This window comes from Urbifossiella limnaea (assembly GCF_007747215.1).
GTDB lineage: Bacteria > Planctomycetota > Planctomycetia > Gemmatales > Gemmataceae > Urbifossiella > Urbifossiella limnaea.
Genome location: NZ_CP036273.1, coordinates 2127222 through 2241880, shown reverse-complemented (window position 1 = coordinate 2241880; position 114659 = coordinate 2127222). Strand labels below are relative to the sequence as shown.

Genomic DNA, 114659 nt, shown 5'->3' with positions numbered 1-114659 from the left:
AAGTTCTGCGCCGCCGACGGCATCCTCGGCGGCCACCCGGACGCGGGCAAGGTGCCCGGCGTCGAAGCCAGCACCGGCGCCCTCGGCCACGGCCTCCCCATCGGCGTCGGCATCGCCCTCAGCCAGCGCATCGCCAAGCGGGATAGCCGCGTGTTCGTGGTGCTCGGCGACGGCGAGTGCAACGAGGGCTCGGTGTGGGAGGCGGCCATGTGCGCCGGCAAGCACGGACTGTCGAGCCTCACGGCGATCGTGGATTACAACAAGCACCAGAGCTACGCCAGCACCAAGGAAGTGCAGGACCTGGAGCCGTTCGCCGACAAGTGGCGGAGCTTCGGGTTCGCCGTCCGCGAGGTGGATGGGCACGACGTGGCTGCCCTGCGGGCGACATTCACGGCGCTGCCGTTCGCGGCCGACAAGCCGAGTGCAATCATCGCCCACACGGTGAAGGGTAAGGGTGCGCACTTCGCCGAGAACAACATGAAGTGGCACCACAAGAACAAGGTCACCGACCAGGAAGTCGAAGCGCTCCTGGCCGCCATCGGGGAGGCGTGATGCGCGAGAACTGCCTGAAAACGGTCTACGAGCTGGCGAAGACCGACGAGCGGATCGTGTTCGTCGGCTCCGACCTGGGCGTCGGCGTGCTGGCCGAGTTCAAGCGCGACATGCCGGACCGCTTCTTCATGGAAGGGGTCGCCGAGCAGAACCTCGTCGGCGTCGCTGCCGGGCTGGCGATGGAGGGGCACGTCGTGTACCTGAACACGATCGCCACGTTCCTCAGCCGCCGCTGCTACGAGCAGGTGGCGGTGGACCTGTGCCTGCACAACGTCAACGTGCGGCTCATCGCCAACGGGGGCGGCGTGGTGTACGCGCCGCTCGGCCCGACGCACCTGGCGACCGAAGACATCGCCATCATGCGGGCGCTGCCGAACATGGCGGTCGTGGCCCCGGCCGACGCGAAGGAGATGATCCGGTTCATGCACGCGAGCGTGGACCACGCCGGCCCGATCTACATCCGCGTGGCGAAGGGGCACGACCCGATCGTCACCACGCAGACCGGCCCGTTCGTAATCGGCAAGGCCGTGCCGATGCGCACCGGCGGCGAGGTGCTGCTCGTGACCACCGGCGTCGGCCTGCAGGTGTGCCTGGCCGCGGCCGACCAGCTCGCCGCCGGCGGCGTGAAGGCCGCGGTGCTTCACTTCCCGACGATCAAGCCGTTCGACACCGAGGCGCTGCACGCCCACGCCGAGGGCGCGGCCGCGATCGTGGCCGTCGAGGAACACACGATCATCGGCGGGCTCGGCGGCGCGTGCGCCGAGTACCTCGCGGAGACGGACCTGCTGGCGTCGCGGAAGTTCAAGCGCGTCGGCATCCCGGACGTGTTCCCGAGCGTGTACGGCGACCAGAACGGCATGATGCGGAAGTACGGCATCTCGGCCGAGGCCGTGGCCGCGACCGCGACGACGCTTCTGTCCGCGCGGCCGAAGCCCGTCCGCATTGCGGCGTAATCATCACGAGGAGTGCATGGGTCGCCTGCTCAACATCGTGAACCAGCTCCACCGCCGCACCGCCCGCGACTACGTCGGGCGGATGGCGGACGACAAGGTCCACTGCTCGGTCGTCGCCCGCCGCTTCGACCGCGACTACTGGGACGGCGACCGCCGCTACGGCTACGGCGGCTACAAGTACGACGGCCGCTGGGCCGTGGTGGCGCGCCAACTCATCGACACCTACAAGCTCAAGCCCGGCGCGAAGGTGCTGGACATCGGCTGCGGCCGCGGCTTCCTGCTGCACGAGTTCACGCAACTCCTCCCCGGCTGCACCGTCGCCGGCTTCGACGTGTCCGACTACGCTCTCGACACCGCGAAGCCCGAGGTGAAGCCGTTCCTGTTCAAGCACCGCGCCCAGGACGCGCTGCCGTTCCAGGACGGCGAGTTCGACCTGGTGATCTCGCTGAACGCGCTGCATAACCTGCCGCCGCAGGAAGTCGTGACGGCGCTGAAGGAGATGGAGCGCGTCAGCACGTACAAGTACCTCGTCGTCGAGACGTTCAAGGACGCCGAGGAGCTGTTCAACCTGCAGTGCTGGGCGCTGACCTGCGAGACGTTCCTGCGGCCCGAGTCGTGGGCGTGGCTGTACGGCCTCGCGGGCTACACCGGCGACTACGAGTACATCGCGTTCGAGCCCCCCGCCGCGGCCGCAGCCGCCTGATGAGGAAACCCATGGGAACCGGCAACGGCACCGCCCTGAAGAGCCGCGAGACGCAGTACCAGTTCGAGGTGGACCTGGCGCTGCGCGACGGCTTCTCGCGGTTCGGCATCATGTCCAACCAGACGTGGAAGGACGACCCGCGCCGGCTCGTCTTCCTGCTGTCGCGGTACAAGTTCGTGGCCAAAATGCTGACCGGCCAGAAGCGCGTCGTGGAGGTCGGCTGCGCCGACGCCTTCGGCACCCGGCTGGTCGTGCAGGCCGGCTGCACCGTGACCGCGACCGACTTCGACCCGCTGTTCCTGGACGACGCCAAGAAGCGGATGGCCGCCGACGGATGGGCGTGCGACACGCTCGTTCACGACATCCTCTCCGGGCCGATCGCGCCGGGCGGGTTCGACGCCGCGTATTCGCTGGACGTGTTCGAGCACATCGTGCCCGAGCAGGAGGACGTGTACGTCGGCAACATCGCCAAGTCGCTGTCCGCAGACGGCGTGGCGATCATCGGCTCGCCGTCGCTGCAGTCGCAGGCGTACGCCTCGCCGCCGAGCAAGGAGGGGCACGTGAACTGCAAGGACGGGAACGAGTACCGCCAGGTGATGCTGCGGCACTTCAAGAACGTGTTCCTGTTCTCGATGAACGACGAGGTGGTCCACACCGGCTACCACCCGATGGCGCACTACCTGCTGGCGATGTGCGTCGGCCCGCGCTGAAGCTATCGGAACAAGTCTGTCGCCGTCGGCGCCGCGAGCCCCAACTCGCGGCTCAGCCGCGCCGTCGCCAGCGCCGTGTGCGCCGGCGCCGCCTCCGCGGGAATGCCGCGATCGCGGCACGACACCGCCCGCACCAGGGCCTGGTCAGCACCCATCACCACAGCCAGCCGGCGGGCCAGCTCGGCGTAGGTGCAGTCCTCGGTCCCCGAGACGTGAATCACGCCGCCCGGCCGCTTCTCCCCAACCCGCGCCAGGGCCTCGACCGCGATGCCGAGCGGCACCGGTGACAACACCATGTCACCGAACGCCTCCACCGGCTCGCCGCGCGAGAGTGCGTCACGCCACTTGTGGATGAGCGACCAGTCCGGCGGCACGACCTTCGTGAAGCGCACGACCGTTGCCGCGCCGGTGGCGAGCAGCGCGGTCTCGGCATCAGACTTCTGCCGACCGTACTCCGTCAGGGGGCAGACCGTATCCGCTTCGCAACGGAACGGTACGGTGCCATCGAACACCTGATTCGTGGACAGGAAGACGACGTGCGCCCCACGCTCGCGCAGTCGTGCGGCGAGTGCCAGCGTCTGATCGACATTCACGCCACGGGTGCCGGCCGGGTCGCGGCGGCAGGCGTCGATCGAGGTGACCGCGGCGCAGAGGTAGGCGACCGCGACGTGCACGGGAATCTGCCAGGAGTCTGGATCGGCGGAGAGATCGAGTTGAAGGCCGTCACCGATGCCCCGCCGGGTGGTGCCGACGGCGGCGCGGCCGTCGGCCCGGAGGCGGGCGAGGAGCGGGCGGCCGATGCCGCCGTCCGCCCCGACCACGAGCCACGCCGCGTCAGACATTTCGCCCGCTCCCGGTCAGGCCGCGTGGCGGTATTCGAGCGTCTGGCTCTGAATCTCGGGCCAGTAGTCGTTCACCCACTGCACCACCTCGCCGAGCCCCTCGTCCAGCGAAATCGTCTGCTTCCAGCCGAGCTCGGCGCGAATCTTCGCCGCGTCGATCACGTAGGCCGCGTCCTGGCCGGGGCGCTCGTCCACGGTGCGGGTCGCGTCCTCGAAACGCTTGCCCAGGCGGGCGCAGATCGTGCCCACCACGTCGCGCACCGCCACGCCCTCGTCCGGCGAGATGTGGTACAGCTCGCCGACGCGGCCGCGCTCCAGGATCGCCTTCTCGCCGTGCGACACGTCGCGGATGTGGATGTACGACTTCACCGCCCGGCCGCCGCCGTGCAGCTCGATCGTGCGACCCAGCTTCACGTAAATCGCCGACCGCGGGATGATCTTGAACAGCTGCTGGCGGGCGCCGTACACGTTCGTCGCCCGCACGGTCAGCAGCGGGAAGCCGTACTGCTTGGCGTAGGTTTTCAGCAGGTAGTCGGCCGCGGCCTTCGACGCCGCGTAGGGCGTGCTCGGGTTCAGCGGCGACTCTTCCGTCACGCGCCCCACGCACGTCCCGTAGGCCTCCGGCGACGAGATGTGGACGTACCGCTTGAGGTACTTCTGCTTCCGCAGGTGGTTCACGAGGTACGACAGCGCCACCGTGTTCGTCTGGAACCAGTGCTCGGGGTGGTCCCAGCTCGGGGCCACCTCGCTCTGGGCGGCGAAGTTCACGATCGCGTCGGGCTTCTCCTCGTCCAGCATGGAGAGGATCTTGCCCATGTCGCGGTTCATGTCGAGCGCGTGGTAGCGGTACTTCGACAGGTCCTTCCGCAGCTTGTACCGCAGGGCCAGGCTCGACCGCTCCGGCGACCGGCTGACGCCGACCACGGTGTAGGCCGGGTCGTCCAGCAGCAGGTCCACGAAGTCCTGCCCGGAGAACGAATTCGCGCCGAGGACGACGACCTTGCTCATGCGACCTTCCGCAACGGGACAGGGGAGGAAACGACGGCCGCGAGGGCGGCGCGGGCCTTGCCGAGCTGGGCGGCCTTGCGAGCGTCGTGCTCCGCGGCCGAACCGGCGAACGCCCGCCGGCTCCCGCCAACCGGCAGGAACTCGTTGAGCATGATGCACACCCACTTCACCCGGTACACCGGCAGCAAGAGCGCGGCGCGGGCCTGGAACGCCAGCGGCTCGGCGAAGCCGGCGCCCACGGCGGAGCTGAAGCGGTCGAACGCCGCGGTCGGGGCCGGCACCGCCGGCTGGCAGAAGAAGTCGCACACCAGCTTCGCCGGGTCGTCCCACCCGGCGTACTCGAAGTCGATGAAGCGGAGCCGGCCCGACGGCTCGCGGAGGCAGTTGTGGAACCCGAAGTCCGACGGCGACACGCACCGGTCGGCCGGGTCGAGCGGCCGGTCGAGGTACAGCCCGCTCGCCGCGGCCTGCGCGCGGGCGGACGTGTGAACGGATCGCCACGCGGGGACCAGTTCGGTGTTCACGAATGCCGCCGCGCTTGTATCGGTGTCGCCGTTGATCGGGATCGAGCGCAGCCGCTCGACGCGGCGGGCGACGGTGGCGAAGTGGTCGTCCAGGCTGAAGCACGACTCCGACGCCCGCGGCAGGTTCCCCGCCTCGACGCGATTCCGAGCAGCATGCAGCGCGCGGTAGAACGCGAGAGCCACGTCCACGTCGCGCTCGGCGGCGGTGGTGCCGTGCATCCCCTCCCCGGGCACGTACTCGTACAGCGCGAGCCCGTTCGGCGGGTCGACGGCGAGTGGTTGCGGCACCCAGCGCACGTCGGCCGCGGCGGCGAAGCGGAGGAACGCCCACTCGGCCCCGAGCCGGTCGCGCGGGTCGGCCGGGTGGCGGAAGTAGGACTTCAGCAGCACCGGGCCGGTCGCCGTGTCGAGGCGGTAGACGCGGTTGTTCGCCCCGCCCGCGAGCGGCAGTACGGCCGTCGCCGGGCCGACCCCGGCGGCGTCCGCGAGCGCGATCACGGCCTGCCGGTCTACGCCGCCCATCGGCTCACCTCCCCGCCGAGAACGAACGACGTCACGGCCGCCCAACTGGTCACCCGCGTGTAGTCGCTGCGGTCGGCGTTGGCGTCGGCCGGGTCGAACAGCAGCTTCCGCGGCTTCGCAGGGAACGACGGCTCGCCGAGGAACTCGGGGAGGTCGTCCACGAACACGTCGCAGCCGAGGGCGCCGATGCGGTCGAGCTTCGCCTGCTTGGTCAGTTCGAGGTTCACCCGCTCCGGTGACAGCCCGGTGTCGGCGGTGTCGTAGAACCCGTGCGTGGTCAAGAACGTGTGCGCCGCGGCGTGCAGGTCGTAAGCCGGGCCGAGGTACGGGTGCTTCGTCTTGTGGCTGACGATCGCCACGTCCACGCCCGCGGCGCGGCAGGCACGAAGAAACTCTTTCACGCCGGGGAACGGCTCGGCGTCCGAAATGCGGGGGCCGTAGCCGACGCCCTGCATCGCCGTCCACTCGGGCTCGCGGCCGATCGCGCGGATGTGGTCGCGGACGGCGCCCTTCGTGGCCGGCAGCGACACGGGGACGAGCCCCTGCTCGACGGCCAGCCGGTGGAACAGGCGGTCGTAGCAGACGATCGTGTTGTCGAAGTCGAGCCCGACGAGCATGGGTAGCGCCTCAATTCGTCGGGGTTACGCGGCCTTCGCCGCACTCGCGGCGGCGCCGATCTCCAGGATCGGCCGGTGCGCCGCGCCGTGCTCCAGGTCGTCGAGCGCGCGGTTCACGTCGGCCAGGCCGTAACCACCGGTCATCAGCGGCTCGAGGTCGAGCCGGCCGGCGGCCAGCAGCTTGCAGTAGCGCGGGTAGTCGCGGTCGGGCACGTTGTCGCCGCCCCAGGTGCCGAACAGCCGCTTCCCCTGGTTCAGCTCGCGCGGGTCGAGGTCGAGCGTGCTGCCGAAGCGGGCGTTGCCGACGACCACCGCCGTGCCGCCCTGCGACCGCACGCACGCCATCGCCTGCCGCATCACCGCGGGAACGCCAGTGGCCTCGATGGCGAAATCGACACCGCCCTTGCACAGCTTGAGGATTTCCGCCACCGCGTCGCTCGTCTTGCCGTTGATCGTGTGTGACGCCCCGAGCCGCTTCGCCAGGGTCAGCTTGTCGGGGTTCACGTCCACGGCGATGACCGGCGTACACCCGGACAGCGTCGCCGCGGCTACGGCGCAGCAGCCGATGCCACCAGCGCCGAAGACGACGACGCTCTGCCCCGGCCGCGGCTGGGCGGTGTTGAACACGACGCCGGCCCCGGTGGGCACGGCACAGCCGACTAGCGCCGCCAGCCGCAGCGACATCCCCTCGGGCACGACGGTCAGCCGGTTCTCGCTGATGACGGAGTACGTGGCGAAGGTGGTGATGCCGCCGGCGTTCACCTTGCGGCCAGCCCAGTCGTACACGCAACCAGGCACGTCGAGGCCCGAGCCCTTGATCCACGACAGGATGGCGCGGTCGCCGGGCTTCACCTTGGTGACGCCGGCGCCGCACTCGCGGACGATGCCGCTTCCCTCGTGGCCGAGGCAGTGCGGCAGGAATTTGTCCTCGCCGCGGTGGCCGCGGGCCTCGCCGACCTGGGTGTGGCACACGCCACTGTACGCCACCTCGACGAGCACCTGACCCGGCTTGAGCGCCGGCACGTCGAGGTCGGCGAGTTCCAGCGGGCGGGCGAGTTCGACGAGAACGGCGGCGGTCGTCTTCATGCGGCCTCGCGGTGTGCGCAAATCGGGGAGAGCGCGGGTAGTACCACGGACGCCGGACCGCGGGCAACCCCAACCCCGTCGCCGCGCGGGCCGGCGGCGGGTATGACACTCGCATTCCCTCCCATCGGACCGCCGCCATGACCCCCGTCGCCGACGCCACCCTCGTCGCCCTGCGGAAGTACGACACGCCGACCGTGTGCAACGTGATCGAGCTGCTGGAGGTCCGCCCGCGCACGGCCGGGTACACCGACGCCCGCATCCGCGCGTATTACCCCACGCTGCCGCCTATGGTCGGGTTCGCGTCCACGGCCACGTTCCGCGCCGCGGCCCCACCCCGCGGCGGCGACACCTACATGGGCCTGTCGCGCCAGGTCGAACTGTTGGAGAAGACGCCCGGCCCCAAAGTGGTCGTGTTTCAGGACCTGGACGACCCGCCCGTCGCGGCGACGTTCGGCGAGATCATGGCGACGACGTACCAGGCGTTCGGGTGCGTGGGGCTGGTGTCGAGCGGCGGCGGCCGCGACATCGACCAGATCGAGCCGCTGAAGTTCCCGTGCTTCACCGGCTGCACGATCCCGTCGCACGGCTACACCCAGATCGTGGACCTGGGCGTGCCGGTGCGCGTCGGCGGCGTGTGGATTCACCCCGGCGACCTGCTCCACGGCGACCGCAACGGCATCACGACGATCCCGGTCGAACTGGCGGACCTGGTGGCCGAGGGGTGCGCCGGCTTCATGGACGCCGAGAAGGTGATGCTCGACTACCTGCGGGCGGGGTCCGTGACGAGCGCGGGCTTCAACACGGCACGCGACGAGGCGAAGCGGCAGATGAACGACATGGGTGTGCGGCTGCGGGCACGGATGAAGGCGTGATCGACTTCGCCGCTCGCGGCGTAGCACCGCGGTGCTACGCCGCGAGCGGCGAAGTCTCATCAGTTCTGGAACAGCACCGCCATCGGGTCGCCGCCGTTGACCTTGTTCGGGCGGTTCTGCGGGTCGCGGATTTCGCTGTCGGGCGCCACGCCGAGAGCCTGGTAGATCGTCGCCCCTACGTCGAACGGGGTGTACGCCGTGCTCGTCGGGAACGCCCCCGTCTTGTCCGAGCGGCCGATCACGCGGCCGCCCACGACGCCGGCCCCGGCGAACAGGCCCGAGTACACCGACGCCCAGTGGTCGCGGCCGGGGATCGACTCACCCGGCAGCGTGCTCACCTTCGGCGTCCGCCCGAACTCGCCGAGGCACGCCACGAACGTGCGGTCGAGCAGGCCCGAGCCTTCGAGGTCATCCACGAGCGCCGTCAGTGCCCGGTCGAGCCACGGCAGCAGGCGCGACTTCAGGCGGCCCCAGTTGTCGACGTGGGTGTCCCAGTTCTGCACGATGCCCATGTTCGCCTGCACCACCGGCACCCCGGCCTGCACCAGCCGGCGGGCCAGCAGCAGCGACTGGCCGAACATTGTCCGCCCGTATCGGTCGCGGACGCGCTCCGGCTCGCGGTCCAGGCGGAAGGCGCCTGCCACGCGGTCGGAGGTCAGCATCTCAAACGCCCGCCGCTGGTGGTCGCGGAACGTCGGGTCGCCGGTGCCGCCGGACTCGATCTGCTCCAGCAGCGAGCGGCGCCCCTCGACGCGGTCCGGGTCCAGCCCCGCGGCGGGTGTGAAGGCGTCCATGCGGAACGTCGGCCGGCTCGGGTCTTGCGTCACGAGCATTGGGTCGTGCGTCGGGCCGAGGAAGCCGGCGTGCTGGCCGGGCCACGTCAGCGGCCCCTCGATGAGCGAGTGCGGCAGGGTGACGCCGTTCGGGACGCCGTCGTGTCGGGGGCGAATCTGGTTCAGCGCCGCGGCGTAGCACGGCCAGTCGCGGCGCGACAGGATGTTGTCCAGGTCGCTGCCGCGCTGGTTCGGCATGGTCGCGCCGGTGAGCAGCCGGTGGGTGCCGGGGAGGTGGCCGTTCTCGCGGTGCGACAGCGACCGGACGAGCGCGAACTGCCGCATCCGCGACGCCAGCAGCGGCAGGTGCTCGCAGAACCGCAGGCCCGGCACGGTGGTGGCGATGGTGCCGAACTCGCCGCGGACTTCGGCGGGCGCGTCCGGCTTCGGGTCGAGGCTGTCGAGGTGGCTGAGGCCGCCGGTCAGGTTGACGAGGATGACGGAGTTGCCACGCGCGGCGGAAGCAGCGGCCGTGTTCGGGATGCCGAGGGCGACGGCACCAGCCCCGAGGCGGAGGAAGTCTCGACGGGTGGCCGCGGTGGGCATGAATCGGACCCGGAACGGGTGTGTGGTAGGACCGTTATCATACCACACGCCCCAGCCCGGGGGCCATCCGAAACCACCTCAACCCGCACCCATACCGCGACCGATACAGCAGGTGCGGGACGTTGACGTACCGCCGCCGGGGGATAGAATTCACTCGCCGTCAGGGACCGGACGGCCTCGTAGCCAAGTGGTAAGGCAACGGTTTGCAAAACCGTCATTCCCCGGTTCGAATCCGGGCGAGGCCTCTTTCTCAGGAACACTCAATCGCCCCCGATTGCTCTCTAACCCCTGTTGCCGCAGGGGTTTTTTCGTGCCACCCCCCTCCCCTCCCCCGGTGTTGGTTTCTTCGATCACCCTCAGAAAGCCCCGCCCGCTTCCGATGGCTGCTGCTCCCGTTGCTGCTCCCGTGCTGCTCCCGGAGTCCGTCCCAGTGTGCCGGAGGACAGCCGGTTCGCGGTCGGTGGCGGTCCCACCGGGGAGCCGATCCACCACCGCGCCGAGATCGTGCAAGCGGGTCCGGCCGTAGCGGGCGGTAGTCAGCCGGGGGTCGGAGTGCCGCGCCAGCGTCATGGCTTGCTTCAGGTCGGCACCGGACCGGAGAACGTCCGAGATGTAGCAGTTCCGGAGCGCATGAAAGTCCCGCGTTTCGACACCTTCCGGCCCGTCCACGTCGCACGGCACCCCGGCGGCGGTCAGGTCCACCCGGAGCATGTCCGCCGCCTTCACAGGCCACGCCCCGGGCCAGACGGGTTCTTTCCCCGGGCGGCCAGGGAGGTAGTGGCGCAGGTCGGCGGCCAGGGACGCGGCGAGGGGTTGAACCGCCACCTTCCGGTTCTTGGAGAACTCCGGCGGGAGGATCAGCGCCGGCGGCGTCGCGTCGAGGTCGAACATGTCCGGGGTCACGGCAGCGAGTTCGGCGGCGCGGAACCCGGTCCCGAGCGCGGTCCGGTACAGCATCACCCGGTCGGCGCCGGCCAGCCCGCTGACGGTCGCGGCGCTCGACCCGGCGGCGGCGAGGATCGCGACCACCTCCGCCGGGGAGAACTCGCCCCGCCGGCGGCGCTGGTCGAGGCGGGCGTTCATCGCCTTCAGCCGGCGGAACGGGTTCCCGTCGGTCCGCCCGTTGTCCGCCAGCCACCGGGCGAACTGGTGGGCTGCTTGCAGGTAGTGGTTCGAAGTCTGGACGGAAGCGCCGTGGTCGCGCAGCCGGCGGAGTTCCTCGACGGTCGCCCGGGGGAACCGGCGGGCCTTCCCGTTCCCGGTCCCGGTGAGCCCGTGCCGGCGGACCAGGATGGAGACGGTTTGCCGGGTCACGCCCCCGAGCAGTCGCCCCACCTCCGCGCCGGTGAACGTCTCGACCCCGGCCGGGATCGGCGGAAGGTCGGGGCGGGCGGACCGGAGCCCGGCGAGGTACGTTTCGAGCCGGTCGGCGGACATGTCTCCGGGGAACACCCACCCACACCCCTCGACAACGGCGCGCATCCGACCCGCCTTCAACCCGAGATAGGTTTCGTCGCGGCCGTTCGCCCGCAGACTGTCGAGCCAGTCGGAGACGTGCGCGGTCAGCGGGCGCTTCCGGTGCGGTCCGGTCCGGTCGATCACCCCGGCCTTCTCGTTCTCGATCCGCTTCAACAGGTCCGCCAGCATCAGCGCGGCGGCGTCCCGGTTGGGGGAGAACCGGACGCGCTTGCGGGTGCCGTCCGCGAACCGCACGTCGGCGGCCCACTTCGCGGCCGGCTTCAGGTAGGCGGCGCCGTCCGCGCTCAGCGGGTACAGCGCCGCCCTCCCCCTCTCGGGTATCCGGGCGTGCGGCCGGCCGCCCTTGCGGACGATCTCGGCCCCGGGCGGGAGCGGGTAAGGACGGGTGGGCTTGAACAGGGTTGCCATCGGACGGGCCTTTCTGAGAACGGCCGGCCGGCGGGTGCGGTTCTCAGGTCGCATCCCGCCGGCACGGCTAAAGGCAAGAGGAGTATACCCGGCGGCCACGGCGGCGCGCCAGCTCGGTAGTTGCGCGGTCACCCCGCGGGCGCGTCGTTCAACGTCACGACCAGCCCGCACCCGGGGCGGAGTTCGACGGACACCAGCCCGGCCCGCTCGAGGGCGCGCACCCCGCGGCGGGCGGCGTCCGCCGACAGCCGCGGGCCGGCCAGTCGGGCGAGCGTCACCCGCACCGTCCGCCGGTTCACGCACCCGGCCTCCCGCCAGAGCACCAGCCCGACCGCCAGCGCCTTCCCCGGCAGCGCGGCGGCCGTCGTCACCCACGCCCATGGGATCGGGCCGCGGAGGAACGGCTCCCCCGGGCGGTGCCGGGGCGGGCGCGTCGGCGTCGGGTCGGGTTCCCCCGGCGGGTGGATGCGGGCCGGATCGAACGGGTCACCACCCATCGGCCGCGCCCTCCCAGGGGTGAATACCACCAGACACAGAAACAAGACTGGGCGGGTGTAGCGCCGGCGCGGGGGGTGGGGTGGCGTCGGCGCCAGGGGTGGCGAAGTCGTCCGCGGCCTCGAGCTCGGCCAGGATGCCGGAAACGGTCCGCCACATGCGCTCGCCCCGCGGATCGGTGAACCGATCCGGGTGGCGGACGATCTTCGCGTCGGTCCCGAGCGGGAATCCGGGCAGCACCAGCTCCGACGCCTCCCGCATCGCGGTCCGCATCCGGTCCGTCTCCGCCTCGATCCCGTCGGCGGCGGCCTCGACCAGAAATGCGTCGTGGACCGGGCAGCACACACCGACGCCGCGCTCGGTGGCGAGGCAGGCGGCCAGCCGCATCATTTCCGCCCCGCTCGCCTGCATCGGCCAGTTCCGCAGGCTCCGCGGGTTCGCGTCCGCACCGACCCGGATCGACCACCCGAACGCGGTCCGCAGCCGGCCGGTGAGGATCGCCCGCTCCTCGACTGTGTCCGACCAGTCCCAGAACCGGCGGAAGGCGCGGCGGTGCATGTCGAGGAGCTCCCGCCCCCGGAGCGGGGGCTCCCCGAGCTTCCTCGCCAGCCCGTCCGCCCCGAGCCCGTACAGCACCCCGAGCGCGACCACCTTGAACCGGTCGCGCTCCCGCCCGTGGGTGCGCTTGGTAGCCATCGCCGGGACCGCGCCGGCCATCTTCGCGAACGTCAGGTAGAAGTCCCCCGACGTATAGGCCTCCATCATCCCCGGGTCACGCGACAGCGCGGCGGCGATGGCCAGCTCCTGCTGCGACCAGTCCACGTACGCGACCGCCCGACCCGGCGCGGGCCGGATCAGCGCCCGGAGCCACACCGACGGGCCGAACACGAACGCGGAGTTCGACGGCTGGTTCCGCCCGGTCCGCGACCGGAACGCGGACAGGAGGCACCGGTTCCGCCCGTCCGGCCCGACCGCCAGTTCGTGGAGCCGCATCATCCCGAGCGTGTGCCGCAGCTCCCGCATCGGCCCCAGCCGGTCCGGGTAGGCCTTCGCCATCTCCCGGAACGTGTCGTCGTCCAGGGCGAGGGCGCCGCTCGGCAGCCGGGGCCACGGGATGCCGGCGCGGGTGAGGTACTCCCCCCAACGGGCGGCTGAGAACGTCAGCGGCCCGGCGTAGGTGGTCGGCACGCCCGCCGGCCCGACCAGCCCGGCGGCCCGGCGGAGTGTCGCGGGGTCGTGCCGCGGCGGCGTCACCGGGTCGGGTTCGGCCAGCACCTCCCAGAGCTTCGGCCCGTAGTCGTCGTCCACCCCGTCCGGGTCGTACCCGCCCCCGATTCCCAGGTCGGGGTACATCCCGGCCAGTTCCCGCGCCGACACGTCGAACCCGGGAACGTCCAGGTAGTCTTTGCCCCCGTCAATCAGCTTCCCCACCCGCGCCTCGGTGAGCCCGGTGGATTGCCGGGCGGCGCGGACCGCCTCGAGCCGGGGGGCGGCCGCGGCCTTCTCGACCCGGTGGACGTACTCGGCGGCCTCCGCCAGTTCGGTGGGGTCGAGCTCCCACTCCCTGGCAGCGGCGAGGACCGCGCCGCCGAACCGGGTCGCGGGGTCGAGCGGCCGGCGGCCGGCGGGGACGTAGACCCCGTAGTCGCGGTCCACCGCCCGCACCAGCCGGGCCTTGATCGCGTCCCACCGCCCCCGCAGCCCGGCGAGGGCGGCGGCGTCGATCGGCACCCCGGCCCACTCCATCCGGGCGGCGGCGGCCATGTAGCGGCCGCGGAGCAGCGCCCGGGGGAGGTCGAGCCCCCGGGCCATCCGCGGGAGCAGCCGGGCGAGTGCGTCGGCGTCGGACGCGCAGTAGTCGAGGAGCGCGGCCCGCTCGGTGGCGGTGTGCCCGCCCGGTCGCATGGCGAGTTCCCGCATCCCGTCCTTCTCCGCCCCGTCGAGCGCGTCGAGCCCGAAGAACGCCAGCGCCCCGAGCAGCCCGCTCCCGTGGGTCGGCGGGCGGCCGTTCGTCAGGTTCCGGAACTCCGCGAACAGGTCGAGCACCCGGGCCGGGAGCGGCCACCCCAGGGCGAGGTGACACCCGAGCTCGGCGCTGGCGTAGTACGCCACGAACAGCGCCCCCGGGTCGGTCGGGTACGGCGAGACGGCGGGCGGGTCGTCGGTGAGCCAGTGGCGGACCGCCCGCCCGGTCCGGAGCTCCCGGGCGCAGACGCACAGCGGCTCCGGGCGGTGGCCGGCGGGGGCGCGGAACTCGAAGTCCGCGCACCACACCTCCCGGTAACAGGCGAGCACCTCCACGGTCAGCGCTCCCCGCGGAGGCGCTGGAGGATCGGGTGGTCGAGGGTCGTCACCACCCGGTCGCGGAACGCCAGCCGGAGGAGTTCCGGGAGCGGCAGCTCCGGCCACGCCGGCTCGTCGGTGAGGTGCGCGCTCACCTTGATCCGGTGCCGCCGCTGCGCCTGATCCCAGAACAGCTTCACCCACTTCGATTCCGCGGCCTTCGCGGCCTCGAGCGGGATGCTCACCCAGTCGGGCGACTTGCCGTCCGGCCCGGGGAGCCGACAGCCCCACAGGAACACTAGCCCCTGCCGGCTGGCGCAGGTGAAGACGTGCCGCCGGCCGAACGTCGGCTCGTCGGCCAGGTGGGGCCAGAGGCTCCGGTCCACCCAGTAGGATTCGGCGTCGTCGTCCTTCAGCTCGATCAGCCCGCCGACGCACCGGTAGGCGGGGTCCGGGTGGACCCGGAAGAACGTCTCCTTCGACGGCTTGCGGTAGGGGACGGTGACGAGCAGCTCCCGCACGCCCAGGTCGGCGTCGTCGTCCGCCGGCAGGCGGAGCCGGCCCACGTCGAACGGGTCCGGGCCGGGGGTGGCGTCGAACGGGGCGGCGGTCGTGCCGTTCGCGGTCGAGGGGGTCAACGGGTCGCGGATCACGTGACACCTCGTAAGGTTGGGAACTCGGTTCGGTCTGGGTCTTGAGGGCCCGCCGCAGCCCGCGCCGGGGGCGGACGCAACGGCAGACTGCGGAGGCTACTTCCGGGTGAGCAACGACTCCCAGAGCGGGGTCCACTGGTCACGGGGCGGGCAGCCGCGCCGGCACCACGCGGCGAGCTCGGCGGCGCCCCAGAGGACCGCGCCGGCGATTTTTGTCGGACGGGGGTTCAGTCCGGCGGCGTTCCACCGGTCCCATGTCGCTACGCCGACGGCGCAGAGCCGGGCGGCCTGCTTTCGGCGGACTAACAGCCGGGCCGTCCGCCGGCGACGGGGCGAACCGGGGGCGGGCGTCCCCGCGATAGGGGAGGAAGGGGTCATCCGTCACGTGTCCTGACCGGGACCGCTCGGGTGGGTGGCCGGGGGCCGAGCGGCGGGCGCCCCGGGGCCGTCCGGGGGCGCCTCGGCCCCCGAACACCCTCACGGCGCTACACCGTGCGTTCCGCGCGCTACTTCGGGCGTAGCGCGGTGATCTGCCGACCGTTCAGAGTTCCCAGGTGATGGGCTGCCCGGGGCGGTAGCAGGGGGATGCCCCGCAGGTGAGGCGGGGCGGGGAAAGGTGCGTGGCGAAGGCCTTGTCGTCGTCGCCGATCTCGGTCACTACGCGGCGGATGGCGTTGCCGACGGCCTTGCGGAGGCGATCACGGTCGTCGCACGCCCGCCGGACTCGGCCGCCGAGCGCACCGGCCGTGACCAGCTCCCCGGCGAGCGCCTCCAACTCGTGCTGGGCCTTCTCCAGGCGGCCGGAATCGTTGTTGCGCCGGGCCTCGTCCCGCTCGCCGGCCAGCTCCTCGTACCGCTCGCGGTGACAGTCCCGGTAGGCCCGCCGGGCCTCGTCGTCGAGGACCTCGCCGGCGTCCCCCAAACCGATCCGGCCGGCCTCTCCGGACTCCAGGCAGACGAGCTCGGCGGCCGGGATCGGCACGTCCGGCCGCGACAGGAGGTGGTGCAGGTAGGTCGCCCCGACGGACCGGAGTACGACGAACCGGCGGCCGCCCGCAAACCGAGCCTCCCACGCGCGGCCCGACCGGCGGAACATGTTCTCCCCGGCCGGGGGTTCTGGGGCCGGTGCAACCCGATCGCTCCCCGCCTGGGTCGCATCGCAGACCAACCGGACCAAGCAACTCGGCGGCAGCTCGCCGCGCCGGAGCGCGGCCGCGTGGCGGGCGGTTTCGGCGTCCACGACCCGGGTCACCTCGCGGGCGTGGTCGCGGTACAGCTCGAGCACCCCGACCGCGGCCGCGTCCGGCTTGGCGCCCAAGTACCGCAGCGACCGGGCCGCCTCACCGTACCGGCCGAAGAACCCGACCGGGGTCTCGGTCTCCACCCGGGTGGCCGTCTGGACGTACACCGACAACATCGTCCGCGGCGCGGCCCCGGCCCGCTCACCGGTCACCAGCGGCACCCGGTAGCCGTCCTCGGGGTCGAACGCCTCCGCCCCGGCCGCGAGGACCGCGAACCGGCGGTCCACGCACTGCGAGCAGACCCCGCAGTGCGGCTTCCCCGCCCGCTGCCGGCGCGGGAACGAGCAGCTCACCGTGTGGCGGATCGTCTCCCCGCACCCGGCCGCCAGGATCTCCCGGACGACGCCCGTCTTCGTGAACGTCTGGAACGGATTCTCGACGGTGAACGACCGCCCGATCAGCCGGGTGAAGAACCGGGTGAGCCCGGCGATGACCCGCGGGTGCGTGCTCCGGCTGGCCCGCGCCCCGACCACCGACCCGGCGAGCGGAAAGTTGTGGCTGGTGATGCCGTTCTCGTAGAACCGCAGCCGGTCCCGGCCGAGCGCCGCGGCGAACGCCGCGCCGAGGGAAGCGTATAGGAACGTCCGGGACCGCTGGGTCGATTCCCGCCCGAGCCCGCGGCGGATGTTCACTCGCACCGGCAGCAGGAGCGGGCGATGAGCGGCCCGGGCGGAGAGCAGCCGGATCAGTTCCGCCTGCCGGGGGGCGACCGCCCCGGACGGCCGGTGCCCGACGAGGGCGACCGACTTCCGTTCCGCCACCACCTCCCGCACCGCCCCGGCGACGGAGTCCAGCCCGCCGGAGAATAGCACCACCTCATCCGGCTCGCGGTCGGCCCCCGGACCGGTGAACACCATGTACCGCTGCGCTGCCGGCGGGTCGGAGTAGTGCTCGAACTCGAACTCGTAGGTGTCCTCGGACATGAACGACAGAACCGCCTCCAGGTCCTGCCGCACGGCCGGCTGCCCCCAGAGGTCGGGTTTGCGGACCGGGACCCGGAAGCACAACCGGCGGCGCCAGTTCGGCCCGAACCGCACGTCGGCCGGGCTCCCCCGGCCGACCATCCGGTCGGCCGCGTAGACGTAGGTCGCCACGTCGATCAGGTCGAGGACCTCCGGCGCCGGGTCGCGGTACAGCCGGGACCGGATGTCGTCGGGGACGTACCGGACGTTCCACCCCTCCCCCCACATCCGCAGGCGGAGGGGGCAGGGGTCGGTAAAGGTGAATTGCCCGCGGGCCTGCCCGCACCGGATCGCACGCTCAGTGGCCATCGACCGTCCCCCCTTCCCGGAGCAGGGTGACGACCTTCTCCATCGCCCGCTGGGCGAACCCGGCGGCGCTCGGCCGGTCCACTTCCCCGCGGACCCACTTGGCCCTCGACCGCCACTTGCCGGCGAAGTGCTCGACGACGTGCGCGCAGTCCCAGCAGTGCGTTTCCAGCGCCCGGGTGAACTCTCGCTCCTGGGCCAGCGTGGTGAACCGCCGGCCAGCCCCGACCTCGGCCGGCGTGGCCCGGCTGACGAACGAGTCGAGGCACTTGAACACGAGCCGGGCGAAGAACGTGCGGACGAACGCGCCGAACTTCTTGACCGTGGCGAGCCCGGCGACCGCCTTCTGGACTTCCGGCGGGGCCGCCCCGAAGAATCCCGCGGTCTTCACGCCCACGGTCGCGGCGACGGCCTCGGCGGCGGCCGTCTGGGCGATCTCGGTCACGTCGGTCCGGCCGCGGTTGTTCGGGAACCGGTCGTCCATCGCGTCGGAGACGGCGACAACTACGTCCATCAGTCCGGGCGCGTCCGGGACGCGCATGCCGCAGTCCCGCAGGGCGGCCGCGAAGTCGTCCTCCCGGGCGGCGGGCGGGAGTTGGGCGAGGAGCCAGGCGGCCTCGGCCACCCCCTCGTCCCGGGTCGCGGCGGCCAGCGCGTCGGCGGCGGCCCGGATGACGGCCCGCGCGACCTGGGCCGCGTCGGCCCCGGCCTGAATCAACCTCACCACACGGACCCAGTCCCGCGTTCTCGGGAGGGTCGGAATCTGCGTCGTCCCCATGCCGGTGCCCCGTGAGCGGAAAAATACCGCGTCCACGGTAGCGCCGGCGGTCAGAGGCCGTCGAGGTCGGTAGGGAGCAAATGAACAGCATTGAGGAGTGTTGAGCGACCCGCGGGACGTGTTTGAGCTCAGGGTCGGTCGTTACCGTCGTCGGCTCGACCGCAGGGGAGTGCCGGGACGGCGGCCGGCGGGTCCGGGGGGCTGGCGAGCAGGGCGAGGCGCTTGCGGACGGCCTTCGTGTGGGCGTCGTGGTCGGGCAGGCCGTCGTACTCGTCGAGGGCTTCGTCGCGGTCGCGGAGCCGCTCCCGCTCGGCCTCGACCACGGCCCGCACGATCTCGTCCGGGTCGGTCGGCCCGGCCGGCACCAGCGGGATCGGCCCGGCCAGCTTCAGCACGGCCAGCGCCACGTCCACCCGGTCGGCGGTGTCGGCGTCCTGGAGCGCGTCGGCCAGGGCGTCGATGGCCTGCGGGAGGAGCGCCCGGAGCCGGTCGGCCGACGCGCCCCAGACGGCGGCCCGGCGGTCCGCCAGCGCCGCCCGGAACTCCGGCGAGTACAGCCGCCACCGGGTGACGGTGACGCGGTTCAGCCCGACCGCGGCGGCCGTCTCGGTGTCGTTCTTCCCGGCGGCGAGCAGATCGACGGCGGACTGCTGGGCCAGGCTCAGTTCGGCCCGAGGGGCGGTGGGCTTCATCCGTCGTCTCCGGTGGGCGAGTAGCCCGGCGTAACCGGGCGTTCACCCAATCGTACCCGCCGGAGTTGCCCGGACGAGTCGGCTGCATGCCGCAGAGCGGCGGCGGGCGCCGTCGAGGCACTTCAGGTGGCCACGTTCACCTGCTGCTGCGCCACGTTCATCTGCCCGCCTTTCTTCACGATCACGGGGCCGGTGTGCCGTCGCATGTCGCACAGGGCGCGGAGCGTCCGCAGGAAGATGCGGTTGTACCGGTCCATCATCGCGGCGGCCTGGTCGAGGGCGTCGGCGTCGCTCTGCCGCGGCGGACCCCACCTCCCCTCCTCCTTGTGGCGCCGGTCGTTGGTACAGCTCTCCAGGTTGGTGCGGATCGTCAACACCCGCAGCCACGAAAGGTAACCCTCCTGCGCCTGCGCCATGGTGTCGAGGAGTTGGCGCTCGACGCCGTTACGGGGCTGCCACTCGGCCGACAGTTCCTCCCGCAGCGCCAGGAACTGTGCCCGCTGCCAGGCGCCGTCGTTGGCCGTCTCGACGGCCTGGGCGGCCCGGTGGCCGGTCCGGAGTTCGTCCAGCGCGGCTCGCTTGATCTCGTCCCACCGGGCCGTCGCGCGGTCAGGGTCGGTCCGGGCGATACCGTGCAGGTCGAACCAGCTGACCTGATCGGGCGGCGCGTTCAGTACTCGCTCGACATCGCCCTCCGGCGATTCGGCGGCACGTCGAATGGCGTCCTCGCGCGACAGGGAGAAGTGCTTCTCGTAGAGCCGGACCATCTCGCCGAACGACCGGGCCAGCTCCCCGGCGATGACGCCAGCCTCGCTGGGTGCCGCAGGTGTGGTTGCGATCTCGCTCATCTCGACACCTCCCGCACGCCGGCCACCAGTTTCCGCCACTGTTGCCATCCTTCGGCCAGTGCCTGGCGCTCCCGCAGACGGGCCTCGCACGCGGCCCCCACCGACGCCAGGTCGGCGCGTCGGACGTATCGCTTTCGTAGCCGGCCGCCCTCGCGCCAGAAGCGATAAAAGGCGAGGTGGCGCTGCCCGTGAGCGCAGCGGCACCGCGGTTTCCCGCAACGCACCCGCTGGGCGCAGACCACGCCCGGCAGCGTCTTGGGTAACGGTTCCTGGGTTTTGTTTATGCGCTTGCTCACGACAATGCCCATTCGGGGTAGACGAAGGTTTGGGACCACAAAGCGTGTCACACCCCGGCGGCCGCACCTGCGACGTTGACCTGCTTCCGGGCGATGTTGAGCTGCACCGTCACGTTCAGCTTGCGGACCTCAGCCAGCGCCTTCAGGGCCGACAGGTAGCGGCGGTGGGCGCGGTCGATGCACTTCTGGTAGTGGTCGGCCAGCGCGAGCGACATCGACTCCTTCCCGGCGTAGCTGATCTCGAGCTTGTGGACGTGGAACCAGCACAGGACCGCCCGGTCGGCCAGCAGCCGCTCGACGGCGGTGGAGTTCGCTCCGGCCAGTTCGGTCCGGAGTTGGGCCATCTTCGTGGCCGTCGCCTCCCGGGTGGCGAGGTGCTTCCCGCAGAAGGCATCGAGGAACCGGTCGGCGGCCTTTCGGGCGACATCGCCGCCGAGCACGTCCGCGATGCCCGGGAGGGCCAGCGACTCCCGCAAGGCAGGGAGAGCGGTCGCGTCCCCGCCTTCCGCCCGCTTGATGAGCGCCAGGAGCTTACTCGCCTCGGTGGTGGCTTGTTTCGTCGCCAGAGCTGCATCAGCCACGGCGTTTCCTCCACTGGCCCTTGTGATTGTGGTAGCCGGCCGCGAGCATCGCCGCGCGGAGGGCTATGTCTGCGGCCTCCGCCAAGGGGGCGACGGCCGCGTCCAAGGCGTCGAGCTCGGCGCGGGCACGCTCGACCGCGGCCCGCCCGGCGGCGCGTTCCGCTCGCTGCTCGGCCTCCAGCTGGGCGGCGACGGCAGCGACGGCGGCCGGGCCGTACTCCTTGACGACCCGCCCGCCGACCCGGCGGGCGGTGTAAAAGTGCTGCCGGCTCCCACGTCGTTCCCAGCCCATGCTGAATCATACCCGGTACGTGTGCAACACCGCGGCGCGTTCCCCGCTTCCGTCCGGGCGCCGGGACGACTGCGCGCCGCGGGTCATCCCGAATCGCGCAACCAGTTCAGAATCGTTCAGAATCGTCCAACTCGCCGGATACGGCAACGAGGTCGGCTCGCGACCGCGGCGCGGCGTCGGCGCGACCGATGCGGCGAGAACGCGGGCGCGGAGGTCAGGGGGCGGCGGTGCTGTCACCTGTCGAGCGGATGCCACGCCGGGGATATGGAGTAAGAGACAGAGAATAAGACTGGGCGGGGGTGGCACCGGCGCCAGGGGTAGGGTGGCGCCGGCGCCAGGGGTTCGGCGACCGCTCCACCGTCGATCAATCACCCTCCCGACGGGCGCCGGCCGGCAGCGCCGAAGGTATGATCCGACCGCCGTGCCAAAGCTGCGCAACTCTGTGGTCGGGGCTGCTTCGCCTGGAAAGGTTCCGGGTCAGCCGGGTTCGGCCTCGCCATCGGGAACGGTGCGGCACCCCTCCGACTCGGGAATATCATGCCTGTGAGTCGCCGGAAAACACGGCCACCACCTGCCTCGTCTCGGGGCTGAATCTCGCGAACTCCTCCTCGGTGATCAGTCCCAGCGACCGCATGCGCGCCAGTTGCAGGAAGGCAGTGGACCGCCGTAGGCCGTCGAACGCATCGGACAACGCCCGATCCCGCTTCTCGAGGAGGCGGTACACCGCCAAGTACCGCTCGTGACTACCTACTGTGGCGTCCGTCGCACGGCCGACGACTTCGGACAGGATGCGATCGCAGAAGCGATCTCGGGCGATCGGCTCCAACTGGCGAAGAATTCGCCAATCGGCCTCGCTAATCTGGCGCACCACCGTCACGCCCTCCCGATAGCCAGACGACCCGGTTCGGCCGTCTCTGGCCCGATAGCTGATCCAGCTCAGCAGCCGCGTCCCTTGGCTGTTACGGCTCACGAACCGCTTATGAGGCCGCGGTCTGCTGCAGCGCCGGGTTCGGCGTCTTGGCGCGACCCGAGTCCGGCGGCCCGCCACTGACGGAAGCACTCCGGGCACATCGGCTGCAACAGCGGCGAGACCCCCTCGGGGAACTTCTCGGAGTCGAACGGCACGCTGCCGGATGGCGGGAGGCAGTGGGCCGCCACGCACGCCGGGCAGTACCAGCACCCGATCAGGAACGCCGGGTCGTCGCTCGGGGCGTACTCCAGGTACTCCACTCCGGGCAGGGGCGAGTGAGCCACGACCGCCGCCACGAGATGCGGGCAGTTGTACAAGAACCCGTGGCCGTGCTTCGGGCAGATGACGATGCCCACGCGCGCCCTCCGCCTCCGCCGCCGAACAAAAAGCTCAGCAGCCGCGGCCGTGAGCGCTGGACCCATGCTACTCGCTGATGAGGCCGCGGTCTGCTGCAGCGTGGGGTTCGGCCGGGCATTCCCGGGTCTAGCTCAACGCTAGTCGTTCACCTGGCACCCCGGAAGCGCCCGCCGCACCTCCGCCACCCCATCACCGGTAACCCCCGTCCGCCCGACTCCTAACTTTTTCAACAGCCTACATCCCTGGATCTCCTTCAGGCCGGCGTCCGTGATCCCGGTGCGGCCGAGGTCGAGGCGGACGAGCCCAGGGATGCGGCCAACGTGCCTCAGCCCGGCGTCGGTGATGGGGGTGCTGTCGAGGCCCAGCTCCTTCAACCGCCGGCACCCGACCAAGTCCCGCAGGACTTCGTCGTTGACCGTCGCGCCGTAAAGGTCGAGGATCTCCAGGCCGGACAGCCCGGCGAAACCCGATAGGTCCGTGAGACCCGTCTTGCCGAGGTAGATCTCACGGAGTCCGCCGAGGGCGGCGAGGTGCTTGACCCCGCTGCCGGTGACCTTGGTGTTGTCGAGGCGCAGTCGCTCGAGCCGAGGCAGCGCGCCCACGGCCGACAGCCCGGCGTCGGCGACGGCGGTGTCGCGGGCCGAGAGGAGTCGGAGTCGAGGTAGGGCCGGGAGGGCCGTCAGCCCGGCGTCGGTAAGTGGAGTCTGGTCCAGGTACAGCTCCCGGAGCTGCCCCATCCCCGCCAGGTGGCGCAGGCCCGGGCCGGCCACTCGTGTTCCGACGAGGTCCAGGTCCTCCATCGCCGCCAGCCCGGCGACCCCCGCGAGCCCCGCGTCCGAGACCGGGGTCTTCTGTAGGCTCAGCTCCCGCAGGTGCTTCAGCCCGGCCAAGTGCCGGAGCTCGGCGTCCTCCAGCGGGGTAGACCACAGGACGAGCTTCTGCAGCCCCGGCAGCCCGGCGAGGTGGACGAACCCGCGGCCGGTGACCCGGGTGAAGTAGAGGTAGAGGGTCCGGAGGTCGCGCAGCCCGGCGAGGTGGACCAGCCCGGCGTCGGTGACCGCCCGGACCCCCAGGTCTAGCTCCTCCAGCCGAGACAGTCCGGCGAGGTGGGCGAGGCCGTCGTCCGTGACCCGGGTGCCGCGCAGGTTGAGGGTGCGGACTGCGGTCAGGCCGGCGAGATCCTTCAGCCCGGCGTCCGTCACGTCGGTTTCGTCCAGGTGGAGATCCCGGAGTTGCTTCATCCGGGCCAGGTCGGCCGCGCCCCGGTCCACGCCCTGCGCACCGGGGATGCTCAAGGTCCGGAGCTCGGGAAGGGCGGCCAGATGCTTCAGGCCCGCGCCCGTCACGCCGGTGCCGTACAGGTGAAGGCCGCGGAGGTCCTTGAAGGCCGCGAGCTTCCGCAGCCCCTCGTCTCCAACCCGAAGGCCCGCGAGGTCGAGGTGCTGGAGGCGGGCCAGCCCGCGGAGGTGGTCAAGCCCGTCCGGCGTGGCCTTGGTGAACCCGAGGTTGAGAGTCCGGAGGTCAGCCAGCTCGGCGAGGTGCCGAAGTCCCGCGTCGGAAACGTCGATCGACGAGCTGATGTCGAGGCCGCGGAGTTGACGGAGCCCGGCGAGGTGGGCGAGCCCGGCGTCGGTCAGCGGGGTGTCGAGATCCTGGTGGCTGAGGCCGAGGGCGTGGAGGGTGGGGAACCGACCGAGGGCCTTGAGGTTGTCCTCGGTTGTTCCCCTGGAGAAGCCAAGGTCGATCCCGAAGGGCACGGGTGGGGCGGGAAGACCGGCGAGCGCGACCGCAGCGCGGAACCCGAATCGGAACGCGGGCACCTCGCCGGGCCGGCCTGGGCTGCCGGCGCGGAACCGGTGCGAGCCGTCGTCAGGGCTCATCCACCCGACCTCGGCCCCGGCCTTGACCCACGCCCGGGTCACCGTCTCGGGGAGCGGGACCGGGGGCTCGCTTCTCGGGACCGGGGCCGCCAATAGCCGGGCGTGTCCGTCGGCGAGGCCGAAGGCGCAACACAGGAAGATGAGCCGCATACCGGATGATCTCCCTCGGCCGAACATCTAGCTCAGCAGCGGCCGCGCTACTGGCTGTGGGTCACGAATCGCAACGGAGGCGGCCGTCTGCTGCAGCGCCGGGTTCGGCCCCCGCGCTGCCATCACCTGGGGCTGAACGTCAAATCCCCGAGGCGGCCGGCCAGACCGGCGACGACATCCTCGGTCGGTCCCCACACCCACACGTGTAACCGGACCGGAGCGTATCCGGGGCCGTGGTCGTACCCGAACACAACGTCTCGCCGGACCCACCGATCGGCCGGGGCGTCACTCCGCTCGATCAGCCACGTCACGTCTCGACCACATACCCGCCCCGGGACCCGCCCCTCGTCCCCGGCGGTCTTGGACGGGTTCGGGTGGTGGCCGACGTACACCCCGGCCCCGGATCGGGACCGCTTCCCGGCCTCGACCGGCTCGGCCAACACCCAGGTGTAGAAGTCGGGGCCGTCGCGGAACTCCCAGGCGTAGCCCTCCGGAGCGGCGAGGTCCGGCTTGAGTTCCGGGAACTGTCCGCGGTGCCGATCGTCACGGGCGGCCAGTAGGTAGACACCACCGCCGATGGCGGCGAGGGCTACGGCGACGAGCAACCAGCGACTTCGTCGCATCCGCTCCTCCGTGGCCGAACAACAAGCTCAGCAGCGGCCCCCGCCCGCTGAAGCGGTGGTCACGAGAAACCTACAGGCGGGGGCCGTCTGCTGCAGCGCCGGGTTCGGCCTCTTGGTCCCATCGTAACGGCCGCCAGGTATGAGTGAGTTGTTGGCGGATCCGTTCTGCGAACTCTTGGGCCTCGCAGTCGTCTCGTGGTTCCGGACACCAGCTCGGCCCCGGCCACAGCATTGAGGCGGGGAAGCCGTCCGACACGCGGATAACGAACGCCTGCGACCCGTCATCCCGAACGTAGCGGTAATACACGCCCCGTAACATTCCAGCGACCAACTCCATCTCCTGGCGGGTCGGCGTGTGATGCTCGGCCGCTGCTACCGCTTCCACCACTGCGGTGAGTTCGGTCAGCCGGTAGCGGCGGCAGACATCCGCTGCCGAGTGTCGAACCAATCGGCTCCGATCTGCCAATCCGCGTCGTACGAGTTCCAGGCACAATTCCCGCGGAAGCCCGTCATGAATCGCTTGGAGCGCGCGGACACGCATCCCGGCGCGACCGGCAGCCATCAGGCTCCGTAGTTCCGCAGCTTGCTGTACGCTGACTTGCTCCACCCGGGAGCCCTCCGGGCCGAACAAAAAGCTCAGCAGCCGCCGAGCCCCCAACCGCGACCGATGCCCACTGACACGCTACGAATCGCCAATGGGACGGCGGTCTGCTGCAGCGCGGGGTTCGGCGTGCCTCGCGAGCCAGTCCGCCTCGGCCACCCGACACGCGGGGCAGTACCACAGCCCACGGCGAAAGTTGTCGAACCGGTGACCCATGACCACTGGCCCGCAGTCGGTGTTGGGGAACCGCTCGGCCCCCGCGCGGGTGAAGTCCGTGACCGCGCCCCGGCACCGCTGGGACATCGCCTCGGGGTCGGCGGCCAGCTCGGCCCCATGCAGCTCGCACACCCGAAGCCACACCTCGACCCGCTCGAACCCCACGTTGGGGTATGGGGCGCTGGCGGCAAACCGGGCGAGTAGTTCCTCCTGCCAGAACAGGAGCCGCCCCCGCCACCGGCCCTCGCGGTTCAGCGCGCGGACGAACTGGCGGTAGCGGTCGGGGCCAACGAACGTGGCGAACGAGTCGCGGAACTCGCTCGCCCCCATCGGTGCGCCCTCCGTCGCCGAACATCTAGCTCAGCAGCCGCGGCCGTGAGCGCTGACCCGATGCTACTCGCTATTGAGGCCGCGGTCTGCTGCAGCGCAGGGTTCGGCGGCTGCGCTACTTCCGGAACGCCTCCTCGGCGGACAACCAGCGGCGCTGTTCCAAATCGAACTGCCCGTCGTGGTAGCCGTGGTAGAACGCGAATGCTGGGCTATACTGCCTCGGCCCGCCAACCCGCTCCCACCCGTCGGCGAGCCACCGCACCAAGAACTCGGTCTCGGCCTCGGGCGACTCCCCGCCGGCCGCCTCGACTGCCATCAAGACCTCGCTGGGCAGGTCGAGCCAGCCATCGGGCAGGATCTCCTCATCGGTGTCGGTGAGGACGACCCGGTAGAAGTACGGGCACACCTCGAGCTGCAACCGACGGCCCTCGTCCATCGGAATCGGCTCGGCGAGAGCAGCCCGGAGCGCCGCGTCCAGCCGGTCGGCGTGGCGGTCGAAAACCGGACGCAGGTAGTCCGCTGGCTTCTTCGCCTCGCCCACTCCGAAGCCCTCCGCCGCCGAACAAACAGCTCAGCAGCCGCCCGGGTAGCAGACCACGACCGGAGCAGCCGAGCCAGTAACAAGCGCGAATGAGTCGGCGGTCTGCTGCAGCGTGGGGTTCGGCGTGACCACCTACTCGCGCCCGGCGGCCCGCCGCGTCAACTCTGCCGCCTCGGCTCCGACGACAGTAACCTCGTCGTCGTGGTCGTCGTGGATCACCGCAAACACCCGAGCCCCCGTCGGCTCGGCGAACACGAAGTCCCGCACCCCGGCTCGCCAGAGGTCGTCCGCCCACCCGGCGGAGTCGCGGACGGCGACCCGGACCCAGGGCAGGCACGACATCATCGACAGCTCGCGCTCCCACCGGCACGTCAGGACCGACAGGTAGCCCTCGGCTGGGCCGCCAAGGTACTCCCGGGCGAGGGCCGACAGGACCGGGCCGGCCGCGCTGTCAACCGCCGCCTCGGGCAGGAGGGCCAGAGTCGGCGCGTCTCGCCGGAGGCATTCGCGGACGGCCACCTGCACGTCGATCAGGCCGGCGACTGGGCTGGCGAACCCGATCGGGGCCAGCGAAGCAACACGCCCCAGCAGTTTTGCGAGCGCGACCCGGGCCGACCCGATTTGTAGCTTCTCCTGTAAAGTTGTCCCGGCGGGGTACTCCAGCGGCAACAATGCGGACGGGTTCGTCTGGGACACCGGTCGCCTCCGACGCCGAACAAACAGCTCAGCAGCCGCCCGGGTAGCAGACCACGACCGGAGCAGCCGAGCCAGCGAAAAGCGCCAATGAGCCGGCGGTCTGCTGCAGCGTGGGGTTCGGCCGGGCTAACTCAAACCCAACGACTGCGCACAAATGGACTGCCAAACGACCACATCAACGACCATCACGAACCGCGGATCGACTGCGTCGCCGTTGGCCGGGTTGGGGCCGCCGAGCGCCGGGTGCGGAGCGATCGCGTAGCACTGGCCTGGCCCCGGCACCTTCCCCGCCTCGTGCAGTCGTAGAACCAGCTCCGAGAGCAGGTACACTTCCTGCCACCATTGCTCGTTGACCTCGCCGACGAATCCTTCGTAGCTATCGGCCATCGGCTGCAACTGGCCGGTGAACACGTCGAGCATCTCGACGGCCCCGGTCGGCCGGCGGAGGAACCAAACCCCGAACTTGCTCATGAAGGCCGGGGCGACGGTGCCGCCGACCAGCCCGGCCCACGGGGCGAGCCACGCCTCGAACTGGTCGGGCGTGATGTCGTCGATTATCTGGTCGGCCCACGTCGGCCGTGACATCAAACCCTCTGCGGCTCGGGGCTTCAACGCCGAACATATAGCTCAGCAGCCGCGGCAGTGAGCGGTGACCCCATGCTACTCGCTTGAGAGGCCGCGGTCTGCTGTAGCGAAGGGTTCGGCGTGCCTTTGCACGGCCCGGTGGGCGGGCGAGTAATACAGCCCGTATTGCCACGGACGGTTCGCCGTCAGCTCGCCTGCTGCAACGGCCTCCTCGACCCAGGCCGTCACCTCGGCGTGTGTCGGGGTGGGCACCCCGCACGGGTTGAGCCGGGCGAAGTGGTACAGCCGCCAGATGTCGAACCCGTCCGGCTCCCCGAACTCGCCCCAGTCGAAGTCGATCGTCAGCCCGGGGAAGGTCAGCTCGATGCCGTACCCGTGCGAGTACACCCCGACCCCGTTGACCCACCGGGCGTTGTAGAGGCCCGTCTCGCCGCAGATGGTCACCCACTCGTCCGCGGTGGTGGGCAACCGCACGCCGAGCGTCGGCCCCAGCACCTCGACGACGAACGCGACGCCCCGGTCTTGGGCGTGGCGGAACCGCTCGATTAACGCGGTTAGAAACTGATGCACACCCGCTACTCGTCCGTGGTGCCGCGCCTCACCTCGCTGGTGGACTCCGTCGGCCCGCGCTCGAAGAGGCCGCGGACCAGCTCACAGTCAGCCGGCCCGAGGAGGTTCACGGCCTCCCGCGCCACGCCCCACGCGGCCTCGTATGGGTCGGGGGCCGCCAGTGCCGCGACCGCCCGGAGTGCCTGTGAGGCCGGGGCCAGCCGGACCGGGTTCGGGCTCCGCCACGGGCCGCCGCTCCTCCAGCTCTTGGGAGCTGAGTGGACCCCCTGCAGGAGTTCATCGGTGGTGATCCGGCCGGCGACGAACAACTCCGCCGCGGCCAGGAACTGCGTCGCGCGTTGGCTCTCCAGCAGTCGTCGCACGTCAGACGACAGGCACCAGAGGCAGGCTAGCAGCCGGAACGTGTCTCGGTCCGGGTGATCGCATAACGCCTCCAGCATCGCTCGTGGGTGCTCGCAGGCTCGCCACTCGGCATCAGTCACTATGGCTCCGCTCGTGTTCCGCCGAACATGAAGCTCAGCAGCCGCGGCCCGTGGCTGCACCGGGTCACGAACCGCTATTGAGGCCGCGGTCTGCTGCAGCGCCGGGTTCGGCCCGCTGGGACGCACCCGGCTAAGCAGGTCCGCAGAAGTTCTTTCGCAACAACCCCTGCCATTTCGAGGGGAATCGGCTTGTTAGTGTGAAAAGACTTTTGCGGACCTGCTTAGCAGCTCCACCAGTAGTGCCGCGTAGGCAGGCGGATGACGTAGGCAATATCAACGCCTGATGAGCATACAGGCCGGCTACTCGGGTTGGTTACTTCTTCTGCGTGTCGAAGCCGTCGATCGTCACCTGAACCAGGTCGAACTCGAACCGGGAGACGAACTTCTTGGAGGTGGGCGGGAACAGGTCGAACTTGGCTCCCGAGATGTTTCCCTTCACCGCGACCATTTTACCCTCCATGCCCTGCAACCGCTTTGCGTCAGCTTCGGCAGCCGACGGCGATGCCCCGTTGCGCCCGTTCGGGTAGGCGTGAATGCAGGTGGTCCACTCCGCCCCGCCGAGCTTGACCTTGCCGGCGACATACAGCCCGAACACATCGGCTCCTTCCAGGTTGTACCCGGTCTCCTCGCCAAGCTTGATCTCGTAGACGTACCGGCCGGACTGGTTGGGGTCGGGCTTCAGGGTCACCTTCTCTACCTTGCAGGTCACCTCGACCGTCTGTCCGTCGGCACGCGTCTTGAGCCAGGCGTTCGCCTTGTCGAGCTCGATGACCGCATTCCTTTCGGCCTTCGGCTTATGGTCTTCGGGCATCGAATCAAAGAGCTTCTGGAGGTTGGCGAGGTCGCCTGCCCGGCCGCCCTTCTCGGTGTCCGAGGCCTTACCTCCGTTGGTCCCGCCGGAATCTGAGCCTGATGAGGCTGAGCCTCCGCAACCGGTCTGAAGGGCGAGCAGGACCATAACTGCTGCAAGTGCCAGGCGCGACGGCATCGGAGGTCTCCGGTAGTCGATCAGGCAGGCATACTAGCGACTTGCAGCAGGCTCAAGTGGCGCAGGAATGGTGGCGTGGGGCGCAGTCCACGATAGACGTTCGCATGTCGGCTGACTCGCCCGCGGCGACGCCGGTAGCCGAACGAAAAGCTCACCTGCCCGGCCCGCACGTGTGGGCTGTGGTCACGGAAAACCTAGAGGCGGGCCGGGTCAGGTGCAGCGGAGGGTTCGGCCGGACTCGCTGCCACGTCGTACTGCGACTCCCGGTCGCTGTCATCTTGCGGGTTGACCCACAGCGAGACGCGGGCGAGTACACCGGCGTCCGCCAGCGCTTCGAGGTCGCTCCACTCCCAGCCCTCCGGGCACGCACTCGACACGTCCTCGTCGCCCACCAAGACCCAGTGGTACTGGCCGAAGGGCAGATACCCCAGATACTCCGTCCGGTAGACGACCCGCCGGTCGCCGGAATCACCGGCCGCCAGCCTCAGCCGCTGAGCCAGTTCCTGCTGCAACCGCGTCATGCCTACGTTCGCCTCCGGTGGCCGAACAACAAGCTCAGCTGCCCGGCCCGCACGGACAGCTCAGTGTCACAAACGCGCTGAGGCGGGCCGGGTCAGCTGCAGCTACGGGTTCGGCCTGCTGTGGTTATGTTGTTGGACCATCGGGGTTCACGCTTGACATGTACTTGGACACAACCGGGAGAAGCAACAGACCCAACGATGTCAGATAACCGGCCGACAGAATGGCGAACACCGGGCCGGCCTCTTGGCCGAACCGCGGTGGTCCGCTATCTGAGCCCGGTTCCCAGGTGGAGTATACCCAGGCTGCCGCACCAAAGGTCCAACCGCGCACGAGCATGACGACGAGTGCCAGCCAGAGCCAGCCTCGCCGGCCTCGGAGTAGTGCTACGACGGCGTAGAGAGAGACGAGTGTCTTGAACACTTCGCCTACCGCTTCCCCATTCGTGACCGGTTCACCAGAATTCCAGACGATTGCGTAGTAGATCGCCTGCCCGATCAGAAGCCAGCCGAGGACAGTGCCCAAGACGGCACGGCCCCGACGCTCTGCCACACCCATCAGTTACCCTCTGGGGCCGAACATGAAGCTCAGCAGCGGCCCCCGCCGTGCGAGCTATGGTCACGAAAAGCCTATAGGCGGGGGCCGTCTGCTGCAGCGCCGGGTTCGGCGGCGTAACCCCTACTTTCCAGCCGGAACCTGCCAGAGCTTCACCGTTTGGTCGCCGCTACCCGCCGCCAAGGTCCGCCCGTCGGGGCTGAATACCATGTCTCCGAACTGGTCCGGGTACAGACCGGACACCGCGAGGGCCTTACCCGTGGCCACGTCGTAGACCCCCACTCGAGCGTCCGTTGCCTTGCCTGGCCGCCCGTCCCAGGTCGATACCGCCAGTAGACGGTTGTCCGGGCTGAATGCCACCCTGGCGGACTGTACATCCCCGAGAGTTACTGGAGGCCGCGTCTCCCGGGTCCGGGCGTCCCACACCTCCACCGCTCCCCGACTGCCGGCGCAAGCCACCAATGTCCCGTCCCGGCTAACGGCCACGCACGCGCTCAATTTCTTGTGGCCCTTGAACCCGGCCCGCTCCTTCCCGGTCTCCACCTCCCATACCCGCACGGTCTCGGTGGAGTCGCACCCCGCGACCAACGCCCGCCCGTCTGGTGTGAACACCAACGAGGTCACGACACTCAACTCCGAACCGAGCGCGGCCCTCTGGGTCGCGTCAGCTGTCTCCCACAGCTTGATCTGCCCGGCGAAGTCTAAGAAACTCGTTGACGTGTTACCCCCCGATGCCAGGGTTCGGCCATCGGGGCTGAAGGCGATTGCGGAAATGTGCCCGGCGTGGCCTTTGAGGATGGCCCGTGTCTTGCCGGTCCTCGCGTCCCAGAGCCGGATGGCGCTCGGTAAAAGGCGCCGGTCTTCCTCCCCTCCAGCGAAGTCGCCGCCTGCGGCAGCGATGGTCTTGCCATCCGGGCTGAATGCGAGTGAGACGAACTCGGTGCCAGAGGCTTCGAACGTGGCCTTCTCCCGGGCCGTCCTCACGTCCCAGAGGCGGACGGTCCCGTCCTCCGCGGCGCTGGCCAGAAGCGTACCGTCAGGGCTATAGGCTACCGAGTTGACGTACCGGGTGTGGCCACGGAGTACTGCCCGCTCCTTGAGCCGATCTTGGCCGGCACCCGTGCCGGGCAAGGCGAGAAGCCCAAACACCACCAATGAACGACAGGCGACTGTCACAGAATGTCTCCTGTCCGCCGAACAAATAGCTCAGCAGCGGCGGGGCTGAGTGAGCTACGAGTCGCAGGAACGAGTCATGCCCTGCCGTCTGCTGCAGCGACGGGTTCGGCATCTGCTGCGACCCACCGCAGCCCGCAACACTCCGGGCAGAGGAACTTGCCCGGCTCGAACGCTGGATGCCCGACGCACCGGCATGCGACCGCCGCCGGGGGCCGTGCGGGCAGGAGCGCCGCCAACTCTGGCCACCGCCGCGCCCCCTCGACCAGCGCCGACAGCCAGTCGCATCGACCCTCGACCGGCTGCGTGCCGGGGTACGGGGCGTCGCCGTCGGTGGACCACCGGACCACCTCGCCGTCGGCCCGCAGCCCGAACGTCTCGAACCAGTGACGGATCAGCGGGAGGGCGGCGAACTCCCCGACTGCCGCGGCCTCCCAGTGGTGGTATGGCTCGGTCGCCTCGGCCGGGTAGCTGGCAATCCGGGCCGCGATCCACGCTGACAGTTCCGGGGGCACCGCGACTCGCACCGCCGAAGCCCTCCGTCGCCGAACATAAAGCTCAGCAGCGGCCCCCGCCCGTGCGAGCTGTGGTCACGACATACCTACAGGCGGGGGCCGTCTGCTGCAGCGCCGGGTTCGGCCCGCTTGGGGTTGTAGTCCTCAGCGGCCTCCCGCACGTCCGGGTCGCTGCTGCTCAGCCCCAGAGGGACCAGCCGCTGCACCAACCCTGCGTCGAGCAACTCCGCCAGTTCCAACAGCCGACGGTACTCCCAATAGTCGGACAGGTCCAGCGCCTCGGCGGCCACTCGCTCGACATGGGCCATCACCCAGGGCCGGGGCATGGCGAGCACCTGGTTACGACCCGCGACAATCCGGCCGGCGTTCTGCGGCTGACACGCCAACTGGACGGCAGCGCGGAGTGCGTCGAGCCTCGGTTCCGCCTCAACCATCCGGTGTGCCTCCGGTGGCCGAACAACAAGCTCAGCAGCGGTGGGGCTGTGTGAGCTATGGGTCGCAGAAACGAATCATGCCCCGCCGTCTGCTGCAGCGCCGGGTTCGGCCTGCCTTTGCTCGGCGGCTGCGACCGCGTCCGCCAGCTCGCCGTCGTACTGCTCGGATTCGTCCGGCTGCCCAGCCGCGAGCCGCCGGCGGGCCTCGGCAAGCACAGGTCCGTCCGCGGTGCGCTGCCGCAGGAACAATGCCAGCCCAGCGTCCGGGAGGTCGGCAATCGGCACCGACCACCATAGCTTGAGCCGTTCGAGCAGACCGGTCTGCCACTCCGGGTCGTCGATCCACGGCCCGTACAGGTCAGCGGCGGACATGCAGGCTCCTCCGCGGCCGAACATAAAGCTCAGCAGCCGCCGGGCATCGTACCACGACCGGTAGCAACGTGGCCGCTGAAAAGCGCGAGTGAGCAGGCGGTCTGCTGCAGCGCGGGGTTCGGCCAGCTAGCTGTGGAGAGGTGGGACGCCCTCCCATTGCAGTGCCGGTTTATGGCTCACCCGCTCCAGCGCGACCTCGACTACCTGCCCGTCCCCGAGAATACCACTCGGCGGGGGCGAGGAGAACACGGTCAGCCGATACCACCCGTCGGCGGCACGGAGCTGCTGAGGCGCAGGGCATTCGGCCGACCACTCCATCAGGTCGTACAGGTCGCGGACGCAGATCGTGCCGCTTCGGACATGGAGCCCGAGCCGCAACTTGAACGCTGCCGCCTGGACAGCGGCCTCGTCCGGCAGCCCCTCGGTGAACCGGAACCGGAACGAACCAGGTGAGCCGGTGGCGAACGCGGTGAGCTGGCACTCCATCACGTGTCGAGCCACGTCGGCCGGGTTCCAGAAGTCGGAGCGGAGGTAGTCCGCGCCCTCGGGGATGTGTGCGACCGCTGGCGGGGAGTACAAGATCAAGCCGAGGCCGCGGATGTCGAGTGCGACCTCGCGCATGAGCGCCTCCGGTGGCCGAACAACTAGCTCAGCAGCCGCGGCCGGTGCGAGCTGTCCTGATGTTACTCACTGTCGAGGCCGCGGTCTGCTGCAGCGAGAGGTTCGGCGCTCGGCCTCAGCGGAGGTCGGGCACCGCGACTGCAGGCTCGATCTCGATGTACCGTCGGCCCTCGTCGAAGGACATCCAGCGGGTGACGTTCTCGGCCAGGTGAAGCGCCGCCCAGTCGATCTCCGCCCGCGAGCCGACCGGCCCAGGCAGGAGCAGGGCGAAATCCCACTCGGCTTGGGCGGGGCCGTTGCAGATCCAGCACCCACCTGTGATCCGTGGCGACGGGCCGTCGAGGATGTAGTCACGGGGGGCGAAGCCGTCGCACCAGAAGTACTGGTAGCGGCGTTCCGGCAGCCCCGCGAACTCGCGGCACAGGCGGAACTCCAGGCTGCCCCAGAAGTACGCCTCGTCCACTTGCTCCACCCTCCGCCGGCTCGGGCCTTCAACGCCGAACAAAAAGCTCAGCAGCCGCGGCCGCTGGCGCTGTGGGTCACGAATCGCTACCGAGGCCGCGGTCTGCTGCAGCGCCGGGTTCGGCGCCTGGGCTGAACCACTCCAACGGCTTGCCCTCCGCCACGGAGTCGAGCAGAGCCAGCGCCGTCCAAGCTGTGCCGCAGCTGCGACAGCGAACGTACCGGCCGATGCCCAGCCCGCGGGGTCCGTTCGGATGACTCGTGCCAAGGTTCTCGAAGTTGGAGCCCCCGCAATTCTCGCATGACGAGGGTGTGCAACTCTCGATAGCTCGCCAGTCGATCACCTCCACCTCCGACGCCGAACAAAAAGCTCAGCAGCCGCCGGTGATCAGACCACGACCCGGCCGCGCGAACAAGCAGAAACCGCGAATGAGCCGGCGGTCTGCTGCAGCGTGGGGTTCGGCGCCTGCGGCTCACTACGGCACGAACGACAGCCGACTCCCTGGCAGAACGACCTCGGCATCGAGCGCCAGGGTGACGACTGCCGGCGCGTCAAGCGGAGCGACGAACCCTAACTCTGCAGCCACCGGCCGGCGCTCTCCGCCGGGCAACACAAGTACGGTCCGAGGCCACGGCAACTGCATAGCGTGCAGGTAGCTGACACCCAGCGTGGCGATCGTCACGACGCCGCTCCGCAAACGAATCCGCTCCACAGACGCGATCGGCACATCGTTGAGTTCGGACGCCACGCCCATCGGGCACCCTCCGGCCGCCGAACGATCAAGCTCAGCAGCGGCGGGGCACGCTGAGCTTATGGATCACGAAAACCAATGACTGCCCCGCCGTCTGCTGCAGCGCCTGGTTCGGCGTGCCTTTGTCGCTGCTGCGGGCTACGCCAGCATCAACTCGAAACCTGTGGCCTCGGCCGCGATCTCGGCGAGCCGGGCGAAGAACTCCGGCCCGACCCCGGCCGCCGTGTGGTCGGCGACCCTCAACTGGCACGGCCCGCCCGGCCAGCCAGGGCCGCCGGCGACGATGGCATCGCGAAACGCGTCGAGGTTGCGGCCGAAGTACGCCGCGCCGTCGGGCTGCACCACAGCTAGGTACTCCCGCCAGAACGCGGCTTCGCTCGTCACGCGGGAGCCTTCAATGGTGGCGACTCGCACCCCGAGGCCCTCCAGCCGCCGAACATATAGCTCAGCAGCCGCGGCCGTGAGCGCTACACGTCAGGAATCGCTACCGAGGCCGCGGTCTGCTGCAGCGTAGGGTTCGGCGCGACGCCTACACCCACCCTGCTGCCCCCGGGAACTGCCCGACTGCTACCCGCGGCCGCCCGACCGCCCACGGGCACGCGCCCAGCGGCTCGACCCAGTGGGCGAACCCGCCGGCCTGCCACGAGCCGCCGCCCAACTCCCGGACGAACAGTTCGGCGACCTCGCGGCCCCAGGCCAGGGCGGCGGCCTCGTCCGGGGCGTCGATGACGACCCACTGGCTCGACTCATCGTCCCACCCGGCGCGGGCGTTGGCCGACGACTGCTGCGGCGACTCGTACCCGAAGCGGAAGACGAACGCCATCTGGTGCGCTTCCCTCGCCGAACATATAGCTCAGCAGCGGCGGGGCTGTGTGAGCTGTGGGCCGCAGAAGCAAATCACGCCCCGCCGTCTGCTGCAGCGCGGGGTTCGGCACCTCGGGCCTGGTCGCCCGGCTTACTTCTTCTTCAGTGCATCCAGGGCGGCCGCTAACCCCTTCTGCTCCGTGAGTACTTTTGCGTCAGGGTCTAACATGCCGGCGGCCGCGAGCCAGACCCGGGCTGCCGGAGCCAACTCGGCCAGTTTCCCCCTCCCCTCCTCCTCCGCCCAGGCACCCACGGACTCGAACCGTACGGTCCTGTTGACGTGCTCGCCGGCGAGTACTGTGAGGGTGTCCCATCCGCCGTGAAGGGCGAGCGGGCCGTACTCGCGCCGGAGAGTCGGATACCGCTCCTGACGTAGGACCTGGCGGAAGGACCCCGCTCGCCCGGCTGGGACGGTGAATCGGCTCCGCTCCGCTTTCGGGTGGCTTCCAGTGGTAAGCTCGCCGTCACCGCCTGAGTTGATGCTCCAAACCCACCGGTAGGGCCGACCCGGCGTGGGGTAGCCACCATGCCTGCAGAAGAGGATCGTCAGGGGCTCATCCCGAAGAGCTTGATCGTCCAGCGCGTCCGCGGGATGCGTCGCTTCGTCTTGGACGGGGAGCGCGAGAGCGGCTGTGGAGGCCGCGATCACGGCGAGCATCAGCCTGAGGGCCGGCATCTGATGACCTCCGTGGCCGAACATGAAGCTCAGCAGCCGCCCGGGCATGATGTCACGACCGGAGCCGCCGAGCCAGCAGAAAGCGCCAGTGAGCCGGCGGTCTGCTGCAGCGCCGGGTTCGGCCGGGCTCACCCCTGCCGCTCCTGCCACTCGGCGAACCCGTCGTGGAACGAGTCGCGGGTGACCTCCAACCCGAACGCCTCGACCAGCGCCTTCAGCGGGTCCGTACCCCCGAACGGATACCCCCAGGGGTTGTACTCCAGCCGGCCGGCCCGCCCGTCGAACGTCAGTCCGACCAGCTCGTAGTCGCCGGCCAGAATGCAGTCCAACAGATCCTCCAGCGACCACTCCGGACCCGACATCGCCTCGATCGCGTCAGCGTCGAGCAGGTCGATCCACCTCGGGTTCCGCACGACCGCGTCCCGGTCAGCCTCCGCGTCTCGCTCCAGCGCCGTCTTCGCCGACTGCAGGCCATCGAAGAACCGGGCAAGCGCGGCGTAACGAGCTGCGGTCCCCTCGAACGCGATGTAAAAGTCGGCGTCCGCCATGCAAATGCACCGAGAGGCCGAACAAAAAGCTCAGCAGCCGCCGAGCCGGCAACCGCGACCGATGCCTACGAGCATGCTACGAATCGCCAAGGAGCTGGCGGTCTGCTGCAGCGTGGGGTTCGGCCTCTACCGTGAACACACTCCGGCTGACGACCGCGAGCCTGGCAGCATCGTACTGCAACGGGGCGGGTACATGTAGGACCACATGCCCCGACCGCAGCCAGAGCAGGGGGCCGGCCCCGGACATCATCAGTTGCCCGGCCGGGCGGCGTTCCGCCGTCAGCCACTCGGCCAGCGCGTCCCACAGCTCGCCGCACTGGTCGCTGACATCGGCCATGTAGCACGGCACGAGCTGGTCAGGGTGTTCAGCCCGCCACGCCGCGACGGCCGTGGCGACCAGCGCCCGCGAGTGCATGGCGTGGACGGCCCAGTTGACCCACAGGAACAGGAACGCCCGCGGCTGGGCCAGCGCCGCGGCAAACTCGCTACGGTGCTGAATCGGCGTCACCCTCGGAAGCCTCCGGTGGCCGAACAAAAAGCTCAGCAGCCGCCCTGGAATCGTATCACGGACCGGCCCAGCGCTGCCGCTGAAACGCGCGAATGAGCCGGCGGCCTGCTGCAGCGTGGGGTTCGGCCTCAGCGTGTATGTCCAGGGGGCAACGGTCGATTGGCCCTGTCCCACTCCCGCTTTGCGGCGAACGCCCTGGCCAGCGGGGGTGGGACCGGCTGCGGTAGCGGCACCCAGAAGTAGTAGTGGTCGTCCAGCTCGCAGAACACGGTCATGCCGCTGACCCGCTCGTCGTTCGGCAGATCGAAGCTCGTCTCGTAGGGGCCGAATCGGCCGGCCCAGACCCGAACGCCAAGGGTGGGGCCAGTCCGGTCGGACTCGTCCCGCCGCTTGGGCACGTACCCGTCCGGCTCGGCGGCGCGGAGGGCGGCGGTCAGGTAGTCGAGCGACTCCGGGTCGTCGATGACGAACGGTGTCGCAAGGTGCATCCCCTCGACCCGCGTGACGCGGACCTCCTGATCCCCGCGGAGCAGCCGCAAGAAGCGGTCGTGGGGGATGGACCCCACCGTCCAGCAGCCCCAGCACCACAGGCATGGGGAGCAGGCGAGCGCAGCGAGCAGGAGCCGCCGTGTCCAACGCCCCACACGCACTGGCAAGCCCTCCGGGGCCGAACACCCAGCTCAGCAGCGGCCCCCGCCCGTGTGAGCTGTGGCCACCAGAAACCTATAGGCGGGGGCCGTCTGCTGCAGCGCCGGGTTCGGCCCTTGCGGGCTTGAGGCGGGCGAGCAACTCCAGCAGCGCGGCCCGCGCCTGCCCGGCAGGGCACCGGATGCCCTCCTCACGTGTGCGGACGAGGTCGCCCTCCTCCCACCTCTCGTGGTACGACAAGTTCACGTACCGCCCGTCGGCGAACACCATGATGCACGGCTGCTGCGACGACTCCGCGAACGTTGCCGCACGGGAGAGCGAGAGCCGCATGTGCGAGGTGCCGAGGTACACCCGCTTGGCTCGGAGGATGTCGGCCACGGAGTCGAGGAACCGGACCATCTCCGGCCCGCCGTGCAGGGCGTGGTCCGGCTCGCGGTAAAAGGCGTAGACCGAGTCCAGATCCCGCACACCTTCCACCGCGATGCCCTCCGGGGCCGAACAGGAAGCTCAGCAGCGGCCCCCGCCCGTGTGAGCTGTGGTCACGAAAAACCTACAGGCGGGGGCCGTCTGCTGCAGCGCCGGGTTCGGCGTCTTGGGGCAGCACCTGTAGCAATGCCTCCGAGGTCAGCATCTCGTAGCGGGCCGGCGAGAAGTCCACCGGATGCACCACGACCCGCTGAACTCGGATGACGGCACCGAGCCCGCGAGGACGCAGCACCCATTCTGCGCCCGAGCGGATCGCCTCTCGGGCCTCGGCCACGGCACCCGCGTCGGCGTCGGACGGCTGCGTGCGGAGAACCTCAACCGTGACGCCGGCCTCGGCGGGGCACAACTCCACGTCCGCCTCGTAGATGGCGACGTAGGACGCCCCGCTCGACATCTGCCTCACCTTATGGACACGCAACTCCACGCCGCAAAGCCCTCCGCCGCCGAACATAAAGCTCAGCTGCCCGGCCCGCTGCGTGAGCTACGGGTCACAGTCGCGCCGAGGCGGGCCGGGTCAGCTGCAGCGACGGGTGCCCCGTTGCACGTTAGCTGACCCTGTCACGTCCTGGCCGGCGTTGGAATCTCCCGGGGTAACTCGCCCCGGGGACGCGGTGACCGGCTCGCCGGCGGCCAACATCTTGCGGATGATTGGCCGGTCGGTCGGTCCCGTGTACAGCGGCCCCGGCGGCGCGGCCGACCCGAAGGTCACCACCCCGCCAGCCGGGACGTTGAACGTCTTCCGCCCCTTCACGACCTCCGAGAACCGGAGGTAAAGGTTGGCGTTCGTCCGGGCGAAGGCGCTGCCGACGGCGGCCCAGTCCGCGGCACCGGCGCCGAGGGACTCGGCTAACCGGTCAAGTGCGCCGAGGGCGGCTTCGACCTGCCGCTGAGGGTCCACCCGCGAGGGGGCGGGTCGGTGGGTCGCGAGCCGCCGCTCGAGCGCGGACTCCTGGTCCTTCAGCCTCAGGAACACCTCCGCGACCGCAGCCCGTTCCTCCCGTGTCTCCGATAGCGCCATGTTCTCTGCCGCCTTCTGCACCTTACGGCGGAGACCCGCCAGGTCAGTCCGGACTGCGTCCAGTTGACGCTGCGCCGGGTCGTCCCCCCGTTCGGCGTCCGCCAGCTCGCCCAACCGCGTTTTCAACTTGGCGAGCCTGGACGGGGTGAGCACCAGCTGGCGAAGGCAGTCGAGGACGAACCGCGTCGCCGTCTCGCCCTGGACCGTGTTGTGGCGGCAGCACCTCGCCTCCGAGTTCTGGTACAGCCCGCACCCGTAGCACCACTTCCCCCGCTTCGCGTAGCGGTACATCAGCCAGCCGCAGGTCAGGTCGTAGATCCGACCACCGAGCGGGTTCGGGGACTGCCCGCGGGTACGCGCCTTACCCTTCAGGTGCCGGCCGCGGGCCGCGATCACCTCCCGAACGAGCTCGAACTTCTCCGGCGTCGTCACCGCGTCCGACTTGGCCGGCGTGCGGATGATCTGGTCTGCCGGGTTGGCCACCGTCTTGAGCTTGCCGTCGGGGGAGTAGTCGCCTCGCCCGAGTGCGCGGGGGCCGTCCTTGGTGAACCGGAGTTGGTCGCCTTCGGAGCGCTTGCCGTACTCCCACACCGCGATCAGGAGGGGGTGCGTGGCGATGTTCCGCACCGTGTTTTGCGTCCATTGGCCGCTGGTCTCGAACTTGACCCCGTTCCGCGTCCGCACGTGCCCGGCCTTCGGCGAGGGGATGCCCTCCGCATTCAGGATCCGCGCGACCCGCGCCGCCGGCGTCGCCTCGATCAGGTCCAGGATCCGCCGGACCACGGCCAACTCCTCGGTCGCGGTGGGCAGCCAGAGGACGTGGTGCCCGGGCAGCTTCACCCGCTCGTGGTCCTCGAGTTGCCGCTTCCGGGTGCCGTCCTCGGCGCACAGCCACCGGCGGAAGCCGTAGAGCGGCTCGCCGCCGATCGAGAACCCGCCGCGGGCGAGCCGGATCTTGGCGTGGATCAGCTTCTCGGCCAGATCCCGGCGGAACTTCCCCGACTCGTTGTACTCGATCAGGCTGGTGAGCAGGTCGGCCAGCTCGATCCGCTCCCCGGGTCCGACGGCCGGGAGCACCTTCCCGCCCATCAGCACGATGGTCAGTCCGGCCGACCGGAGCTGGTACTCGATGAGCATGCTGTCGAGCGGGTTGTCGGGGCGGCCGAGGCGGTCGCGCTTGCTGACGAACAGGTGCGACACCGAGGGGTCGGACGCCGCCCGCTCGCGGAACTGGTCGAAGCCGGGGCGGCTCAACAGGTTCCCGCTGACGCCGTAATCGAGGTACAGGTCGCCGTCGGCGGGCTGGCCGCGGGCGATCATCGCGGTGATCGCCTCCGGGGTGCCGGAGAAGGACACGCCGAGCCGCGCGGCCTCGCCCCGCGCCCACTCGACGTACTGCGGCGGGGCCAACTCGGAGTGGGCCTCCGAGTCGCGGTGGTAGAACAGCCCGCGGCCCTTCTCCGGTCGCTTCGTCATGAGCGGGATCCTTTATTCGCCGGCGGGGTCTCCCTGCCGGAGCGCCCACATGAGCTGCGCGAGCACCTCGACCAGGGCGTCCTCGTCGCCGAGATCCAGCACGACGTCGGACCCGAGTTGCGGCCTCGCGGTCCAAGCGAACCGGGACACCGTCAAGCCGAACACGGCCAGGCCCAACTCGCCGGCGGCGGCAAGCATAGCGCGGTCCGCCGCCGCGCCGATGAGCGTCGTGATGACGCGGCGCAGCGCCATGCGGGCGGTGGGGAGCCCGGCCTCGACGTGGAACGTGTACCCGGACGCCTCCCAGCGCCGCAGCCGCACGAAGGCCCCGAGGTCGAGCAGGACGCCGGGTGGCCAGCCGCGGGTCTCACCCGGCGGCGGTGCCAGGCCCGCGGCGGCGAGGAAGGCGGCGACGTCCTCGGCGTCCCGGCCGGCCTCGTCGACCGCGAACCGGATCAGGTCCGCCGGGTACTGGCGGAGGACTTCGGGCGGGACACCGGCGACCATCCTGGCCTCCTTCGGCCCCGAAGCGTGCGGGCCCGGTGGAATCGGACGTAAACCCTACTCCCAGTCCGCGTTACCCCGGCGCGCTTGAAGGGCGTCCGCCAGCCCGCCGAGCTCGACGGTCACGTGCACCACCGGGGTGTGGTCGCAGCCGGCCCTCCCGCTGGTCCCCAGTGGGAGCCACCCGGTGTCGAGGGCGCTCGCCAGGCCGGGACGTTTCGGCGTCCGCAGCCGCAGGTGTCGCCCGTCCCCGATCTCCAGCCGCCCGGCCCGGGCGGCGTACGCGCGGTAGAGCGGGACGTCGGCGGGCGCGCGGGTCGGTCCGACCGGGCGGCAGGCGGCGTCGAGTACGGTGGCGACCACCTTGCGGGTCAGGCCGGCGGCCAGGAGGCGGGCGGCCAGGGCGATGCCAAACCCCTCGAAGGCGGTGAACGTCCGCGGGACGCCGTGGCCGGCCGAGGTGTCGCGCAGCCCCGGCAGCACTCGATGGTCGGACACGTAGCGGAGCTTGCGGACCGGCAGCCCGGTGAGGGAGGCAAGTTCGGCCATGTCCATGCCGGACCTCAGTTATCCAACTTGGGCAACCAAAGAATAGCAACTCCCCCGACCGCAGTCAAATGTGAATCGGGCGTAACGCTTGGCAGTCCGGTGCCGACGAGGAGATGAAGGGTGTCGCCCCACCCCGGAGAGGTTCCAAGAGCTACGTCCTCCCGTCATGTAATAGTGACGCGTTTTCCGCCGATCTTTAGTCGTGCGTCCGTCACATCGACGACCACTCGGGGTGGCGGCGATGCCCACGGGCCGGCGAGGGCGGCGACCTCAACCCCGGCCCCAGATGAGTGGGAGCCGGTGGGCGGTCCGGCACGCCGTCATCCGTCACGACGTTCTCGGGCGAGTGGATTGTTGCCGACAACCGCCCCGACCGCCGCGCCGCACGCGAGCCCTACGGGGAAGAACCCGGCCGCGTGAGTCACCATCCCGCGCACCGCCCCGACGCCCGCCCCGGCGAGGCCGACCCCGGCGAAGACCGGGACGCCGACCATCCCCCGTAGCGTTCGACGACCGAGCAGTCAATCAACGCGAGTCTCGCCGATCGCAGACGGCTGACCTCCCGCTTCGCCCACGGCTGACATCTCAGTGCCGACCAAGCTGGAAGGCCGGTCCGTGGTCAGGGACTCTGATAGATAGATCTCTCCATCAAGTAATAGTGACACGATTTCCCCAGCTATTAAGCCTGTGCCGGGTCAGCGGCGAAGCGAACGAGTGTAAATACCACCCGCCCTCCGGGGCCAACCCGCTACCGCGGGCGGGGATGGCAGGCGTACGCGGACAAGACGTGGGACCAGGGCGTGTCCCCGCCCGAGCGGGCCGAGTTCGTCCGGAAGGTGAACCTGATGCTCGGCTGGGCTCGCATCCAGCACTCGACCGAGGCGTACTCCGAGTGCCGCACCTTTGCCCGATGACGCGGATGAGGCCACGAAGACCGTCAGGCGGGCGTCCATGACCGGATCGACGGTTATGGCCACATCCCCGAGCGTCGCTGCCCCCTTGAGCTTCCCGAAGACGAGCCTGCGGAGGCCGTCGGTGGTGTTCGTGATGTACAGGTCGCCCTCAAACCAGTCGCCGCGGCAGATCGTGCCGTCCGTGAGCGTCAGGCCGGTGACCGTTCCCTTCAGCCCCACATTCCCGTCCAAGACGAGCGTACCGGAGGAAGCAAGGGCTGTGCTGAGGCGGTACGTCGAGCCGGTGAGGGTGGCGTTGCCTGGAGACGCCGGACGTTGCGGCACTGGCTGCCCACACGTGAATACGACACGATCCTACGGTGCCGGGAGGAGATACCGCCGAACCTGCGGATCCGGCTGTCGGCGTCACGGGTGGATGGCGAGCGATCGAGGATCTGGCCCACCACGTCCACGGTCACGACGAGGAAGCGCGAGGCGACGTGCCCGACCTCGAAGGAGGGCGGAAACTGCGGAACTCACGGATGCACCGAGTGTTGGAGCGAGACGAAGAACGTGGCGTACCTGCGGCACTGACTCCGGCCTGCGTCTGTCCTACGGACATCGCTTTCCCGGTTCCGACAACCGTATAATTACCAAATTCGCCACCGCACCGTCGCGAGCGAACCCCTGGCCCTGGGTTCAACCCATGCCCACCACGATCACGTCCGGCTTCGACAAACTGCGGCAGAACCTCGAAATCAGCGGCCTCCAGGCCAGCACCGTCTCGACCCGGCAGCAGAACGCCCGGGCGAACGTCGCCAAGGAAATGACGGTCCTCGAAGACTTCCTGACCGGCAGCTACATGCGTAGCACGATGATCGCGCCGCTCAGCGACGCGGACGTGGACGTGTTCATCGTTCTGGACGCGAAGTACTACTCCCAGGACGGGTACGCAACGCTCCTCGACAAGGTCCGCGGGGTGCTGAAGAAGTCGTACACGGAGGCCACGGACATCTCCCGGAACGGCCAGGCCGTGACGATCAAGTTCGCGTCCTTTTCGATGGACGTCGTGCCGGGGTTCTACCGCACCGGCGGCGGTTTTCTGATCCCCGACGCCCGCGGCAAGCGGTGGATCCCGACTGACCCGAAGAAGCACGTCGAAATCTGGAGTTCGCAGAACACGGCCCACTCCGGCAGCCTCGTGCCGCTCATCAAGATGATCAAGGGCTGGAACAAGACGCACAGCGCCCTGTTCCGGTCGTTCCACCTCGAAACGATGATCCTGCGCATCTTCAGCGGGGTCACGATCTCTGATTACCCGTCTGGGGTGCGGTACTTCTTCGATAAGGCCCGCACGTGGGTGGCATCGACCGTCGCCGACCTCGCTGGATACGGCGACAACATCGGTAAGTACCTGCTCGAAAAGAACGCCCTGGCCGATGTTCAGCAACGGCTGCAGCGGGCCTACGAGCGGTCGGCCGAGGCCGTGAAGCTGGCGGCGACCGGCAAGGTCAAGGATGCCTACGACAAGTGGCGGATGGTCTTCGACACGTACTTCCCGGCCTACGGCTGAACAGGAGCCTTCGGTGCCCAACGACATCCCGGCGCGGCAGAACAGCCCCGAGCTGCTGCGGTACGTCCACGCTTCGAGCCAGGCTTACGGGCTGGCGAAGTCCATCGGGGGCTGGCAGACGAGCCTGATCCTCTTAGCGGCCATCCTTGGGCCGCTGATCGCCGCTATCGAACCGGAGGCCGCGATCGTGGGGGCGATCCTCGCGGTCGTCGCGGCGTTGATCGACGCCATGTTCCTCGAGTCAGCGGCGGAGCGTTACCAACATCTTGGGGCGAGGCTCCAAGAGGTGTTCGACACCGAACTGTTCCAGATTCCGTGGAACACGCACCGGGCCGGGGCTAAGCCGACCCCGGAGGAAACGCTCGAGTTGGCCGAGGATTTCAAGAAGAAAGCCACTCCCGAACTGCTGAAGAAGAAGGAAGACTGGTATCCCGTCGAGGTGGGGCCGGTGCCGCTCGAATACGGCCGATTGGTCTGCCAACGATCCAGCATGCAGTGGGACTCGTCGCTGCGGAAGTACTACGTCTTCTACTTCTTCCTCGCGGTTGCCGTGCTGGCCGTCGGGGCGCTCCTCTACGGGGTTTTCAAGCACCTGACGTTCATCCAGTTCGTCCTTGCGGTTCTTGCACCGCTGGTCCCTGCCGGCATCAAGCTCTGGCGCGAAGCAAAGAAGCACGACAAGTCGGCCGCGGCATCGGAGCGTGCGCGGACCCTGCTGGAGGGGTACTGGAAGGACGCAATCGCCAAAAACGTCCCTGCTGCGGAGATGGCAGATGAATCGCGGCGTCTGCAGGACGAGTTGTTCGACCGACGCAAGCAGTCGCCGACGGTCCCGGAGCGGCTCTATGCGTGGCGGCGCGAGTCGCAAGAGCAGCAGATGAAGTACGGGGCGCAGGTGATGGTCGACGAGGTACTCACGAAGCTCGCCGCGCCACCGGCGGCACCAGGGCCGTGATCCGGAATGAAGTCAGGGCGAGGGAAAAGACGGCGTGCGGCTCGGGCTTGTTGACCCAGGAGTACATGCCGCAGATGCAGCGATCAACGGGGGCTGTGGGTGGTCGGAGGTCGGGTGGTGTCCGGGGATCATTGCACGCCCGCTTTTCCAGCCGCTTCTGCGGCCCGGACAAGCGGTTTTTCAAGGCGATTTCGGGCTCGTGCAACGATCGCCGGACACCAGCTGAAAATCGCGTTCGCCCTGATCGGCGGCTACATCATCCTCCGCCTGCTCCTGGGCATGCCGCATTTCCTGGTCGATTTGGTCGTGAACGACCTGATCGGGCACATGTACGCACACCACGAGGATTCCTTCCTCGTGGTGCGCGCGGGGGCCGCTTGGGCCGTGCTGCTGACGTTGATCGGCAGCATGATCTACTTTGTCATGCTGGTCGATGGGCTGATCCGCTCGTGGTTTCCCGGTGCGTAATCACGCCGTCGGGAACTCTTCGCCGAACACCTGGCCCCACACGCCGATCGCCTCGGCCTGGCGGCCGTACAGCTCGAGCTGGCGTGCCCTCTGGCTCAGCGTCACGGCGGCGTTCAGCAGGGTCATGTCCCCGTTGGTCACCGGCCCGCGTTCCACGGTCGGCGCCCCGTTGAGGAGCGGCTGCTGGTCGCCGGCGTTGATCGCGTCCCGCACGGCCCGGAACGCCACCTCGGCCGCTTCCGCGATCGTGGTGACGGTCTGGCCGAACGCGTTTCGCATCTGGAACGCCCGCATGACCGCGAGTTCGGCGTAGTACGACTCGACCCGGCCGCCGGCGAATTCGCCGTTCCACCACTTGAACAGCTTGACGCCCTTGCGGAGCGTGCGGCCGTTGGCGCGGTTGAGGTTGTCCGAGTATTCCTGGTCAATCCGCGGGTTCGTGTGGATCCACCCGTCGTCGCCGTTCGGGATCAGGTAGAAGGGCTGCTGGCCGTAGTTCACGGGCTTCAGGCTGAAGCACGGCACCACGTCGAACCCCAGGCCGTCGTTGTCTTCGCCGGCGCCGACCGTGAGCCGCACGTTCACGGCCTCGCCGACGCGCCGCACCTTCGTCGTCTCGGGGTAGTGCCGGCGGAGAATCTTCGCGAACCCGTCGATCAGCTTCTCGGACGACAGGTTGTACCCGTCCATCCACCGCTTGCGGTCGACGAGCAGCGGGTTCTCGTCCAGGACGCCGTCGTTGACGACCGTGTACGGCAGCACGCCGTACGCCCCGGTGTAGACCAGGCCGGTGCCGTCGAGCGGCAGGTAAACGTCGATGTCGTCGAGCGGCCAGATTTTGGTGTGCCGGGCGAACGAGCCGCCGAGGAAGTCCCAGTCCTCGATGCTCAGCACGCGGGGGAAGCCTTCGTCGCGGTCGGTCTCGTCGGCGAGGAACTCGCGGAGGTGGTTCTGGCTGGTGCCGGCGCGGTTGCGGATGCCGCGGGTGATGTTGATGTGCTGATCGAGGAACTCGTCGAAGACACCGGCAACCGATCGCTCACGGGCCTTGCTGTAGAACGTGGGGAAGTCGCCAAAAGCCATTGCGGACCCTCTGCTGGTGGAACTGACCAACATCAGGCGGTGAAATGGGTGCGGGCGGGGCCGGTGGGAGGAGGGGGCGGCCGGGCTCGTCGAATTCCATCGCGAGTGCCGGGGCGATACGCAGCCCCGTTGTCTCGACCGAACCGGTCCGCGGATTTTTTTTTGTTGCCGCGGCGAACACGAACTATATATCAAGCGTACTGCGTATAGCTGTGTCTGCGCCGGCGCATCGCGATCGAGATGCCGCCATTCTACGCACGGCGTGTGCCGTTCGCGGGATTTCTACGTCGTTTTCCGCATCTCCAAATACTGCAAGCACTTCCGTGGCTCTTCATCGTATCTACACAAAACTCCAGTAGTGTACGGCTGTCGTTTTGGCTTGGCTTGGGCCGTTAGACTGTCAGGCTGACAGCCAAGGTCGCCCACTCATCCCGTTTCCCCTCCAGCGCCACCGCCACCTTCCGCCGTACGCGTTCTACGTCAATGCGGTGACGAACCCGATATTGAAGTATGGCCAAAGCAGCAGACGCGGGCCGACCTGCCGCACCGCCTTGATCCCGCCGTCCTCGGAGAGCACGAACGCGACCGAGTTGTCCAGCCCCGCGGTGAACCGATAAGCCGACCGGTGCCGGGTTCCGAACTCCGTGAACTCTATAGGCCGCGACTCGTCCCCTTGCGCAGTTTGAGCGATGTGCACGGTGTCTGTGGCGGCTGGTGCCGCGATCACCTCGGCACCGAATCCGATAATCCGCAGCGTGTCGGTCAGCACAACCGCACCGTCGACCGCTGTGAGCGACGCGATAAACCGGGCGGCATCCTTCGCCGCGTCGTCGCACTCCTGTTCACGTTCGGCCAGTGCCTCCAGTGCCTGCAGCACTTCGATTTTGACCGTTTTCCGGTCCTCAAGACTCGTCATCACAGCGTTGTGCTGCAGTCGTGCGGCCATTGCGGACACCAGCGCGTCACGCGGCCTGGTGCTCGGCAGTACGTACTTGATCGACACCCGGCTCAGGAGTCGTGGATCGTCGTGCGCCATCTCCTCGGGCACGAACAGCAGCGTCCCGCCGTGGTGCAGATCCGCCGTGTAGAGCAGGAGAGACTCGATAAAGGTCTGATGGGCCATCCGCAGCCCATCATCCTCGTCGGGATCCTGGTCGATCTCCGCGAGCTGGCAGGCGTTGTTGATGAAGACAGTTGAGGCAGGTGAGAAGAACTCAGCAATCGGCCCCTCGTGCAGAACGCTATCGGTCGGGCTCACGATACGACCGTCGCGCAGTCTGACCACGGGGCGGTCACCTCGGGAAATGCTCAACTCTCCCGGCCGGGTGGATACGACGACGAGCGCTTCTGGCGATGAATGGCCCATCACCCGCTCGTGCCGCGCCATCTCCCACAACGCCATTCCAATGTCCACCAGACCGTAAATCTGCAACTGTGCCTGATCGCCTTCGCCGGTACTCTCGACTGCGATCAACACCTTGCGGGGGTCGGCGACCGGCGCCAACCGCCGCAGCTCCGTTTCGGTGAACGGGATCGGTTTCGTGAATGTGTACCGCGTCACCGGCGGCAGTTCTTCGCCGTGCCGTGGGGATACCGGGGATTTACTGTCCTGCAGCACGATTCGGAAGACGGTCGGGCGTCCTTCCTCGGTCAACATGCTCGCGTGGTAGCAGACGTCGAGGAACTGCCCCAGTACGGCCTTCGGCGGAAGCTCCACCCGCGGCCACCCCTCGAAGAACGGTTCAGGGTTCCACGTGCGCAGAAGGGTCGCGGCCAGGTCACGCGGATAGACCCGATCCGTGGCGGATCGCTTCGGTTGCTTTGCCATGAGTGGCTCTGTTAGCCAAAGAGTGTTGTTCGCGTCGATCTTATGCTGTCACTTCTCGTCCGCAACCACCCGCAGGGCGTTCACCCGCCGATTGAACCGCTCCCGAGCTTCCAGAAGTGCGTCGTGAAGCTCCCTGTCGATCGCCTCACGCTGCGCGGCGGTGTTCCGCGTGGCTTCCGGCAACAGAGCAAGCCGGTCGCCGCCGAAGAAAGTCAGCCGGTCGAGAGCCTCGTCGATCTTCTCCTGCGTCACGCGCCGGGCGCGGTCGATGAGTTCACGGGCTTCCGCGTCGTGCCGTTGAACTTCGGTGTGGTACGCGGCAGGGTTCTCCGCAAACATCGGACGCAGGGCGTCGTCGAGCAGCTTCGCGAGGGTTGGGCCGATGGGTTCCGGCTCGGGCATGGCCGGAGAGTAACACGATCGCGACTGGAGCGCGAGATGCACCAAATGAAAAAGCCCCGGCGAAACCGGGGCAGAGTTCTGGGACGATTCTGGGGGTTTGGTGCAGAGTTTGGTGCACCTCGCGTTACTTGACTCCTGAAACCCCTTGTTTTCTAGTACACCCAGAAGGATTTGAACCTTCAACCTTTGGTGCCGTAGCTCGAAAGTCTTGGCTTCATCGAGGCGTGCTGTACCGTCCCGTTTGCGTCTGCAAAGGGGACGGAACAACACTTCTTGTCATCCTCGCCGACGATAGGGATTAGCCAAATGTACCGTTCGCGCATGACCCCTCGATTTCCTTTCGATTTCCATGTCGAGTTCAGCTCAACCGGGAATTGCATGATCCAGGATTCGGGTTGGCATTCGGGGGATTAACTACATACTGCTACATCTTGCGCGCGTACTTGATTAGCCCGTCGGCAGTAGCACCGGTCGCGGGACCAGCCCGTTGCCGGCCGCGCGGAGCGTCTGGCTGATGTAGTCCACGACCGCATGACCCCGTCGCCGGCACGTCTCCAGCACTGACATCAGCACCCCCTGCGCCCACGCGCCAGCCGCCGTTCGGTTCCCGCCCCACACCTTCCGGTTCACCACCGCCGGCCGGATCGCCTGCTCGGCCGCCCAGTTCGTCGGCTCGACCCGCGGGTCGAACACGAACCCGAACCACTGCTCGAAGTGACGCCACAGGTGCCGCGCCAGCGTGGCGTGCGCCGGGACCGCACGCGGCCGGAGCACCAGCCGCCGCAACCGGTCGTCGAACCCCTCCCGGTGCTCCTCCAACTGGTCCGACGTCCACGCCCCGGGCGCGTACCCGTTCCGCCAGTGGATCGCCTCCGTGAACAACGCGATCACCTGCCGCGGGAACCGCACGGCTCCCCGGGTGGCCGTCGCCAGCAGGTCGCGGGCGCGCCGCAGCACGTGGGCCACGCACTGCTGATGGATCGCACCCTCGAACCGGTCGTACGAGGCGAAACCGTCGTGGCTCAGGATGCCCGACCAGTCCACGCCGATGACCCGCTCCAGGACGGCCGCACTGCGTTGGGAGTCGATGGCGTACGCGGTGGCCCGGTCACCGACCCAGGCGTGGAGCCAGGCGGGGTGCCCCCCGATCCGCCACCCCGTCTCGTCGGCCGCGATCTGCTCGGACGTCCGCACCTCACCGAGGATGAGGTGGTAGTCCGGTTCGAGTCGCGTCGCCGCCCGGAGGTTGATCTGGGCGCTGGCCCCGCGGGTGAGCGTGATGCCGAACAGGGCGTCGAAGACGGCGGCCACCTTGCCGTGCGACAGCCCCATCTGGGTGTGCAAGGTCGCGGCCGCGGCCTGGGCGTCGGGGCCGACCTGGCTGGCGGCCGCGCCGAGGGCGTCGGACGTCTGGAGCGGGTGCCGGCCCTGGGTCCGCTTGCCGCACGTGTCGCAGTGACCGACGTGGATGCGGAACTTCCGCACGAGCGGGCGGCGTGGGATGTCGGTCTGGAACTGGTCGGCGGTGCCGGTCTCGACGATGCGGCCCGGGCAGTGCGGGCAGGCGTCGGGGAGGTGGGCGTCGTGGCACTCGGCGATCTGGTCGGGCGGCGGCGGGGGCCGGTGGCCGTGGGTACCGTGGGCGGCGCCCGACTTGCGGCCGGGGGTCTTCGGGTCGGGCTTGGGCGGACCTTTGCGGAACGGGGCGGCCTGCCGCTTGCCCGCGCGGCGGGCGTCCTCGAGCATCCGGGTCAGTTCGGCGACCCGGGCTTCGAGAGCGGCGACGCGTTGGAGGAGTTCCCGGCAGCCGGGACACGCGGGCTCGTCCATGACGGCAGGGTAGGAAATCGGGCCGCGATCAGCTCCCCCTGCGTGCCAGCGGGGGCGCTAAACAAGTACTTGCGCGCAAGCGTGGCCAGAAAACCCGACGTACTCGGCTGGTTCACACGCCTGAACGACACCGACGGGAACGCCGGCAGGTGAGCGCCTCGTCAAGCCCCCATGCGCTCTCACAGTGGGCCTCGGCAGTGAACTCGGACTGCCCGTGGCAGATCTCTCACCCTTCTTCAACTTCTGGGACGAGAACCGGTCGTAACGGCTGTGTGCCTTGCCACAGCAACTCCAGCGGCCCGTGCGACCCTCCGCCCCGACCGCCTTGCTGCCCACAACCCGCTGACAGCGTGCGAGTGCGGCGGGTGGCAAGGGATGCACGGGCCGCAAGCGCAGGCACCTCGGTAAAAATCGAAGGGGCAAAGGATAAAGCTAACACGATCCAACTCCGGCGTGTCGGACCGACGCGCGCTACGGTCACGGCACACGGAAGAAGTATAAGCTCGACCGGCCGTGAATGCGGTGAAACTGGCGGAGTGCATCTGCGGGAGGCGAACTACTACCCGCTTCAGCAACCGCTTGGGAGGTCGATTCGATGAGAAAATGGCTCGGGCCGATGGGCGTGATGTTCCTCACAGCCGGACTGGTGGTCGCGGCCGAGGGGACGATCAGCAAGGTCGATCTGGATAAGAAGACTGTCACGATCAAGGAAGGTGACAAGGACAACGAGTACAAGTTCACCGACATGGTGAAAGTGACCGTCGCCGGCGGGAAGGCGAAGGGCGGCAAGGGGCAGGCCAAGGAGGGCATCTACGCCGACTTCGAGAAGGCGCTGAAAGTCGGCGAGAAGCTGACGTTCGAGGCGAAGGACGGCGTGCTGACCGAGGTCAAGATCACCGGGATGGGCAAGGGCAAGGGTAAGGCGAACGACTGACGTGAACCGCATCCGCCGCTGAACGCCCGGCACGAGCCGGGCGTTCTTTCAATCCCGGCCAACAGGAGGCGTAAAAACGCATCGGCGTGCGGAGTGTATGAGTGGGAGTGACTGATGAACGAGGAGCCGGCGTCACGGCACGAGCAGTTCTTGAGGCACTACTCGGCACACGAACCCGCGATCCGGGCGTTCCTGCGGCGGCTGGTTCCGTTGCGTACCGACGTGCCGGATGTCATGCAGGAAGTGGCCCTCGTCCTCTGGAAGTAGTTCGAGATTCGACCGGTGGGTGGATGACGAGCTTCATTGGTCGGACCGCAGTGTTCTGGGGTGACGGGGTCCGGGCACCGAAGTGGGTCAGCAGGGTGTCGGGAGCCACCACGCCGAAGGTCGTGATCGGGACTTCGCTGCCGAGGTCCGAGGACCCCGGTCCCACGTCCGCGGTCGGCTCCGCGAGCGGGCCGTCATTTCCGCTTGAGTGGGGCCAGCAGGTCGGGCTTCTTGTGCAGCAGCGCCACGTCCTCGGCCGTCAGGGCCCGGTCGAAGAGCGCGAACTCGTCCAGGAGGCCGACGTACCCGAGGGAGAGGTACACCCCGGCCTTCTCGACGTCCCAGCCCATCGCGATTGCCTGGTCCTTCACCTCGCCGACCCGCTTGCCGTCGATGTACAGCGCGGTCGCGGCGTCCGGCTTGCCCGTGTCGAGGTTCCGGAACGTGAGCACCACGTGGTGCCACTCGCCCGCCTTCCAGCCCACCTCCGGCAGGCGGACCAGCGGTGCCTTCGGATCGGACTCGGCGACCGCCTTCTGCCCGGCGGGGCGGGCCGTGAACGCGCCGAACCGGAGGGCCCGCGGCTTCGCGTCGTTGAAGTCGAACCACAGCGCGCCGTTGTCGTAGCCCCTCTGGGTGATCTGCACCGGGTCGCAGAACTTCGCCTTGATGAGCCGGTCGGGGTCGGTGTTGCACCAGACCGACACGGACCCGGACCAGCCGTCCTTCTTGTACGCCAGGTTGCCCTTCACCGGGAAGTACACCCAGCCGTTCTTCGGCACCACGTCGGTCGCCTCGAACGCCCCGCCGGCCACCCCCTTTCCCTTCGCGATCTTGAGCACGGTCGCGTCGGCCCCCTTCTCGAAGACGAACCGCCCCTTCTCGGTCGGGTGTGGGTATCGCGTCCCCGCGTCGAGATCGCCCCCGCCGAAGTCGCCCTTCACGGCCTCGTCGAACGACGCGTAAAAGGTGACCGCCTTGCGGACGGCGGCCTCGTCGGCCCGCCCCGTCGCGAGGAGCAGCCCGGTGGCGAGGAGGGCGAGCCCCGGGCGTAAGACGTGACGCATGCGGAGGTCCTCGGGTGGTGTGCATTCTCTACCACCCGCGGCCGGAGACTGCGAACGAATTCCAGACGGACGCGGGCGTCGAACTCGATTCAAACGGCCCCCACCTCGGGGCGCTGTCCGGCATGACGGAGCCGGCGTTCCCCATGCTGGTGAAGTTCGTCAAGGCCCGCGCCGGTGTCGCTCCGAAGTGACCCGTCGTCCAGTGCGAAACACGCCTGTTCCCCACTGGAGACACCCCACGATGCCAGCCTGTTCGTTCGCCGACGAGCCCGTCGACGCAGCCGAGTCGATGCTCAAGAAGTTTAAGTGACGCCTCGGTAGCCGGTGCGGGCGGCGGGGGCTTCGCGGCAAACTCCGCCGTTCCGCTTTTTGCGGCCGCCATCTCGGGTGGTACAATCGCCCCGATTCTCACTCGGAGCCGCCATGCACACACGCATCCTCCCACTCGCCGCACTCCTCGCCGTCGCCGCGACACTCGCCGCGGCGCAAGAGCCCGAGAAAGACCCGCCGAAGCAGCCGGCGAAGAAAGAGCCGAACGCGGTCCTCGCCGCGGTCGAGGACGTGCCGGGGTTGCCGCGCGTGCTGCTCATCGGCGACTCCATCTCGATGGGCTACACCCTGCCCGTGCGGGAGCAACTCAAGGGCGTGGCGAACGTCCACCGCCCGTCGACCAACTGCGGGCCGAGTACGCGCGGCGTCGAGCAGATCGAGAAGTGGCTCGGGGACGGCAAGTGGGACGTGATCCACTTCAACTTCGGCCTGCACGACCTGAAGTTCGTGGACGAGAAGGGCATGAACACCAGCCCCGAGAAGGGCAAACTCCAGGTGCCGATCGAGGACTACAAGAAGAACCTCGACGCCCTCGTGTCGCGGATGAAGAAGACCGGCGCGAAGTTGATCTTCGCGACGACCACCCCGGTCCCCGCGGGCGAGCCGCAGCGGAAGGCCGACAGTGACAAGGAGTACAACGCGGCGGCGCTGGAGGTGATGAAGAAGCACGGCGTGGCGGTGAACGACCTGGGCGAGTTCGTCCGCGGCCGGAAGGGAGAGGGGCAACTGCCGAAGAACGTCCACTTCACCGCCGACGGGTCGAAGGCGCTCGCCGAACGGGTGTCGGCCGAGGTCAAGAAGGCATTGGGGAAGTGAGTTTTCCGAGGCGAGCCGGGAGCCGACCCGTGGACTACGTCACGCGGGTACGCGGCGAGCAGAACCCACCCCTCACGAGACTGGCCCATGAATGGAACCCGATTCTCGGCGTGCATTGCCGCGTGCCTGCTGGCATCCCAACCGGTCGGGGCGGCCGAGCCGGAAGCCGCGCCGACGTTCGAGTGGGCCGTCTCGGCAGGCGGGACGCTGCACGACAAGACGCGCGGCATCGCCCTCGACGCGGACGGGAACGTCCTGCTCACCGGCGAGTTCACCGGCACGGCGACCTTCGGCGAGCACACGGTGACGAGCGCCGGCTCGATGGACTGCTTCGTGGCGAAAGTCGATCCGCGGGGCAAGTTCCTCTGGGTCCGCACCGGCGGCGGGGAGAAGATCGACCGCGGGTATGCGGTCGCCACGGACCCCGCCGGCAATTGCTACGTGACCGGACACTTCGAGAGTCCCGAGGCGAAGTTCGACGCGACGATCGTCAAGAGCGGCGGCGGCTACGACCTGTTCGTCGCCAAGTATGACCCGCGGGGCAGGCTCGTCTGGGCCCACTCCGGCGGCGGCCCGGGGTACGACTACGGGCACGGGATTGCCGCGGACGGGCACGGGAACGTGTTCGTCACGGGGGCCGTCGTCGGCGAGGGGCGGTTCGCTGGCGAAAAGCTCGGTCACCCCGGCCCGGCCCACGTCTTCTGCCTGGCGCTCGACGGCGACGGCAAGTTGCTGTGGGCGCACGCGGCCGACGGCACGGGTTCGAGTTCCGGGCACAGGGTCGCCGCCGACCGGAAGGGCAACTGCTACGTCGGCGGCTACGCGGGCGGCGCGAGCACGTTCGGCGGGCAGAAGATCGCCAACGCGGCGGGGCAGGACGTTCTCGTCGCGAAGTTCGACGCGAAGGGCAAGCTCGGCTGGCTCCACGCGGGGCACGGCAGTTCGTCGGCGATGGTCCACGAACTCACCGCCGACGCCGACGGCAACGTGTGGGCCTCGGGCATGTTCAAGAACGAGTTGAAGCTCGGGGACCGCGGCGTGACGAACCAGGGGCAGCACGACCTGCTCCTGACGAGTTTCGACCCGTCCGGGAAGCGGCTGTGGACGAGGACGGCCGGCGGTGCGGGCATCGACTACGGCCTCGGCGTCGCGACCGACGGGAAGGGGAACAGCTTCCTCACCGGGTCGTTCACGGGCCGGGTCGAGTTCGACGGCACGGCCCAGGCGAGCGCCGGCGCGGCGTCGGACATCCTGGTCGCGAAGTACGACCGCGACGGCAGGCAGCGGTGGTTCGTGCGGGCCGGCAGCGACCGCACCGACCACGCCTACACGATCGTGTCGGACGGCAAGGGCGGGCTGTACCTGTCGGGCGCGTGCAGCGGACCCGCAATGTTCGGGCCGCACGCAATCCCGCACCGCGGCAGCAACGACATCTTCCTGGCCAAGCTCACCGAGAAAGCATCCGCGGCCAAGAAGGAATGATCGGCGTTGTGAGCGAGGCACTCGTTGAGCCCGGATCCGGGGACCGAAACATGAAACTCGTCCCTCATCTCGTCGCCGCGTGGCTCCTATTCGTCCCCCCGTCGGCGGCACAGGAACGCGGCGCGCCGTGGTACGCCGACCGGGCGAACCTCCTCTTCTACCAGGACGTCCAGGGCCGCTCGCAGCCCGTCAAGAACGCCGCGGACTGGGCACGCCGGGCCGCCCACACCCGCGCGAACATGGAACTGGTGATGGGCGCTCTGCCGGCACCGAAGGACGTGCCGCTGGACCCGCGGACCGACAAGACGGTGCGCCTGCGGCACTACACGCGGGAGCACGTCACCTTCGTCGCAGAACCCGGAGATCGCGTTCCCGCCTGGCTGCTGGTGCCGCATCGCGCGGCCGGCGACGGCCGCCTGCCGGCGATGGTCTGCCTGCCCGGCAGTTCCGCCCCGGGTAAGGACCGGCCCGCCGGGCTGACCGACGACGCGGGCATGGCGTACGCCCACGAACTGGCCGAGCGGGGGTACGTGTGCCTCGTGATGGACTACCCGCTGTTGCATACGACGGAATACACGACCGACCCGTACAAGCTGGGGTACGCGAGTGCGACGATGAAGGGCGTCGTGAACCACCGCCGCGGGGTGGACCTGCTCCGGTCGCTCCCGTTCGTCGATGGCGAGGCGGTCGGTGTCATCGGGCACTCGCTCGGCGGGCACAACGCCCTGTTCCTGGCGGCGTTCGACGCCCGCGTCAAGGCGGTGGTGTCGAGCTGCGGGTTCAACGTGTTCGCCAAGCACAACCGCGGCGACGTGCGGGCCTGGAGCAGTCGCTACTACATGCCGCGGATCAAGACCGCGTACGGCGACGACCCGGCCAAGATCCCGTTCGACTTCACCGAGGTGCTCGCGGCCCTGGCACCCCGGCCGGTGTTCGTGAACGCGCCCCTGCACGACGCCCCCGACTTCGAGGTGTCCGGCGTGCGGGACTGCTTCAAGGCCGCGATCCCGGTGTACCGGGAGGTCTTCAAGGCGGCGGACAACCTCGTCGCGCGCCACCCGGACGCGGGGCACAGTTTCCCGGCGGCGGAGCGACAGGCGGCGTACGCCTTCCTCGACCGGCACCTGCGGCCCGGCGTCGCCCCGAAGGCCCCTGCGGCCGGCCCCGTCGCCCGGTGGCCGGTGGTGGACAAGCCGTGTGAGGTTCCGGCCGATCAGGCACCGCGGCTCGGCAAGGGCGACTTCTCACTGTCGGTGTGGGTGACGTGCGACGCCGCCGACCGCCTACCCGGCGACCTGGTCTCCATGTACGACCTGAAGACGCGGCGGGGGTTCCACCTCACGCTCAAGAGCAACCCGGGCGTGACGACGAGCCAGGCGAACTGGCGGCACCTCCAGTTCGGCATCGACGACGGCCGCGCGTCGGAGTGGACCGATTGCGGCCGGCCGGGGAACGCGCTGCTGGCCTTCGCCCTCGTCGTCCACGAGGGGTCGCTGTACGCGAGCACCTGCGAGCCGGGGAAGAGCGAGACGGGCAGGGTGTACCGCTTCGCCGGGCCGGGGCACTGGATCGCCTGCGGTGCCCCCGACGGGTCGAACACGGTTACCACGCTCGCGGTCCACGACGGGGCGCTGTACGCCGGGACGGGCAAGTACCGGCTCGCCGGCTCGGCCCTGCCGGAATCGGAGAACCTGACCTTGGGTGGGCGGGTGTTCCGGTACGGCGGGGGCACCCGCTGGATCGACTGCGGTCAACTGCCGGACACCGAAGCGGTCGGCGGGCTGGTGGTGTTCCGCGGCAAGCTGTATGCATCGTCGCTGTACAAGCCGGCGGGGTTCTTCCGGTACGAGGGCGAGACGCGCTGGACACGCCTGCCCGTCCCCGACGGCCCCGACCCCGCCGGCGGCAAGACGGTCCCGAAGCGGGTGGTCTCGCTCACCGTCCACGACGGCTACGTCTACGCGGGCAGTTACGACGGCGGGCACGTGTACCGGTTCGACGGCGAGAAGTGGGCCGACTGCGGGCGGCTCGGCGAGAACACTCAGACCTACTCCTTCGCCCGGCACGAGGGGGCGCTGCACGTCGGCACCTGGCGGAGCGGTCGCGTCTACCGCTTCGAGGGCGTCAACCGCTGGACCGACGTCGGCCGCCTCGGGGAGGAGTTGGAGGTCATGGGCATGCTGGCCCACAACGGCCGGCTGATCGCCGGGACGCTGCCGCTCGCCGAGGTGTACTCCTACGAGGGGAAGGACGGCTGGAAGCGGATGACGCGGCTCGACCACACCCCGGACGTCGCCTACCGCCGGGCGTGGACGATGGCCGAGCACGACGGCCAAGTCTTCTGCTCGACGCTGCCGTCGGGGAAGGTCTTCGCCTTCTCGGCCGGCCGGCAGGCGTCCTGGGGTCACCCGCTGCCCCCCGGCCGGCACCACGTCGCCGCCGTGAAGTCCGCGAGCCGACTGCGACTGTACGTGGACGGTGCCCTCGTCGCCCAAACGCCGCCTTTCGAGGCCGACGGCTACGACCTCGACTCCGCCGCGCCGCTGCGTCTGGGCACGGGAACGAACGGCCCGCTGAACGGCCGACTCGACGACCTCCGCGTGTGGGGCCGAACCCTCAGCCCCGGCGAGATCCGGGCGCTCGCGGCGGAGCCGCCGAAACCGTGAGCGACCGACGAAGGGATCACTTCCGCCACCCGGGACTCCCGACGATGAAACTGCACCTTGTGCCCCTGGTACTCCTTCTGGTGCCGGCCGGCGCACGCGCCGACGACGCGACGCCGGCCCGCCTGATCGGCTACACGGAGGGCCGCAACGACCTGCCGGGCGGGCAGTTCGTGAACTGGGTGACCAACCGCGCCTGCGTGGTGCGGGCCGACGGCACGGGGCGGCGGGTGCTCGCGGAAGAGTTGACGCGGAAGGAGCACACCTGGACGCAGTTCGCGGGCTGGTCGCCGGACGGGAAGACGGCGATCATCGGCTCGCACTGGGAGAGCCCGGAGAACGCGGCGTGGGAGCGCCGGAACAAGACGTTCCGCATGACCGAGGGGTGGCTGTCCGACGCGTGCCTGCTCGACCTCGCGACGGGCAAGGTCGCCAACCTGACGGCTGTCGATCGGGTGAGTGACTACAACACCGGCCTGTTCTACCTCCCCGGCGGGAAGGGGTTCGGGTTCACCCCGCTCATCAAGGGCGTGTCGAAGCCCTACGTCATGGACCCCGACGGCAGGAACAAGCGCGACGTGTCGGGTCAGGGCGGCGGGTTCGCCTACGGGTACTCGGCCTCGCCCGACGGCAAGCGCATCAGCTACCACGAGAACTACCAGGTGTACTTGTCGAACCCCGACGGCGGCGACAAGCGGAAGGTCGAGACGAGGAACCCGTTCAACTTCGCGCCGCAGTGGTCCCCCGACGGCGAGTGGTTGCTGTTCGTCTCGGGCGAGCACTACAACTGCCACCCCCACGTCGTGAAGAAGGACGGCACCGGCCAGAGGAAGCTCGCCGACCGGGGCGGGTATCGCGGCGTGGTCGAGCGGCTCACGCACCCGGACTTCCACAGCGAGAGCAGCGACGTCCCCGTGTGGTCCGCGGACGGCCGCCGCGTGTTCTACACGGCGAAGGTGGGCGAGAGCGTCGAACTGATGCGGGTCGAGTTGGACGGCACCGCGACGCAGTTGACGAAGTCGAAGCCGGGGACGCGCCACTACCACCCGGCCGCCTCGCCGGACGGGAATTGGATTCTGTTCGGCTCCGACCGCACCGGCACGATGCAACTCTACGCCGCCACGACCGAGGGCAAGGACGTCCGCCCGGTCACGAGCGTTTCCGAAGGTTCGTGCGCGATGCACGGCCACTGGCAGCCGGTCCCGGCCGGGCCGACGCCGGTGGAACCGGTCTCGTTCAAGCACGCCGGGGTGACGGACGCATGGGCCGCGTACGCCGGGAAACTCACGTTCGGGAAGGGGCAGACGCTCGCCCTGCTCGACGACGGGTGCAAGCTGTCGATGCCGGAATGGACGGCGGTCGTGGACGGCGTCCCGAAGGTGCTCGTCTCCCACGACAGCGTGGACGGCGACGACGACCCGAAGCACGAGGGCAAGGGCTACCACGGCTCGACCATCGGCATCCCGTCGTCGCTGAACCTCAAGGGGCGACATGGGGTCGCGTTCAACAACCAGGTGGCCGTGGTCCGGGCGCTGGAGTGCTGCCACTGCAACGTGAAGGACGCCAAGACGCTGGCCGCCGGGTTGCAGTGGGTCATCGACAACCACGCGAAGTACAAGATCACGGCGGTCAACCTCGCCCCGGTCGATGACCTGGAGCACGGCGCCCCGGTCCCGACCGACATCGACGCGAAGCTGAAGAAGCTCCGCGAACTCGGCATCTGGGTCAGCGCCCCGGCGGGCAACCACAACTTCACCAAGGGCATCTCCTGGCCGGCATGTCAGCCGAACTGCTTCGCCGTCGGGGCGGTGCGGCCGGGCAAGGACGAGGTCTACCTCGACCGGCACGCGAAGGTCGATCTGGTGGTCCCGGCCGCCGCCACCTCGTCGTCGAACGCCATCCTGTGCGGTTCGGTCCTGCTGCTGCGGGAGGGCATCGAAAAGGCGAAGTACGACTGGACGAAGGACGGCCCGAACCTGCCCGAGGCGATGATGGCCATCTTGCAGCGGACCGGCCGGTCGGTGAAAGACCCGGCAACGGGCCTGACGTTCCGCCGCCTGAACCTGAAGGCCGCGCTGGACGAGGTGTTCCAACCCACGAAGCCGTGAGCCGGCTACGTGCCTTGTCGAGTGCGAGCAGGTCGTCGTCGGGTTCCGCGGACGGCCGCGCCACGCTCGCTTGAGGCCCGGTCTTTCCCGGTTAGGAAGCGTCCAAGAACTAGGCCGTGTTCTTGTTGCAGACCCCACGAAATCGTCTGAAATTCCAGGCAGATGCACACGCATGCCGAGAAGAACACGGCCTAGTTCGTGGACGCTTCCTTAGTAGGCGGGCGAGCCGGTGCAACTCGGACCGGGATCGGGTAGAACACCCACCACGCCGCTCACCCGAGTCCCGCCGGCGAACCCGCCGGCCGAGAGAAAACGAGGCACCTCATGTTCAAGCTGCGGATGGCCGTTCTGCTCACCCTCTTCGCCTCCTCGATCTCGTCCGCACAACCGCCGGTCCGGAAGTACGACGACAAGGGTGCCCCGCCCTTCAAGGTGCTGAAGGAAGGCGAGAACCCGCCGCTCGATGCGTACGACAACTTCGTGATCGGGCCGAAGTATGTCCCCGCGCCGGAGCGCAAGAAGGTCGAGGGCGTGCCCGAGGGCAAGGTAGAGCAGTTCGAGATCGACTCGAAGGACACGAAGCTCTTCAACCCCGGCACCTCCCGCGGCAAGACGACGCCAAAGCTCGATCCGAACAATCCGAAAACCGTAATCGTCGAGACGCACGCCATCGACTACAAGCGCAAGATCGGCGTCTACATTCCGCCGGGGTACAAGGAGGGCACCGAGGCCCCGTTCATGGTGGTTCACGACGGCCCCGGCCAGGCCGCCGGGTACAAGACGATCCTCGACAACCTGATTGCCCAGAAACGCATTCCGCCGATCGTTCTCATTTCAATCCAGAACGGCGGGGGCGACGCCCAGGGGCACGAGCGGGGCAAGGAGTACGACAACATGAACGGCGACTACGCCACGTACATCGAGGACGAGGTGCTGCCGCGGGTGGAGAAGAACTGCAAGGTGAAGCTGACGAAGGACCCCGACGGCCGGGCGGCGATGGGCAGCAGCTCCGGCGGGTCCTGCGCGCTCATCATGGCCTGGTTCCGCAACGACCTGTACCACCGCGTACTGACGACCTCGGGCACGTTCGTGAACCAGGCGTGGCCGTTCGACCCCAAGTACCCGGACGGCGCGTGGGGGTTCCACGAGACGCTCATTCCGAAGGAGCCGAAGAAGCCGATCCGCATCTTCCTCTCCGTCGGCGACAGGGACTCGCTCAACCCGAACGTGATGCGGGACGGGATGCACGACTGGGTGGAGGCCAACCACCGGATGGCGAAGGTGCTCAAGGAGAAGGGCTACGAGTACCAGTACCTGTTCTGCCTCGGACAGGGGCACGGCATCGGCGGTGCCCAGCAGCAGTTCCTGCCGCACGCCATCGAGTGGGTGTGGAAGGGGTACGCCCCGAAGAAGGACAAGTAGCCGACCCGGTCGCGCCGGAGATGCGGCACGGCAACCGGCCCCGCATGTCCTCCCGGGCCGATGGTCAGGACGGTGTCCTTCCCGGGCGAGAGCTTCACCCGCGGCACGGTCACCAGCCCGGCGGCGTCGGCGGTCACCTTGCCCGAGTCGCCCGTGGAGGATTCCCATTTCGCCTCGGCATTCGGGCGAGCCTTGAACTTTTGGCACCGCCGTGGGGTGACGTCCACGGTCATGTCGCCCGTCGCCAGTTCATTCGACAGCCGCACGGACCACTTCGCGTCCTCGTCCACGACGTCGGACCACTTGAACCCGAGGTTAATGCCGCCCTCAAGGTCCCCGTCCTTGGGGTCGCCGGTGCCGAGCTTCTGGTCGATGGAGCTGTTCGCGAACGCCGGGTAGCTCTTGTTCCGGGCGAAGAGTTCCGGCGGGTAGTACTTCAGCACCTTCGCCATCGGTTGCGCCCCGGAACTGTGGTCGCCGTCGTTCCAGGCGAACGCGAACCCGTGCCGGGCGGCGGCCATCGCCTTCACCATGTCGACCTGCTCCTGCCACGACGCGAACCCGTCCCGCCGACCGCAGCACCACCCGAGGAACGGCAGGTCGGCCGGGTGGTCCGCGGCGAACTTCACCATGTCCATGCGGGCGAAGTAGTCGGTCTTCCCGTCGTCCAGGAACGCGGTCGCGCCCTTCGCGGGCTGGGCGACGAGGCTCGGCAGGCCGCGCTGGCGGGTGCGGGGGCGGTTCGGGTACACGGCCGCGAACCGCTCCCGGTGCCGCAGCGCGTAGGTGGTCGAGCCCCACGCCCCCATCGACCCGCCGGACGCCGTCACACGCTCGGGGTCGGCGGCGTAGGCCTTCGTCACCCAGTCGGTGATCCACTCCTGGCGGCGCTCGGTGAACGGGTACGCCCGCGGCTCGGGGTGGGTCGCGTGCTGCGGGACGCACAGGTAGCCGAACCAGTACGTCTCCATCGCCCGGGTGCCACCGGGGTGCTCGATCGCCTCGCGACCGCGGAGGAGCAGGTAGTTCCCCGGCTTGTCTCGCCGCTCCTCGACGGAGAAGACGCCGGGCAGGCCGTCGCGGTAACCCATCTCCGGGGTGGCGAAGTACAGGTAGTAGTCGCCGTAGTCGCCCGCGGGGCCGCCCTGACCCTGACTGGCGTGCAGTTCCACCCGCAGCGGCAACCCCTTCTGCCCGGTGATCGACGTCTGCGGCGAGTAGATCCCGCGTGACTTCGAGTCGTGCAACTTGATCGGCTCGATGGGCGCGACCTTCTCCTCGACGGGCTCGGTCGTCGCGCTCCTGCCGGGGACGACCTTCGACAGCGGCGTGAACTTCTCGTCGGTGGCGACGACGGCGTAGTACGCCGTCGCCGGCTTGCGGACGGTGTGGACCGCGAGCCCGCTCCACATCGGCAGCGGCGTACCGCCCTCGACGATGACCGCCATCGGCTTCTTGGGGTCGGTGCGGTCCTTGGCGTTGAACGCCGTACCGAACAGGCGTGCGGAGTTGTGCAGTACACCGTGGTAACAGAGTTCCGCGTCCTTGAGGCTGTCGGCGGCGATAGGCTTGTCGGAGCGGTACAGACTGTACCGGAACTTCGCCCCGGCCTCGCCCTCGGCCGCGTCGGTCCAGGTGACGAACGTCTGCCCGTGGCGGTGGACCGCCTTGATGCCGGCGACCTCGGGGTCGGCCGCGACCGCACCCGCCACGATGAGCAGCGAGGCGGCGAGCGAAAGGAATCGCGTCACGGGTCGTGGCTCCGGGGTTCGGGGTCGTCAGGGGGTTACTTTCCCGCAGAAAGACGCAGCGCCCAGACGCGGGTCGGGGTGCCGTCGCCGCCGGTGACCAGCAGCATGACCCGGTGCCCCGGGTCGAACTCCAGGTTGTAGTTCATCCCGCAGGCGAACGGCAGGGTTGCCGTCTTCACCTGCGTCCAGGCGTCGGCCCCGAGGTCGTACAGCCACGTCTCCGTCTGCTTCGTATCGCCCTCGACGCGGTCCACCAGAACCACCGTCTTGCCGAGGTCGGGGTGGAACTCCATCGGGTTGTGCTCGTCCTTCGGCGGTCGCGGCCCCGGCGTCGGCATGAGCTTGTACTCGCCGGTCTTCGGGACGTACGCCGCGACGTCGTCCCGGTTCTCGTTCGACCCGAAGACGACGACGGCCTTCTGCCTCGCGTCGTAGGCGCAGTTGGTGTGCCACCCGAAGTGCCCGGCCTTCACGACCCGCTTCCAGGCCCGCGGCTCGCCGCCGAGTTCGTGGACGCCGTCCGGCCGGACCGCGACCACGACCTTGCGGTCCAGGTCGTAGGCGGCGCAGTACGGAAAGCAACTCACCCCGTCGCCGGGGAGCGCCGCCCACTCGCCCTTCTCCAGCCCGTACACCCAGGTCGGCTTCCGCTTCACCTTCGGCCAGAGGTCCTTGAACACGTCCGTGAACCGGCCGGGGACGAGGTGGTCGTCGAAGATGGGGACGATCATCTCGTCGCGGGCGGCGTCGTACACCACCGACCCGAACGTGTGCATCGCCCACGGGTGGTCGCCCTTCTTGCCGGCGACGGCCAACCCGTCCGCGGTCACGTCGTAGGTGCCGCGTAGGTCGTCGTCGTAGGCCCGCGACCACTTCAGTTCGACCGGCGAGAAGAACAGCGGGCTGTTCGTGAAGTCGCGGCCGTGCGAGTCGCTGCCGAACAACACCAGACGGCCTCGCTTCGTGTCGAAACAACTGCCGCCGTGCGGCTGGCGGCGGAACGTCGCCTCTCCCGCCTTGGGCTCGTGGATCTTGACCCACCGATCCGGTTCGAGCTTGAGCAGGTCCGGGTTCCGCGCCGGCTCCGCCGCGGAGAGCACCGACGGGACCACGACCGCGAGGAGAAGGCAGGTTCGGCAGGGCATGGCAACACTCCGGGGCTGGTCAGTCACGGAAGGCGGCCGTCAGCCAGTCGGCGACCGGAGGGGCGTCCGTCGGCTCGATCAGCAACCGTGCGGGCTGGCCCGCGGCCTTGTAGGCCGCGACGGCGGGGGCGCAGGTGCGAGTCAGGCGGTCGGCGGGAACGCGACGGTTGGTGCCGTCCACGAGCGCCTCCAGCCGCAGCGGTCGTGGAGCGATCGCGGCGGCGAGGTCGGGCAGGTCTCCCGTCGTCAGCACGCCCGGCACCACCGCGTCGAACGGCAGGTATGTGAACGGCGTGTCGAGAACCGACTGGTAATCCGACAGTCCGCCCCGGGCGATCACGGCACGCACGTCGTCCTCGTAGAGCGCCCCGAGGAGGGCGAGCAACCCGCCGAGCGGTTCCGACTGCGCCGGGCGCTTCTCGGCGGTGTACGGCACCTTCAAGTCGGCATCGGCGGCGTTCGCCGGGGCGAACGTATCGCCCCACAGGGCGACGCGGCGGGCGTCCACGTCGGCCCGGGTACGGAGGTATATCAGCACGGATCGCAGGTCACGCACCCGCCCGCCGAGAACGGTGCGGCCGAGCATCAGTTCACCGGCAGCGGTCGCCGTGGCCGAACTCCTCCGGTCGCGGTCGTTGCCCGGAGCCGTCTCCCCGGTGCCGCGAACGTCCGGCAGACAGACCGCGACGCCGGCCCGCAGCAGGCTCGCGACATCGGTCGTCCGCTGCTTCAGGACCTCCGCCTTCCCGTGCTGTGACACGGCGACCACGACCGGCGGCAGTTTCCCCTTCGGCGTCGGCGGGACGAGCAGCAGCGTCGGCACCACGATCCCGGGTTCGGTGGTGAGGTGAAGCCGCTCGACACGCACGTCGCCGAGCATCTCCGCGGGGAGCGGGTCGCCGTTCCGCGACGACTTCCCGGGTGCGACATCCCCGAGCATGGTACCCCAGTCCCGGCGCAGTCGCTTGCGGCGCTCGTCGGCGTTCATCGGAGCGAGGGACTCCCGTGCGCGGCCCGTGCGCTCGGCCCCGAGGCGGGCGGCGAGTTCGTGCGCCGGCCGGTGCTCCTTGGCGATTTCGGGCGTGACGCACAGCAGGTCCTCGACGGGCCGGCGGTTGCTGTACTCCTTGCCGGGATTGGGGACGTCGAACCACTTCTTGAACTGCGGGTACAGGATCTCGCGGCTCTCGGCGATCCAGTGCGTGTTCAGCGGTTCCGCCCCGACGACGAACCCGCGCCCGGCGATCCCGGCGAGGTCGTCGGCCGCCCCGTAGAAGCCCCACACCTTCTGAAGGCGCTTCCACACCGGGTCTCGCTCCCGGTCCCAGTGAACTCGTGGTAGTACACGACCCGCCGCGGGGCGATCGAGGCGACGATGAGCCACGGCAGGAACCCGTCGCGGGCCGACAGCCGCAGGTTCCGCGTCGTTTCCCAGTTCCCGAACCCGGCATACTCGAACGACGTCTCGGCGTCCGGCGGCAGCGGGTACGGCGTCTCGGGCTGCGGGCCGCCGAAGTTGTTCACCACGACGGCCGAGATCCGCGGGTCGAGGGCGGCCGTGACCGCGGCCACATCCCCGCCGCCCGCCGGTTCGGACACCGCCAGCACCCGCTTCGGATCGACTCCCGGTTGCTTCAGCAGCACGTCCACGGCCCGCATCTGGTCCCACACCATCCAGCCCATCAGGCTGTCGCCCGTCAGGTAGAACTGGATCGCGGCGTCGAACCGGAAGTGGTAGTCGTGCGGACTCGACTCGGGGAACGGATGCTGCTTCCGCTCGCCGTGGCCGACATGGTCCGGCACGACGACGACGCACCCGGAGCGTGCCCACGTCATCGCCATGTCCTGCCGCCACCCGGTGTGTTTGGGTTGCTGGTGGCTGGTCACGATCAGCACGCCGGGCATGGACGCGGCCGGCTTCGCCGGGAGGTACACGTTCGCCGCCATGAGCAACCCCGGCCGCGTCTCGACGACGAGGTTCTCGACCCGGTAGCCGTCGCCGTCGTGGGTTCCGGTCACCCGCACCCTCAGTTCCTTCGGCGGATCGGGGAACGTACCGAGCGACGCCCGCAGGGCGTGGAGGCGAGTCTCGCGGAACTTCTCCCAGCCCGCCCGGTCGCGGACCTCGGCCCACGCGGCGCGGTCGGCGGCAACGGCGTCGCGCAAACGGGCGGCGTGTTCCCGGGCGAGCATCCCCGCGAGCGGTTGCTGTCGCACGGGACCACGCACCACGACCCCGGGATCGAGGGCGCGAAGTTGCTCGGCGAGGTTGTCCGGTGGTGCCGCACCGGCGGGCACGACGGCGACGGAGAGAGCGAGAACGGCCAGCGTGGTGCGGGGCATGGCGGTGCCGTGGCGGGGGAGGCGGGGGCGGTGTCGTTCTCTCCCGACGCGACCGAGAAGACAAGCGGCGGTGAAGAATTGCCCGCGGGATTGCCATTCGGGGTAGGCAACAGGCGGTTGTTGCCGTTCCGGCGCGGTGGTAGGCTGCCCCGATCTCCCACCCCGGAGTCCGCCATGTGTCGCACCGCAACCGCCGTCGCCCTGCTGTCGGTGATCTCGCTCGCCCCCGCCCAACTGCCGTCGGGTGCCGAACACGTCAACAGCATCGGGATGAAGCTGGTGCGGGTCGAGGCCGGCGAGTTCGTCATGGGTTCGGGCGACGCCCCGCCGCGGACCCGCGAGGAGTGGGACGCCCGCGAGTGGGACGAGGCGCCCGCCCACAAGGTGAAGATCTCGAAGGCGTTCTTCATGGGGGCGACCGAGGTCACGAACGCCCGGTACGAGCAGTTCGACCCCGGGCACAAGAAACTCCGCGGTTCGCACGGCACCGGCAAGGGCGACGCCGACCCGGTCGTGATGGTGACGTGGCAACAGGCGGTCGATTTCTGCGCGTGGCTCTCGAAGAAGGAGGGGAAGCCGTACCGCCTGCCGACGGAAGCGGAATGGGAGTACGCCTGCCGGGCGGGCACCACCACGGCATACCAGACCGGCGACACGCTGACCTGGGAGCAGGCGAACTTCGGCGTCGGGGCCGACAAGAAGCGGCTCTCCACCGTCGCCGTGGGGAGCTACAAGCCGAACGCCTGGGGGCTCCACGACACCCACGGGAACGTCGCAGAGTGGTGCCTCGACTGGTACGGCCCCTACGAGCCCGGCGAGCAGACCGACCCCGTGGGCCGGGCCGACGGCTGGGCAAAGGTCACCCGCGGATGGAGCTACCTCCCGGCGTCACACAAACTCGGGGCGGTGCGGTACTGCCGCTCGTCGAACCGCTCGGGATACCTGCCCGACGACGCCAACCGCGTCACAGGGTTCCGCGTCGTGCTGGGTGAGATGCCCGCAACGCGACCGCATCCCGTTGCCCCACCGCCGTTGAATCAGAAGAACGTGAAGCAGACCCCGACCCCGAAGGACGGCCCCGACCCGACCAGGCCGTACTTCGCCGACCTGACGAAGAACCTCCGCGTGCCGAACGACGCCTGGGGGCCGATCTACGGGGCGTGGAACCACTTCTCGGCGGTGAGCGTGTGCCCGAACGGCGACGTGCTGGCGGCGTGGTACACCTGCGTGTCGGAGTCCGGCCCCGAGTGCGCCCAGGCGGCGTGCCGACTCCGGGCGGGTTCCGACACCTGGGACGAGCCGTCGTTCTTCTTCGGCACCCCGGACTGCAACACACACGCCCCGGTCCTCCTCTCCGACGGCAAGCGGCTGTACCACTTCTTCACCCAGTCGCTCAACGGGTGGGACGACGCGGCCGACTGCATGCGGACGTCCGACGACAGCGGGGCGACGTGGTCGAAGCCGCGTGTGATCCTGCCTCGCGAAGACCCCATGCGGATGAGCCAGCCGTGCTCGGCGTTCGTCGCGGCCGACGGGAAGTTGGTGCTGGCCGTGGACGGCGACTTCGGCCACCGCGACACGCGGGTGATGACGAGCGGGGACGGCGGGAAGACGTGGTCGGTCGGGGCGGGCGACATCCGCAAGGCCGCGGGGAAGTACGCGATCCACCCGGCGGCGGTCCAGCGCGGCGACGGCGCGTACCTGGCGTTCGTTCGCGGCCCGGACCCGATGCCGGCGTTCGCGTCGAAGGACGGGGGCGGGCCGTGGGAGCCGGTGCCGACGCCGTTCCCGGGCATCTCGGTCGGGTCGAAGGCGGCGGCGCTGACGTTGGCGGGCGGCGGGTTGCTGTTGTGCAGCTTCGACAGCAAGAAGCAGTTGGTCGGCGGGGGGCTGTTCGCGGCTCTCTCGCTCGACGATGGGAAGACTTGGCCGCACGTCCGCAAGGTGGAGGGGCCGGGCGGTTACCTGTCCCTGGCCCAGGGGCCGAACGGCGTCCTCTACCTGCTCGGCCCGCGGGGCAGCGCCATCCGCTGCGTGGCGTTCAACGAGGCGTGGCTGAAGGAGGGGAAGCCGGTCAAGGTAGACACCCCGTGACGCCGCGCCGCTCACCAGTCGGATGCGATCGGCGCGGTGCCGATACGGTGGCCGTGGTGCCGATGGTTCGGGTACACTGCTGGGGCGATGAACCCTCCTCCGGGGGCTGGAAATGGCAGTTCGACCGATCCTGGTCCTCTCTCTCGCCTGCGTCGTGAATGCGGCGGCTCAACCGAAGGACGATCCCGCTCCGAAGGGAAAGGGCGGCATCTCGGCGAAGCCGGTCGGCTTCAAGCTCCAACTCGACGTCGTCAGCGACGGGTACGACGGCAAGACGTGCTGGTTCCACCCGCGGGCCGGGGCCATCCCGGGAGCGACGCCGACGGTCGTCCTGACGATGCAGAAGTGGGACATCAAGGCGAGCGACCTGTTCCTGCCGGTGCAGTCGCAGGAGTCGAAGAACCTCGGCAAGTCGTGGACGCCCGTCGTCGAGCACGCCGACACCCTCGGACGGCGGCCCGAGGCGAACGGGGTCGTGGTCGGCGTCTGCGACTTCACCCCGAAGTGGCACGCGGCGTCGAAGACGCTTCTCGGCACCGGGCACACGGTGCGGTACAAGGACGACAAACTCATCCCCGTGCGCCCGCGTGAAGCGGTCTGGTCGGCGTACGACCCGGCGAAGAAGACGTGGTCGAAGTGGGACATCCTCAAGATGCCCGACGATCCGAAGTGGTGGAACTCGGGGGCGGGCAGCACGCAGCGGGTGGACCTGGAGAACGGCGACGTCCTGCTGCCGCTCTACGCCAAGCCCCGCGACGCCAAGGCGTACTTCACGACGGTCGCCCGCTGCCGCTTCGATGGCAAGGAACTAAAGTTCGAGGAGCGTACGCGTCCGGTGAATTCGCCCCAGTGGCAGATAGTCCATCTGCGCCAGCAAATTGTTGAACACCGGGCTGCGATCAAGGATCTCGAAACAAGAATAGCGGTGCAGAGACAACGACGAGGGGAAGCAACTGCCGGACCCGGTTCTCCGTCAGCGGTTCGAGATCGATTTCGAGGAAGCAACCGAAACCCTCTTCGAGCGTCTCCGTAAGTTACTCCCACGCGAGTGTCAACGGATGCTTCGCAACCAGTATCGGATGGTTCCTGCCATCGGTCGGCTTATAATCGAGATTCTCCGTCAACCGGGCAGCACGGGATGCCCCGCGAGAGCTTGGAGGAACAGGCCGATAACGATGATCGAATACCAGCAGGCGAAGCCGATCACCACCGCCCTGCCACGATAGAGCCCTGCGACGAGAAACCCTACGATCGCCATAACTTGCTGGGCGTGAAGTCCCATGAAGTGGGGAACCCTCAAATCTCCCACTGTCCGTGACCAGCCGACTAGGGGTAGGATCGAACCGCCGGCAGGAGCCGTCCCCACGAAATGTCCGGCGCCGACCGACATCACAACTCCGCTCGTGGCCCCGAGGGCGAACGTTAAGATCAGGCCGAGCACAACTGCCAACCGATAGGTCGGGTGGGTATGCTTCGCATCGCTCCGTGCGATACCCCAAGCGAGGATAGGCCCGGTCGCGGCGAGGGTGATCGCGGCGATTCCCATCAGGCCATACAGGGTACCAGCCAGGGGCGTCGATGTGTTGAAATGCGAGGCCTCTCCTCGTGACGCCCGCCAGATGATGTAAACCAACTCAAAGAGGGTTGTTGCGATCGAGCCCCAGACCACGAAGCGGCCCGACGCCGACCTGCGGAAAGCTTCATTGGTCATCGGCATGAAGAAGCCGAGCGTTGCCAAGAATAGGCCTGTGGATACCAAAAACTTCAGGGGCTTGATCCAGACGTTTACCTCTCCCAGGGTGCGGTCATCAATCATTGCAGCGACAGCGATCGGGATGATCATCGCGAAGCACATGAAGGCAGACGCCATCAGTCGTGGCTCACGTCCGGCGAGACTGCTCAAGGTCCGTTTGAATTGCCAGTGTTCCGTTATCTGCCCAGGTCGGGTCGCCCCAATTCGCCCGGCGGCCCCAACAATCAGCGAAGCCAAATAACCCATCGGGCCGAAAAGAAAAGTCAGGATCAAGATCGGGATTACCACTAAGTGCGGAATTCCCTCATGCCGTGATTTTCGGGCAATCCAAGCGCCAATCATGAGGTCGAACGCCAGGTAGTGAAGCCATCCCGCGAGGAGCGCCCCCCGGGTCTGAAATAGAGAGTGGACTTCATCAAGTGAGCCGAACCCTCCTTGACCGCGACTCCACCACACGCCGATCAGAGCCGAGTAGGCCACCGAGAGAAGGGCCGGTGCTACGACTGTCGACACGGCCTGGGCCACTCCTCGCCACCGGGGCAAGAAAATGAGGAGCCCCCAACTCGCCATCGCTAACAAGTTGCCGGCCGTGAATAACGTGTCGATCACGATCTCTCACCCACGTTGAATGCCGCTTGCGGAGACTTATGGCACCACGCCACAGGTCCGCCCCCCTGTTCGCCCGAGGTCGCACCAAACAAGTGCGATGAAACACGGCCGTTAGATTAAATATTTCAACAGGGACGTGATTCTGTGACTTTCGAGGTTTCAAGCCAGCCCGAACTTTTGACCCACTCCGATTTCGATCGCTTTCCTGTATGTCAGATGCCCGAGGGCGACATCGCAGATGGCCATCCCAATTGGAATCGCGACGATACGTTCCGTGTCCGATGATCGCGCCGGCTTGCGTTTGGTGACAACCTCTCCGATCGTCGCATAGATCTCGGGCAAACCGCCCGGGAATTCCGGATCGGGCTGACCGTCTTCCGTGAGGCGAGTCCGGCCTAGTTTGTCGAAGTACTCAGCCAGCGGTATGTCATCGACGATGAACTTGTCCGCACTGTGCAAGGCTTCCGCGGTGTACGCGCATCCCCCTTCAATGCCGACTGCAAAGGCTCCGGGCAGGAACCACTCGGGCCGGACCAGCTGCTCATCGCCGTTGGTGCAGGTCGAAATCACGTCGGCGCCGTCGAAGCAACTCCGATTGTCCTCGCAGATCTTGATCTCGCCGGTGAAATACTTTCCGGCACGCTCCTTCAAATCATGCATCGCGGCGGGGCGGATATCCCGGAGTCGAACTTCGCGAATTGTGGGGATCTGGTCGAGGATGAACCGGAGGTGCATCGTTCCTTCAAACCCGCATCCCGCGAGTGCGAGTGTTGCGGCCCCCGGTCTTGCGCACTCGCGGGCGATGATGGCGCTGACCGCCGCGGTTCGCAGACCGGTCAGATACCCGCACTCCATCACCGCCAGCGGGACGCCGGTCGCCGTGTCGTTGTAGACCTGCAAGCCGGTAACGTTGGGCAAGTCGCGCTGGTAGTTCTTGGCGAAACCGGCGACCCACTTCAATCCGCAGGCTCCCAGTTGTTTCAGATAGGCAGGCATCGCGTGGATGAAGTTCGCAGGGTCCGTACCCGTGGGATGCACACCGATCTTCGGATGCATTTCGTAGGTGCCTGCCGCGTGCTCGGTCAACGCCTGCTCGACAGCCTCGACAACCTGTTGTGGCGTCAACTCCAGGGCGAGAATGTCGGTTCGAGATAGCAAAAGAACTTCGATCGGTTTCATGTGCGGTACTTTCGGGTGGGATGCGAGGTCGGGGCTCGTTGCCACGTGCCGTTGATCTCTTCGCGCGAGAGCGGTGATCCGTTCAGTCGCCGTTCGCGCCACCCAGAGCGAGTGTGTCGTGAGTCGCGGACGAGAGGCCGGGTCGGCCGACCAGCAGCGGATCGACCGGGCCGATCCGTTTCGCGTCCCGCTTGTCGTACCGCAACCGATGCAGCACGTATCGCATGGCGTTCAGCCTCGCCCGCTTCTTGCAGTCCGACTTGATCACCGTCCAGGGGGCGTCCGGCGTGTCGGTGTGCAGGAACATGGTCTCCTTCGCTTCCGTATACTCTTTCCACTTATCGAGCGAGGCGAGGTCGATGGGGCTAAGTTTCCACTGCTTGAGCGGGTGGATCTGCCGCTCCTTGAATCGCCGCCGCTGTTCCTCGCGGCTGACCGAGAACCAGAACTTGAAAAGGTGCAACCCGCTCCGGACCAGTTGCCGCTCGAACTCCGGAGCCTGGCGGAGAAACTCGCTGTACTCAGCGTCGGAGCAGAAGCCCATCACCCGCTCGACCCCGGCGCGATTGTACCAACTTCGATCAAAGAGGACGATCTCTCCGCGGGTAGGCAGGTTCTGGATGTACCGTTGGAAGTACCACTGTCCTCGTTCGTTCTCCGTCGGCTTCTCCAACGCAACCACCCGCGCGCCGCGGGGGTTGAGATGCTCCATGAGCCGCTTGATCGCGCCGCCTTTGCCGGCGGCGTCGCGACCCTCGAACAGGATGACCACTCGCTGGCCCGTTTCCTTGACCCACGCCTGCAGCTTGAGCAATTCCACTTGGAGGTAGTACTTCTGCCGCTCATAGGCTTTTCGAGACAGCAGGTTCTTGTACGGGTAGCCGCCGTCCCGCCATCGGCGGGAAAGTTCGCGATCGGGGTCGTGGTCCTCGTCCAGCTCGGCGTGTGTCGGTGCCCAGAGCAGTTTCTTGAGGGCCTTGCGTTCGTCCGGGGCGGCCCCCTCCAACAGCACCCGCAGACTGGAAATCGCCTCCCCGCCTGGCTCCCCCTTGCCGTGGCGAGCGAGAATGTCTCGCAAGGTGAGTTCGTTCCCGGTCTGGGACCGCAAGGTGCCGCGGTCGATGGCCTCGTGTTCGGCTTCGGCGGGCGTCAGGTGTTCCAGCGTGTCGCCGTCCTCGACGGGGCGAGCCGTGGTGGGGAGGCTCACGGTACTATTGCGAGTGGACGAGCTGTCTGACATCGTTGTGCTCCAGCGGCAGTGACCGGTGCCTCACGTCGGACTCACGGGGCGAGTGGCATCCGCCTTCGGCTAAAGAGGATATTGTAGTCTTGAATCGTTGGAGGAGATCCGATTCGTCTCGAAATCCGCGCCCTATTTCATAGCCGCTCATGGGGTGGAAACCCACGATTTCAAGGGTTCTTCACCGACAGTGCTGTGCCATCCATTGAATTTTTGCTTGTCGCTCTGACGGTCCTGGAGGTGTGACTGACGACCTGCGGGAGGGCCAGCCGAAGACGCGGCGGTGACTTGTGTGTGCCAATCACATGATTGGCCGAAACGCTCGTGAATCGGGTAACAGACCTTCGTTCCGGATTCGTGTCAACTCGGCATGGCTGACGATCCACTCGCTGGCGACGCCGGGGCGGAATGGCGACTGGCCCCGGAATACAGGGCCTGGTTCGACCTGTCGCTGGGGACTTCGGAGCTTTTGGCGGTCACGACGGTCGTCGTGCCGCTGACCGACGTGACCATCATTTTCGGGGAGCTGATCCCGAAGGTGTTCGCCCTGCGGAACAGGGAATGGGTCTGCCTCAAGTTGTCGCCCGCGATGAAGTGGTTCGTGTGCGTCGTGTTCGGGCGAGCGGAGTTAAGAACTCAGTGGCTGGCGGGCAGGTGCTGCTTGGCCCAGGCGTCGGGCAACAGATGCGTCACGTCGGCCGGTTTGGCGGTCAGTTGCGTCAACACGTCGGTGAGGTACGCCCATGGGTCCAACGTATGCCTCTTCGCCGATGCGCACAGGCTCATCAGCACCGAGGCACTCGTCAGCCCACCGTCACCGCCCACGAACAGCCAGTTCTTCCGTCCGATCGCCAGCGGTCGCACCGTGCGTTCGGCCACGTTGTTATCGATGGTGAACCGGGCATCGTTCAGATACCGGCCCAGCGTCGGCCACAGATTGAGCGCATACGACACGGCCTGGCCGAAGGGGCTTTTCGGCAACGCCGTGCGTTGTTCCGCGTCCAACCACGCACCCAACTTCCGCAGGATCGGCCCGGCTCGCGTTTGCCGCCGCGACACCACGGCATCGCCCGTAAGCTTCTCGTCACGGATCTCCTGTTCGACGGCGTAGAGCGTGCGGATGTACGCCAGGGCTTCGCTCGCCTTGGCCGCGTTGTTCGTCCGGGCTTCCACGAACTTGCGTCGCACGTGAGCCCAGCAGCCCAAATGTCGCGAGCCGGATCCGTGGATGGGATTGTACCCGGCGTAGCCGTCGGCATGCACGAACCCCGCGTACCCACTCAGGAACGCAGCGGGGTACTCTTCGCCGCGACCGGGCGTGAAGTCGAACAGCGTGTACGGGTTGGCCGCGTCACCGAGGTACAGCCAGGCATACGCGGTGCGTCGGGGTTGCAGGAGTCTGACCGGGCTCTCGTCGGTGTGGATCGCGAACGACGCCTTCAGCCGCACGATCATGGCCCGGTAGACTGTCGGCAGCGGCTTAAGACCGGGCCATTTTCGCGGTGTGGCCCGGGCCAGGGCGCGCTCGGCTGATCGCGGTGTGGCCCGAGCCAGGGCGCGGGAGTGGGCGTGTCGTTCGCGGGGACGGGTGGGCCGGGCGGTGTGGTAGTCTGGAAGCACTTCGTGATGTGAACTGGATCCACCCGCAAGAAGTCGCCTCGGAGCCAGGCGTCAACCTGGCTCCGAGACTTGACCGTCGGGGACAAGCCTCCCTGAAGGCCCGTGTCATTTCACTGTTCGACACCGCTTCGGCCAGAGCCGGGGCGTCGTTCTCGGGTTCGCCGGTGCCTGCTCAAGGGGTGCGAGCAGGCGTTTGTGCCGTCGCGTCCGCAGTCGCGGTACTGCCGCGAGGCGTGTGCGCGGTCGGCGCAGCAGTGGCGGCGGTGGCGGGCCAGTCGTCGGTATCGGGTGAGCGAGTCGGGTCGGGAGCGGCGGCGGGCGCAGCACGTTCGGTATCGTCTGCGACGACAGGAGCGAGCGGCGGCGATGGAACCTGCCGTTGTTGTGACGGCGACCACGGCGGCGTGCGAGGGCCAGCGCCCGGCGGAAATCCCGGACGATTTTGAGGCGTGCTCGTGTCATCGGCCGGGGTGCCACGTGGAGTTCGCGGTCCGGTCCGAGGGTTCGAGCCGTCGCTTCTGCAGTGTGGCGTGCCGGCTGGCGTTACGTCGCGTCCTGGATCGGGAATCGCGCTGGCGCTGGCGTCGCCGGCGTGGGCGGCCGCGTCGAGTGACGGGGCGTTGGCACTCGCCGGACACGTCGTGAGTCACGTCTTTGGCCCTGGAGTCGACTTCACCCGGCGTCTACAGTCCCACGACCCCACGGAGGAAGGAGCGGACGCGTCGGAAGACCCTTCCGTCCGTCCGCTTCCGTTCTTCGGGCGGGGTCGTTCGGGGAGGGTCCGCGCATGGACTGGGAGCACGGCGTGGTGCGGCCGGTGGCGTTCGACCGACTGGGTCAACGCTACCGCCGCTACCGCCTGGCCGATCCGCTCGCGGAAGAGGCGATGGCCGGTTCGCTGCGTCGCTGGGGTCAGTTGTCGCCGGTCGTGGCGTGCGTCCGCGGCGACGGCCTGGAGTTGCTCGACGGCTTCAAGCGCCTGGCGGCGGCGCGGCAGGTGGCGGGATCGACGAGTCTGAGCGTGCGGGTGGTGGAGCTGGACGAGCCGCTGGCGAAGGCGGCGATCCTGGGTCTGAATCGCGGCCAGCGTGCGGCGCGGGAGCTGGAGGAAGCGTGGGTCGTGCAGGGGCTCGTCCGCGACGACGGGTTGACGCAGGTCGAAGCGGCGCACCTGCTGGGTCAGCACAAGAGCTGGGTGTGCCGGCGGCTGGCGTTGCTGGAGCGGCTGAGCGAAGCGGTGGTGGAGGACCTGCGGCTGGGGCTGCTCGGCCCGGCGCTGGCGCGGCAGCTGGTGCGGTTGCCCGCGGGCAACCAGGAGGCGGTGCTGGCGTTGACCCGCCGTGCGTCGCTGACGGCGCAGGAAGTCGGCGGCGTCATCGACCTGCTTCACGGCGCGAGCCCGGAGCAGGCGGCGTTCGTGCTGGCGAAGCCGCGGGAGGCGTTGCGGCAGGTGAACGGCGTGCCGACGGCGCTGCGCGACCCGCGGCTGAGCCGGGCCGGCAACTGGCTCGTCAAGCACCTGACCCAGGCCGCGGACGTGCTGACCCGTCTGGAGCAGTGGCTCGTCTCGCCGGGCGAACGCGAACTGGCCGACCGCGATCGTCGGATCGTGGAGCCGGTGCTGCTGCACCTGGGGGATCAGGCGAGCCGCGTGGCGGAACGGGTGCTCGGTCCGGCAGTGCTGCGGGAAGGGAGGCGGCCATGAACGAGGCCACGCGGCTGGAGATCGTGCAGCGGCATCAGCAGGGCGCGTCGGCGCGGTCGATCGCGCGTTCGCTGGGGATCTCACGCGGCACCGTCGATCGCGTGCTGGCCCGGGTCGAAGCCGCCCGCACGGGCTCGACCGGTCCCGGCGATCCGCCGCCGCGTCGCGGCAGTCGCCTCGACGCGTACGAGCCGATCCTGAAGGAACTGCTCGACCGCTACCCGAACCTGACCGTGGAACGCGCCCTGCAGGAGTTGCGGGCACGCGGCTTCGCGGGCGGGTACACGATCGTCCGCCTGCGGGTGAAGCGACTCCGTCCGCGGGCCACGCCGCCGCCCGTGCCGCGCTTCGAGACGGGACCGGGCGACCAGGCCCAGATGGACCACGGCGTCTACGACCTCGACTTCACCCGCGAAGGCCGCCGCCGCGTCTACCTGTTCAGCTACCTGCTCGGCTACTCCCGCCGCCAGTACCTCCGCTTCGTCGAGTCGACGGACCTGCCGACCACGCTCCGCGAGCACGCGAACGCCTTCCGCCACCTCGGCGGCATCGCCCGCACGTGCCTGTACGACAACTTCAAGGCGGTGGTGTTGCGGCACGACGCCGAGGGGCCGCTGTACAACCCGAAGTTCCTGGCCTTCGCCACGCACTACGGCTTCCGACCCCGGGCCTGCCGCGTGCGACGGCCCCAAACGAAGGGGAAGGTCGAGAGGAAATTCCACTACGTCGAAATGAGTTTGCTCAACGGCCGCACCTTCGAGACGCTCGACCACCTCAACGAAGTCACGGCCGAGTGGCTGGCGACCGTCGCCGATGTGCACGTGATGCGCGACTTCCAGGAGTCGCCGCGCGACCGCCACGAGCGCGAACGTCCGCACCTGCTGCCGCTCCCCACCCGCGACTTCGACACCGCTCTGGTGGTCTATCGCCACGTCAACGTCGAGGGCTTCCTCACGCACCGATTGAACCACTACTCGGTGCCGTGGTCGTTCATCGGCCAGGTCCTGCCGGTCCGCATCGCCGACGGCGAGGTCATCGTCTACTCGGTCGGTCTGGAGGAGGTCGCCCGCCACCCCCTGGTGCCGGCCACGCGCAGCGGCGTGCGGCAGTCGATCCAGAGCCATCATCCGACCGGCGATCCCGAGGAGCGGACGCGACTGTTGCGGCAACGCTTCGCGGACCTCGGCCCGGTCGGCACCGCGTTCCTCGACGGCCTGCTCGCCCGGCAGATCCAGGGCAAGTTGCAGGCCCAGCACCTGCTCGCCCTGGCCGCGCAGTACACGCGGGACGACGTGCGTGCCGCCCTCGACCGCGCCGTCCGCTTCGGCGCCTTCTCGCTCGCCGCCGTCCGCCGCATCCTCGCCGCCCGGGCTCGACCCCGGCCCCGGCTCGACGAACTCGCCGAACTCCACCGCGATTCGCTCGATCCCACCCTGCGCGACGATGTCATCGGGCCGCGGTCCACCCGCGACTATCAACACCTGCTCGCGTCCGACGAGCCCGAGGAACCCGGCGATGACACCCCGCCCGAAGACCGCCCCGAAGACGACGCCGGCCGCGACCCCGGGCCGGCGTGACCAGATCCTCGCCGACTTCGCGACCCTGCGCATCCCCGTGACCGCCGAGCAACTCGACGCGGCCTTGCAGCAGGCGCAGGATGCCGGCCTCTCGCACCTCGACTTCCTGCACCGCTTGCTCGCCGACCAGGCCGGACTCCGCCGCGAGCGTCGCATCGAGCGACTCGTCCAGCAGGCCCGCTTCCGCGAAGCCCTGCCGCTGTCCACCTTCGACTGGACCTTCAACCCCGCCATCCCCCGCGTGCAGATCGAGGCCCTGGCCCAGGGCGACTTCATCCGCCGCAAGCAGAACGTCGTCTTCGTCGGGCAGTCGGGGCTCGGGAAGAGTCGGCTCATCCAGAGCATCGGCCTGGCCGCGTGCCTGCTCGAACAGGCGGTCTACTACACCACCAGCGGCGACCTCCTCGAAGACCTCACCGCCGCGATGGCCGATCAGACCATCCACGACCGCGTCCGCTTCTACGCCCGCTTCCCGCTGTTGATCATCGACGAGTTCGGCTTCGACCGCATCGAACGCAGCCTCTGCCCGCAGGCGGCGAGCCTGTGGTACAAGATCATCGACGCCCGCAGCCAGCAGCGTTCCACCGCCCTGATCACCAACATCGACTTCGGCGACTGGGCCGAGTACCTCGGCGACGCGCCGCTGGCGATGGCGTTGCTGGACCGCGTCGTCGACGGCGCGACCATCGTGAAGCTGAAGGGCCAGTCCTACCGCGTCCACCGCCCCGACAAGCCCGCCGCGAAATGACCGTCCGCTCGCTCCGCCCGGCAACTCCGACTGGCCCGCCTCCGACCGCGAAAGTGGCCCTGTTTCAAACCGCGATCGACAGGTAGACCGGATCCAACAGCGTTGCGCACGCCGCGACCAGATCGCACAAGCGGGTGCGACACACCGGCCAACCGTGCCGCGCGAAGATCGACTCCTGGCGGTACAGCGGCAGGTGAACGACGCACTTCGACACGATCACCTGGGCGAGCAGTCCGGCCCCGATGCCCGACCTGGGCACCGGTTCGGGAGGGAACGCCGGGGCCGCGAACTGCGGATCGCGCGCCGCCTGCTCGCAACTTCGGCACGCATACGTGGGCTGCGCAATCTCGCGAACGAAGACCGACGACGGGGTGTAATCGAGACGTTCGCGGATCGTCTCGCCGATGCGGATGCGCACCCCGGCACAACAGGGGCACACCTTCTCGGCCTCGCTCAGGTCGATCTCTTCGCGTCGTCGCGGTAGGTTCGCCGGGTTCGCTTTGCGCCCGTGCCCTTTCCGCTTGGGCACCGACACGTCCGGTTCGGGAATCACCGGCGCGACCGGCGGCGGCGCGGGGTCGTCCGGCCCATCGCCGGGGAGGTCGTCGAAGAGGGTCGGACCTTCGATCCGTTCGCTCTTGCGACCGAAGTGCATCTTCACGAGTTTGGCGATGTGGTCTTGCTGCTTCTCGACGGTGCCGCGGAGTTCGGCAACCAGCGTGAGGAGTTCCTCGACTTGGGCGCGGAGGCGTGCGTTCTCCGCGCGCTGCTGAGCGAGTTGCTCGCCGGGCGTGAGGAGTTCGGGTTCGGATGACACCGCCATGTCAAGCAAGACGCGCGACGCGCCCGAACCTATCACGTCCGTCGAGAATAATTACACCGGTTTCTGGAACCGGGTGCGGGTGCGGGTGTTGGCCCACTCGACGCCCCCCAAGATCATGGCCAGTTGCGTGGTCGTGGCGGTGGGGAAGGCGAAGGTTCCCTTTTCGAGCCGGCGCAGGTACAGGGCGAACCCATCGCCCATCCAGGCGAGGATCTTGAGCTTGTCGCCGCGTCGGTTCTTGAAGACGAAGAGGTCGCCGGAAGCGGGATCGCGTCCGAGTGTGGTGCGGACGACGCCCGCGAGTCCGTCAATCCCCTTGCGCCGCATCTTGCGGCTCGACGGCGACGTAGATGACGCCGGTGGTGCCCATGGTCAGCATGGTGTCGCTCCCAGGGCCTGAACCAAGTAGGCCAGTTGCCGGGCATCAGCGGACAGTGGCACGCGGAGTTGGACACCGGAGGGAAGGATCACCTCGATGACGGCATCGGGGATCACGCGGATGGGCACGAAGGACGGAATCGGCAGGGGGTCGGGTTCGGATCGGGGCCGGGTCGTGGACGGCCGGTCGAGATCGTCGAGGATCTTCCGCCAGCGGTAGAAGCTCGACAGGTTGAGTTCACGCGAGCGGCAGAACGCGGCCACCGAGAGGCCGGAACTGCGCCACATGGCGAAGGTCGTTCGCCAGCGTTCGACGAGATGAGTATCAGGCACGGTCATCATGGGGCTCCTGCGGGCGAGGAAAACCCCAGACTAACTCACTCCACAAGACGCCACTTCACCGGACGCTATCCGTGGAGCACGGGCCGGAACTCTCGGTTGACATCGACCGCGGGCTCTACGAGCCGTCTGTGGCACTGTTCCAGGGGAAGTTCTACCTCACGATGCGGAACGATCGGGCGAGTTACATCGCGGTCGGCGACGACGGGCTGAAGTTCGGCGAGCCGAAGAAGTGGACCTTCGACGACGGCACCGACCTGGGCAGTTACAACACGCAGCAGCACTGGGTCACGCACTCGGACGGCCTGTTCCTGGTCTACACCCGCCGCGGGGCCATGAACGACAACGTGATCCGCCACCGCGCCCCGCTCTTCATGGCCCGGGTCGATCCGCAGAAACTCGTCGTCCTCAAGGCGACCGAAAAGGAACTGGTCCCCAACAAGGGGGCGCAACTCGGCAACTTCGCGGTGGTGGACGTGAGCGAGAACGAGACGTGGGTGACGACGTCCGAGGGGATGTCCCCGCGGGGCTCGGAGAAGTACGGCGCGAACGGGCGGGTGTACGCCGCCCGCATCCTGTGGGACCAGCCGAACAAGGCGTGGGACAAGCACTGATCCCCGCTCGGGTCGAAGTATGCCCGCCGATGGCTCACGCCCCGTCGGTAGCCCACCCGAGCCCCCACCCGTGGCTGACGAGCTGCACCCAGCGCCACGCCCCGTCCGCCGCCCTGGACCGGGTCGATTTCACCGGAGCCCCGCGATGACCCAACCGACGTTCCCGGACGGCCCCCCGGTTCCGCTCCTGGTCGAGGGTGTGATCGACGCGGATACGCTCCGCCGACTCTTCCTGGATTTGTCCGTCGCGGCAAGAATCATCTCCCTCCGGGAGAAGGGAGGCCCGGCCGACTACGCCTCCGCCAACGAGCCCACCCTGGTGGAGGCTCTCCAGCGATTGCTGTCCGGGGCGTCGCGAGCGACCCAGGTCCAGTACCTGTTCGCCGAAGTCGAGTGGACCGACACCGTCCTGGCAACAGCAGCCGGATATCGTGTCGTCCGCTGCCGGCACGAACCGGGATAATCCGGTATTCCTGTTGCCCAGTGGTTGCCTGCTTCGGTCACCTCGCCCGGTTTGGCCAACGCGGTGTGTCGGACGTGTGTCGGACCGGAGTACACAAGCCTGACGTTAAGAACTACGGGCGGGTGACGTTGTGGTAGACTTCCTGCACGTCGTCACACTCGTTCAGCATCCCCAAGAACTTCTCGAACGCGGCCAACTCGTCCCCGCCCAGGACATTTGCCTCCTTCGGGAAGAAGGTGATCTCCTGGACGTCGAACTCGAGGCCGGGGAAGGCCTCGCGCAGGGCGGTCTTGGCCTTGTAGAACTCGGCGGGGGGCGCGAAGACGGTGATCGTGCCGTCCTGGCTCTCGACCTCCTCGACGGCAACGCCCGCCGCGAACACGGCCTCCAGCACCTGCTCCTCGCTCGCCCCGCCGAACGACATCACCGCCAAGTGGTCGAACAGCATCGCCACCGACCCGCCGGCCGACATCTTGGCTCCGGTCTTGGTGAAGCAACTGCGGACGTCGGAGATCGTGCGCGTGGGGTTGTCTGTCAGGCAGTCGACGACGACGAGCGCGCCGCCGGGGCCGACCCCCTCGTACCGCGCCGGCTGGTAGTTCTCGCCGCCCGCCCCCGAGGCCTTCTGAATCGCCTTGTCGATCACGTGGCTCGGGACGTTCTCCTTCTTGGCCCGCTCGACGATGGCGCGCAGGACCGGGTTGGCGCCCGGGTCGGGCACGCCGTTCTTGGCCGCCATGTACAGCTGCTTGCTGTACTTGGAGTACAGCTTCGAGTTCTGTGCGGCGGTCTTGAAGATGGAGTACTTGCGCTTCTCGAAGATTCGTCCCATCCGGTGCCTCCCTCTCTAGCCGTCCAAATGAAGCCGGGGTCTGGATGGCCCCGATCGGTCTGCAAGTGCCGAATGACGAGCGTTTTCCTGCCGCCGCGGTCGTGCCTTCCGTCCCGACCGATCTCCGGGCGAACGCGCCGGCCCCGTTCCGCGTTCGCCCGGGTTCGCCCCCGTCGCCGAGTTGGCGACGGTGCGGTGTGGTCGCCGCGGGCCGCTCGGTCGGCCTCCTTCCGGCGGGACTCGATCGCCACCGCCGGCGGGTTCGCAGGGATCAGGGACTCGCGGGAGTTGAAGTGATTCTACGGCATTCAGGCTGGGCTGCGTCTCCAGTCTCAGTAGTGCCTTCGGTCACCTCGCCCGAGGGCGGTTGGTGGGGGATCGGTCGTCGCCGCCGGGTGGCTAAGTTTCGGTCGGCCGACCCAGCCCGCGACCGCCCGTGGGTAGGCCGACGGACGCCGCCCGGGTGGTTGAGGCCCCCCGGTACGGGTCGCGCGACATGCGGCCACCCGCTCCCGCACGACGCACGACCCTTCCGACCCTCGCCTGCGACCGACCTCCCGGTGGGCGTCGTCGGAGTGGCCGGGGGCCGACCCCGCACGACGCTTCCGACTCTCGCCCCTCCGCCGGGACCCCGCGGCGGACGTGGACGGCGGCCGTTGGCCCAGGCGTCACCGTGGTCAAGCCGGGCGACCGGGTCGCTTACGCGGGCGGGCCGCCGGGGTCGTACTCGGAGGCCCGGCTTGTCCCGGCGCACATCCTGGTGCCGATCCCCGCAGGGGTGGACGACACGAGCGCCGCGGCGGTGATGCTCAAGGGGATGACGGCCCAGTACCTGATCTGCCGCACCTACCCGGTCAGGGCGGGCGAGGCGGTGCTGTTCCACGCGGCTGCCGGCGGGGTCGGGCTCATCGCCTGCCAGTGGCTGAAGGCCCTCGGGGCGACCGTCATCGGCACCGTCGGGTCGGACGCGAAGGCGGCGGTCGCCTGCGCCCACGGCTGCGACCACGTGATCGTCTCCACGAAGGAGGGCGTCGCGAAGAGGGTGAAGGAGATCACGGGCGGGGCGGGCGTGCCGGTGGTGTACGACTCGGTCGGGAAGGACACGTTCCTCTCCTCCCTCGACTGCCTGAGGCCGCTCGGGCTGATGGTCAGCTTCGGCAACTCGTCCGGGAAGGTGACCCCGTTCGACCTCGGCATCCTGGCGCAGAAGGGGTCGCTGTACCTCACCCGCCCGACGCTGGCGACGTACACGGCGACGCGGGCTGACCTGGAGGCGACCGCGAGGGACGTGTTCGACGTGATCCGCGAGGGAAGGGTAAAGGTCGAGGTCCGGCACACCTACCCGCTGAGGGAGGCGGCACAGGTACACCGTGACCTGGAGGGCTGCAAGACGGTCGGGTCGGTCGTCATGCTCCCGTGACGGGGCGGTACGGCGGCCGCAGTCGGCCCGCGGGCATCAAGCGAAGCCGTGCTTCTGGAACCACTCCGGCGGGTTCTTCCACCCTTCTCCGGCCGGTCGCGGAGCCGCAGGCTCCCGAACCGGGCGCCCTCGCGCGGGAACTCTTGTACTCCGCCCAACCGGGTTCGGCAGGGCGACTGTCCCGCCCACCACCGAGCACTGGCTCGGGGCCGCCGCCGACCTCCGCATCGGGTTCGATGCGGCTCGCGAACCCGGCCCGCACCCGGCTCGACGCCGATCTATTCTCGGGCCACCTGGTCGTGTTCACCCCCGCCGGCCGCGCCCACAGCGGCGGGTCCGAGATGTTGGTCTGGGACGAGCCACCGATCTTCCGACGGCGAACCACTTCGCCGGCGGGGCAAACCTCGACCGCTGGTCACGGCCACCAATTCCTCGCACAACATCCGCTCCGACCGCGGCCGAGTCAACCGGAGGAAGAACCACAGTGAAAGCGCCCCTCGCCCTGGGCCCTCTGCTGCTGCTGACCCTCGCCGGACCGGCGTCCGCTGCGTACCAGGGCTGGGCGCACGCGGGGTCGGTGGTCGTGCTCACCACGCCCGACGGGGCCGACCTTCCCGCGACCGCGACGGTCCGGGGGTTCCCACTCCTGATCCGCCTGCACAAGGACTTTTTCGACTTTGCCCAAACAAAGACCGGGGGGGAAGACCTTCGGTTCTCGGCGGCCGACGGGACGCCCCTCGCCTACCAGATCGAGGAGTGGGACGCGGCGAAGGGCGTCGCCAGCGTGTGGGTGCGGGTGCCCGAGATCCGCGGCAACGCCCGGCAGGAAATCAAGCTCCACTGGGGCAAGGCCGACGCCAGGAGCGAGGCGAGCGGCAAGGCCGTCTTCAACGAGTCGAACGGCTTCCTCAGCGTCTGGCACATGAGCGGCCCGGTCGCGGACGACGTCGGCACGCTCGCATCGAAGGACACCGGCACGACCCCGGCCGCCGGCGTGATCGGCCCGGCTCGCCACTTCCCCGGCCGCAAGGGGGTGTTCGGGGGCGACAAGATCGCCGACTACCCCACGGGGTCGAGCCCGCACACCACCGAGGCGTGGTTCCGCCCCGAGACGCCCAACTCGTTCGTCCTCGCGTGGGGGAACGAGCACGGGCAGGGGAAGGTGGTGATGCACTACCGCAGCCCGCCGCACGTGCGGATGGAGTGCTACTTCTCGGGCGCGGACGTCGCCGGGAAGAGTTCGATCCCCCGGGGGGAGTGGGTCCACGTCGTCCACACGTACGAGAAGGGCAACTCCCGAGTCTACGTGAACGGCGCCCTCGACGGCGTGACGATGACTCCGTCGGCGCCGCTGGCGATCAAGAGCCCGGCCCGGCTGTGGCTCGGCGGCTGGTACGACAACTACACGTTCACCGGCGACATCGACGAGGTGCGGGTGTCGAAGGTGGCCCGCTCCGCCGAGTGGATCCGGCTTCAGTACGAGAACCAGAAGCCGTTCCAGACGCTCGTCGGCCCGGTGGTGCGGCCGGGGCGGGCGTTCTCCGTGACGCCGACGCAGATAGCCGTCGCCGAGGGGGGCCGCGCGACCGTCACCGCCGAGATCGGCGGCGCGGAGAAGTTGTACTGGGTGCTCAAACGCGGCGGACGCGAACAGGTGGTGGCGGTCGATCGGCTTGCGTACACGTTCGACGCCGGCCGGGTCGTCGGCGACCAGACGGCGACACTCCAGTTGAAAGCCGTCTACCCGGACAGCGTGAAGACGAAGGATATCCCGGTCACGATCACGGAAGCGATCCCCGAGCCGGTCTTCACGCTCCGCGCGCCGGCGACGTGGGACGGGCGCGCCACCATCGAAGTCGTCGCCGAGGTCGCCAACCTCGACGCGATGCGCGCGGCGGGCGCCGGCGAGTTGACCACCACCTGGAACGCCGGCGACATCGCCGTCATCAAGGAGGTCGCGCCCGGGAAACTGATGCTGACACGCGCCCAGAACAGCGGCCCGCTGACGGTCACGGCGACGGTGAGCAACGGCGGCGCGCCGACGACGCGCACCGCCACCATCGCCGTCCGCGAGCCGGCGACCGACCCGTGGGTGCGGCGCGTGCCGGCGAAGGAGGAGAAGCCCGAGGAGAATCAGTTCTACGCCCGCGACGACGGCGGCGAGGGGACGTTGCACTACAACGGCACGCTCGACGCGCCCGCCGACGCGGTGTTCCTCCGACTCTACGCCGACGACCGCCTGGTGAAGACCGAGACCGGCGCCCCCGCGGCCGACAAGTCGTACGCGCTCTCGACCAGGCTAAGGGCGGGGCTGGTGAAGTATCGCGTCGAGTTCGGCACGAAGACCGGCAACCGGGAGACCGTGCGCCACGCCGTGGGCAACCTCGTGTGCGGGGACGCATTCGTCATCACCGGCCAGTCGAACGCCGTCGCCACCGACTTCGGCAAGGACGACCCGGCGTTCCGTAGCGACTGGATTCGTACCTTCGGCACCATGTCCGGGAACCCGAAGGCGGCGGCCGCTTGGGGGAAGGCCGTTCACCGCGGTCGCGACGGCGAGACGTTTCAGATCGGATACTGGGGAATGGAACTCGGCCGGCGGCTGGTCGAGGAACACAAGGTGCCGGTGTGCATCCTGAACGGCGCCGTCGGCGGGACGCGCATCGACCAGCACCAGCGCCGCGCCGCCGACCCGGAAGACCTCACGACCCTCTACGGCCGCCTCCTGTGGCGGGTGAAGCAGGCGAAGCTCACGCACGGGATCCGCGCCGTGCTGTGGCACCAGGGGGAGAACGACCAGGGGGCCGACGGCCCGACCGGCGGGTATGGCTACGAGACGTACCGGCAGTACTTCATCGACCTGGCCGCGGCGTGGAAGCAGGACTTCCCCAACGTGCGGCACTACTACGTGTTCCAGATCTGGCCGAAGTCGTGTTCGATGGGGATCAACGGCTCCGACAACCGCCTCCGCGAGGTGCAGCGGACGCTGCCCACGGCGTTCTCGAACCTGAGCGTGATGTCCACCCTCGGCATCAACCCGCCCGGCGGCTGCCACTTCCCCGCCGCCGGGTACGCCGAGTTCGCCAGACTCATCACCCCGCTCGTCGAGCGCGACTTCTACGGTAAGAAGTCGGCCGTACCGATCACGCCGCCGAACCTGCGCGGCGCGCGGTACGTCGCCGCCGACGAAGTGGTGCTGGAGTTCGACCAGCCGGTACGCTGGGACGCGGCGCTGGCCGGCGAGTTCACCATGGACGGCGAGAAGGGGAAGGTCGCGTCCGGCGCGGTTGCCGGTAACCGGCTGACGCTGAAGCTCGCCTCGCCGTCGCAGGCAAGGCACATCACCTACCTCGACAGCAAGGCGTGGAGCCAGGCCCGGCTGCTGCGGGGTGCGAACGGTCTCGCGGCGCTCACCTTCTGCGAGGTGCCGATCGAAGCCCCGCGGCCGTAGCCGGTCGCTCCCCCCGTACCCCACTCCGGAGGCGAGAGCCCCGATGCGCACCGATCTTTTCCGCCGCCTCCCGGTGGTCGCGGCCTTCGCGGTCGTGGCCGTACCTGTGGTGTTCGCCCAGCCGCAAGCGGGACCGCCGGACCTCACGAAAGACGCGAAAGTCGATCGTAAGCTGACGTACAACCTCGGCGCCACCGGGCTCCGCGGGTGGATCTACACCAAACCGGCCAACTTCTTCGAGAGCCAGCAAGGCCGCACCACGACCGCCAGCCGGCAGATTCTCGTCACGCACGTCGGCGCGAATTCGCCGGCCGACGGAGTGGTGAATCTCGACGACGTGATCCTCGGCGCCAACGGCAAGCCGTTCGCCGACGATGCCCGCAAGAGCCTGGCCCTCGCGATCCAGGACGCCGAGGGAGGCGCCCGCGACGGCCGGCTCGGGCTGACGGTTTGGCGCGGTGGCAAGGCGGAGGAGGTGCAGTTGAAACTGCGAGTCTTCGGCCGGTACGGCGAGACCGCTCCGTACGACTGCGCGAAGTCCCGCCGCATCTTCGACGAGGCCTGCGCCGTGTTGGCGAGGGAGCCGCTGAAGGACGACATTTGGGGCGCGGTGAACGGCCTCGCGCTGCTCGCCACGGGGGACCCGGACTACCTCCCCCGCGTCCGCGAACTCGCCCGGAAGATGGCGCCGCCGACGCTCCGGCTGCAACTCCGCGACGGGATGGTGATCTGGGACTGGGGCTACCGCACCGTGTTCCTGTGCGAATACTACCTCCTCACCCGCGACCCCGAGGTGTTCCCGGCGATCCGGGAGTACACGATCACGCTCGCCAAGGGGCAGAGCCTGTACGGCACCTACGGCCACGGCGTCTCCCGCCTCACCGCCGACGGCAAACTCCACGGCTCGATCCCGCCGTACGGCCCGGTGAACGCGGCGGGGTTGGTGGCCAACCTGGCGATCGTGCTGGGCAAGCGGTGCGGGGTCGAGCACCCGGAGATCGACCCGGCGGTCGAGCGGGCGTCACGGTTCTTCGGCTACTTCGTGGACAAGGGCGCGGTCCCGTACGGCGAGCACATGCCGTGGCCGAACCACGACAACAACGGCAAGAACGCCATGGCCGCGCTGCTGTTCGCGCTCCAGGGCACCCGGACGCGGGAGACGCACTACTACGCCAAGATGGTGACCGCGTCGTTCCGGAACCGGGAGTACGGGCACACCGGGCAGGGGTTCAGTTACCTGTGGGGCGCGCTCGGGGCCGGTGCTGGCGGACCCGACGCGGCGGCCGCGTTCTTCCGCGAGTCGTCCTGGCACTTCGACCTCGTCCGCCGGTCCGACGGGTCGTTCACGTACGACGGCGGCGAGCAGTACGGGCCGGGCAAGACGGACGACAACACCTACTACGGCAAGAGCGGGTACTACGGCCTCAGCCCGACCGCCAGCTACGTCCTCACCTACGCGCTGCCGCTGAAGAAGCTCCTCGTCACCGGCCGGGACGCGGACCCGAAGACGTGGCTGACCCGCCGGGACGTGGCCGAGGCGGTCGCGTCGGGCCGGTTCGACCTGGACCGCAAGACGAAGACGGCCGATGAACTCATCACCGCCCTCGGCGACTGGTCCCCGGTGGCCCGAGGGTGGGCGGCGGAGGAACTGGCGAAGCGGCCGGAGAAGAAGGCGCTCGTACCCCGGCTCGTCGCCCTGGCCGAAGGTCCGGACGCCCGCACGCGGCAGGGCGCCGTGGAGGCGCTCGGCTACATCAAGCCGGCCGAGGCGCTCCCCGTGCTGGTCCGGTCGCTCACCCACGAGGACCGGTGGCTACGGGTGAAGGCGGCGAACGCCCTCAAGAACATGGGCGAGGCGGCGCGGCCGGCGGTCCCGGCGATGCTCAAGGCGGTGGTCGATACCGCCGAGCCACTGACGCCGGTCGTGTGGGACGACCCGATCCAGCTCACCCACGGCGAACTGGCGGCGGCGCTGTTCCAGGGGCTGCTGCGCACGTCGATCAAGGGCGTCGACCCGGAGTTGCTTTACCCCGCGATCCGGGCGGTGTCGAAGAACGCCGACGGCATGGCCCGGGCCACCCTCACGCACACCTTCACCGACCTGCTCACGCTAAAGGACGTGGAGGCGCTGGCCCCGGACATCCTGGAAGCTGTCGCCGTTCCCTGCCCGGCCGACACGATGTTCGCCAACGAGATCCGCATGGCCGGCGTCCGGGTGCTCGCCAAGTACCGGTTCCGGGAAGGGATTCGGGCCGCCGTGACGCTCGCCCGCACGCAGAGCGCGCACGGCAGCGAGAGCCGCACCGGCGAGATCATGCGCGAACTCCTCCGCTACGGCACCGCCGCGAAGGCGGTGCTCCCCGAACTACGGCAACTGGTCGTGCAGTTCCGGGAGGAGCGCGACTTCCCCGACTGGGCGAAGAAGCAAAAGATCGCCTCGCTGGAGGCGGCCATCACGGCGATCGAGGCCACGACCACCGAGCCCGAGCTGCGGAGCATCCCGCCAGGGCGCACCGGCGGGGGCCCGAAGAACTGACCCGTCCCGACCCGGTCACGGCCCCTTCGGCTGACCCCGGCGGGCGCTCCGCGGGTCGGGCGTGCCGGCGAACCCGCCGATCAGGTAGGGGTACTTCCCCGGCGTGACGTGGTAGTGCCAGCCGCGGTCGTCGTCGTAGCGCATGTTGAACGCGTCGAGCGGGGTCGCGGTGTCGTCCTTGGCCATCAGCCCCTTGGCCACGTACGGGCCGTACAGCGGGAAGCCGTCGAGGGCGAACCCGATGAGCGGGGAGTGGCCCTCGCCGTCGTCGGCGAACGGCGACTTCACGCACACCGGGTACTTGTGGTAGTGGTACATGTTGGTCGGCGTCGGGTGGCCGCAGCAGCGGTCGAGGATGTCGATGGCCTCCGACCCCTCCATGTCGAACGGGTTGAAGAAGGCGACGCCGTTGACCGCGAACCCGATCGGCCCCGTCGGCAGCGCCCGGTTCGCGTTCGTCTTGTCCATCGCCGCTGCCCGCGGGTTCCGGACGGGGGTGAGCGGCAGGTAGTAAGTCTGGTCGTGCTCCTGGATCGCGTTCGGCCCGGCGCCGCGGCCCGGGAAGAGCGCCGTCGGGTGGTTCGGGATGTTGCGGGCGTGGACGATCAGCTCCTTCCCGTCCTTGAACTCCAGCACCACGTTGTCGGGCAGGAACCGGTCCTTGTCGACCCGGTTCCCCCTCAGATCGAGGTGCCCCTCGCGGAGCCACGCGGTCATGTTCTCGGCGAACGGGTTCGAGAGGCGGCCGTCCATGTAGTAGAGGCGGCCGGCGTTCTTCGCCGTCACCACCAGGGTCGCCGGGCGCTCGGTCATACCCGGGTCCGGGTCGTAGTACCACCGGCCGCCGAGCGGGACGAGCGACTTTAGGCTCGGCGCCGGGCCGGCCGCGGTCTTCACGACCGTCGGGGCGTCGGCGGGGGCCGGGATCGGGGTCAGCGCGAAGTCGGTGACGTAGAACTCGGACCCTGTCTCCGCCTTTGCCAAGCCGCCCTTGAACCCGACGCCGACGGCGAGCGTGTCGATCTCGGCGAACGGGAGGCGGAACTCAATCGCGTACGTCCGCCACACCGCGCCGCCGTTCTTGAAGTACCGGCCGTTCGCGGCGAGGTCGGCGCGGTCGCGCTCGACGAGGTGGTCGATCCGCTGCGTCACGCCGTCGAGCGGGTTCGTTCCCTGCTTGCCGAAGTACTCGACCCGGAGGAACAGGCCGTCCCTGGCGACTGCGAAGCCCGGCTCCGCCAGCCCGCGGACGGTGAAGCGGAACCACTTCCCGACGCCGCCCGCGAACCCGGTCACCCGCTGCGTGACCGCCCCGGCGCGCGAGCCGTCCGGGTTCACGTCCTTCCCCGAGTACAACGCCACGCCGGCCGCCGAGTCCTCGCCGGAGGCGCCGCACCACACCCACGCCGCGTCGCCCTCGAGCGCGTACCCGGCCGGGATCTTCGGGTCCACGCTCTTGGCCATTAACCGCGGGTTCTGAATGAGCCCGGCAGGTGGCTCCGTGAGATCGACCTTGAGCGCGTCCGGCCGCTCCCGCGCCTCCTTCGGCCCCTTGAACTTTCCCGGCGGCACCTTGCCGCCGCCCGGTGGCGGCTGCGACGACGCCAGCCCGACGACCACGGCCGAGAACACCACAGCGGCGAGCATTCCACTGATGCGCACGAGCGACTCCGGGACATAGGGGTGCGCGGGCGGTTCTCCGCCGGCCGTCGCCCACCACCAAAACGGGAGTGAGGCCGCGCCCGAGACACCCCGGCGTCAGTCCGGCGGCGGCCCGCCGGCGGTGAAGCGGTGAGCGACCTGTCCGTTGCGCCGCTCCGCGGTCTCCGCCGCGGGGAGGTAGGTGCGGACGTACTCGCCGGTCGCGCCGGCGGGGCCGACCGTCACCCGGACGTGACCGGCCGGCGAGAGGAACGTGCCGCGGACGTAGCCGTACTCGTCGGCGCTTCGGACGCGGTCGGGACCGCCCGCGTGCCCGGGTTGCGGGACCATCACGTACGCCAAGCCGTCGAGCTCCTGGTGGGCGTAGAAGTGGTCGTGCCCGTGGAACACGGCCGAAACCTTGTGCGTCACGAGCAGCTGGTGGATGGGGGCCGGCCAGCCGGGCCGATGCTCCTTGAAGGCGTCGCGGCCGTCCTTCCCTTTGCCGCCCCACTCGTACAGGACCGCCGCTTCGGCCCCGCCACGGGCCGAGTCGTCCAGCCCGCCGACGAGGTGGTGGATGAACACGAACTTCGACTTCGCCTTCGACCCGGCCAGCGTCGTCGCCAGCCAGTCGTACTGCTCCTTCCCGAGCGTCCGCGCCGAGTTCCCCTCGGCCGTCTTGTTCTTCCCCCGGGTGCGGCCGGTGGTCGAGAACGGGTCGAGGGCGACGAGCAGCGCGTCGCCCCACTCCCAGGCGTAGTAGTTGTCCGGCGACCCGACGTGCTTCCGGGCGGTGGCGTTGCCGGTGTAGAACCCGTCCGGCCGGGGGTTCGGGAACAGCCTCTTGCGGGCCATCGCCGACCACACGGGCATGCTGTCGTGCGTGCCGTCCTCGCGGTCGAGCCGCTCGCCGTCGTGGTTGCCGAGGACGAGGAAGAGGGGCGCCGAGTGGGCGATGCGGCCGAAGTAGTACCGCTGGGCGACGTACTGCGGCAGCGAGTCGGTGTGCGTGGGGTACTTGTCGGTCATGAACGTGTCGCCGAGGTCGATGTGGAAGTCGGTGCCGCCGGCGAGGGCGTTGGCGAGCGTGCGCTCGTACACGGCCGGGCGGGTGCCGGAGTCGAGGTGCGAGTCGGCCTGGAGGGTGAAGTGGAAACTCGACCCCGGCGGGCGGGCCGTGTGGAACGACCGCTCCTCGCCGGGGGCGAACTCGCCGCCGGGCGCGCGGGAGTGGAGGCGGTAGAAGACGCGGGCGTTCGGCGGCAGGTCGGCCAACACGAACTCGACCGGCGTGACTGCCGCCAGCGGGCGGGGCGGCGTCTTGTGCGGGTGGTTCCCCGCCGCGGGGCCGTAGCTGATGAAGGCCTCCGCCGGCTGGTACGCCATCACGCTGGCGGTGACGGACGTGTCGGTCGGGCGGCCGAGGATCACGTCGAACGGCCCGGCGTTCGGCGGCGACCCGGAGAACACGTGGGCCGGGCCGCCGGCCTTCTCCTTCCCCTTCTGGGCGACGGCGGCCGGCGGCCCTACGGCGGCGGAAACGGCGACGGCGGCCGCGACGGCGGCACTCAACGGCAGGACGCGCACGGCGGGCCTCGGGGTCAGGGGCGGGGGCGGATCGTGTAGGCGTGGGCCACGTCGCCAGTCTTGCGGGTCGCCGTCTCGTCCTTCGGCAGGTAGCAGCGGACGTACTCGACGGCGGCCTCGTCCGGCCCGACCGTAACCCGCAGGTAGCCGGCGTTCGGCAGCTTCACCCCGGAGGTGTAGGCGTCGGCGTTGTACGTCGAATACCCGTGGTCTGCCGGGAGCGGGGCTTCCTGGTACACGACCCCGTCCCGCTCCTGTTTGCAGAACAGGTGGTCGTGCCCCTGGAAGAACGCGCTCACCTTGTGCCGGGCCATCAGCTGGTGGATCGGCAGTTCCCACCCGGGCCGGCGGCGTCGGAACTCGTCGGCCGCGCCCTTCCCGCGGGTGCCGCCGCCCCACTCGTACAGCTCCGACGCCTCCACCCCGCCGCGGCCGGTGCCCATGACGTGGTGGGCGTACACGAACGTGTACCGGGCGGTGCTCGTCTCGAGCGTCCGCTTGAACCAGCGGTACTGCTCGTCGCCGATGGTGATGCCCCACATGTCCCGGTTCTACGTGGTGCAGCGGCTCCGCGGGTACGCGGCCGCCATGACCGCTGATTTGGGCGGGGAAGCGAACCGGCCCGGCCCGGGCGTCCGCCCGCCGGGTCGCGTGGCGACGCCGCAGACGCTCCGGCTGCCGTAGGCGGGTCGTCTACCGGCGCGACCGTCCTGGGCGGCACGAGAACCACAGACTCCCGCGGTATTCCGGACCGATTCGGTCGCGTTGACGAGTGCGACGAGGAGGCGTGGGCACAGACGGTGTTGCGGTGGAGCAACTGGAGTACGAAGAGGTGGATGGTGGTGACCGTGTCGAGTAGCCGCTCTCGCCACGAGTGGCCCACCTCCTGGCAGAGCCGCCGGATGACATCCGGGGAGAGGACGGCGGCGATGTCAGCGCGGATCTGCTGCAACGCGGCTGTCGGAGAGAAGATCGTCCCGACCTGCTGGGCAAGAACCGAAAGTCAGGATAGGCGTGGCGTTGCGGCGAATCTTAACGGCATTCCGGGAGAGCCCGAATTCCGTGCGACTCACCAAGTACTCGGCGGGGTCGGGAATCCTGCCAAGGACAGAATAGACACCATCACCCGAATCGTGAATCAGACTTTGCGGCTGCCGTGGTCAGGATCGAGGACGGGGCCGGCTACTTCAACACACCCCGTATGACGCTGCCGGCCACGTCGGTAAGACGGTAGTCCCGGCCGCTGTACCGGAACGTGAGCCGCTCGTGGTCGAGGCCCATGAGGTGCAAGATCGTGGCGTGCAGGTCGTGGACGTGAACCCGGTTCTCGACCGCGGAGAGGCCGAACTCGTCGGTCGCACCGTAACTCGTCCCCGGCTTCACCCCGCCGCCGGCCATCCACACGGTGAATCCGTAGTGGTCGTGGTCCCGGCCCTTTGCTCCCTCCGACGTCGGGGCCCGGCCGAACTCGCCACCCCACACGACCAGCGTCTCGTCGAGTAGGCCGCGTCGCTTGAGGTCGGCGAGCAGTCCCGCGATCCCCTGGTCGCAGGCCCGGGCCAGTGCGGCGTGGCCCCGGGCGATGTCGTCGTGGCCGGTGTCCCAGGCGATGTCGTACCCGTCGATCGAGTGGGACAACTGCACCACCCGGACGCCCTGCTCGACGAGCCGCCGGGCCAACAGACAGCTCTTTGCGAACTCACCCGGGCCGTACAGGTCCAGGGTCTCCTTCGTCTCGCCGGCGGTGTCGAACACCTCGGGCACCGCCGTCTGCATGCGGAACGCCAGTTCCATCGACTCGATACTCGCTTCCAGCTGCGCGTCCTGCTCCGACCGCTCGAGGTGGAGCCGGTTCAGGCGGGCCAGCAGGTCGGCCTGTTGGAGCTGGGCGGCCGGCAGGAGCGAGGCGTTGCGCAGGTGGGCCACCACCGCGTCCGGCTTCATCTGGGCGACGTTCACGTAGGTGCCGGCGTACGCGCCGGGGAGGAACGCGCTGCCCCAGTTGGCCAGCGTCCCCCGCGGCTGCGCGCGGGGCGACATGGCCACGAACCCGGGGAGGTTCCGGTTCTCCGACCCCAACCCGTACACCAGCCACGCCCCCAGGCTCGGGCGGGTCGGCTGGAGGTGGCCGAGGTTCATCATCAGGATCGCGCTGGCGTGCTCCGGGAGGTCCGTGTGCATCGAGTGGACGAAGCAGATGTCGTCCACGCACCCGGCCACCCGCGGGAAGATGTCGCTCACCCACTTCCCGGCCGCGCCGTACTGCTTGAACCCGAACGGGGACGGCATGAGCCCGCCCTTGGTGTTGCGGAGCGAGCGGCGGTCCACCAGCGTCGGCCGCTGGCCGGCGTTCGCCGCCAGGGCCGGCTTGTGGTCGAACGTGTCCACCTGGGACGGGCCGCCGGGCATGAACAGCTGGATGACCCGCTTCGCCCTCGGCGCGAAGTGGGGCAGCCGAGGTGCCAGTGGGGAGAGTGGCGAGAGCGGCGCGGGCGCCTCGGCCGCCGCGAGCCGACCCGCGTCGGCCAGGACCGCCGTCAGCCCGAGGGTGCCGAAGCCCGCGCCGAGTTGGTTCAGGAACTGGCGGCGCGAGGGGGTGGCGAAGGCCGCGCGGACGGCCGCCTCGTGGGCGAGGAACGTCATTCCCGGTCTCCTCGTCAGCGGGACTGCATGAACTCGTACGACCCCAGCAACGCCTGGGCGTATCGGGGCCACGCCTCGGCCTCGTTGCCGGCGGCGAGGAAGGCCTTCGCCGCCGCCCGCTCGTCGTCGGTCACCGGCCGCCCGTACAGGAGGGCGTAAGCCCGGTCGATGCGGGCGTCGGTCGTCCGCGCCTCGCCCGTCAGCCGGGCGGCGAGCGCCTTTCCACGGGCGGCCATGAACGGGCTGTTCAGCAGGAACAGAGCCTGCTGGGGCACCGTGCTCGACGACCGCTCCGACACGGTGGCTCGGGCGGACGGGAAATCGAACAGTCTGAGGAATTCGTCCGCCGGCAGCTTGTCTCCGTTGCGGCTGACGGCGGCGTACAGGGTGCGGCGCGGGCTGCTCAGGATGTCGTGGACGGCCGGACCGCCGACGGTGCGATCCAGTTCGCCCGTGACAGCCAGGAGGCTATCTCGCCACGCCTCCACCTCCAGCCGCCGCGGCGACATCCGCCAGAGGTAGCGGTTGTCGCCGTCCACTCGGAAACCGGCCGCGTCGAACTGGCTGCTGCGCCGGTACGCGTCGGAAAGCATGACGAGGCGGTGCAGTTTCTTCAGCGACCACCCGTCCGCAACGAACCGGGCGGCGAGCCAGTCGAGCAACTCGGGGTGACTCGGCTTCTCCCCGAGCAGCCCGAAGTTGCTCGGGGTGGCGACGAGCGGCCGGCCGAAGTGGTGCTGCCAGACGCGGTTGACCATGACGCGCGCCGTCAGCGGATTGGTCGGGCTGGCGATCGCCTCGGCGAGTTGCTGCCGCCCGCTCCCGGTCGTCCACGCGGCCGGGTTCGGCCCGGCGAGGGCTGTCAGGAACCGCCGCGGGACGAGCGGCCCGGGCTTCCGCGGGTCGCCGCGGATGGCCAGGTGCATGTCCGCCGCACCCGCGTCCTCGACCGCGTGGACGCGCGGGAGCGCGGGCGGGGTGGCGGCCTTCAGCCGGGCCACGTCCGCCTCCAGTTCCTTGCGCCGGGCCGGGTCGGAGTCCTTGGCGGTCTTGAGCGCCGCGGTCGCCGCGTCGAGCGACTTTTTGTGGTCGGCCGCCCGCTTCTGTTCGGCCCGCGGGGCGAGGACGCGGTCCGCCGACCTTGTGTTGTTGAACACCGCCGCGAGGGCGTAGTACTCGGCCTGCGGGACCGGGTCGAACATGTGGTCGTGGCACCGGGCGCAACTGACCGTCAGGGCGAGGAAGCCGCGGGTGACCGTATCCACGCGGTCGTCCAGCGTTTCGGCCCGCGCTTTCGCCACGCTCTCCGGGTCGCCGCCGTCGGACTGGTACGTGGGACCGACGGCGAGGAACCCGGTGGCCGCGGCGGCCTCGGGTGCGTCGCGCAGCAGGTCGCCGGCGATCTGCTGTTTCACGAACGCGTCGTACGGCAGGTCGTCGTTGAGCGCCTTCACGACCCAGTCGCGGTAGCGCCACGCCTCGGGGAGCGGGGCGGGGTCGAGGAAGCTGCCGTGGCCGTCGCTGAACCGGGCCACGTCGAGCCAGTGCCGGCCCCACCGCTCGCCGTAGTGCGGCGACGTCAGCAGGCGGTCGATCAGCCTCGGGTAGGCGTCCGGGGAATCGTCCGCTACGAAGGCCTCGACCTCCTCCGGCGTCGGCGGCAGGCCGAGGAGGTCGAGGGTGGCGCGGCGGACGAGGGTCCGGCGGTCGGCGGGCGGGGCCGGCTTCAGCCCCTTCGCGGCGAGCGTGGTGAGGACGAACCGGTCGATCGGGTGACCGGCCCCGGCGCCCGCCGGTGCGGGCGGGTCGGTCGCCTTGACCGGTTGCCACGCCCAGTGCCTGAGCCGTTCCGGCGTGAGAACTCCGACCTCGGGGGGCACGACCGGGCGGGCGGCGGTCGCCGGCCAGTACGCGCCGGCCTCGACCCACCTCGTCAGGATGGCGATCTCGTCCGCGGGCAGTTTCCCGGTCGGGGGCATCTCCAGGCCGTCGTAGCGGACGGCCTTTAACAGCAGGCTCGTCGCCGTCTTTCCGGGGACCAGTGCCGGCCCGCTGTCCCCCCCCTTGAGGATCGATTCGCGTGAGTCGAGTGTCAGGCCGCCCTTCGCCTTCTTGGCGGCCTGGCTGTGACACGAGTAGCACCGGTCGGACAGGACTGGGCGGACTTTCGACTCGAAGAACGCGGCCTGATCCTCCTCCGGCCCGTCGGCGCGGGTGGTCGGGGGTGTGAAAAACAGGAACACGGTCGCGAGGGCGAGCGGCGTGCGCATGAGCGGCTTGGTCCCCGACGACCGTCTTCCGGGGCTGGATTCGGATCGATGGTACATGATACCCGATTCCAGAACCCTTGCCCGTGGTACTTTTCCGGCAACGCCGTCGCACGCGACGGCCGAGTCGAACCCGACCGCCGATTCTCTACTTCCTGGCGTGCTCGCGGATCAACCGGGCCATCTGTGGCCGCTGCGGTTCGATCAGTTTGAGGTCCAGGTTGAGACCGACAGCGGCATCGATACCGGTGTAGAAGTTCGACAGGTCTTGGTTCCAGGCCGATGAAACCACGTCGAGCGCTGTTTCCCCTCGGCCGTTCATGGCCGCGACGCTCGCGCCCTTGTCCAGGAGGAGGCGGACCACCTCGGCGCGACACAGGAACGCCGCGACGTGGAGCGGCGTGTTGCCGTCACCGTTCGTGCCGGACACGTCCGCCCCGGCGTCGATCAGGTATCGGGCGATCTCCAGTTTGCCGTGTAGCGCGGCAGTGATCAGCGGCGTAGACCCATCGGCACGCCGCGCGGTGACTGCGGCCTTGGTGGGGAGGAGCGACTTCACCCCGGCCAGATCGCCCTTACGGACCAACGCGGCCAGAGGATCCTGTGACGGGGGAACGTGGGCCTGATCCAACTCGCGTTTCAACCCCGCCGCGGAGGTCGCGTCCGTCGTGACGTGGAAGATGAAATCGTTACTGCACATCCCGTCCGGCACCTGCACCTGCAGGAGGTGCATCCCCACGGGCGGTAGCGACGAGAGGGTGATGACGACCGTTTCGCCTGCCCCCCGCCGCACGGAGCCGGACGCGCGCCGGCCATCGACGAACAGGTGCGCGTCGTCGCCGAAGTGCTGGCCGCTGACGGTCATGCCCTTCTGCCCGGCGTGCAGGATCGGGAACACCTGCCGCCCGCGCTGCCGCTCGATCGGCCCCTCGGTCCAGATCGCCGGCGGGGGGTGATCGACGGTCGCCTTCACCCCGTGACGGGCGGTGAACGTACCTACGAACTCGCCCGCCGCCGCGAGTGTGATCAACCCCTTCCGGCTGACGGCACCGCGGGCGGCGCCTTTCGTGACGTAGCTGCCCCCCTTGTGTCCGGCATCGAACTGCATCGCCACCGGAGTTGCGGCCCGGTTCTTGAGGAACACGCTTTCGCCTTCCAGTACGACGGCGCCGTCGGCCGAAGCCGCTTCGAGGGCACCCAGCAGGTCGGTCGTCAGGTCGGCGTCGGCCGTCTGCATGTTAAGGGTCACCTGGCGGGCGAATGCCCCGGAGAACCCGGTGCTCCCTTCCAGCACCATGTCCCACACCGGGTCGAACCGTGTGCGGCCGCGCCAGGAGAACTGCCACACGCTCCGCTCGGGCGTGCCTTGTTCGGCGACCCGCCGGTAGAAGTCGAAGTCGATGACGTTCAACCGCCCCTGCGGGAGGATCAGCCACCGGTCGTACGCCCCCCGCCAGGTGGGTGCGTCCATCCCGGTCCCGGGGGTGTTGGTGCTCACTATGGTGGACCCCGAAAACTGGACCACCGGATAGGCTTCTATCAGGTGGTCCCATCGGAGGGTCCGAGCGATGGGCAAGACGAACCGAACGCACACCCCGGCCTTCAAAGCACAGGTCGCACTGGCGGCCATCAAGGGCGACCGCACCATCAGCGAAGTCGCGGCGCATTACGAGATCCACGTCAACCTCGTGGCCCACTGGAAGAAGCAACTGCTCGAAGGAGCGGCGGCCGTGTTCGACTCCCGGGGCAAGAACACACCGCCGCCCGACGACCCCAAGGTGGCCGAACTGTACGAGCAGATCGGGCGGCTCCAGGTGGAGCTGGCCTTCGTGAAAAAAAATCTCCCGGCCTCGGTTGAGTGGAAGCGGCTTCAGGTCGAGCCGGCCCACCCGCAGTTGAGTGTGCGTCAGCAGTGCGAACTCCTGGAGTTGAACCGGTCGAGCATTTACTACGAGCCGGCCCAGGCGGACCCCGAGGACGTGCGGCTGATGACGCAGATCGACCGGCTGCATACCGAGAGCCCGTTCTACGGGTCGCGGAAGTTGGCGGTGGAGCTGAGCACGCCGGAGTCGCCGGTGAACCGCAAGCGGGTGCAGCGGCTGATGCGTCTGATGGGACTGGAAGCCTTGTATTGCCGGCCCCGGACGACGGTGACATCGCGGTGTCACAAGGTGTACCCGTACCTGCTGAGGAACCTGGCGGTCGAGCGTCCGAATCAGGTGTGGAGCGCGGACATCACGTACGTGCCGATGCCGTCGGGTTTCATGTACCTGGCGGCGACGATCGACTGGTTCAGCCGGTTCGTGGTGTCGTGGAAGTTGTCGAACACGCTGGACGGGTCGTTCTGCCAGGAGATGTTGGAGGAGGCGTTGGCCCGAGGGACGCCGTCGGTGTTCAACACGGACCAGGGGGTGCAGTTCACGGCAACCGCCTGGACGAGCCGGTTGGAGGATGCGGGCGTGTCGGTGAGCATGGATGGGAAGGGCCGGTGCCTGGACAACATCTTCGTCGAATGGTTGTGGCGAAGTGTGAAGTACGAGTACGCTTATCCATGCCGCCCCGAGACGGTGCGGGAGTTGGAACGCGGTCTGAGGGAGTACTTCGGGTTCTACAACGAGCGGCGGATTCATCAGTCGCTCGCATACCGAACCCCCGCTGACGTGCATCAGCAGGAGAGCCGAAGACCCCAGGAGAGGTAAGAAACGCGGGCGACAGCCCAGGGGCGCATCCACTTCTCGATGCGTCCGATTTTGGTCTAGACCTTAACGAAGCGTGATCTCAGCCGCGTTGATTGGTCTGCTTCTCAAAATGCTTGAAATCCTCGGCCGTTTCCAGGGTTTGTGGGAGTAGCTGCTTCCCCTTCGCCCGGAATCCACCGAGGAGTTCAAGTGAAGCCCATCTTCCGCTCGTGGTTCCGCTCCCGCAAGTCCCGGATCGAGCGCCGACTCGACACGACACGCGACACCGCCACCCACCGCCCCGTGCTCTCGGCTCGCCCCCTCGACTACGACGTGTCGCGCCGCGACCGGGCCATCGCCCACGGCGGCATCGGGCTCATCCACACCCTCGCCCGGGAGGTCGGGCTACCCCGGGCCATCGACGACCGCCTGCACCTGCTCAAGGTGCACCTCCCCTACCACGAGTCCGACCACGTCCTCAACATCGCCTACAACGCGCTGTGCCACGGGACCTGCCTCCAGGACATCGACCTGCGGCGCAACGACGACGCCTTCCTCGACGCCCTCGGGGCGCGACGCATCCCGGACCCGACCACCGCCGGCGACTTCTGCCGACGCTTCACGGCCGCGGACCTCGACACGCTCCAGGACGCCATCGACGTAGCCCGACGGAACGTCTGGGCCGAGCAGCCCGCGTCGTTCTTCGACCGGGCCACGCTCGACATGGACGGCACGCTCGTCGCGACCACCGGGGCCTGCAAGGCCGGCATGGACATCGCCTACGACGGCACGTGGGGCTACCACCCCCTCGTCGTGACCCTGGCCGAGACCGGCGAGGTGCTGCGGCTGGTGAACCGGCCCGGCAACCGGCCCTCGCACGAGGGGGCCGCCGGCCAGGTCGATCGAGCCATTCTGCTCTGCCTGCGGGCCGGCTTCCGCCGCATCGTCCTCCGCGGCGACACCGACTTCTCGCAGACCGAGCACCTCGACCGCTGGCACGCCCTCCCGTGGGTCCGCTTCGTCTTCGGCTACGACGCCCGGCCCAACCTCCGTGCGGAAGCCGAGGACGTGCCGGCTTCCCAGTGGAAGCCGTTGCGTCGCCCGCCGTGCTACGACGTGAAGACGCGGCCCCGCACACGGCCCGAGGCCGTGAAGGATCGCATCGTCCGCGAGCGTGGCTTCGAGGTCTTACGGCTCAAGTCCGAGGAGGTCGCCGAGTTCGACTACCAGCCGACCGCGTGTGCCAACACCTTCCGCATGGTCGTGGTCCGCAAGCACATCTCGCGTGAGAAGGGGGAGCAGGTGCTGTTCCCCGAGGTGCGGTACTTCTTCTACCTCACCAACGACCGGGACCTCACCGCCGCGGAGGTGGTGTTCGAGGCCAACGCCCGGTGCGACCAGGAGAACCTGCTGGCCCAGTTGCACGGCGGCACGCACGCCCTCGCCGCGCCGGTGGACGCCCTGGTCAGCAACGGGGCGTGGATGGTGATGACGGCCCTGGCGTGGACGTTGAAGGCGTGGTGGGCGTTGCTGCTGCCGGAGTCGCCGGGCCGGTGGCAGGAGCACCACCGGGCGGAGAAGATGCGCGTGCTGCGGATGGAGTTCAGGACGTTCGTGAACGCCTTCGTGACGATCCCGTGTCAGGTGCTCCAGACCAGCCGTCGCGTGGTGTTGCGACTGCTGGGCTGGAACCCGTACCTGATGACGTTCTTCCGCCTGGTGACACGGCTGCGTCAGTGAAGGTTCGTCATCGAAGTCGGGATCCGGATGTCCCGATCCGTGCGCACGCCGAGAGCGACACGCAGGAAGGAGAAGCGGGCGGATGACGTGAGAATCGCGTGGCGAGGCGGAACCAAGAGGGCTCCGCACGGTGAGGGTGTCGCTTCATCGAAGCGCGATCGACTCCGCAACAGACGGCCCAGGTCTCGCTTGTTTAAGGTCTAGACAATGGGGTCCACCGTACACAGGAACGGCATCCGGTGACAGTTCCCGCAAACGTTCGGCGTTGGCTGTTTCGGTTCCAGGTCGCCGTCGACGTGGAACTGCTTGAAGACCGTCTTCGCCCGGTCCGAGACGACGTTGGTGTACGCCCGCCGCTGCGCCGGGGGGTACGGTACGCCGAGCAGGTACTGGGCCATGTCGTCCCGCTCCGTCGCGGACAGCGCGCCGGGTTTGTTCTCGTCGTTGACCGCCGTGTCACCGACCCGGCGCATGGTCGAGGCGAGGCCGCCGTCGATCAGGTGGCGGGGGCTGCTCGAGGGCGTCTCGGCGCGGCTGTTGGGCGGGACCACCTTGTGAACGCTCGCGCTGTTGATCCCTCAGTACGGGTCGCCCGGGATGCCGTCCCAGTGGAACGGGGCCGTGTCAGGCAGGCCGCGGACCGGCATCGTCGAGCGGGGCATGATCTGGTTGCCGCCGGTCACGACCGGCGTGACCAGGACCCAGAGCAACTGGTCGGTGTGGCCGTCCGGGTGGCAGCTCGCGCACGAGAACGTGCCGGTGGTGGACGCGGCCGCCGTGTTGAAGGCGATTCGCCCACGCTTAAAAACCGGGTGCGTGGGGTCTTCCAGGGCGATCGTGGCCACCACCTTCGGGTTCTTCGCGTCGGCCACATCGACCACCGAGACCGTGTTGGCGAGGGCGTTCAGCACCCACGCCTCGGCCGCCTTCCCGGACCGCGATTCGAGCGCGATCCCGCGCGGCCCGGCGCCGACACCGACGCGGCCGAGGACCGCCCCCGTGGCGGTGTCAACCGTGAAGACCTTGTCCGAGGCGGCCGCGGTGGCGACCAGCGTCGAATCGTCGTCGCTCACCTGGACCGCGAACGGGGTCGCCAGCGCCATGCCCGCCGCGGGGTGGTTCGGTGGGAGCGGTTCGAGGTCGAGGAACCGCGGCGCGGTCGCGCGATCGTCCTCGAACCCGACACTCGAGATCCGGTTCAGAAATGCCCGGTTCTCCATCTCCTTGAGCCCGTGCTTCTTCGTCCCGGCTCGGCCGTTCACGTCGTTACGGGCGTCGGTCTGGGCGATGTAGACGCGCCCCTTCGAATCCACGGCGAGGCCATGGAGCAAGGTGCCGAGCGTGTCGATGGTGGCGACGGGCGCGTCGGTCCGGGTGTCGAACACGAACAGGTCGCGGTCGGGCACCCGGGGGTGCTAGACGATGTCCACGACGTGGCCGAGCGACAGGACGTTGTTGTTCTGGATGGAGTGCTTGTACGCGTCGAACGTGACCAGGTTGCCGTCGATCTTGTCGCCGGCGCCGCCGGACAGCTGCGTCTGGTTGTTGGACTCGAACGGAATCACGTAGAGCCGGTCGCCGCGGACCGCGATCGCCCGCGGGTCCTGCGCCGGGATCGTCAACCGCTTCGTGACCGTGCGCGCCGCCACGTCGATCACGGCAATCTGGTTCTCGGCGGACAGGGCGACGTACGCCTTGTCGTTGCTGGCGAACGCGATTCCCACCGGCTCGTCGAACCGGGTCCCCCGGGTCTTCGGGTCGAACTCCTGGACCGTGGCTACGATCTGGAGGTACGTCGGGCTGCCAGGGTCGATGTCGATCACACTCACCGAATCCGAGACGTGGTTCGCCACCCACACTTCCTTGCCGTCCGGCCGCACGGCGACGCCGACGGGATCGACGCCGACATTCACACGCGCCACGATCTTGCGTGCCGTGCGGTCGATCACGTCGAGGGTGCCACTCGGCGTGTTGGCCACGAACACGAGTTCGCCACGAAGTGCGACGGGCGCCGCGTGCGGGCTTTCGAGCGACGGCCGCCCGACGGGAGTCGGCGGACGTGGGGTGTCCGCTTGTCGGACGGCCGGTCGGGCATCCCCTCCGAACCCGTGAGTGCCCGCGGCGGCGACGAGGGTGACGCCGAAAATCACGACCGCGACACGGGACATGGGTCGGCTCAAGGTCATCTCGATTCGCCTCCGGTTGGATCGGGGGAGGGTGCACGAGGCCGTCACCCGGAACCACCGATGCCAGACCATGGGCGAGCTCCTCGACCTGATGTTCGACTGGTTCGAAACCCGCACCAACTTCCGAGTCCAGTCCCAGGTGTCCGCCAAAAAGCACCCGGAAAACGCAGCGAACTCCGCCCTTGGCGGGAGCGATTTAGAACAGTTCTTGAACCGGGGAGCCGTGCGGCAGCATTTTCATCGGCCGCCCTTGCGCCACGAATTCCGCGTGCGGGTCGAGCCCCAAGGCGTGGTAGACCGTGGCGACGAAGTCGGCGACGGACACGGGCCGTTCTGTGGGCACGGCGCCGAAGCGATCGCTGGCACCGACCACGACGCCCGTCTTCACTCCGCCCCCGCCCATCGTGAGGCTGAAGCAATTCGACCAGTGGTCGCGCCCGGGCCCCTTGTTGTCCTTGTTCAGCTTCGGGGTGCGCCCGAACTCACCCGCCGTGATGACGAGCGTGGTGTCGAGCAGCCCGCGGTCGGAAAGGTCGTTCAGCAGGGCGGAATAGCACCGGTCGTAAATCGGTAGCTGCTTGTCGAGGTGTCCGAAGATCCCCCAGTGGTGGTCCCAGGCGTAGATCCCGGTGTCCACGTACCCCTGAATGGTCACGAACCGCACCCCCGCCTCGACCAACCGGCGGGCCAGGAGCATGCCCTGCCCGACTCGGTTGCGCCCGTACGTGTCGCGGACCCGCGCCGACTCGCGCGACAGGTCGAACGCCTCCTTGGCCTTCTGCGAGGTCGCCAGTTGAAAGGCGTGTTCGGTAAACGTGTCCCGCGCGCGAGCGGACTCGGGCGCACTGTCTCGCTCGGCCTGGTAGCGGTCCAGTGTGCGGAGCAGCGTCCGGCGGCCGGCGAGTCGGCTCGGATCGACCTCCGGGACCGGCTCGAATTCCCGCACCGCGAAGGTCGGCGAATTCGGATCCTGGGTGAGCACGTACGGGTCGTATTGGTGGCCGAGGAACCCGCCGAACCCGGGGGCGGTGTGGGAGGGGTGCTTCATGTTCCCCATGTGCACGAACGGGAGGAAGCGGGAGTCCAGCTTCTGCTGCAGGCTGAGAACCGCGCCGATGCCGGGGGCCTGAAGGTTTTTGTCGACCGGGCTGCCGCACATGAGGTGGACGTCGCCTTCGCCGTGGTCGACGGGCTTGGTGGTGTACATCGAGCGGATCAGGGAGAACTTGTCGGCGCAGGCGCGGAGCCCCGGCAACTGATCGCTCAGTTGCAACCCGGTCAGGTTGGTCGCCGCGGGGGAGTACTTCCCGCGGATGTCGTCTGGCGCGTCCGGCTTCATGTCGAACATGTCGACGTGACTGGCCCCGCCTTGCAGGAACAGGAAGATGACGTTGATCTGCTTCTTGCCGCGACTCCTCGACTCGTTCGCCAGGACTCGTGGCAACGACAGCCCCAGCGGGCACAGAACCCCGAGGGATAGGCCCCCGAGTGTGAAAAAGTCGCGACGGGCGACGGGACGCGAGGCCATGTTCATCGAAGTCCGCCGCTGAAGGGGTATGATTCTCGGCAACACGGCTGTCGGTGGGTCGGCCGGCTACCGCTTCTGTTTGTTTCGCAAATCGACCATGGCGGTCGCCAGCGCGTCACCCAGGCGTACGAAGAACTTGCCGCTGCCCATGTAGTGGTAGGGGCGGTCGCTGCCGATCTGGGAGAACTCGACCGGCTGCTTACTCCACGTCCCGTCGGTCCACATTTTGAGCGCGTCCAGGGCGAAGAACGGGTAGCTCTCGACGCTCGCGACGTTATCCTTGAACTCGGGTGCCGCGGCGGCGGCCCGCTGGCCGAGGGACACCGGGTTCTTGTCCACGGCTTCTTTGGTCGCGCTGGTCCCCAGCACGCCGATGACGAACGGCAAGGTCGGAACCTGGTACTCGCTCCGCACGTCCTTCACGAAAGCGATCATGTTGGTCTTGTAGTTGCCGTGGAACGCCGGATCGAACTGGTCGTTGAAGCCCTGGAACCAGACGAACCCGGCGATCTCGTAACCGGCCGCGGCGTCGTACTCGGGGTGGTGCGTCTTCAGGTCCTTGAGCACGTCCCGCACGGCCTCGTTCATCATCCGGTAGTTGAGGCCGGCGTTGTCCTTGATCTTCTGTGCGTCTTTGCCGTTGGCTTGCGCCTTGCTCAGCTCATACGGGCCGGCGGACGGGGGACGGAAGTCGTAGTGAAGAGATTTGCCGCCCCACGAGGCTTTGATCAGCAGGATCGGGGCGTCGGTCTTCTGCTCGAGCGAGAGCCCGAACCCGAGTTCCGGGCCGATTTTCTCGGGGTTGGCACCGTACCCCATGGTCAGCGGCCCCGACCGTTTGTGCCCGTCGGCAATGGACGTGATGTAAACCCGTTTAGAGACGACGAACGCGTCCTTGATCTTCTTGGCCCGGGCATCGACCTTCGCCTGGAGGTCCTTCAACTCGACTTGTGCCCCCGCGACCTTGTCGTCACCCGTGATCTTCTTGGCACGCAAGTCGCCGTCCAGTGCGTCGCGTTTGACGCGGATTTCGAGCATGTCCCGGGCATCCGCGGGCGCGATCGCACCGTCTTTGAAGATCAACTTCGCCAGTTGCTTGACCCCGGGTTCCTCCGCAGTGAGCAGGGCCGGAAGGGTGATGTAATTGGCGTGCCCGACCATGTTCGACTGGCCGGCCATGATGTAGATCTGGAGCTTTTGCTTGGGTGGCTCGGCCGCTTCGACCGGTCTCGAACCGAGCACGGACAGCATCACGGCGCTGGCTACGAACAGCATCGCTCGGGGCAGCATGATGGTCTCCGGGCGCGAATCGTTCCCCGGCGGTCGGAAATGGGGAAGTTGGGTCAGCGTGAAAACAGTCTCTACCTGCACGTTCGCTCCGTCAACCACGATCTTCGCGTTCAGGGAATCCTTCGGTCGAGCGCCCCCGTACTCGGTCACACTTTCCTCTCGATCTGTTGTGCGGCGCGGTGCGCTGCCGAGACACAAACGCGGCGGCTGCGAGGGGCGCGAGCCCGAACACCAGCGCGGGCACTGCGCAGCGGCGATTCCTGTGGCGACTCCGGGGAGGGAGGTGTCACGTCTTGGAGGAAACGGCGCCAGCCGCCCGCTTTCGCCACGTCCGGCGGCTTCGCCGTCACCGCGGACCCGGGGGAAGATGGTCGATCAAGTATCGCGTCATCAGCATCCGGAGGTGGACCGCGGTGCCCTTCCCCTCGCGCAAGCCGTGGTCGCGGTTGGGGTAGGCCATGTAGTCGAAGCGCTTGCCCAACTCGATCAGTCGGTCCACGAGACTTTCGGTGATCTGAAGGTGGGTGTTGGTTTCGCCGGTGCCGTGCACGATCAGCAGGTCCCCCTTCAAACCTTCGGCGAAGTTGATGGCCGCGGCCTTGCGGTAGCCGTCCGGGTTCACGTCGGGGGTCCGCATGAAGATCTCCTGGAACCACGCGTTGTACAGTTCCGGGCGCGGCTTGGGTGCCACCGCGATGCCGACGTGGTAGACGTCCGGCTTGCGGAACATCGCGTTCAAGGTGTTCGAGCCGCCGCCGCTCCACCCCCAGATGCCCACCCGCGACAGATCGACGTACGACCGCGTGCGGCCCAACGCCTTCACCCCCGCCGCCTGCTCCTCGGTGGAGAGCGGGCCGAGGCTGCCGTACACGGCACGACGCCAGGCGGCCCCCTTCGGCGCCGGCGTGCCGCGACCGTCCATTGAGACGACCAGGTACCCGAGGTCCGCGATCATGCGGTGGAACATCGAATGGTTCTGGCCGCCGGCCCAGTCGTCGAGGACCGTCTGGCCGTGCGGCTCGCCGTACACGAACACGAAGACCGGGTACTTCCTCGTCTCGTCGAAGTCGCGCGGCTTGATCATCCAGGCGTCCATCACCGCACCGTTCCCGATGTCGAGTTTCAAGAACTCGGTCGGCCGAGTGATCAGCGGGGTCGCTCGACTGCGAACCTCTTCGTTCGCCTCCAGGACCCGTTCCGAGTGATGGCCGGAGAGCCGCACCAGGTCGACGACCGGCGGCTTGTCGAACGTGGAATAGGTGTGAAACGCCCACTTCCGATCCGGCGAGAAGTCGTAGCTGTGGGTTCCGGGCTGATCCGCGGGCGTCACCCGCTCGGGATCGCTCTTCCCGTCGAGCCGGATGCGGTACAGGTAGCGTTGGGTCGCGTTCTTCGGCGATGCGAGGTAGTAGAACCAGCCGCCTTGCTCGTCGACCGGGCCGCGGGCGATGATGTCGGACTTGTCTTTCGTCAGAAGCGTCCGTTGTTTGCCGTCTCGCGAAAGCACGTAGGCCTGCCGCCAGCCGTCGCGCTCGCTGAGCAGGACAAACTCCTTGCCGTCGCGAATCCACTCGAGCCCCGCGTTGGCGGAATAGCTCGCGTCGACCCAGGCGGGGTCGGTTTCCTCGTACGCCGTCGCGACCTCTCCGGACTCGACGTTGGCGAGCAGGAACTTGCGGTTGTCGCGGGATCGGCTGAGTAACTCGATTAGGAGTTCCGTCGAGTTCCCGGCCCAACTGATGTCGTTGATGTAACACGTGCCCGGATCGGCAGGCAGTTTCACCCACCGCGTGGTCCCGCCCTGGTGATCCACGACGCCCACGCGAAGCGTCGGAATGGGTGTGCCGACACGGGCGAACGGGACGTGCGCCACTTCGGGATACGTCGGGTCCGTCGGCCGGAGCACCGGTCGGGTACGAACCTTCGTGGAGTCCGACTGGACGTACGCAACCCGACGGCCGTCGGGGCTCCAAGTCGGGGCGTAGTTGTCTAGTTGGCCCCGGTCGTCGTCTGAGGTCAGCGGCGTGACGCGCCCCGTCGCGGCATCGACCACGGCGAGATTCCGGCCCCGCCGGACGACGATGCGATCGACTCGAGGAGAAAACGCCCCCGCGGACAGGCCGGCCGGCACCTCGGCGGGCAGTTTTTGGAGATCGCCCGACTTCGAGTCGAACAGCCAGTTGCCGGTTCGCGCTTCCAGGCAGAACGTGTGTTCGACGGGCGTCTGGAAGCACCGCTGAACGAACAGCCTCTGCTTCGAGCCGGGCACGACAAGTTGATCCGCACCGATGAGTACGGATCGCTTCCCGTTCGTCGCGTCGTACTTGACGACTTCAGGTTCGGCGCCCGGTTTGGATGGCTCCAGCACCCAGTAGCCGGAACTGTCCGCGAGCCATTTGCCCGGAAAGGTGGTCGGTGCGAAGTCCCGTTTCTCGTAGATGGATTTCAACCGGGACTCGGCATCGGCCAACACCTTGTCGCGGCCTGTTCGGTGGTCGGCAGCGGGAGCCGTGCCGGCGAGCGCAAGCCAGAAAGCCATGCACGTCGAGAGCCGCCTCATTGTCCATTCCTCTCGTCGACCGCGGCAACCACTCCACCGGTGTAGTGGGGCTCGCTGTTGCGGCAACGGCCCCGTCGGATGGGCGGCACGGCGCAAAGGTGAAGCGTTCACTCGTTCCAGACGAACATCTCGGACACCCCGCTGCGGGCCATGCCCGCGTGGGTGAACACGACCCGTACCTTGCTCGCATTCACGCGGTCGAACAGGACCTGGTTGAACTGGCTGCCGGTCGGCTTCTCGGGCATCTTCTTGGCGTTCGCCACCGGCCGCCACGCCTTCCCGTCCCAGAACTCGACCTCGTACTTCGAGGGCGGCTGCACCCCGCCGCGGTCGTCGTAGATCGCCAGTTCGACGCGGGCGAACTCTTTCTCGGAACCGAAGTCCACATCGAGCCAGTCGGTCGCGTTGGGCGACTCGTAACTGGTCCAGCGGTTGGTCGGGCTGGGGAGGAAGTTGGTCTTCCCGTCGATGGCGCTCATCGGCCTCCCCCCGAAGCGGTCCGCATAGGAGGCGGAGGCCTTCGGGAACGCCTTGTCGCCGGGGTTGTACGCGAGGTTCCCCGCCGGGTGCGGCGGGTCGGCGAGTGGGAGTTTGGCGTCACCCCAGACCTCGAACTCGGTCAGGCCCGACCTGCCGCCGTTGGCGTGGAGCAGCACCGCCCGCACTTTCTCGGTCGCGAGTGCGGGGAACCGGATCACGTTCGCCCGGCGACCGGTCGGCTTCTCCGGGGCGCGGGTCTGCGTCGAGACCGGCTGCCACGCCTTCCCGTCCCAGGATTCGATATCGAACTTCGCGGGCGGAACGACGCCCTTTTCGTCGTCGAGGAAGTAGAGCTTCGCGGTGTGGATGACGCGTTTCGCGCCGAACTCGATTACCACGGAGTCGCTCGCGTTGGGAGACCCCTCACACGTCCAGCGGTTCGGCGGGTCGCGGAGGTACCAGTAGTTGCCGTCGGTCAACCTCGACGGCGGCGTCTTCGGGTGCGAGAACGACGCGAGCACCCGCGGGTAGTACGTCCCGTCGTTGTTCACCGCGAAGTTGACCGGCCCCGCGGCCCCGCGCCCCGCGGGCTTCGGCGCGGCCGGCAGCTTCACCGCCAGCGGGGCGAGCGTTTCGGACGCGGCGATCTCGTTTCCGTTGGCGAAGACGCGCAGCCCCTTCCCGCGCCTGTACCGGGTGCCGTCGCGGTCCCACTGGATGCTGACGAGGTGCCCGCGGTACGGCACCTCGTCGAGTGCGAAGTACGCCCAGTCCGCCGGCGCGAGCGGCTTCAGTTCGAGCGTGTCGTCGTCCCGCGGGGTCAGCCCGACCAGGCCGGTGACGACCAGGTCGTTGAACGACGAGTGGAAGTAGTGCTCGCTGTGGTTGTACCCGTCGTGCCCCTCGAACGAGCCGGTGTCCGGGTGGCACGCCTCCGCGAGGTACGGCTTGCCGTTCTTCCGGTGCGTCTTCGCGAACGTCGTGAGCAGCTTCAGGTAGTCCGCCTTCGTGACCGCGTCCTGTTCGTACTCCTGAAGGACGTTCGCGAGGGCCTTGAGCGTCTGGCTGGTGGCGTACGGCCACGACTGCCCGCTCCACCAGCAGCACGTCTTCTTGAGCAGGAACATCGGGTCGTTCCGCTCGACCGTGGTCGGGCCGAACGGGGCCGCGAACCCGTCCTTGTCCGTCAACTTCTTCCACGCGACCTCGTACCCCTTCTTGGCGTCCGGCATCGAGAACTGCCACGGCACGTAGCCGATCAGCTCGCGGCCGAACGCGCTACCCGCGTGCCGCCCGGTCTGGTGCGTGAGGGTGAGCGCCTTCACCTTGAAGCCGTCGACCTCCTCGTCGCGCTGGGACATGGGGAAGAAGAACTGCCGCTTCGGGTCCCAGAGCTTCTTCTGGAGGTTCTCCTTCAACCCCGCGGCCTTCGCGCGGTAGGTACCGGCCGTAGCCTTGTCCCCGGCGAGGTCCGCGACCCGGGCGATGGCGAGTGCGTCGGCCCAGAGGTACGCGTTCATGGTGGGCCGGTAGCCGGGCGCGCCGCGGAGGATGTCCTTGGTCTGCCGGCTGTTGATGTTGAACTCCATCCCGTCGTCGTGGCCGGTCTGCCAGAACAGCCCCACGTCCGCGACGAAGTGCCGCTTCTCCCAGCCCTCGTGGTTCTTCTTCAGGTCGGGGAGCAGGTCCGTGACGAGTGCGTCGTCCGGGTGGACGCGGTGAACGGCCCAGACGGCGTCGGCGAGCCACGTGCTGTAGTTCCGCGGCTGCGCGCCGGGCGTGCGGAGCCAGTAGCGACCGTAGTCGCGGGCGATCTTCGGATCGCGGAGCCAGCGAGCCTCGTAAAGTTGATGCCCGGCCGGGCACGAGATCGCGCCGTACGCCCCGGACCAGAACGGCCGGTCGATGAACTCGGTGAACGAGTACCCGGAGTTCGGGGAGCCGTAGGTGAGGTGCTTGGTCAGCAGCTCCCAGCGGTAGTAGTACGTCGTCTGGATGTCGGGATCGGGGCACTCGAAGAACGGCACGTTCGCCTGGTACCAGTCCCAGTCGCGGTTGTCCCAGAACGTCTCGCGGTCGAGCAGCTGCTGCGGAGCGAGCAACGGCTCCGCCGCTCCCGTCGGGACGGCGAGAAGGCACACGGCGAGCGCGGCACTGGAGAGGGGGACGGTTCGCATTTCGGCTCCGGGGTTACCAGTCGTCGGTGCGGAACGGCGACGCGGGGAGGCCGTCGCGGTTGTACAGGTTTGCCCCGACCGGATTCATGGTGAAGGCGTACCGCACGGCCACCGGGTTGGGGACGTCGGGGTGGGTGCAGACGACCGTGTCGCCCACGATCACGGCGTTCGCCCAAACCCACTTCTTGTCCTTGCCGGCGATTGCGAACCGGGCGAGCTTGCCGTCCGTCAGTTCGTCCGCCGGCTTGCGGCCGTCCTTCCGGCCGACCATCAACCCGGCCCCGACGTGGTCGAACTCGACGACCGCCTTGTTACCCTCGATCTTCA

General features: G+C 68.8%; 106 protein-coding genes, 1 tRNA gene and 1 pseudogene (2 of these 108 cut by a window edge). 32 read left to right on the top strand and 76 right to left on the bottom strand.

Annotated features, from left to right (window positions below; genetic code table 11):
- The 4 genes in view from ETAA1_RS08975 to ETAA1_RS33400 are tightly spaced (at most 16 nt apart) and all read left to right on the top strand, a layout consistent with a single transcriptional unit that may run on beyond the window.
- On the top strand, positions 1-552 hold the 3' portion of the coding sequence (locus ETAA1_RS08975) for a transketolase (RefSeq protein ID WP_145236555.1). The gene continues 267 nt to the left of window position 1, outside the view; only the last 552 of its 819 coding nucleotides appear in the window; its start codon lies off the left edge, out of view; the stop codon is at positions 550-552.
- Positions 552-1505 (top strand): transketolase family protein, encoded by a 954-nt coding sequence (locus ETAA1_RS08970; protein WP_145236553.1) that lies wholly within the window; start codon positions 552-554, stop codon positions 1503-1505. Before ETAA1_RS08975 ends, ETAA1_RS08970 begins: the two co-directional genes overlap by 1 nt.
- A 16-nt stretch (positions 1506-1521) precedes the next feature.
- Entirely contained in the window at positions 1522-2208 is a 687-nt protein-coding gene (locus tag ETAA1_RS08965) for a class I SAM-dependent methyltransferase (RefSeq protein ID WP_145236550.1), read from the top strand.
- Positions 2209-2219: 11 nt separating this feature from the next.
- Entirely contained in the window at positions 2220-2918 is a 699-nt protein-coding gene (locus tag ETAA1_RS33400; protein ID WP_145236548.1) for a class I SAM-dependent methyltransferase, read from the top strand.
- A 2-nt stretch (positions 2919-2920) separates the two neighbouring features.
- Here ETAA1_RS33400 and ETAA1_RS08955 read toward each other — a convergent pair whose 3' ends face one another.
- From ETAA1_RS08955 to ETAA1_RS08935, 5 genes are read right to left on the bottom strand one after another with little or no spacing between them, the layout of a single operon-like run.
- Entirely contained in the window at positions 2921-3760 is an 840-nt protein-coding gene (locus ETAA1_RS08955) for an SDR family oxidoreductase (protein ID WP_145236545.1), read from the bottom strand.
- Positions 3761-3775: 15 nt separating this feature from the next.
- Positions 3776-4768: a GDP-mannose 4,6-dehydratase gene (locus ETAA1_RS08950; RefSeq protein ID WP_145236542.1), complete on the bottom strand. Its 993-nt coding sequence runs from the start codon at positions 4766-4768 to the stop codon at positions 3776-3778.
- Positions 4765-5814 carry an aminoglycoside phosphotransferase family protein gene (locus ETAA1_RS08945; RefSeq protein ID WP_145236540.1) on the bottom strand — a complete coding sequence of 350 codons (1050 nt, stop codon included), beginning with the start codon at positions 5812-5814 and terminating at the stop codon, positions 4765-4767. Before ETAA1_RS08945 ends, ETAA1_RS08950 begins: the two co-directional genes overlap by 4 nt.
- Entirely contained in the window at positions 5802-6431 is a 630-nt protein-coding gene (locus ETAA1_RS08940; protein ID WP_145236538.1) for an HAD family hydrolase, read from the bottom strand. The genes ETAA1_RS08945 and ETAA1_RS08940 overlap by 13 nt, the downstream gene beginning before the upstream one ends.
- A 24-nt stretch (positions 6432-6455) precedes the next feature.
- A complete protein-coding gene (locus ETAA1_RS08935) occupies positions 6456-7517 on the bottom strand; it encodes a zinc-binding dehydrogenase (RefSeq protein WP_145236535.1) in 1062 nt (353 codons plus the stop codon).
- A 137-nt stretch (positions 7518-7654) separates the two neighbouring features.
- Here ETAA1_RS08935 and ETAA1_RS08930 point away from each other — a divergent pair, with 137 nt between their 5' ends.
- On the top strand, positions 7655-8389 hold the full coding sequence (locus tag ETAA1_RS08930) for an RraA family protein (protein WP_145236532.1): 735 nt from the start codon (positions 7655-7657) through the stop codon (positions 8387-8389).
- A 59-nt stretch (positions 8390-8448) separates the two neighbouring features.
- Here the strand turns inward: ETAA1_RS08930 and ETAA1_RS08925 are convergent, their stop codons facing one another.
- A complete protein-coding gene (locus tag ETAA1_RS08925) occupies positions 8449-9768 on the bottom strand; it encodes a DUF1501 domain-containing protein (protein ID WP_145236529.1) in 1320 nt (439 codons plus the stop codon).
- A gap of 173 nt (positions 9769-9941) precedes the next feature.
- Here ETAA1_RS08925 and ETAA1_RS08920 point away from each other — a divergent pair.
- Both ETAA1_RS08920 and ETAA1_RS32820 read left to right on the top strand, forming a co-directional pair.
- Positions 9942-10013, top strand: a tRNA-Cys gene (locus ETAA1_RS08920).
- Positions 10014-10657: 644 nt separating this feature from the next.
- Positions 10658-10936, top strand: coding sequence for a hypothetical protein (locus tag ETAA1_RS32820; protein ID WP_238389398.1), 279 nt, complete (start codon positions 10658-10660; stop codon positions 10934-10936).
- 847 nt (positions 10937-11783) lie between these two features.
- Here the strand turns inward: ETAA1_RS32820 and ETAA1_RS32815 are convergent.
- The 40 genes from ETAA1_RS32815 to ETAA1_RS08720 all read right to left on the bottom strand — a co-directional run bounded on the left by ETAA1_RS32815 (position 11784) and on the right by ETAA1_RS08720 (position 42817).
- Positions 11784-12152, bottom strand: a complete 369-nt coding sequence (locus ETAA1_RS32815) for a hypothetical protein (RefSeq protein WP_145236526.1) — start codon at positions 12150-12152, stop codon at positions 11784-11786.
- Positions 12142-14451 (bottom strand): DNA polymerase, encoded by a 2310-nt coding sequence (locus ETAA1_RS31720; RefSeq protein WP_202920774.1) that lies wholly within the window; start codon positions 14449-14451, stop codon positions 12142-12144. The genes ETAA1_RS32815 and ETAA1_RS31720 overlap by 11 nt, the downstream gene beginning before the upstream one ends.
- Positions 14452-14453: 2 nt before the next feature.
- Entirely contained in the window at positions 14454-15086 is a 633-nt protein-coding gene (locus tag ETAA1_RS08900) for a hypothetical protein (protein ID WP_145236523.1), read from the bottom strand.
- Positions 15087-15627: 541 nt separating this feature from the next.
- The gene (locus ETAA1_RS08895) at positions 15628-17658 is read right to left on the bottom strand and encodes an adenine nucleotide alpha hydrolase family protein (protein WP_145236521.1); all 2031 of its coding nucleotides are present in this window, start codon (positions 17656-17658) and stop codon (positions 15628-15630) included.
- The gene (locus ETAA1_RS08890; RefSeq protein ID WP_145236518.1) at positions 17648-18433 is read right to left on the bottom strand and encodes a hypothetical protein; all 786 of its coding nucleotides are present in this window, start codon (positions 18431-18433) and stop codon (positions 17648-17650) included. Before ETAA1_RS08890 ends, ETAA1_RS08895 begins: the two co-directional genes overlap by 11 nt.
- A 128-nt stretch (positions 18434-18561) precedes the next feature.
- Entirely contained in the window at positions 18562-19125 is a 564-nt protein-coding gene (locus tag ETAA1_RS08885) for a hypothetical protein (RefSeq protein ID WP_145236515.1), read from the bottom strand.
- Positions 19126-19247: 122 nt separating this feature from the next.
- Positions 19248-19973: a hypothetical protein gene (locus ETAA1_RS08880; RefSeq protein WP_145236512.1), complete on the bottom strand. Its 726-nt coding sequence runs from the start codon at positions 19971-19973 to the stop codon at positions 19248-19250.
- Positions 19970-20281, bottom strand: a complete 312-nt coding sequence (locus tag ETAA1_RS33795; RefSeq protein ID WP_390621237.1) for a DUF6788 family protein — start codon at positions 20279-20281, stop codon at positions 19970-19972. The genes ETAA1_RS08880 and ETAA1_RS33795 overlap by 4 nt, the downstream gene beginning before the upstream one ends.
- A 35-nt stretch (positions 20282-20316) precedes the next feature.
- A complete protein-coding gene (locus ETAA1_RS08875; protein WP_145236509.1) occupies positions 20317-20850 on the bottom strand; it encodes a hypothetical protein in 534 nt (177 codons plus the stop codon).
- Positions 20843-21142 carry a hypothetical protein gene (locus ETAA1_RS08870; RefSeq protein WP_145236506.1) on the bottom strand — a complete coding sequence of 100 codons (300 nt, stop codon included), beginning with the start codon at positions 21140-21142 and terminating at the stop codon, positions 20843-20845. The genes ETAA1_RS08875 and ETAA1_RS08870 overlap by 8 nt, the downstream gene beginning before the upstream one ends.
- A 535-nt stretch (positions 21143-21677) precedes the next feature.
- Entirely contained in the window at positions 21678-22112 is a 435-nt protein-coding gene (locus tag ETAA1_RS08865; protein WP_145236504.1) for a hypothetical protein, read from the bottom strand.
- Complete coding sequence (locus tag ETAA1_RS08860) at positions 22109-22468, bottom strand: hypothetical protein (protein WP_145236501.1); 360 nt, start codon at positions 22466-22468, stop codon at positions 22109-22111. Before ETAA1_RS08860 ends, ETAA1_RS08865 begins: the two co-directional genes overlap by 4 nt.
- 138 nt (positions 22469-22606) lie before the next feature.
- Positions 22607-24499, bottom strand: coding sequence for a leucine-rich repeat domain-containing protein (locus ETAA1_RS08855; protein ID WP_145236498.1), 1893 nt, complete (start codon positions 24497-24499; stop codon positions 22607-22609).
- Positions 24500-24621: 122 nt separating this feature from the next.
- Complete coding sequence (locus tag ETAA1_RS08850) at positions 24622-25122, bottom strand: hypothetical protein (RefSeq protein ID WP_145236495.1); 501 nt, start codon at positions 25120-25122, stop codon at positions 24622-24624.
- Between the two features lie 682 nt (positions 25123-25804).
- Complete coding sequence (locus ETAA1_RS08845) at positions 25805-26269, bottom strand: hypothetical protein (protein ID WP_145236493.1); 465 nt, start codon at positions 26267-26269, stop codon at positions 25805-25807.
- Positions 26270-26384: 115 nt separating this feature from the next.
- Positions 26385-26810, bottom strand: coding sequence for a hypothetical protein (locus tag ETAA1_RS08840; RefSeq protein ID WP_145236490.1), 426 nt, complete (start codon positions 26808-26810; stop codon positions 26385-26387).
- 132 nt (positions 26811-26942) lie between these two features.
- Positions 26943-27506 carry a hypothetical protein gene (locus ETAA1_RS08835; protein ID WP_145236487.1) on the bottom strand — a complete coding sequence of 188 codons (564 nt, stop codon included), beginning with the start codon at positions 27504-27506 and terminating at the stop codon, positions 26943-26945.
- A 126-nt stretch (positions 27507-27632) separates the two neighbouring features.
- Positions 27633-28091: a hypothetical protein gene (locus tag ETAA1_RS08830; protein WP_145236485.1), complete on the bottom strand. Its 459-nt coding sequence runs from the start codon at positions 28089-28091 to the stop codon at positions 27633-27635.
- 75 nt (positions 28092-28166) lie between these two features.
- Positions 28167-28661: a DUF6896 domain-containing protein gene (locus ETAA1_RS08825; protein ID WP_145236482.1), complete on the bottom strand. Its 495-nt coding sequence runs from the start codon at positions 28659-28661 to the stop codon at positions 28167-28169.
- 5 nt (positions 28662-28666) lie between these two features.
- Positions 28667-29023, bottom strand: coding sequence for a hypothetical protein (locus tag ETAA1_RS08820; protein ID WP_145236480.1), 357 nt, complete (start codon positions 29021-29023; stop codon positions 28667-28669).
- Positions 29024-29456: 433 nt separating this feature from the next.
- Positions 29457-30131 carry a hypothetical protein gene (locus tag ETAA1_RS08815; protein ID WP_145236477.1) on the bottom strand — a complete coding sequence of 225 codons (675 nt, stop codon included), beginning with the start codon at positions 30129-30131 and terminating at the stop codon, positions 29457-29459.
- Between the two features lie 194 nt (positions 30132-30325).
- The gene (locus tag ETAA1_RS08810) at positions 30326-30652 is read right to left on the bottom strand and encodes a hypothetical protein (protein ID WP_145236474.1); all 327 of its coding nucleotides are present in this window, start codon (positions 30650-30652) and stop codon (positions 30326-30328) included.
- 676 nt (positions 30653-31328) lie between these two features.
- Complete coding sequence (locus tag ETAA1_RS08805; RefSeq protein WP_145236471.1) at positions 31329-32381, bottom strand: WD40 repeat domain-containing protein; 1053 nt, start codon at positions 32379-32381, stop codon at positions 31329-31331.
- Between the two features lie 74 nt (positions 32382-32455).
- The gene (locus tag ETAA1_RS08800) at positions 32456-32893 is read right to left on the bottom strand and encodes a hypothetical protein (protein WP_145236469.1); all 438 of its coding nucleotides are present in this window, start codon (positions 32891-32893) and stop codon (positions 32456-32458) included.
- 86 nt (positions 32894-32979) lie between these two features.
- Entirely contained in the window at positions 32980-33219 is a 240-nt protein-coding gene (locus ETAA1_RS08795; protein ID WP_145236466.1) for a hypothetical protein, read from the bottom strand.
- 183 nt (positions 33220-33402) lie between these two features.
- Complete coding sequence (locus ETAA1_RS08790) at positions 33403-33699, bottom strand: hypothetical protein (RefSeq protein ID WP_145236463.1); 297 nt, start codon at positions 33697-33699, stop codon at positions 33403-33405.
- Positions 33700-33825: 126 nt separating this feature from the next.
- Positions 33826-34320, bottom strand: a complete 495-nt coding sequence (locus tag ETAA1_RS08785) for a hypothetical protein (protein WP_145236461.1) — start codon at positions 34318-34320, stop codon at positions 33826-33828.
- Positions 34321-34435: 115 nt separating this feature from the next.
- Positions 34436-34792: a hypothetical protein gene (locus tag ETAA1_RS08780; RefSeq protein ID WP_145236459.1), complete on the bottom strand. Its 357-nt coding sequence runs from the start codon at positions 34790-34792 to the stop codon at positions 34436-34438.
- Positions 34793-35258: 466 nt separating this feature from the next.
- Positions 35259-35537 (bottom strand): hypothetical protein, encoded by a 279-nt coding sequence (locus tag ETAA1_RS08775; protein WP_145236456.1) that lies wholly within the window; start codon positions 35535-35537, stop codon positions 35259-35261.
- Positions 35538-35672: 135 nt separating this feature from the next.
- A complete protein-coding gene (locus ETAA1_RS08770) occupies positions 35673-35948 on the bottom strand; it encodes a barstar family protein (RefSeq protein WP_261342011.1) in 276 nt (91 codons plus the stop codon).
- Positions 35949-36063: 115 nt separating this feature from the next.
- Entirely contained in the window at positions 36064-36357 is a 294-nt protein-coding gene (locus ETAA1_RS08765) for a hypothetical protein (protein WP_145236452.1), read from the bottom strand.
- Between the two features lie 132 nt (positions 36358-36489).
- Positions 36490-37206 carry a hypothetical protein gene (locus ETAA1_RS08760; RefSeq protein WP_145236451.1) on the bottom strand — a complete coding sequence of 239 codons (717 nt, stop codon included), beginning with the start codon at positions 37204-37206 and terminating at the stop codon, positions 36490-36492.
- Positions 37203-37622, bottom strand: coding sequence for a hypothetical protein (locus ETAA1_RS08755; RefSeq protein WP_145236449.1), 420 nt, complete (start codon positions 37620-37622; stop codon positions 37203-37205). The genes ETAA1_RS08760 and ETAA1_RS08755 overlap by 4 nt, the downstream gene beginning before the upstream one ends.
- Before the next feature lie 76 nt (positions 37623-37698).
- Positions 37699-38130 (bottom strand): hypothetical protein, encoded by a 432-nt coding sequence (locus ETAA1_RS08750; RefSeq protein WP_145236447.1) that lies wholly within the window; start codon positions 38128-38130, stop codon positions 37699-37701.
- Between the two features lie 128 nt (positions 38131-38258).
- A complete protein-coding gene (locus ETAA1_RS08745; RefSeq protein WP_145236444.1) occupies positions 38259-38696 on the bottom strand; it encodes a hypothetical protein in 438 nt (145 codons plus the stop codon).
- A gap of 157 nt (positions 38697-38853) precedes the next feature.
- Positions 38854-39246, bottom strand: a complete 393-nt coding sequence (locus ETAA1_RS08740) for a hypothetical protein (protein ID WP_145236441.1) — start codon at positions 39244-39246, stop codon at positions 38854-38856.
- A gap of 82 nt (positions 39247-39328) precedes the next feature.
- Positions 39329-39688, bottom strand: a complete 360-nt coding sequence (locus ETAA1_RS31715) for a hypothetical protein (protein ID WP_202920771.1) — start codon at positions 39686-39688, stop codon at positions 39329-39331.
- A gap of 90 nt (positions 39689-39778) precedes the next feature.
- Positions 39779-41758, bottom strand: a complete 1980-nt coding sequence (locus ETAA1_RS08730) for a recombinase family protein (protein WP_145236436.1) — start codon at positions 41756-41758, stop codon at positions 39779-39781.
- Positions 41759-41770: 12 nt separating this feature from the next.
- Positions 41771-42265, bottom strand: a complete 495-nt coding sequence (locus tag ETAA1_RS08725; RefSeq protein WP_145236433.1) for a hypothetical protein — start codon at positions 42263-42265, stop codon at positions 41771-41773.
- Between the two features lie 54 nt (positions 42266-42319).
- The gene (locus ETAA1_RS08720) at positions 42320-42817 is read right to left on the bottom strand and encodes a hypothetical protein (RefSeq protein WP_145236430.1); all 498 of its coding nucleotides are present in this window, start codon (positions 42815-42817) and stop codon (positions 42320-42322) included.
- 1593 nt (positions 42818-44410) lie between these two features.
- On the opposite strand from ETAA1_RS08720, the gene ETAA1_RS08715 reads away from it, so the two are divergent.
- From ETAA1_RS08715 to ETAA1_RS08705, 3 genes are all read left to right on the top strand, one after another.
- Positions 44411-45277, top strand: coding sequence for a CBASS oligonucleotide cyclase (locus ETAA1_RS08715; protein WP_145236427.1), 867 nt, complete (start codon positions 44411-44413; stop codon positions 45275-45277).
- Positions 45278-45290: 13 nt separating this feature from the next.
- A complete protein-coding gene (locus ETAA1_RS08710; protein ID WP_145236425.1) occupies positions 45291-46232 on the top strand; it encodes an S-4TM family putative pore-forming effector in 942 nt (313 codons plus the stop codon).
- A gap of 117 nt (positions 46233-46349) precedes the next feature.
- Positions 46350-46700 carry a hypothetical protein gene (locus ETAA1_RS08705; RefSeq protein WP_145236422.1) on the top strand — a complete coding sequence of 117 codons (351 nt, stop codon included), beginning with the start codon at positions 46350-46352 and terminating at the stop codon, positions 46698-46700.
- Here the strand turns inward: ETAA1_RS08705 and ETAA1_RS08700 are convergent, their stop codons facing one another.
- From ETAA1_RS08700 to tnpC (ETAA1_RS08685), 4 genes are all read right to left on the bottom strand, one after another.
- Positions 46701-47783 (bottom strand): hypothetical protein, encoded by a 1083-nt coding sequence (locus ETAA1_RS08700; protein WP_145236419.1) that lies wholly within the window; start codon positions 47781-47783, stop codon positions 46701-46703. It lies immediately after the preceding gene.
- Between the two features lie 475 nt (positions 47784-48258).
- Positions 48259-49611: a putative sensor domain DACNV-containing protein gene (locus tag ETAA1_RS08695; RefSeq protein WP_145236417.1), complete on the bottom strand. Its 1353-nt coding sequence runs from the start codon at positions 49609-49611 to the stop codon at positions 48259-48261.
- Positions 49612-49659: 48 nt separating this feature from the next.
- Positions 49660-50013 carry a hypothetical protein gene (locus ETAA1_RS08690; protein WP_145236415.1) on the bottom strand — a complete coding sequence of 118 codons (354 nt, stop codon included), beginning with the start codon at positions 50011-50013 and terminating at the stop codon, positions 49660-49662.
- A 447-nt stretch (positions 50014-50460) separates the two neighbouring features.
- A complete protein-coding gene (gene tnpC / locus ETAA1_RS08685) occupies positions 50461-51843 on the bottom strand; it encodes an IS66 family transposase (RefSeq protein WP_145236412.1) in 1383 nt (460 codons plus the stop codon).
- Between the two features lie 595 nt (positions 51844-52438).
- On the opposite strand from tnpC (ETAA1_RS08685), the gene ETAA1_RS08680 reads away from it, so the two are divergent.
- Positions 52439-52777, top strand: a complete 339-nt coding sequence (locus tag ETAA1_RS08680; RefSeq protein WP_145236409.1) for a hypothetical protein — start codon at positions 52439-52441, stop codon at positions 52775-52777.
- 114 nt (positions 52778-52891) lie between these two features.
- The gene (locus ETAA1_RS08675; protein ID WP_145236406.1) at positions 52892-53044 is read left to right on the top strand and encodes a hypothetical protein; all 153 of its coding nucleotides are present in this window, start codon (positions 52892-52894) and stop codon (positions 53042-53044) included.
- 194 nt (positions 53045-53238) lie between these two features.
- Here the strand turns inward: ETAA1_RS08675 and ETAA1_RS08670 are convergent, their stop codons facing one another.
- Positions 53239-54111, bottom strand: a complete 873-nt coding sequence (locus ETAA1_RS08670; RefSeq protein WP_145236404.1) for a LamG-like jellyroll fold domain-containing protein — start codon at positions 54109-54111, stop codon at positions 53239-53241.
- Positions 54112-54125: 14 nt separating this feature from the next.
- On the opposite strand from ETAA1_RS08670, the gene ETAA1_RS31710 reads away from it, so the two are divergent.
- From ETAA1_RS31710 to ETAA1_RS08645, 6 genes are all read left to right on the top strand, one after another.
- Positions 54126-54302 (top strand): hypothetical protein, encoded by a 177-nt coding sequence (locus ETAA1_RS31710; RefSeq protein WP_202920770.1) that lies wholly within the window; start codon positions 54126-54128, stop codon positions 54300-54302.
- A gap of 232 nt (positions 54303-54534) precedes the next feature.
- Positions 54535-55257, top strand: a complete 723-nt coding sequence (locus ETAA1_RS08665) for an SGNH/GDSL hydrolase family protein (protein ID WP_145236402.1) — start codon at positions 54535-54537, stop codon at positions 55255-55257.
- Positions 55258-55344: 87 nt separating this feature from the next.
- On the top strand, positions 55345-56739 hold the full coding sequence (locus ETAA1_RS08660) for an SBBP repeat-containing protein (RefSeq protein ID WP_145236399.1): 1395 nt from the start codon (positions 55345-55347) through the stop codon (positions 56737-56739).
- A gap of 50 nt (positions 56740-56789) precedes the next feature.
- Positions 56790-59405, top strand: a complete 2616-nt coding sequence (locus ETAA1_RS08655; RefSeq protein ID WP_202920769.1) for a LamG-like jellyroll fold domain-containing protein — start codon at positions 56790-56792, stop codon at positions 59403-59405.
- Between the two features lie 44 nt (positions 59406-59449).
- A complete protein-coding gene (locus ETAA1_RS08650) occupies positions 59450-61510 on the top strand; it encodes a S8 family serine peptidase (protein ID WP_145236393.1) in 2061 nt (686 codons plus the stop codon).
- Between the two features lie 324 nt (positions 61511-61834).
- Entirely contained in the window at positions 61835-62932 is a 1098-nt protein-coding gene (locus tag ETAA1_RS08645) for an alpha/beta hydrolase (RefSeq protein ID WP_145236390.1), read from the top strand.
- A 1786-nt stretch (positions 62933-64718) separates the two neighbouring features.
- On the opposite strand, the gene ETAA1_RS08640 is transcribed toward ETAA1_RS08645, so the two are convergent.
- The 3 genes from ETAA1_RS08640 to ETAA1_RS08630 are packed head-to-tail and all read right to left on the bottom strand — an operon-like array spanning position 64719 to position 68171.
- Complete coding sequence (locus ETAA1_RS08640; protein ID WP_145236387.1) at positions 64719-65828, bottom strand: hypothetical protein; 1110 nt, start codon at positions 65826-65828, stop codon at positions 64719-64721.
- Positions 65829-65847: 19 nt separating this feature from the next.
- Positions 65848-67134 (bottom strand): alpha/beta hydrolase family protein, encoded by a 1287-nt coding sequence (locus ETAA1_RS08635; RefSeq protein WP_145236385.1) that lies wholly within the window; start codon positions 67132-67134, stop codon positions 65848-65850.
- Positions 67035-68171 (bottom strand): alpha/beta hydrolase family protein, encoded by a 1137-nt coding sequence (locus tag ETAA1_RS08630; protein WP_145236382.1) that lies wholly within the window; start codon positions 68169-68171, stop codon positions 67035-67037. Before ETAA1_RS08630 ends, ETAA1_RS08635 begins: the two co-directional genes overlap by 100 nt.
- A gap of 174 nt (positions 68172-68345) precedes the next feature.
- Here ETAA1_RS08630 and ETAA1_RS08625 point away from each other — a divergent pair, with 174 nt between their 5' ends.
- Both ETAA1_RS08625 and ETAA1_RS08620 read left to right on the top strand, forming a co-directional pair.
- Positions 68346-70265, top strand: coding sequence for an SUMF1/EgtB/PvdO family nonheme iron enzyme (locus tag ETAA1_RS08625; RefSeq protein ID WP_145236379.1), 1920 nt, complete (start codon positions 68346-68348; stop codon positions 70263-70265).
- 112 nt (positions 70266-70377) lie between these two features.
- Positions 70378-71298, top strand: coding sequence for a sialidase family protein (locus ETAA1_RS08620; RefSeq protein ID WP_145236376.1), 921 nt, complete (start codon positions 70378-70380; stop codon positions 71296-71298).
- 87 nt (positions 71299-71385) lie between these two features.
- Here ETAA1_RS08620 and ETAA1_RS08615 read toward each other — a convergent pair whose 3' ends face one another.
- The 3 genes from ETAA1_RS08615 to ppk2 all read right to left on the bottom strand — a co-directional run bounded on the left by ETAA1_RS08615 (position 71386) and on the right by ppk2 (position 75046).
- Positions 71386-72627 carry an ABA4-like family protein gene (locus ETAA1_RS08615; RefSeq protein ID WP_145236373.1) on the bottom strand — a complete coding sequence of 414 codons (1242 nt, stop codon included), beginning with the start codon at positions 72625-72627 and terminating at the stop codon, positions 71386-71388.
- A 159-nt stretch (positions 72628-72786) separates the two neighbouring features.
- The gene (locus ETAA1_RS08610; RefSeq protein ID WP_145236370.1) at positions 72787-73806 is read right to left on the bottom strand and encodes an ornithine cyclodeaminase family protein; all 1020 of its coding nucleotides are present in this window, start codon (positions 73804-73806) and stop codon (positions 72787-72789) included.
- Positions 73807-73888: 82 nt separating this feature from the next.
- Positions 73889-75046 carry a polyphosphate kinase 2 gene (gene ppk2 / locus ETAA1_RS08605; RefSeq protein ID WP_145236367.1) on the bottom strand — a complete coding sequence of 386 codons (1158 nt, stop codon included), beginning with the start codon at positions 75044-75046 and terminating at the stop codon, positions 73889-73891.
- 370 nt (positions 75047-75416) lie between these two features.
- On the opposite strand from ppk2, the pseudogene ETAA1_RS33790 reads away from it, so the two are divergent.
- Positions 75417-75647, top strand: a pseudogene (locus ETAA1_RS33790) (CNNM domain-containing protein); the annotation flags it as partial.
- A gap of 35 nt (positions 75648-75682) precedes the next feature.
- Here ETAA1_RS33790 and tnpC (ETAA1_RS08595) read toward each other — a convergent pair.
- A complete protein-coding gene (gene tnpC, locus ETAA1_RS08595) occupies positions 75683-76666 on the bottom strand; it encodes an IS66 family transposase (protein WP_261342010.1) in 984 nt (327 codons plus the stop codon).
- A gap of 787 nt (positions 76667-77453) precedes the next feature.
- On the opposite strand from tnpC (ETAA1_RS08595), the gene ETAA1_RS08590 reads away from it, so the two are divergent.
- Genes ETAA1_RS08590 through istB form a run of 3 tightly spaced genes read left to right on the top strand, consistent with a single transcriptional unit; the run spans position 77454 to position 80696 of the window.
- Positions 77454-78371 carry a ParB/RepB/Spo0J family partition protein gene (locus ETAA1_RS08590; protein WP_145236361.1) on the top strand — a complete coding sequence of 306 codons (918 nt, stop codon included), beginning with the start codon at positions 77454-77456 and terminating at the stop codon, positions 78369-78371.
- A complete protein-coding gene (istA, locus tag ETAA1_RS08585) occupies positions 78368-79948 on the top strand; it encodes an IS21 family transposase (protein ID WP_145236359.1) in 1581 nt (526 codons plus the stop codon). Before ETAA1_RS08590 ends, istA begins: the two co-directional genes overlap by 4 nt.
- Complete coding sequence (gene istB, locus ETAA1_RS08580; RefSeq protein WP_202920767.1) at positions 79887-80696, top strand: IS21-like element helper ATPase IstB; 810 nt, start codon at positions 79887-79889, stop codon at positions 80694-80696. The genes istA and istB overlap by 62 nt, the downstream gene beginning before the upstream one ends.
- Positions 80697-80760: 64 nt before the next feature.
- Here istB and ETAA1_RS08575 read toward each other — a convergent pair whose 3' ends face one another.
- The 3 genes from ETAA1_RS08575 to tnpA are packed head-to-tail and all read right to left on the bottom strand — an operon-like array spanning position 80761 to position 82236.
- Positions 80761-81513: an IS66 family transposase gene (locus ETAA1_RS08575; protein ID WP_202920766.1), complete on the bottom strand. Its 753-nt coding sequence runs from the start codon at positions 81511-81513 to the stop codon at positions 80761-80763.
- Between the two features lie 57 nt (positions 81514-81570).
- A complete protein-coding gene (tnpB, locus tag ETAA1_RS08570; protein WP_145236349.1) occupies positions 81571-81846 on the bottom strand; it encodes an IS66 family insertion sequence element accessory protein TnpB in 276 nt (91 codons plus the stop codon).
- A gap of 45 nt (positions 81847-81891) precedes the next feature.
- On the bottom strand, positions 81892-82236 hold the full coding sequence (tnpA, locus tag ETAA1_RS08565) for an IS66 family insertion sequence element accessory protein TnpA (protein ID WP_145236345.1): 345 nt from the start codon (positions 82234-82236) through the stop codon (positions 81892-81894).
- A 74-nt stretch (positions 82237-82310) separates the two neighbouring features.
- Between tnpA and ETAA1_RS08560 the strand changes: the two genes are divergently transcribed.
- Complete coding sequence (locus ETAA1_RS08560) at positions 82311-82850, top strand: hypothetical protein (protein ID WP_145236342.1); 540 nt, start codon at positions 82311-82313, stop codon at positions 82848-82850.
- 145 nt (positions 82851-82995) lie between these two features.
- On the top strand, positions 82996-83313 hold the full coding sequence (locus ETAA1_RS08555; RefSeq protein WP_145236339.1) for a hypothetical protein: 318 nt from the start codon (positions 82996-82998) through the stop codon (positions 83311-83313).
- A gap of 112 nt (positions 83314-83425) precedes the next feature.
- Here ETAA1_RS08555 and ETAA1_RS08550 read toward each other — a convergent pair whose 3' ends face one another.
- Positions 83426-84145, bottom strand: coding sequence for a YebC/PmpR family DNA-binding transcriptional regulator (locus tag ETAA1_RS08550; protein WP_145236337.1), 720 nt, complete (start codon positions 84143-84145; stop codon positions 83426-83428).
- A gap of 496 nt (positions 84146-84641) precedes the next feature.
- Here ETAA1_RS08550 and ETAA1_RS08545 point away from each other — a divergent pair, with 496 nt between their 5' ends.
- The 3 genes from ETAA1_RS08545 (at position 84642) to ETAA1_RS08535 (ending at position 91552) form a co-directional block, all read left to right on the top strand.
- A complete protein-coding gene (locus ETAA1_RS08545) occupies positions 84642-85565 on the top strand; it encodes a quinone oxidoreductase family protein (protein ID WP_390621236.1) in 924 nt (307 codons plus the stop codon).
- 484 nt (positions 85566-86049) lie between these two features.
- Positions 86050-89016, top strand: a complete 2967-nt coding sequence (locus ETAA1_RS08540; RefSeq protein WP_145236334.1) for a DUF2341 domain-containing protein — start codon at positions 86050-86052, stop codon at positions 89014-89016.
- Positions 89017-89059: 43 nt separating this feature from the next.
- Positions 89060-91552: a DUF6288 domain-containing protein gene (locus tag ETAA1_RS08535; protein WP_145236331.1), complete on the top strand. Its 2493-nt coding sequence runs from the start codon at positions 89060-89062 to the stop codon at positions 91550-91552.
- A 15-nt stretch (positions 91553-91567) separates the two neighbouring features.
- Here ETAA1_RS08535 and ETAA1_RS08530 read toward each other — a convergent pair whose 3' ends face one another.
- The 3 genes from ETAA1_RS08530 to ETAA1_RS08520 all read right to left on the bottom strand — a co-directional run bounded on the left by ETAA1_RS08530 (position 91568) and on the right by ETAA1_RS08520 (position 95325).
- On the bottom strand, positions 91568-93214 hold the full coding sequence (locus tag ETAA1_RS08530) for a YHYH protein (RefSeq protein ID WP_145236328.1): 1647 nt from the start codon (positions 93212-93214) through the stop codon (positions 91568-91570).
- Positions 93215-93310: 96 nt separating this feature from the next.
- Positions 93311-94783 (bottom strand): metallophosphoesterase family protein, encoded by a 1473-nt coding sequence (locus tag ETAA1_RS08525; protein WP_145236327.1) that lies wholly within the window; start codon positions 94781-94783, stop codon positions 93311-93313.
- 14 nt (positions 94784-94797) lie between these two features.
- On the bottom strand, positions 94798-95325 hold the full coding sequence (locus ETAA1_RS08520; protein ID WP_145236326.1) for a metallophosphoesterase family protein: 528 nt from the start codon (positions 95323-95325) through the stop codon (positions 94798-94800).
- Between ETAA1_RS08520 and ETAA1_RS31705 the strand changes: the two genes are divergently transcribed.
- Positions 95324-95467 (top strand): hypothetical protein, encoded by a 144-nt coding sequence (locus tag ETAA1_RS31705; protein WP_202920765.1) that lies wholly within the window; start codon positions 95324-95326, stop codon positions 95465-95467. The genes ETAA1_RS08520 and ETAA1_RS31705 overlap by 2 nt on opposite strands.
- A 498-nt stretch (positions 95468-95965) precedes the next feature.
- On the opposite strand, the gene ETAA1_RS08515 is transcribed toward ETAA1_RS31705, so the two are convergent.
- From ETAA1_RS08515 to ETAA1_RS08505, 3 genes are all read right to left on the bottom strand, one after another.
- Positions 95966-97426, bottom strand: coding sequence for a DUF1501 domain-containing protein (locus ETAA1_RS08515; protein WP_145236323.1), 1461 nt, complete (start codon positions 97424-97426; stop codon positions 95966-95968).
- A gap of 14 nt (positions 97427-97440) precedes the next feature.
- Positions 97441-99696, bottom strand: a complete 2256-nt coding sequence (locus ETAA1_RS08510) for a PSD1 and planctomycete cytochrome C domain-containing protein (RefSeq protein ID WP_202920764.1) — start codon at positions 99694-99696, stop codon at positions 97441-97443.
- Between the two features lie 145 nt (positions 99697-99841).
- Positions 99842-101164 carry an ankyrin repeat domain-containing protein gene (locus ETAA1_RS08505; RefSeq protein ID WP_145236318.1) on the bottom strand — a complete coding sequence of 441 codons (1323 nt, stop codon included), beginning with the start codon at positions 101162-101164 and terminating at the stop codon, positions 99842-99844.
- 97 nt (positions 101165-101261) lie between these two features.
- Between ETAA1_RS08505 and ETAA1_RS08500 the strand changes: the two genes are divergently transcribed.
- Both ETAA1_RS08500 and ETAA1_RS08495 read left to right on the top strand, forming a co-directional pair.
- Positions 101262-102392 carry an IS3 family transposase gene (locus tag ETAA1_RS08500; protein WP_145236316.1) on the top strand — a complete coding sequence of 377 codons (1131 nt, stop codon included), beginning with the start codon at positions 101262-101264 and terminating at the stop codon, positions 102390-102392.
- A 189-nt stretch (positions 102393-102581) separates the two neighbouring features.
- The gene (locus ETAA1_RS08495) at positions 102582-104111 is read left to right on the top strand and encodes an IS1380 family transposase (protein WP_202920205.1); all 1530 of its coding nucleotides are present in this window, start codon (positions 102582-102584) and stop codon (positions 104109-104111) included.
- Positions 104112-104311: 200 nt separating this feature from the next.
- Here the strand turns inward: ETAA1_RS08495 and ETAA1_RS31700 are convergent, their stop codons facing one another.
- From ETAA1_RS31700 to ETAA1_RS08465, 8 genes are all read right to left on the bottom strand, one after another.
- Complete coding sequence (locus tag ETAA1_RS31700; protein ID WP_202920763.1) at positions 104312-104662, bottom strand: hypothetical protein; 351 nt, start codon at positions 104660-104662, stop codon at positions 104312-104314.
- 27 nt (positions 104663-104689) lie between these two features.
- Entirely contained in the window at positions 104690-105517 is an 828-nt protein-coding gene (locus ETAA1_RS31695) for a YncE family protein (protein ID WP_202920762.1), read from the bottom strand.
- A 9-nt stretch (positions 105518-105526) separates the two neighbouring features.
- Positions 105527-106279, bottom strand: a complete 753-nt coding sequence (locus ETAA1_RS31690) for a YncE family protein (RefSeq protein ID WP_202920761.1) — start codon at positions 106277-106279, stop codon at positions 105527-105529.
- A gap of 214 nt (positions 106280-106493) precedes the next feature.
- A complete protein-coding gene (locus ETAA1_RS08485; protein ID WP_202920760.1) occupies positions 106494-107741 on the bottom strand; it encodes a DUF1501 domain-containing protein in 1248 nt (415 codons plus the stop codon).
- 150 nt (positions 107742-107891) lie between these two features.
- Positions 107892-109115 (bottom strand): sialate O-acetylesterase, encoded by a 1224-nt coding sequence (locus tag ETAA1_RS08480; RefSeq protein ID WP_145236311.1) that lies wholly within the window; start codon positions 109113-109115, stop codon positions 107892-107894.
- 346 nt (positions 109116-109461) lie between these two features.
- Positions 109462-111675 (bottom strand): S9 family peptidase, encoded by a 2214-nt coding sequence (locus tag ETAA1_RS08475; protein ID WP_202920759.1) that lies wholly within the window; start codon positions 111673-111675, stop codon positions 109462-109464.
- Positions 111676-111782: 107 nt separating this feature from the next.
- Positions 111783-114332, bottom strand: a complete 2550-nt coding sequence (locus ETAA1_RS08470; protein WP_145236308.1) for an MGH1-like glycoside hydrolase domain-containing protein — start codon at positions 114330-114332, stop codon at positions 111783-111785.
- 13 nt (positions 114333-114345) lie between these two features.
- Positions 114346-114659, bottom strand: partial view of a sialate O-acetylesterase gene (locus ETAA1_RS08465; RefSeq protein ID WP_145236305.1) — the end only. Its footprint extends 1234 nt past the window's final position; the window shows 314 of its 1548 coding nt (coding positions 1235-1548); the start codon falls outside the window, past its right edge; its stop codon occupies positions 114346-114348.

Bases quoted from the DNA above. Each gene is read 5' to 3' on its own strand.
- ETAA1_RS08795 (WP_145236466.1), bottom strand. From the start codon at position 33,219: ATGCCCCGGCCCTGGGTGATGGCCCATGTCGAGCGAGTGGCCGCCGAG.
- ETAA1_RS08880 (WP_145236512.1), bottom strand. From the start codon at position 19,973: ATGAGCGAGATCGCAACCACACCTGCGGCACCCAGCGAGGCTGGCGTC.
- ETAA1_RS08785 (WP_145236461.1), bottom strand. From the start codon at position 34,320: ATGCGCGAGGTCGCACTCGACATCCGCGGCCTCGGCTTGATCTTGTAC.
- ETAA1_RS08775 (WP_145236456.1), bottom strand. From the start codon at position 35,537: ATGGGCGTGGCGTCCGAACTCAACGATGTGCCGATCGCGTCTGTGGAG.
- ETAA1_RS08665 (WP_145236402.1), top strand. From the start codon at position 54,535: ATGCACACACGCATCCTCCCACTCGCCGCACTCCTCGCCGTCGCCGCG.
- ETAA1_RS08885 (WP_145236515.1), bottom strand. From the start codon at position 19,125: ATGAAGCCCACCGCCCCTCGGGCCGAACTGAGCCTGGCCCAGCAGTCC.
- ETAA1_RS08855 (WP_145236498.1), bottom strand. From the start codon at position 24,499: ATGCGGCTCATCTTCCTGTGTTGCGCCTTCGGCCTCGCCGACGGACAC.
- ETAA1_RS08945 (WP_145236540.1), bottom strand. From the start codon at position 5,814: ATGGGCGGCGTAGACCGGCAGGCCGTGATCGCGCTCGCGGACGCCGCC.
- ETAA1_RS08765 (WP_145236452.1), bottom strand. From the start codon at position 36,357: ATGGCGTTCGTCTTCCGCTTCGGGTACGAGTCGCCGCAGCAGTCGTCG.
- ETAA1_RS08890 (WP_145236518.1), bottom strand. From the start codon at position 18,433: ATGGGGACGACGCAGATTCCGACCCTCCCGAGAACGCGGGACTGGGTC.
- ETAA1_RS08655 (WP_202920769.1), top strand. From the start codon at position 56,790: ATGAAACTCGTCCCTCATCTCGTCGCCGCGTGGCTCCTATTCGTCCCC.
- ETAA1_RS08965 (WP_145236550.1), top strand. From the start codon at position 1,522: ATGGGTCGCCTGCTCAACATCGTGAACCAGCTCCACCGCCGCACCGCC.
- ETAA1_RS08660 (WP_145236399.1), top strand. From the start codon at position 55,345: ATGAATGGAACCCGATTCTCGGCGTGCATTGCCGCGTGCCTGCTGGCA.
- ETAA1_RS08675 (WP_145236406.1), top strand. From the start codon at position 52,892: ATGAACGAGGAGCCGGCGTCACGGCACGAGCAGTTCTTGAGGCACTAC.
- ETAA1_RS08640 (WP_145236387.1), bottom strand. From the start codon at position 65,828: ATGCCCTGCCGAACCTGCCTTCTCCTCGCGGTCGTGGTCCCGTCGGTG.
- ETAA1_RS08940 (WP_145236538.1), bottom strand. From the start codon at position 6,431: ATGCTCGTCGGGCTCGACTTCGACAACACGATCGTCTGCTACGACCGC.
- tnpA (WP_145236345.1), bottom strand. From the start codon at position 82,236: ATGACCGTGCCTGATACTCATCTCGTCGAACGCTGGCGAACGACCTTC.
- ETAA1_RS08680 (WP_145236409.1), top strand. From the start codon at position 52,439: ATGAGAAAATGGCTCGGGCCGATGGGCGTGATGTTCCTCACAGCCGGA.
- ETAA1_RS08610 (WP_145236370.1), bottom strand. From the start codon at position 73,806: ATGAAACCGATCGAAGTTCTTTTGCTATCTCGAACCGACATTCTCGCC.
- ETAA1_RS08505 (WP_145236318.1), bottom strand. From the start codon at position 101,164: ATGGACGCACCCACCTGGCGGGGGGCGTACGACCGGTGGCTGATCCTC.
- ETAA1_RS08925 (WP_145236529.1), bottom strand. From the start codon at position 9,768: ATGCCCACCGCGGCCACCCGTCGAGACTTCCTCCGCCTCGGGGCTGGT.
- ETAA1_RS08535 (WP_145236331.1), top strand. From the start codon at position 89,060: ATGCGCACCGATCTTTTCCGCCGCCTCCCGGTGGTCGCGGCCTTCGCG.
- ETAA1_RS08815 (WP_145236477.1), bottom strand. From the start codon at position 30,131: ATGCCGTCGCGCCTGGCACTTGCAGCAGTTATGGTCCTGCTCGCCCTT.
- ETAA1_RS08790 (WP_145236463.1), bottom strand. From the start codon at position 33,699: ATGTCCGCCGCTGACCTGTACGGGCCGTGGATCGACGACCCGGAGTGG.
- ETAA1_RS08630 (WP_145236382.1), bottom strand. From the start codon at position 68,171: ATGCCCCGCACCACGCTGGCCGTTCTCGCTCTCTCCGTCGCCGTCGTG.
- ppk2 (WP_145236367.1), bottom strand. From the start codon at position 75,046: ATGTCAGACAGCTCGTCCACTCGCAATAGTACCGTGAGCCTCCCCACC.
- ETAA1_RS08590 (WP_145236361.1), top strand. From the start codon at position 77,454: ATGGACTGGGAGCACGGCGTGGTGCGGCCGGTGGCGTTCGACCGACTG.
- ETAA1_RS08480 (WP_145236311.1), bottom strand. From the start codon at position 109,115: ATGCTGCCCCGAGCGATGCTGTTCGTAGCCAGCGCCGTGATGCTGTCC.
- ETAA1_RS08475 (WP_202920759.1), bottom strand. From the start codon at position 111,675: ATGAGGCGGCTCTCGACGTGCATGGCTTTCTGGCTTGCGCTCGCCGGC.
- ETAA1_RS08720 (WP_145236430.1), bottom strand. From the start codon at position 42,817: ATGGACATGGCCGAACTTGCCTCCCTCACCGGGCTGCCGGTCCGCAAG.
- ETAA1_RS08515 (WP_145236323.1), bottom strand. From the start codon at position 97,426: ATGACGTTCCTCGCCCACGAGGCGGCCGTCCGCGCGGCCTTCGCCACC.
- ETAA1_RS08645 (WP_145236390.1), top strand. From the start codon at position 61,835: ATGTTCAAGCTGCGGATGGCCGTTCTGCTCACCCTCTTCGCCTCCTCG.
- ETAA1_RS08755 (WP_145236449.1), bottom strand. From the start codon at position 37,622: ATGGCGGACGCCGACTTTTACATCGCGTTCGAGGGGACCGCAGCTCGT.
- tnpC (WP_145236412.1), bottom strand. From the start codon at position 51,843: ATGGACGAGCCCGCGTGTCCCGGCTGCCGGGAACTCCTCCAACGCGTC.
- ETAA1_RS08690 (WP_145236415.1), bottom strand. From the start codon at position 50,013: ATGCCCGAGCCGGAACCCATCGGCCCAACCCTCGCGAAGCTGCTCGAC.
- ETAA1_RS33400 (WP_145236548.1), top strand. From the start codon at position 2,220: ATGGGAACCGGCAACGGCACCGCCCTGAAGAGCCGCGAGACGCAGTAC.
- ETAA1_RS08725 (WP_145236433.1), bottom strand. From the start codon at position 42,265: ATGGTCGCCGGTGTCCCGCCCGAAGTCCTCCGCCAGTACCCGGCGGAC.
- ETAA1_RS08510 (WP_202920764.1), bottom strand. From the start codon at position 99,696: ATGCGCACGCCGCTCGCCCTCGCGACCGTGTTCCTGTTTTTCACACCC.
- ETAA1_RS08650 (WP_145236393.1), top strand. From the start codon at position 59,450: ATGAAACTGCACCTTGTGCCCCTGGTACTCCTTCTGGTGCCGGCCGGC.
- tnpB (WP_145236349.1), bottom strand. From the start codon at position 81,846: ATGCGGCGCAAGGGGATTGACGGACTCGCGGGCGTCGTCCGCACCACA.
- ETAA1_RS08935 (WP_145236535.1), bottom strand. From the start codon at position 7,517: ATGAAGACGACCGCCGCCGTTCTCGTCGAACTCGCCCGCCCGCTGGAA.
- ETAA1_RS08695 (WP_145236417.1), bottom strand. From the start codon at position 49,611: ATGGCAAAGCAACCGAAGCGATCCGCCACGGATCGGGTCTATCCGCGT.
- ETAA1_RS08830 (WP_145236485.1), bottom strand. From the start codon at position 28,091: ATGTCACGGCCGACGTGGGCCGACCAGATAATCGACGACATCACGCCC.
- ETAA1_RS08700 (WP_145236419.1), bottom strand. From the start codon at position 47,783: ATGGCTTTTGGCGACTTCCCCACGTTCTACAGCAAGGCCCGTGAGCGA.
- ETAA1_RS08520 (WP_145236326.1), bottom strand. From the start codon at position 95,325: ATGTGGGGCATCACCATCGGCGACGAGCAGTACCGCTGGTTCAAGCGG.
- ETAA1_RS08850 (WP_145236495.1), bottom strand. From the start codon at position 25,122: ATGCGACGAAGTCGCTGGTTGCTCGTCGCCGTAGCCCTCGCCGCCATC.
- ETAA1_RS08730 (WP_145236436.1), bottom strand. From the start codon at position 41,758: ATGACGAAGCGACCGGAGAAGGGCCGCGGGCTGTTCTACCACCGCGAC.
- ETAA1_RS08500 (WP_145236316.1), top strand. From the start codon at position 101,262: ATGGGCAAGACGAACCGAACGCACACCCCGGCCTTCAAAGCACAGGTC.
- ETAA1_RS31690 (WP_202920761.1), bottom strand. From the start codon at position 106,279: ATGTCCCGTGTCGCGGTCGTGATTTTCGGCGTCACCCTCGTCGCCGCC.
- ETAA1_RS08550 (WP_145236337.1), bottom strand. From the start codon at position 84,145: ATGGGACGAATCTTCGAGAAGCGCAAGTACTCCATCTTCAAGACCGCC.
- ETAA1_RS31705 (WP_202920765.1), top strand. From the start codon at position 95,324: ATGTCCCGGTTCTACGTGGTGCAGCGGCTCCGCGGGTACGCGGCCGCC.
- ETAA1_RS32820 (WP_238389398.1), top strand. From the start codon at position 10,658: ATGTCCGGGGTCACGGCAGCGAGTTCGGCGGCGCGGAACCCGGTCCCG.
- ETAA1_RS08625 (WP_145236379.1), top strand. From the start codon at position 68,346: ATGTGTCGCACCGCAACCGCCGTCGCCCTGCTGTCGGTGATCTCGCTC.
- ETAA1_RS08970 (WP_145236553.1), top strand. From the start codon at position 552: ATGCGCGAGAACTGCCTGAAAACGGTCTACGAGCTGGCGAAGACCGAC.
- ETAA1_RS08930 (WP_145236532.1), top strand. From the start codon at position 7,655: ATGACCCCCGTCGCCGACGCCACCCTCGTCGCCCTGCGGAAGTACGAC.
- ETAA1_RS08845 (WP_145236493.1), bottom strand. From the start codon at position 26,269: ATGGGGGCGAGCGAGTTCCGCGACTCGTTCGCCACGTTCGTTGGCCCC.
- ETAA1_RS08545 (WP_390621236.1), top strand. From the start codon at position 84,642: ATGCGGCCACCCGCTCCCGCACGACGCACGACCCTTCCGACCCTCGCC.
- ETAA1_RS08870 (WP_145236506.1), bottom strand. From the start codon at position 21,142: ATGGGCTGGGAACGACGTGGGAGCCGGCAGCACTTTTACACCGCCCGC.
- ETAA1_RS08895 (WP_145236521.1), bottom strand. From the start codon at position 17,658: ATGGCCACTGAGCGTGCGATCCGGTGCGGGCAGGCCCGCGGGCAATTC.
- ETAA1_RS08955 (WP_145236545.1), bottom strand. From the start codon at position 3,760: ATGTCTGACGCGGCGTGGCTCGTGGTCGGGGCGGACGGCGGCATCGGC.
- istB (WP_202920767.1), top strand. From the start codon at position 79,887: ATGACACCCCGCCCGAAGACCGCCCCGAAGACGACGCCGGCCGCGACC.
- ETAA1_RS32815 (WP_145236526.1), bottom strand. From the start codon at position 12,152: ATGGGTGGTGACCCGTTCGATCCGGCCCGCATCCACCCGCCGGGGGAA.
- ETAA1_RS08950 (WP_145236542.1), bottom strand. From the start codon at position 4,768: ATGAGCAAGGTCGTCGTCCTCGGCGCGAATTCGTTCTCCGGGCAGGAC.
- ETAA1_RS08715 (WP_145236427.1), top strand. From the start codon at position 44,411: ATGCCCACCACGATCACGTCCGGCTTCGACAAACTGCGGCAGAACCTC.
- ETAA1_RS08620 (WP_145236376.1), top strand. From the start codon at position 70,378: ATGGCAGTTCGACCGATCCTGGTCCTCTCTCTCGCCTGCGTCGTGAAT.
- ETAA1_RS08670 (WP_145236404.1), bottom strand. From the start codon at position 54,111: ATGCGTCACGTCTTACGCCCGGGGCTCGCCCTCCTCGCCACCGGGCTG.
- ETAA1_RS08555 (WP_145236339.1), top strand. From the start codon at position 82,996: ATGACCCAACCGACGTTCCCGGACGGCCCCCCGGTTCCGCTCCTGGTC.
- ETAA1_RS08470 (WP_145236308.1), bottom strand. From the start codon at position 114,332: ATGCGAACCGTCCCCCTCTCCAGTGCCGCGCTCGCCGTGTGCCTTCTC.
- ETAA1_RS08810 (WP_145236474.1), bottom strand. From the start codon at position 30,652: ATGACGCGGTTGCAGCAGGAACTGGCTCAGCGGCTGAGGCTGGCGGCC.
- ETAA1_RS33795 (WP_390621237.1), bottom strand. From the start codon at position 20,281: ATGGGCATTGTCGTGAGCAAGCGCATAAACAAAACCCAGGAACCGTTA.
- istA (WP_145236359.1), top strand. From the start codon at position 78,368: ATGAACGAGGCCACGCGGCTGGAGATCGTGCAGCGGCATCAGCAGGGC.